This is a genomic window from Acinetobacter sp. A1, assembly GCF_012371315.1.
Taxonomy (GTDB): domain Bacteria; phylum Pseudomonadota; class Gammaproteobacteria; order Pseudomonadales; family Moraxellaceae; genus Acinetobacter.
The window spans coordinates 24,521-133,899 of record NZ_JAAZQY010000004.1; the positions used below are offsets into that span (position 1 = coordinate 24,521).

Genomic DNA, 109,379 nt, shown 5'->3' on the forward strand with positions numbered 1-109,379 from the left:
GGTCGTTAGCTCAGTCGGTAGAGCAGCGGACTTTTAATCCGTTGGTCCCGCGTTCGAATCGCGGACGACCCACCATTCATTCTCAAATACCTCTTCAAATATTCAACTCAAAAAAGACATTTGTTCTTTTCTAGCTTTCACACGCCCATAAAAAAACCACAAGCCCAAACAACTCATGGTTTATTCATCGACTCAAATAATACAGTCCGTTAAATCATCGTATCGCTAATTCTTAGCTTGATTTAATTAAGTGATAGTTCTGCGAAGGCAATGGATGGGTTTTGAAGTATTCACGATTATTTTCAGTCGCAATCGCAATTTTATTTCGATCCATGATTAAGTTATTTTCATGGTCAACATTGTAATAAAAATTCACCCCAGTGGAACGTGCCACCACAATCTGATGATTTTGTTCATCATAAAACCAAAAGTCTTTGCGGTACTTCTTTTCAGTGTCGTAACTGATTTTTCCAGCATTCACAAAAATACGATGTGCTGTCCCATCGGGCAATAAAGTCAAAATATAATCTACCGTGCCCTGCTCACACATCACAAATTTATCTGTACAGCTAACTTGAATGGAATAGCGTCCCACATAGGTATGATGTGCTTCAGGAATTTTACGTGTCTCTTGTTGCTCACTCACTTGAATGGGCGCAGTTGCCTGCCCTGCCACCTCAGTCAACCGTTTAGTTTCGACAGGTTCTGAATAATTTTGCACAGCAGCTTGCTCAAGTTGTGATCCATCACATCCTAGTAATAGCATTCCGCTCAGTACAGAGACTACACACATATATGATTTAGCCAATGACACACATTCCCTTAAAAAATTGAAGCTTTTCGTCGTACTCAAATCATCTGTAGGCAACGTTGAATCTATGCTCAACTCATTCCTTGATGTTGAACTTTCATCTCAAACTACTGCCGACTTCTAATGAATATTTTAGGGGGATGCTGCTTTAATCAACACCTTAAGTTACATAACTTTACCAATTGCTTGCGACTAGATACTTTAAAAATTCAACAACAACACCATTTTTATATTAAGCATTCGTGATTCAAGCAAAACATCATTAGTAGATGTTGATTTTTACGAATGTGTTTTCTATTTCATTGATCTCTCAAGGAGAACTGAATGGCCAATGTTGGTTTATATCGCTCGAACCGCTCAAATATGATTGCTGGGGTCATGGGTGGTATTGCTGAACGTTTTGGTTGGAATGCAAACTTATTGCGTTTAATTTTTGTGATCGTGTCAGTGATGAGCGCTGCCTTTCCAGGCATTTTGGTGTATTTGGTATTGTGGTTGGTAATGCCAAAACAGAATCTGTCCAATATGCAAAATCCAACTCAAGGCTATTCAAGACCTGTGCGTACCGTTCATTCAGATCAAGACCGATAAACGGTCTTGAAATTTTACTGACTGACCGCATTTATATCATCAGATTGAAATACGTTTGAATTTCTTTTTCGCTACGATTGCTCCCCCAAGCATCGTAGCTTTTTTTTGCCTGTTGTTTTCACAACAATGTTTTCACAACAAAAATTTTTCTAGCTTGTAGCAAAGGCATGGGTTTGAGTATGAATCGAAACTACTTTTCTACAACTTGCTGATTCAATACTGCAATCATATCGGCACGGCTGATCATACCTACTAAACGCTGTTGCTCAACCACAGGAATATAATTAAAAGAACGCTCAACAAAATAAGGGACCAAATCCTGAATACTTTGTTGTGGTTGTACCGTAACGACCTGTCGCAACATAATATGTTTAACTTGATGCTGCCAGCGATAAGGCAAATCGGTCACATGTTTAAACCATTCCACCACTTCATACAATGCCAAAGTTCCGACCAAATGCTGTGCATCATCCACCACAGGCAGGCTCATTAAATTCATCTGTTTAAACTTTTCCAATGCGCTGTGAATATCTTCATCTTGATGCAAAGTCAGTACATCTTTACTCATAATATCGGCACACGTCAGCGCTTGAGTTTGTCGCTCACTGGCTTTGGACTGCGCCTCTAAAATAATTTTTTGCAGATCATATTCACTAATATCCAAAAGCTGAGTTTGTTCATCTAACACATCCTGAATATCTTGCGGCTGAATGGTGGCTTTTTGGGTCGGTGTCGGGTTTTGAGAACGTGTATTCAATTGTGGTTTTTGTGGGTATGGTTTGCCAATCATGCGGTTAAATGCAATTGCAATGAGCATCAACAGTACAGAATTGAGTAAAACAGGATAAAAAACAAAATGATAACCTAATTCACGTACAGCCTCTCCGCCCAGTACTGCAGTAATCGCGACTGCCCCACTTGGTGGATGTAAAGAGTCTGTAGTCATCATTAAAAAGATAGACAATGCCACAGCCACACTAAAAGCTTCGGTTAAATTGGGTAGAGATAAAGCACAACTGACCCCTAACACCGCCGCAATACTGTTCCCTACCACAATATTCCATGGTTGCGCCAAAGGGCTGGCAGGCACAGCAAAAAGCAAGACTGAAGACGCTCCCATCGGTGCGATATACCACGCATTAATATCGCCCAACACCCACCAACTGATCAGTGAAGATAGTGCTAAACCCAGCAACGCCCCCAACCCACACAGCAACCTTTCTTTCAAAGGTAAAACTTTGAAATTTGGTTTAAGCGTATTTAGCCAGTCTAGTTGTGAATGAAACACGGGGACAATCCTGTGGCGAACATTTGCCAAGATTATAAGACAATCACGCAATAAGGTGTATTTGTTTTACATCTTTCATTTATCAGTGAATTTGTAAAACCGACTCAGACCACATGCTTTTATGCTTTAACCTTTGCCAGCACCCCGCAAAATCCTTATAATTGAGCACAATTTTTCTCTAATTTTAAGTGGATGACCATGAGTCGCGCCATATCGCATATTGATACCTTTCAAGGCTTAATTCTTGCCTTACAAAACTACTGGGCGGAGCAAGGCTGCGTCGTTTTACAACCTTATGATATGGAAATGGGTGCAGGGACATTCCACACCGCAACCTTCCTACGTGCTTTAGGGCCTGAAACCTGGAATGCAGCATACGTGCAACCGTCACGTCGTCCTAAAGATGGTCGTTATGGTGAAAACCCGAACCGCTTGCAACACTACTATCAATTCCAAGTGGTGCTTAAACCAAACCCAGACAACATCCAACAATTATATTTGGATTCTTTAAAAGCCATTGGGATTGACCCATTGGTGCATGACATCCGCTTTGTAGAAGACAACTGGGAATCTCCAACATTAGGTGCTTGGGGCTTGGGCTGGGAAGTTTGGTTAAACGGCATGGAAGTGACTCAGTTTACCTACTTCCAACAAGTCGGTGGTGTTGAATGCTACCCAGTAACGGGTGAAATCACTTATGGTCTTGAGCGTTTGGCAATGTACCTACAAGGTGTAGATTCGGTTTATGACTTGGTTTGGACCAAAGGCCAATTTGGTACAGTCACTTATGGTGATGTGTTCCATCAAAACGAAGTTGAACAATCGACCTATAACTTTGAATATGCGCCTGTTGATAAAATGTTTGAACTGTTTGACTTCTATGAAGTAGAAGCGAGCCGTTTAATTGCCGCAGAATTACCATTACCTGCGTATGAACAAGTGATTAAAGCATCTCACTGCTTTAACTTGCTCGATGCGCGTGGTGCAATTTCTGTGACTGAGCGTCAGCGTTATATTTTACGTGTACGCACCTTGGCACGTTCTATTGCTCAAAGTTATGTAGCCGCACGAGCAAAACTAGGTTTCCCAATGGCTGAACCGCATTTACGTGATGAAGTCTTGGCGCAGTTAAAAGCACAAGTTGAAGCGGAAGCTAAAGCGCAAAATACTGAGGAAAGCAAATAATGTCTAAACATACAGTTTTATTTGAACTCGGTTGCGAAGAACTCCCACCGAAAAGCTTAAAAACCTTACGCGATGCCTTACTAGCAGAAACTGAAAAAGGTTTAAAAGAAGCAGGCCTTGCGCTCGATTCGATCGAAGCTTATGCAGCGCCACGTCGCTTGGCACTTAAAATTGTCAATGTAGATGGTGCGCAAGCAGACACCCAAAAACGTTTTGACGGCCCTGCTGTGCAAGCTGCCTATGATGCCGAAGGCAAACCGACCAAAGCGCTTGAAGGCTTTATGCGTGGTCAAGGTATTACGGTTGATCAGGTCTCTACTTTCCAAGCGGGTAAAGTTGAAAAAGTCTGCTATTTAAAAGATGTGAAAGGTCAAAGCCTTGATGCATTATTGCCACAAATTCTACAAACTGCGTTGGACAACCTGCCAATCGCAAAACGTATGCGCTCTGCCGCAAGCCGTACTGAATTTGTGCGTCCTGTTAAATGGGTGGTGTTGCTTAAAGACAACACCGTGGTTGAAGCCACGATTCAAGATCATCAGGCAGCGAATGTAACCTATGGTCACCGCTTCCATGCCCCTGAAGCAATCACACTACAACACGCCAATGACTATTTAGATGCGTTACGTGCGGCCAAAGTCATTGCTTCTTTTGAAGAACGTCAGGCGATCATCGACCAGCAAGTCAAAGCACTGGCTGATGAAGTGAATGCGATTGCCATTGTTCCTGCTGATCTGCGTGACGAAGTAACGGCTCTTGTTGAATGGCCTGTAGCTTTACGTGCCAGCTTCGAAGAACGCTTCCTTGCCGTTCCTCAAGAAGCGCTGATCACTACGATGCAGGACAACCAGAAGTATTTCTGTCTGGTAAATGCTGAAAACAAATTACAGCCTTACTTCATTACCGTTTCAAATATTGAGTCTAAAGATCCGACTCAAATTATTGAAGGTAACGAGAAAGTGGTTCGTCCGCGTCTATCAGATGCAGAGTTCTTCTTTTTGCAAGACCAAAAGCAACCACTTGCATCACGCAAAGAAAAATTGGCCAACATGGTTTTCCAAGCGCAATTGGGCACACTTTGGAACAAGTCTGAACGTATTGCCAAATTGGCTGTTGCTTTAGCACCAATTACAGGTACAAATCCGCAGGATGCTGAAAAAGCTGCTTTGCTTGCAAAATGTGACTTAACGTCTGAGCTTGTGGGTGAATTCCCAGAACTACAAGGGATTGCGGGAACTTATTACGCACGTCTTGAAGGTGAAAATAACGAAGTTGCAGAAGCATTGGGTGAACAATACTTACCTAAATTCGCTGGCGATGTTCTTCCAAAAACCAAAACAGGCACGACCATTGCCCTTGCAGACCGTTTAGACACGCTCACGGGTATTTTTGGTATTGGTCAAGCGCCTACGGGTTCTAAAGACCCATTTGCATTGCGTCGTTCTGCCATTGGTATTTTACGCCTTGTGACCGAAAACGGTTTAGATGTTTCAATTGAAGACTTAATTAAGCTGGCTTTGACTGCTTATGGCGATGTCTTGAAAGATCACGACAAGACTTTGGCAGATGCTGTTGCATTCCTTGAAGGCCGTTACCGTGCTAAATACGAAGACCAAGGCGTTGCGGTAGATGTGATTCAAGCTGTTCAAGCTTTATCACCAAAATCTCCACTTGATTTTGATAAGCGTGTGAATGCAGTCAATCACTTCCGTGCCTTGCCTGAAGCTGCTGCATTGGCGGCTGCAAACAAGCGTGTTGCCAATATTTTAGCAAAAGAAGCTACGCCTGAAGGTGCTGTGGTTGAAGCAAACTTGGTGGAAGATGAAGAAAAAGCATTATTCGCTGAACTTGCAAAAATCACACCTGTGGTTGAGCCATTATTGGCAGCAAAAGATTACACCACTGCACTTTCTCAATTGGCAGCATTACGTGCGCCAGTAGATGCGTTCTTTGATAACGTGATGGTCATGGCGGATGATGCTGAACTCAAAGCCAACCGTTTACGCTTACTGGCACAGTTACGTGGCTTATTTACACGTGTTGCAGATGTAAGTGTGTTGCAGCACTAAAGTCTTAATTGCTTGTAAAATAAAAGAAACCCCGCTATTTTGATAGTGGGGTTTTTTAATAAAATTTATTATGCAAAATATAGAAGAATGCCGAGATAAAATCTTTATATTACTTGGAAAGCAACTTATTCGCTTCCAAACCGTAGAAATGCGATTAAAGTCTTTATTGAAACTCAATCGGTCTATCAGCTTTGAAAAAAACTCAGCTCCTTTAATCATAGAACCATTAGTCAATAATCACACATTAGGTGGATTGAGCTCTAAAGCTTTGAGTTCTCTTTTCATTCGTACACAGCAAGATGAAAACTCAATTGCAAACAATGTTGAAAATTCTACTCGTATTGATATGAGAGTAGAATTTAATTTATGCGAATGTAGTTATCAGCAACTAAGCTCTCAATTACAAGAGTTTGTTGCAGATCGTAATTTCATAACACATCACTTTCAAGAAAAGTTTAACTTATCAGTGCTTGATGAATGCCATAATGCTATAGACTTTTTATTATTATTAGAGAAAAAACATAAACCCTTTTTAGATCAATTCGAGCAATATTGTTTAACTGCACAAACAGGAATAGATGCTCAAATTTCATACTTAAAATCCAACTTATTCAAAACACATTTTATTTTTCCAGTAGATGAAATCTACCAAGAAATTAAGACTCAAATTGAAAATAACCATAAAAATAATGGGTGGGTTTCTCTTACAACCATCGCAGCAATCATTTTAAAAAAATTCCCTGATTCAAACAAAAAGATCAAACTCGAATATGGATTTAAAAATCTTCACGATTTAGTTCTTAACAGTGGCCTTTTCTTACTTAAATTTGAACCGACATTGAAAGGAGAGAGAATACTGATTAAGCTAAACAATGAAGACGTCAATTTTACAGTTATCGAGAAATAATTATTTCTAGAAAACTTAATATCAGTTCCCTATACTCAACCTAACAACACTCAACAAGAAAACAAGCTTATGAAACTTAAAACACTCATCTTATCGGGTTTAACTTGCCTTTCTCTTAGTGCGTGTACCTCTGCACCTATTATTCCGCAGCTCACAGCAGGTGTTTTACAAGAAGTGAAAAACATTGAAGTTTACCCAGACACCGTAAACAACAGTGCAAAACTCACTAAATTTATTGATAAATGCGTTATTGAATTTACAGGTACACTCAAGGCAGGTCGCTCAATCGAGCAATGGGCATTTAAAGACAACACTTTAATTTCAGCAGGTTCTGCAACTTTTGCCCAAGACGGCACCAGCACTGCACAGCACTTTGACTTGCACGATGCTACGGTACAAAAAAACTTCATTACCTTGCGCAGTCACTTTCATAAAGATGCACTTGCACAATGCAACTAATTTAAAACGAAACTGAATGTATCCTGATGTAGCAAGATTGTGTGACTTTTAACACAAACCCGCCATCTTCAGATATTTCAAATTATGATAATCATGCAGTGCAGTCCAATACTGCCCTGCTTTAAAACTCTCCAGAGTAACAAGACCCACAAATTATTGTGGGTCTTTCTATTTATGCTCTGCTTATGATCTGCATAAATTGCACTTAGAAACACCAAATGATTCAAACGCATGCTTAATCGTCACCCGAAAGACAATTAAACTTGCGAGAAGCAAACAGTATTTGTCATGTATTCTTTATACAATCCTCAACAACATCACCACATAGCGCGTGAAGGTTGTAATTTTAAGATGAGTACTGCCAAGAACTCTCATCTACATTCAAGCTTTCAGTAGCCACCACACTGCGTATTTAAAGAGGCCAACACATGAATAAAATCAGTTTCGGTATTGCCATTGGATTATTGCTCAGCAGTGCTGCTGTATATGCACAAAACAGTTCTGAACCTACACAAGACAATCAAAGCCACAAACCGATTCGCCCATATGCAGACAACCCGAATTTATTACATGTCTGGGCTTATAAAACTCAGGAAGGTGTGATTCAGGCTGCACAAAAAGTGGGTGAAGTAACAGAAAAAGGCATTGAGAAAATTCGCCCATCGGCACATCAGGCTTTAGACAATGCCAAAACTTTGGGCAGTCAGGGTACAGCGCAAGCCAAGCAAACAGGGCAGCAACTGGCGGGTCAGGTCAACAATAAAATTCAGGAAACCAAAGAAGTGATTACAGGGCAAAGTGATCAAGCCGTGCCGATCTATCAAGCGCCATTAAGCACACCATCACAGAATGTAACGCCTGTGCCAACCACTACAACGCCACCGACACAGGAAGCACAGACTCAGGCTGCCCCAAGTGACGAATCTGAAGAAGAAATTAAAGTGATTAAACTATAAAAATATTGGATTGATGATTTGCTTTAAAATTATAAAAAAGCCTGCAATTATTCTGCAGGCTTATTCATGTGAAAACGAATAGAGTTTTGTATTTGTCGGAACACATATAGGCTAAGCCCAAGTAATACCAACACAGCTAAAGCAAAGAATAAATAGGCTTTAGGCTCTGGCGCATCGACAAAAGCCGTTGCAGATACAATTAAACTGAACAATAAAACAAGCACAGCAGGCATTAACAACTTGGTCATACACACTACCCTTGGAATGATCAATAAAACAAGGTTTCAAGACCATCTTAGCCCAATGGCAAAACAATACAAGTGTCTAAAATTTAAACCATAGAAATTAAGGCTTTAAAACTTTGCAGACTACTGTTCAAGTTCTAGAGTAAATTTGGCAGTATCTGGTAAATCTTCTACAAAGTCGTTGCCGCCAAACTCATCGCTGCTCAGGTTTAAATCCTTATAACTCAAGACAAAATAGTCGCTATATTTTTTCAGTATTAAGGGATGCATGCCTGCCGCAAGCGCATCTTGCTCTTTGCATAATTTCATGACATGACGATCATTCATACTAATTAAGTAGCGCTCATCGTTTAGATAAATTTGTACCAAGCCACTGCCTTTGGCATAAATCGGAATCAAAAATTTATGGTTTAAGGCAATTGCATTTGCTGCATAGCTCTCAATTTTTTGGCTGATGATGTTAAACACCAAACCATGACCAAAATGATCGAGCAATACATTCCGATTTTCATACGGTAACTGGATTTGCAGACCCAATTTGTTTAGGTCGTGCTGATCGACCTGTTTATTGCTCAATAAAGAACGAATCAGGTTTTGTTTCAGCTTGGCATCAAAGAAATTACTGTCTAGCTGTAAATTGTTGTATTTTAAAATACGACCTAAAGACCAACGGTGATTCGGTAAGACATTTTCAATCACTTTACGGTAGTAAAACTTACTGTTCTTTTTCACCTTGCGAATTTTTTGGTAAAAAAACGGCGCATCAAAAGGATGGGTCAAAAAGTCATTTAATAATTCTGAGTTAGCCAAAATCGCAATCGCATCATGCCCTGTAAATGGCAAATGCAAGGTATGTAAATGCGGAATTAATGGCTGTATTTTTAAATAATGCCCACGATCTTCTGGATAGTATTGGTCATAAACCACAATATATTCACGCTGTGCCGATACATCCTGCGCTTGAATACGCATATTGGCATTCACATCGGCATGGTAAAACATATTGTAGCGTGCGTCGTGAATATCTTCAGGGTCAATCGAGTACTGCGGCACCAAAGCCACAATGCGGTTTAAATCCAGTAAATTAGAATACTTAATTGCCGCATAGCCTCCCATAGAGCCGCCATAGCCGACACGGACTTTAAACGGGGCAATGAGCTCTTGAATGGCTGCCAACATGGCACGCATAGATGCTTCAGGAAACCATGATTTTTCCTTTGGCATCACCCCAATCACATTAAAATGAAACTTTTCCAGTGATTTTTCGGCGTTAATAGACGTTCCTTTGGCACGAGTGATTAAATCGCCAAAAGAAAAAATCAGCTCCTGAGATGAGCCTTTCATGAAAATAGCGCGGATATGTCCGTCTTCAAAAATTATGTGTTTGTCCATTCCCACACCGGCGCCAAGGCGCTGAATTAAACCGTTACTTTAAACTTGAATACACGTTACGCAAGTTCAAAAGTGAATATGTTATTTTATAGATGCACAGCAGATTAAAAATCGCAAAATATGACACAATCTCTACATCCTGCCGCACAACAAGGCTTTGGTTCTGGTGCAAGCCTATACCAACAAGTTCGCCCCAGTTACCCGCAAGAAGTCGATACTTTCCTGCAAGATCAGCTCAAAGTTCTACCCAATAGCCATATTGTAGACTTGGGTTCTGGCACAGGAAAGTTCCTGCCGCATTTGCTCAAACTAACAACGCAGCTTACAGCAGTTGAACCCATTGCTAGCATGTTAACTGAATTACGCCAACTTTACCCACAAGTTGCAACCGTTCAGGCACGAAGTGAGCAATTGCCCTTGCCTACCCAATGTGCTGATTTAGTCAGCTGCGCACAATCTTTTCATTGGTTTGCCAATCTACAAAGTTTAAAGGAAATTCATCGTATCTTAAAACCTCAAGCTCACTTGTTACTCATCTGGAATCAGCGTGATATTTTAGTGAATTGGGTCAATGCCCTCGCAGAAATGATTCTCCCTTTTGAGGGCGATACACCACGCTTTCACAATCAAGACTGGCGTCAGGTCTTTGCAGATACAGATTTATTCCAACTTTGCCACGAACAGCAATTTCACCACAGGCATGTTGGCACAGTCGAGCAAGTGGTTTCCAAGCGTCTACTCTCGACCAGTTTTATCGCTGCAATGCCTGCCGCTCAGCAACAACAACTCAAAACACAATTTGAACAATTGATACTGGAATACACCGGACTACATGCGCAAGATACAATTGAATTTCCTTATTGTACCCATGTGTTTATCTATCAAAAAATTGGGTAAAAACCAAGCCATAAAAATCAACCGAAAATGGAGCACATTTCAATGCAGATTACTTTCAAACACATCCTTGCTCCCATACTGATCGGTCTGGCTTTTGGCCTAACTGCCTGCGAACAAAAAAATGTTGAGCATGCCGACCAACTCAGCCCTGAAGATCAAATCATGCAAAATCAGGTCGAACAGGCTGCGATTCAGCCCTTTGAAATGACCACAGATGACCCGCATGACATTCAATTGCTGAGCGATTATGAACAGCGCCATGAACAAATGAGTGAAGATATGTTAGATGAATTGGAACGCTTGCATGAAGCCAAGCAACTTGATGCGGCCTTTGCACAAAGCCGCTTGCATGACAATATGCAATCTGCCTTAGCCATGCTGAAAGACTTAGATTTAAAAACCCCTCAAGGGCGCTATATTCAAGGTTTGATGAGCAATTATTGGGAACAACAAGCAGCTTATCTAAGTAGCCAAACGTCTACAGCAGCTTATCCAATCCGTGCAGAACAGCGCCAGCAAGGTTTGCAAGATTTATTGCAAGCACAGCAACAACTCGAACATTGGCGTGAGCAATATCCTCAGCTTGATGAATAATGCATTTTAGGGATGCTGCTGTAAATACTGATGTACCCCTTCAGCAGCAGCACGGCCAGTGGCAAAACAGGCTGTCAGCAAATAACCACCTGTCGGAGCATCCCAATCCAGTATTTCACCACAAAGGAAAACTTGAGGATTAGAATTTAACTGTAATTGTGGCGACAATACCTCACGCTTCACCCCACCCGCACAGCTAATTGCTTCTTCAATCGGCCGAAAGCCTGTTAAAGACACTTTTAGTTTTTTAATCTGCTGCGCCAATCGTTGCGGTTGTTGCCAAAGTGTTTTATCCACCAGTTCACGTACAATCGCAGCCTTTGCGGCATCCAGCCCCGCCTTGCGCCATACATTGCTTAACGACTGTTTTTTAGAAGGTTGTAACTTTTGACTGAGTTGCTCAATGCTTAAATCGGGTAATAAATCTAGATATAACTGCATTGGTTGCTGTGCTTGCTGTAACTGTCGCAGCGCACGCCCCTGCTTATAAATTAGGCCACTTTCCAAACCATAATGGCTGATCACAATATCGCCCATGCTCGGCTCAGTACCTTCCACCCATGCCTGCACACGTTTTAAAGGCTGCCCCAATACAGGCTGCATATAGTTTGACCAATGACATTCCACCCCAGCATTGCTGGCCTGAAAAGGCTGAATTTCATTGGCAGACAACCAACGCTGCCATGCACCATCGCTACCCAGTTTTGACCAAGATACCGCACCGCATGCCATTACAATTGCAGCAAACTGCTGCTGCTCAGTCTGTGCCGTAGTTAAATTTAAAATACTGAGTTGATTGTGTTTTAAATCACACACCTGATGTCGATAATGAAATTGCACACTTGCATCGGCTAAACGCTTTAACCAAGCACGCAGTAAAGGGGCTGCTTTCATTTCTTGTGGAAAAATCCGCCCCGATGAACCTACATAGGATTGAATACCTAAACCCTGCATCCAGTTTTGAATCCACGTGGCATCCCATTGTTGAATCCATGGCGCCAACCATTCAGCCTGATCATAACGCTGAATAAATTGTGCAACTGGTTCGGCATGTGAAATATTTAGACCCGTTTTGCCTGCCATCAAAAACTTACGTGCTGCCGAAGGTTTTTGCTCATAGACATGCACCTCATAGGCATACTGGCTCAGTACTTCAGCAGCCATTAAGCCTGCAGGGCCTGCACCAATAATTGCAATGCGCTGTTTCATGCCTGTTTACTCAGCAACTAAGCTTGAATCTGCGGAAGATTTTGTTTCAACTGTTTCAGCAGGCATTAAAACTGGCTGCTGCCCCTGTAAAGGCTGAAAGTCATCAAAACGAGTTTGATAACCTGCTGGCTTAGTGATACGCAATTCCTGACAACGCTCGCCACGGGCTAAATATTTAATTTCAAAATGGGTGCGTGCCGAATCCGCAGGTACATCTTGCTGAATAAACGGCAGTTTCCACACCTCAATCAACTGCTGCTGTGCTTCTGCGATATATTCAGGAATATTACTGACCAAAGTAATACTGCCGCCTGTTTGTAGGCGTGACAGTAAAAACTCAAAAAACGGCATATTCAACCAACGCTGCGTCGCGTTATGCGGTTCTGGGTTCGGATAAAGAATAAAGAACTGTGCCACTTGTGCAGGGAATAAAGCATGCACAATCCATGGAATCGCATCGGCATGAACAATCTGTAAGTTCTGCTGACCTTCAAGCTGATGCTGTTTTTGCATCGCCAAAAATTTTTCACGGGTGCGCTCAATTGCAATCAACTTGTGCTCAGGATGCTGCCCGCTAAACAATAGGGCGTGTTTACCTTTTCCTGCCCCAATTTCTACACAAACCGATTCATTGGCAATGGCTTGAAAATCACGAGGGGCATGCATACGCTGTGCTTGAAATTGACGAATTGGCATAATCAGATCAAACTTACAAAATTCGGCACAAGTCTACCAAGTCAGGTGCTATTTGCCTAATCCAATCCTGCATTTTTCATTTGGAGTTGATCATGCCACGCTCTTTTCCTTGCCCACGTTGTGGCAAACCTTCGCAATGGGAAAATAATCCATTTCGTCCTTTTTGTTCCGAACGTTGCAAGCTCATTGATTTAGGTGCATGGGCAAATGATGAATACAGACTGCCAACGCAGGATGCGCCTCAAGCAGAAAATTCTGAAGAATAAGCAATAAATTACCACGCCAAATATTGCCTAAAACTACACGCAGTTTCATGGAATTTTTCACATTTTTAGAAAAATTGCTCAAAACTTAGTTGTTCTATAATTGCTTTCAGCAGAAATAGCACAGGTTATACTTTGCACTGTTCGTGACTCCGTCACTGCACATAACAATAAAGAAAGCAAAAAATAACCTAGGAACATCTCACCATGGAAATCATGTTAAAAGGAATTGTAATGCTGTGTATTTTACTCTCTACCAGCAGTTTAGGCTTTGGACTGTATGCGCATGATTTACTTATGCTGTGCATAGGCATATTACTGACAATTTTCACCATGCTGTTTGCAATTGAAAGCAAACAAATGCTGAATAATCCCTTTCGCAAATAAAAAAGTCAGCGACTGCTGACTTTTTCTTAAAGCATAAATACACACTGCTTTTAACCTGCTTGCCCTGCTACAAACGGGTTATGCTGTTTTTCAAAACCAATGGTGCTGATTGGCCCATGACCTGAAATAAACTGGGTGTCATCTGGTAAACTGAAACACTCACGCTGAATTGAATCTAATAATTGTTGATGATTACCGCGCGGAAAATCTGTACGACCAATAGAACCCTTAAACAACACATCACCCGTCCACAAAATGCCATATTTGGCGTTATAGAACATCACATGACCTGGAGTATGTCCTGGGGCATAGCGTACTTCAAAACTTTCTTCACCAAGTTGTAGTACTTCACCACCGTCTAACCATTGGCTCACAGTGACTTGTTCAGGAATAGGAAAACCATAACGCGCAGACACTTCTTGCAACTGATCTAACCAAAATGCATCTTCTTTCTGTGGACCAATCACAGGAACATTCCAGTGATGTTGCAAAGCACCCACTGCACCAGCATGGTCTAAATGTCCATGCGTTAGCCATAAGGCTTTTACGGTTAAACCCAAAGCTTCTACTTCGGATTTTAATTTTTCAGGTTCACCACCCGCATCAATCAAAACTGCTTCTTTGGTTTCAGCATCCCAAACAATTGAGCAGTTTTGTTGAAATGCAGTTACAGGAACAATTTTGACTTGCAACATAGGTCTAGACCTCAAAATTTAATGGGCGAGCTGAAGCTTTAAAGCCTCAAGATTAGCCTGAAGTAAATGATTGAGCAAATCCAAATGATCGGCACGGGTATTTAAGGCAGGAATATAGGCGTATTGCTCTCCACCTGCCTGCAAAAACAGCTCTGAATTTTGAATCGCTAATTCTTCTAGGGTTTCCAGACAATCTGCAGAAAAAGCAGGGCTCATGATCTGCACAGATTTCACCCCCTGCTGCCCCCACTCTTCTAACAAAACATCCGTATAGGGCTTAACCCATTCCTGCTTGCCAAAACGTGACTGGAAACTGATTGCCCATTGCTGTTCATTTAAATTCAATGCATCGGCAACCAATTGCGCAGTGATACGGCAACGCTCGGCATAAGGGTCGCCCTTATCTGCATAGGGTTGTGGAATGCCATGAAATGACATCAACAATTTTTCTGCCACACCATGTTCGGCCTGAAAGTCACGTACACTTTGTGCCAAAGCCTGTATATATAAAGGATGCTGATAATAATCACGAATGATCGACAGCCCAGGTAAATTACGTTGCTTCGGAATCCAGTGAGCAACGGCATCGTACAAAGGCGCAGTGGATGTAGCTGAATACTGCGGGAACAGCGGAAATAAAATCACATGATCAGGCGGGTTTTGACTCAAACGTGCTAACGCTTGCTGAATCCCTGGATTGCCATAGGTCATCACAGGCACAATATCTAATTCAATCTCTGGATACTGTGATGCCAACTGTTGCTTTAAAGCCGCAACCTGTTGCAGCAAAATTTCCCGCATGGGTGAATCTTGCTGCCATACCATGGCATACGCATGCGCAACACGTTTGGGGCGAAACGGCAAAATGAATAAACCTAAAATAATTTGCCAAATCGGTTTAGGGATTTCAATCACGCGCTGATCAGACAAAAACTGCTTTAAAAAACGGCGTACTGCACTTGCAGTAGGTTCATCAGGCGTACCTAAATTGGCTAAAAGAACGGTTACTTTGGGTTTTGCTGTAGGCAACATTCAGCCCTCTTGTCTACTGATCGAACCCCGCTACTTTAACAGTTTTTTGAGCACTGATTGATAGATTAATACGGTGTCTTTGCTTGGACCTGATCTAGCAAATTACTCTCTAACAACTTTTGCGCTTTCAGGGTGGTTTGCCAGAGCATCCGTTGTCGGTCATCGCGGCCTGCTTGCACAATCCAGTCATTCTGACGCATTTGCATTTTAATATTGTGCAAAGCCCGAATATTAATTTGCGAACGAGCAACCGCATGTACACGTGGCATGATCCGACGTGCATCATCCAGCCCCGTTTCATTTAAATATTCATTCATGCGTTTAGAAAAATATTCTTCAGGTGTCGGGTGAATAAAAGTGCTGCCAAGCACAGCAAGCAACTGCGCCCAAGTTAGACTTTTTTCAATCTTTAATTCTTTAAAATTACCATCCTGATAGGCATGCATACGATATTCAAACCGATAAGGCTCATGCATAGACACTTTGGGTAAGTTTAAAAATGGGTCTTCTTCACGCTTACCAATTTCAGTTTCTAATTGTCTTAATTTATTCTTTAAACACTCAATTTCATCATGCAAGGCTTGCGTATTTTGTGGACGCACCCAACCTGTGGTCGGATAACGCTCCAACATTTGCGACATGTTAAAACGAACAGCCAACTCTAAATCACGCATGGTTCGGTAGCTAAAGACCTGATCAACCCCTTGCTGTAGCAATTTGCGAAATTCTTTAAATTTTTCACGCAGTTCAGGCTTTTCATCATGTAACGATGGATCTCTTGAATCTGGATCTTCATGCATAAAAACCACAATCGGTTTTTGTTTGGTCACGGCATAGATATATTCTAAATGCATGTAACCCACGCCCGATACCGATTGCTCACCATATTGGCTGCCCAGTAATATCACCACATAATCGCAATCATCAATTTGACGACGTGCAAAAGCGGTACTGAGTGGGGTGCGTTGCTCTAATCCCCACGAAAAAAAACCCATTCCCACCAATGTTTGAGCCAAGATCACCCGTTCTGGCTGCATATCTGCCCCAGAAGTCGAGATAAAGACCTGATAGCGCTTATCGAGCATTGGTTTCCCCTTCTCCGTTACACATTACACGTCACGAACCGTTTACGTGTCCTGCATATCCCCAATGATAAAAATTGTCATAAAGTCAGTTGTCAGCATCCACATTTGCGATACTCCAAGAAATATTTTTTGGAATAAGATGTTGCAAGACGGGTTTTAATTGTTCTGCATTGTTCCCGCTGACATAACACGCAATTTGTAAAGAATCTGTCAAACACTGTTCAAATAATAACTCATTTTTAATCAAAATGCGGGAAGTTTGACGTGCAACTGCTATTCCTGAGTCAATTAATGTCAGTTTCTGACCAAAAATAGACTCAATTGCAGGTTTTAAAAAAGGATAATGCGTACAACCGAGCACCAAATAGTCTGCACCCTGATCGACCACAGGTTGCAGACTCTGCTTTAATGAACTCAAGCAAGCTTCACTCATTTGTGCGCCTTGTTCTACAAATGGCACCAAATCCAGATTGGTCACATTCAGGACTTGCACCTGCGCAGGAATGGCAAAACGCTGCATCACATCTTTAATCAATTGCCCACGAAAAGTTGCAGGCGTTGCCAAAACTGCCACAGTCTTTGATTGGCTGTGTAATACGGCAGGCTTTAAAGCAGGTACCAAACCAATAATGGGAAAATCTTCCCCATAGTGTTCACGCAAATAGTCCAGACTGAATGCAGAGGCTGTATTGCATGCCACCACCGCAACTTTACAGCCTTGACGATACAACCATTCAATGGCGGCAGCCGTCAGTTCCCGAATATTTTGATCATCACGTGGGCCATACGGCACATGTGCAGTATCGGCATAATAAAGGATGCGCTCATTGGGCAAATATTCTGCAATTTCAATGGCAACTGACAAGCCTCCTATGCCCGAATCAAAAATACCAATTGGCGCACTGGCTTGTGCTTTTGGCATGGCTTGATTTAAGGGAGAAACAGGATGAATGGCTGTCATAGCAAGCGGTCAGCAATACAAAATGGGATGAATAAAGCTTAAACCTCAGCTGCTTAAATGCAAGTGCAAATCACCACTTTTCAACGATAAAATCGTTTCGCCCTGCGCATTTTCACTCAGCTCGCCCAATTCCACCAAATGTAAAAAAGCCGCACGCTGAATCAGGGCATTAATACCAAAACGCACATGCACATAAGGACGCAGCTCACCTGCATATTCACGCATGAAAATAGGATGCTCGGCATCAACAATCACAATATCCTGATGGGTTGTGGTGAGCTGAATGTAGTCTTGCTGTGCAATCTGAACAATATCGACCTGATTAATAAATAAAGGTTCGTCTTCGACCTGAATTTCAATTTGTTCCACAGGTGTTTTTAAATAAAACTTGTCCTGCTCTTTCCACAGCACGCTAGAAAACAAATCTATTAGTGCCTGACGCTTGATCAATTGACCTTCGTGCCACCATTCTCCGTTGGCCTTTACCACTAAATCCATTGCACCACAATGCTTTGGATGCCATTGTGCCAAAGGTGGGATTGATCTTTTGTGACCTGACTGTCCAGTTTTTATATATTGTGCAATGTCCATTAAGTTTTTATTATCAGCCATAGCTACATTTTCTGTCGGTTTGATTGAATTATCGTCATGCTTCATGCTGCGGTACCTTACTGACGGAAAAATAATACGATTCAGCCAATTGGCTAAGACTCGGTTTAAAACTATACTAGCTCACAATACTTGCCCATACTGTAAAAGACATAATTAAATTTGTGTCTGGGAACTAGAAATACTCATGGCAGCACCGTTGGTTTCTGCGGTTGCCACCTTCAATTATATGAGGAGTCCTACATGGAACACATCGAACGTGAATCGATGGAGTTTGACGTTGTAATCGTAGGCGCAGGCCCTGCGGGTCTTTCTGCCGCGATCAAAATTCGTCAACTTGCAATTGAAAACAATTTAAATGATCTGTCCGTTTGTGTGGTCGAAAAAGGCTCTGAAGTTGGTGCTCATATCCTTTCAGGGGCAGTGCTTGAACCACGTGCCATCAATGAGTTATTCCCAAACTGGAAAGAAGAAGGCGCACCTTTAAATGTGCCTGTGACTGAAGATAAAACTTTCTTCTTAATGTCACCTGAAAAAGCGCAAGAAGCACCGCATTGGATGGTGCCAAAAACCATGCATAACGATGGTAATTACGTGATCTCTTTAGGGAACGTGGTGCGCTGGTTAGGTCAAAAAGCGGAAGAATTAGAAGTTTCTATTTTCCCAGGCTTTGCGGCATCTGAAATTCTGTATCATGCCGATGGTACGGTAAAAGGTATTCAAACCGGTGACATGGGCATTGCTAAAGATGGCGAGCCAACGCATAACTTTACTCCAGGTTATGAGTTGCATGCCAAATACACCATTTTTGCTGAAGGCTGCCGTGGTCACTTAGGTAAGCGTTTAATCCAGCAATTCAATTTAGATAAAGATGCTGACCCACAACACTACGGGATTGGTATTAAAGAGTTATGGGAAATTGACCCTGCCAAGCACAAACCTGGCTTAGTTATGCACGGTGCAGGCTGGCCATTAAGTGAAACGGGTTCTTCTGGCGGTTGGTGGTTATACCACGCAGAAAACAACCAAGTGACTTTGGGTATGATTGTGGACTTGTCTTATACCAACCCACACATGTATCCATTTATGGAAATGCAACGCTGGAAAACTCACCCACTGATCAAGCAATATTTGGAAGGTGGTAAACGTATTTCTTATGGCGCGCGTGCAGTGACTAAAGGTGGCTTTAACTCATTGCCAAAATTCACTTTCCCTGGTGGTTCTTTAATTGGTGATGATGCGGGCTTCTTAAACTTTGCCAAAATCAAAGGCTCTCACACAGCCATGAAATCTGGCATGCTTTGCGGTGAAGCGGTATTTGAAGCGATTGCTGCGGGTGTCGCAAAAGGCGGTGATTTAGCAATTGCCCGTGTCACTGAAGGCGAAGATTTCTTTGTTAAAGAATTGACTGCCTACACAGAAAAATTCAACAACAGCTGGCTTAAAGAAGAGTTATACAACGCACGTAACTTTGGCCCTGCAATGCATAAATTTGGTCAGTGGTTTGGTGGTGCGTTTAACTTCATCGATCAGAACGTATTTAAAGTGCCATTTACCCTGCATGATTTAGTGCCTGACTTTAGCGCACTAAAAACGGTAGATGCAGTGAGCTTTAAGCCGAATTATCCAAAACCAGATGGCAAATTGACCTTTGACCGTTTATCTTCGGTGTTTGTATCCAATACTGTGCATGAAGAAAACCAACCTGCACATTTGAAATTAACCAATGCAGACATTCCTGTAAACGTGAACTTACCAAAATGGGATGAGCCAGCTCAACGCTACTGCCCTGCAGGTGTTTATGAAATCATGGAAAATGATGATGGTTCAAAACGCTTCCAGATTAACGCAGCGAACTGTGTGCACTGTAAGACTTGTGACATTAAAGACCCATCACAGAACATCACTTGGGTAACACCTGAAGGTGGCGGTGGTCCAAACTATCCAAATATGTAATTACGAATCGCAATTCAAAAACTCAAAAGCAGTGCCTTGGCACTGCTTTTTTATGCTCAATAGAGTCTATTCCTTATCATCTAAATAGGGTCTATTGATCACGCAGACTTAGCTGTTAAAGCTAAGCTGCATAAAAACAGCCCCAACATGTATCTGCGGAGCTGTTTTCATTAAAATTCAAGCCTCTCATCCATGCTTGAAACTGTTATTAGAATTGAGTGGTCACCGCCAACTGTACCCGATGACTGTCGCTGTGTGAGCGCCCACTATATTCATAATTCAAATTGATAAAGCTATGTTGCCCCAAATCAATTTTTGACCCCAGAGCAGCATGATATTGGCCTTTATCGGCATGCCAAGCATCAAACTTCAATTGCTCCGTTGTGCCTACATAATGTGTATCTAAATAAGCTTTTTCCTGAATGGGCTGGCTATAGTACAAACTACCTTGCAACTGCCAAGCGGGATTAAACTAATAATTGGCCTGTACACCCGCACCTAAATTCCAGCGCTGCATCACCAAGTCATCTAAACTATTGACTACGTCATGCTTGGTCTGATCTGCATGCGCATAATGCTGAAACGATGCATCTAAATACGGTTGAATCTGCATTTTTTGGTTGAGTGGATAGCTATAATCTAAACGCAAACCTGCAGCATACATTTGTCCATCAAACTCAACTTTTTGTGCTTGTGCATGACTGCGCTGTGCATCCACATTCACATGCATACCTTTTAACCATGCCGCAACACTTAAATCAGACCCAAATTGCTGCGCAGCCCCCAAAGTCAGGGCATAACCTTTACTTTCGGTACGATTTTGCGTTCCCATGTTCAGACGATCTGCTAAATCCATTTGACTTAAATCTGCTTGAGCCGCCAAAGTTACGCCTGCCAGTTTTGTTGCAATACCTGCGCCTTGGTGATGGGTACGGCGCTCACTATTTAAGCCCGCATAATCCATATCATAACTTTGGTAATCGCCCGAAAACCAAACCTGCTTCGGCTGCATAGTTGCCAAACGCTGTGCAAACTGACGTTCTTGCTGACTGCTTTCCTCTGCCACATTTAAAATTGTGTTGGCATAAAAACTCGGATCAAATTGGTGAAATAACTGATTCAGCGCCTGCGTAGAGACAGTGCTTTCAGCATTGTTGTAGCGTACGGTCTGTGCAAAATTATTGAATAATCGATTGGCAAATACTTTTTCGGCATCTTCCAATGTAGTAAGTTGCTGTTTTTGGTCTAGGCCAGCAAGTACAGCATCTAAGTTACGGGCAACTTGTTCACGACCTTCAAGCTCTGGAGCAAGTGCTGCAACGGTTTCTGCCGATTTACGTTTTGCCGTAATCACCACATCCGTTTTTAAACTATCTGTTGCTCGTAGCACTTCACCCGCTGTATTCAGTTCAGGACGATAACTGACTTGGGTCAGTTCAAATAATGGATTGGTAGAACGATACGTATCGAACTCACGTTGTATCCCTTGCTGTGCACGAAGCACCGTAGTTTGTGAACCTTGTGCAGTAATCAGCGGTTGATCCAGCGGTACTTCATCAAACAGATTTAGCGTGCCTGCCAAATTTGCAGTGCCCGTGACGGTCAGTAAATTTCCAAAACGTGCTTTAAAACCAGCGTTTTGCTGCTGGTCTGCAGCAATTTGCATTGAATAATTGCCTGTAATGGTCAAATTGCCTTCATTATTCAGCCAGCCACCAGTTTGCTGTACATCTGCAATACGGCCATAGCCGGTTAGCTCACCTGCATGCAACTGAAATTTTGATGGTCCATTATTGCCATTAATTTCCAGCACGCCACCGCGCACAATCGAATCGCCCAAATACTGGTTATTGCCTGTAAACACCAACTTGTCTTCACCCGATTTGGTAAAGCCTTTATCCCCAAATATTCTGCAATCGAACTCAATAAACTGATCGCATTATAGGCTAATTTTTCCATATATTAAAAAATAATTTAAATTATTTTGTTAAAAATCAATAACTAAAATACAATTCAAGTTCACATTTTACAAATGGTTTTTTATACCTTACACATAACGTCGCATAATTTTGCACCAGCACACAGCAAGCTAAAAAAATGCATAAAAGTTAAAAAGCATCCCCAAAAATGTGCGATGCCTAACGCAAGAAATGGATACTTTCAGCATTTTTCAGTTTGAGCTGTGATGCGGGTTCAATATTTGAATCATTAAAAAAATAAAGATGTCTTGGACGTTCAAAAACACAAAAGGCATATTTCAATTTGCACAAATAACAAATGAAATATGCCTGTATTGATCACATTATTTTTATAGTTATCGTTATTTCATGATGGGCGGTTTCAGTGCGAATACTTTTTCATTAACCTTTTTTCACTAAATAGTGAAACTCTTTATTGCCCTGCTCATCTAGGCGCTCTTCTTGCAATAACAACTCATGCCCTAAATGCATACAAAATTTTGGAATATCCCAAGACGTAGAGTTGTCTGTTGCAAAAACCTCAACTACATCACCCGATTTAGACTTGCGAATGGCTTGATGCAACATCATCACAGGTTCAGGGCAACGCAAACCACGCGTATTTAATTGAATGCTAGGTGTGACAGGAAGTTCAGACATGCACAGACTCGGTATTTAAAACATCGCGCTAGTTTAGCATAAAGCTCACTCTTATTTGATGTGTTGCCGCTGCATCCCGCAGCACTTGCACATGACGTCTTTGCCCTACTTTTCTACCAAGATTAGCAATAGACAACTGTGTTTTCTAAGGTATGATTAAGCTAAGTTTTTTAGATATAAAGAGTCTTTAGGAAAGATCATGCACGAGGAATCAGGCCCATCGTGGGGTATGCGTGGCTTAAGAAAATGGTTAGGCACCGCGCCAGAAACCCGCGATGAATTGCTAAAATTAGTACAAGATTCACGTCGTTTTTTAGAACCCGATACGGTGGCAATGCTCGAAGGTGTTCTGGATTTACCTGCCACCAAAATTCGTGAAGTGATGACCCCACGTACCGCGATGATTAGCTTGCAGGAAGATGATGAGTTACTTGACATTCTGCACGTTCTGGTCGAATCGGCACATTCACGTTTTCCTGTGTTTTCATCTGACCAACCAGACAATGTGGTGGGAATTTTATTGGCAAAAGATTTATTGCCATTACTGACCGAACAAAGAACCAAAGTCGATATTCGTGCCCTCATGCGTCAGCCATTGTTTGTGCCTGAAAGTGCACGCTCAGACCAAGTGTTGCGCATGCTTAAAAACACTCAAACCCATATTGCGGTTGTGATTGATGAATACGGCACCACTTCAGGTTTGGTCACGCTAGAAGACATTTTGGAAGAGATTGTCGGTGAAATTGAAGATGAACACGACAATATAGACGAAGAAGCAGAATACATTATTCCAGATAATGACCCGAAAACTGCAAACACTTGGCTGGTACAAGCACTTACACCAATCGAACATTTTAACAATGTTTTAGATGCAGATTTTTCTGACGATGAAGTAGAAACTGTGGGCGGTTTATTGCTTCAAGAAATTGGTTTAGTGAGTGACTTGCAAGGACAAGTGATTGTGATTGGCAATTGGGAGTTCACCATTCTTGAAGCAGATGCCCGCACTATTCATCTGATTCGAGCCGTACGTCAATGAGGTCTTTTTTTTCCAAGCTGTCCAATGCTTCAGAACATCAACAACTGCCTCTGATTTATCCACTCATCATTGCGCTGTTAGCAGGTGCCGTATTTAGTCTGGCACTTGCCCCTTATCATTACTGGTGGATTGCCCTGCTGTCACCAGCTTTACTGTATGCCAGCTTAAGCAAACGCAACCCTAAACAGGCTTTCTTTATCGGTTGGTCTTACGGGATCGGGCTTTGGTTTGTTGGTGCTTTCTGGCTCTATACATCTATTCATGTCTACGGCGATACCAACGCTTTTTTAAGCGTGGTGATGATTGCGATTATGGCCTTGCTCATGGGGCTGTTTACTGCCATGCAGACATGGTTGTATCGTCGGTTTTTCCCTGAAACGCCTCTAACCTTCGCACCACTGTGGGTATTTTTTGAATGGGCGAAAACTTGGGTATTTACAGGTTTTCCGTGGCTATTTGCAGGTTATGCCTTTACCGAACGCTTTTTAGATAGCTATGCACCGCTGTTTGGTATTTTCGGGGTGTCTTTTGTGGTCATTCTACTGGCCTGTGCACTGGTAGAAATCCTGAAAAAACGAATCTTTTGGCTTATTCCATCTGCAATTTTACTCTTGGGCGCATGGGGTGCAGCGCAACTCAGTTTTGTGACTGAAAAAGCAGAAAAGCCGCTGTCGGTTTCTCTGATTCAGGGCAACATTCCACAAGACTTAAAGTGGCTCACAGAATACCAAATCAAGACACTGGAAATTTATACTCGCCTGACTCGAACCGAATGGGGACGTGACATTATTGTCTGGCCTGAGTCTTCAATTCCAATGTTCCAGACCGATATTGAACCGTTTTTAGATGCCATGAAAACACAGGCAGAAAAAACAGGGAGTTCATGGGTCACAGGTATTCCGTACTGGGACTTGCCTGAATCACAAGTTCAGCAACATCCAATGTACTACAACAGTATTATGGCAACGGGTGACGCCGCAGAAGGCTTGTATAAAAAACAACGTTTGGTACCTTTTGGTGAATACATTCCACTTTCAGGTTTACTGAGCTGGGTTTTACCTGCCATGCAAAATGACCCATCGATGAGTGGTTTTTCACGGGGGGCATCAGATCAAAAGCCGCTTTCCATTAAGCAGCATGATTTGGGTGCAGCCATCTGTTATGAAGTGGCCTATCCGAACCTGACCCGCAGAAATGCCAGCCAAAGTGACTTTTTGGTAACCGTGTCTAATGATGCGTGGTTTACTGGTACTGCAGGGCCGCTGCAACACTTACAAATGGTGCAAATGCGTGCCAAAGAAAATGGACGCTGGTTTATTCGTGCCACCAATACAGGGGTAACTGCATTTATTGATCATCATGGTCGCATTGTAAAACAAGCACCAATGGATCAAGAGTTTGTGCTACGCGGTGAGTTGCCTGCCATGCAAGGTGAAACACTGTATAGTCGACTCAGCGATTGGCCTGTGCTGATTTTCTCTTTGCTGTTATTAATTCTGGGCTGGATTTATCGTCCACGTCAGGTAGATGTCTCGTTTAAATCACGGCGCTAATGATGCAGCTCAGGCAAAATAACTTAAAAAACCGAGCTATGCTCGGTTTTTTATTTCATCATATCGATAACAACGGCTATAGATGTTGAATCTATTTGCTTTATAAATGCAGCGTATACCACATTCAATAAACATTAAGGCTGATAATAAATATCGGCATCGGTGCCTTCACCACCTTGCTGACCATCTGCACCAAATGAATACAAATCAAACGTACGTCCTTCCGCACCTGGAATCACATATTGAATGTCATTATCCCAACTGTCTTTCGGATAGCCCCCTTTCACATAACCGCCAGGCAACCAGTTTTTAGCCGATGCAGGCTGATTCACCAAAGCATCTAAACCGCCATCTTGCATAGATGGATATTTACCATTGTCGAGTTTATATTGATCCAGCGCCCCTGCTACTCCTTTTAAAGTAATGGCAGTGGTATCCACTTTGGCTTTTTCACCACGTCCCATCACATTCGGTACGATTAAGGCAGCCAACACCCCTAAAATGACAATCACCACCATCACTTCAATCAGGGTAAAACCAGATTGCTTATTGAGTTGATTCCGTTTCATTCAATTTCTCTCATGTATTTATATCAATTCGACATTTATTTTAAGTTCAGTTTGAAGAAGGATGCTTCAAAACGATTTAAATCATATTGTTCATATTCACAATTGGCAGCATCACCGCAATTACAATCACCAATACAATACTGGCCATCAACACTAACATGAGCGGTTCCAACAGTGCCAACAAGGTTGAAATCAACGTGGTCACTTCACGATCCTGCATCACCGAGGCACGTGACAACATGCGGTCTAACTCACCCGAGGCTTCGCCACTTTTGATCATTTGTACCATCATCGGTGGAAAATAACCACTCCGCTCCAATTGAGTCGCCAAGTTACCACCTTCGGTCACTTTTTCTGCTGCCAAATTGACAGAATCACGAATCACCCAATTATTGCTAACTGCCGCTCCTATTTTCAGCGCGTCGACCAACGGCACACCTGACTGAGTCAGAATAGACAAGGTACTGGCAAAACGTGCTGCATTAATACCGCGTGATAACTTGCCAAATAACGGCAATTTTAAGGTTAAACGGTCAAAGGCATAATGCCCTGCCTGAGTACGTAAAAAACGAGCCAGCAATAAAACCCCAATCACCGATGCCACCAGTAAAAATGGCCATGCTGCACGGATAAAATCACTGGCTTTCATTAAAGCTACGGTAATCCACGGCAAAGCATCTTTACTTTGGTCAAAGGTTTTAACAATGTCGGGCACCACATAGGTCATTAAGCCCATTACAATCGCAAAGGACATCAGCATTAAAATGATGGGATAAATCATGGCGCCTTGAATTTTTTTCTGCATGGCAAAACGATTTTCGGTGTAGTCTGCCAATTGTTCCAGAATTAAATCCAGATGCCCTGAACGCTCACCTGCGGCAATGGTCGCAATATATAAGTCTGGAAAACGTCCCGATTGCTGTAAAGCATTGGCCAGTGAATAGCCTTCTAGTACTTTGGAGCGCACCGACATCAGCAAATTTTGCACGTGCGCTTTTTCACTTTGCTTGCCCACTGCACGAACCGCTTCTTCCAATGGAATTGAGGCTGCCACCAATACTGACAATTGTCGGGTCAGCAAAGCCAAATCATAGGCGGTAATTTTTTTCTGAAACCACTGTCTGCCGCTGTGCTTATCTTTCTGTTCAACGGCATCGACACTGACAGGAATCCATTCTTTGTCCCGCAATTGCTGACGAATTTGACGTGCAGAATCGCCCTCTAAAACACCTTTTTGCTGCTTCCCTGAAGCGTCAATGGCAGTAAATTGATATGCTGGCATTGTAATGCTCTAATTTTCCAAAATTTCTTGCAGCGCAGTTGCGTCTGACCACTAAAATCATTCATATTCTTAGATATAAATTCTGTGCTCACTCTATCACAAGCCAACACAGAGCACGATGCCAATTTTCACAGGACGGTACGACTTTTTTATGCCAGATTCGACTTTAGACCCGCAGCCCATTTACCGTATTCGAGTGGCTGTACCCGTATATCTTTATGACTGCTTCGATTACATGCTCAGTGCAGCACAATATCAGCAAGCAGCCGTTGGCGCACGGGTGTTGGTGTCCTTTGGTCGGCAAAACTTGGTTGGGATTATTGTCGAAAAACTGGCGCTCGACACCCCAATTAACCCACGTTTTAAACTCAAAGCCATTACCGAACTGTTAGATGAACAAGCGATTTTAGACGCTAAAGTTTTAACTTTGTTGACATGGGCGTCACAATATTACCAATTTCCCATTGGTGAAGTGATGCACAGCGCTTTGCCAAGTTTATTGCGTCAAGCCAAGCCCTATAATTTACTGGCTCGAACTTGGAAACTGCTAGATGCACAGGCCGAGGCTAAAATTAAACGCTCAGAAAAACAGCAGGAAGCCTATAAAATTTTAAAGCTGCATCCAACGGGCACTTCTGAAAATATTTTAAATTTAGCAGGCATTGAAACCTCCACCCTAAAAGCTTTAGCAAGCAAAGAAATTTGCGAATGTGTTTTGGAAACCCAAGATTTCAGCCCAATGCCTGTCACTTTGGCACAAATGCCTTTAACGCCCAATCCCGATCAGAAAAAAGCCATCGACAGCGCACTTAAAGTTCGGCAGCAATATAAAGCTTTTTTACTAGATGGCTTAACAGGCAGCGGCAAAACTGAAGTGTACTTGCACATCATGCATGAGGTACTAAAACAGGGCAAACAAGTGCTGGTGTTAGTCCCAGAAATTGGACTGACCCCGCAAACCATCAGCCGTTTTCAGTCACGTTTTCACTGCCATATTGCCCTCTTACATTCGGGTTTAAATGATTCCAAACGTTTGCAAGCGTGGCAGGCGGCACAAACAGGCAAAGCGTCTATTATTTTAGGCACACGCTCTGCGATTTATACTCCATTGCCAAATTTGGGCTTGATTATTTTAGATGAAGAACACGACCTGTCTTTTAAACAACAAGAAGGTTTTCGCTATCATGCCCGAGATGTCGCCCTTTACCGTGCCCATCTGGAAAATTGCCCTGTTATTTTAGGTTCAGCTACACCAAGTATTGACAGTTATGCCTTGGTCGATCAAGGCAAAATGCAATGTTTGGAGCTGAATCAACGGGCGGGCACCGCGCTTATGCCTAAAATCCACCTGATTGACTTAAAAATTGCAAAAAAACAGCATGGCATCAGTCAACAATTGATTGATGAAATGAAAAAACGTCTGGCAAAAAAAGAACAAGTCTTGGTGTTTTTAAACCGACGTGGCTATGCTCCAGTCCTGATTTGTGAAAATTGTGCCTGGCAAGCCAAATGCCCACATTGTGATGCCAACTTTACCCTGCATCATCAACCTTATGTGCATTTACACTGCCACCACTGCGGAACAATTCACCGCAAACCTGAGCAATGCCCTGCCTGCAACCATGAAGAACTCAAACCTGTGGGCATGGGTACCGCCAAAGTGGAAGACAGTCTAAATGAACTGTTCCCAGATATAGATGTGATTCGGGTAGATCGTGACTCAACCAGTCGTGTCGGCAGCTGGCAAAAAATTTATGACCGTATTCAACGCAGTGAACCCCTAATTTTACTGGGCACACAAATGCTGGCCAAAGGACATCACTTTCCTTATGTAACCTTGGTGGCTATTTTAGATATCGATTCAGGCTTGCTCAGTGTTGATATTCGCGCACCTGAACGTACCGCCCAACTGATTGTGCAAGTGGCAGGACGTGCAGGGCGTGGTGAACATAAAGGCGATGTTTATTTGCAAAGTTTACGTCCTGATCATCCTTTACTCACCACCTTGGTCGAGGGAGATTACCGCAAGTTTGCCAAACAAAGTTTAAAAGAGCGTAAAGCCGCGCAACTGCCGCCATATCGTTATACTGCGCTGATTCGCTGTGAGTCCAAAAGTCAGGAATTAAACCAACAGTTTTTACAACAACATGCGCAATGGCTCAGGGAACATTCCGAACAATTAATTGATATTTGGGGGCCTATTCCTGCGCCAATGGAACGTAAGGCAGGTCGTTTCCAAGCGCACATGGTGCTATTGTCTAAAGATCGGGCGCGCTTACATTTTTATATCAGGAACTGGTGGCAAAATATGTTGCATGAAAAGCCATCCAGCATGAAACTAAGTTTAGATATAGATCCACAAGAATTTAGCTAACCCAGTAAATTGCTGTTTTGGCTGCAAAACCCTGTATTGCAATAATCCACCGCTTTAAACTTTGGATGCCCACATGTCCTTATTGTTACAAATGACCATTTTTTTGGGTGCTTCTTTGCTACTAGTGCCCTTACTAAAACGCTTTGGCATTGCCACAGTGCTGGGCTATTTGTTTACAGGCATCTTACTTGGCCCAAGTGTTTTCAATATTGCCAGCGACCCGGATGCCATTCAGGAATTGGCAGAGTACGGCGTGGTCTTCCTGATGTTTATTATTGGCTTGGAACTACGTCCACAACGACTATGGGATATGCGTAAACCCATTTTTGTTTTAGGCAGTTTACAGGTCGGCATTACAGGCGTTTTACTGGCTGTGTTGGCATTTTTTGCCTTACAGCAAGGCATTGCTGCAAGCGTGGTAATTGGTTTTGCATTAGCGCTGTCCTCCACCGCATTTGTGCTGCAAATGCTGCAAGAAAAGCAACAACTCAATAGCAGTTATGGGCAGCAATCCTTTTCAATCTTACTGTTTCAAGATATCGCCGCAATTCCTTTAATTGCCATGATTCCCATGCTGGCAGGTGCTGAATCTACCCACCATGGTATTGCCTACTTTGCAGCCATTATTGCCACCTTTAGCGGACTGTTTTTATTTAGCCGTTATCTAATGCGTCCCTTCTTCCGTTTTGTGGCCAAAAGTGGTGCACATGAACTGATCACGGCAGTAGGTCTATTCATTGTGCTCGGCGTGGTCAGCATTATGGATGTGCTGGGCATTAGCACCACTTTAGGCGCATTTTTAACGGGTGTCTTGTTGGCCGACTCTGAATTTCGTCATGAACTCGAAGCCAGCATTGCACCCTTTAAGGGTCTGTTACTGGGCCTATTCTTTATGACTGTAGGTATGAGCACCCAGCTTTCCTTGTTGGTGGAACAGCCATGGTTGATTATTGGCGGTGCGTTGGGCTTAATGCTCATCAAACTGCTAACCCTAACGGCCATTGCACGTTATTTTGAATATTCTTGGCGCAATAGTTTGCTCTTGGCAACGTGCTTGGCTCAAGGCGGTGAGTTTGCCTTTGTGGTGCTGAGCGTTGCGCAAAGTGAAAGTGTGCTCAGTCAAGCCATGCTGCAACCGCTGACTTTGATTGTGACGTTGTCGATGGTACTGACCCCAATTTTATATTGGTTGATGAGCAGTCAAATTATCCCGCGTTTGGAGCGGGAAAAAATACCTGTGTATGATGAGATTCCCGATGCGCATCCACCTATGATCATTGCAGGCTTTGGCCGTTTTGGACAAATCATTGCCCGTGTGGCGCATTTACAGCATCAGCACTTTACCGCAATTGACAGTAATATCGACAAAATTGATTTTGTGCGTAATTATGGCGGCAAAGTCTATTATGGCGATGCCACCCAACCTGAAATTTTACGTGCCGCAGGCATTCAACATGCCCAAATTTTTATTTTAGCCATTGATGATATTGAAGATTCAATGAATGTCGCACGACATATTCGCCTGAATTATCCTGAATTGAAATTATTGGTACGTGCCCGTGACCGCCATCACGTGCATTTATTACGTGATTTAGGCGTGACCCATATTTGGCGGGAAACCTATTTATCCTCCTTGGGCATGGCCTATCAGGCTTTGCGTGATTTGGGTATTAATGAAGATGATGCCTATAAAAGTATTGAATTGTTCCGTGATTATGATGAAAAGCTATTGGCACAGCAGCAACATATTTATACCGATGAACAAAAAATTTATGAAACCCATCGTAATGCCTTGGCCGAATTAGAACACCTGTTTGAAAGTGATGCACAAAACCGTGAAATGCCACTCGGGGTCGATTTAAAACGTGGCTTACATAGTGGTCATATTGATGTAACACGTGATGCAGCAAACTGACTTGTGTTTTACAATAATGCCACCATTAAAACAGGGTTATGGAGAATTTTATGTCTGATTTACGCCAACGCTTTTTTATTGAAGATAGCCCTGTTCGTGGTGAGGTAGTTCATCTCGAAGATGCTTTGCAAACCATTCTAAAACAACGTGACTATGTGCCAGCGGTACAAGTATTGTTGGGCGAAATGCTTTGCGCCACTGCATTGTTGGCCAGTACCCTAAAAATTAAGGGTCGCATCAGCCTACAAATTCAGGCATCTGGCACGTTTAAGTGGGCCATGGCTGAATGTAACCACTTGGGTGAAGTCCGTGCGTTGGCAGACTACGAACCAGATCCACACTTTTTAACTGCAGAAGACAGCAGCACCGTACTGAAAAGTCTGGTCAGCCCTGTGTTGTTTATTAACATTGAGCCAGAATTTGGTGAACGTTATCAAGGGATTGTACCGTTAGATAAAGCCAATTTAGCCGAATGTTTAATGCAGTATTATGACTTATCTGCACAAATTCCTACCCGTATTGTGTTAGCCAGCAATGCAGAACGTGCGGGCGGCTTACTAATTCAACTGTTGCCACGTAACAGTGAAGAAGAACAACAACGAGTCGATGAAGATTTATGGCCACGTGTGACTATGCTCACGGAAACCTTAAAGGCCGAAGAATTGACAGATTTAGAAGTCAATGAAATTCTGTACCGTTTATACAATGAAGAACAGGTGCGTTTACCTGAAGTAGAAGCACTGCGTTTTGGTTGTACCTGTTCTAAAGAACGCTGTGCTAATGCGTTAATTCAAATTGGTGTCGCTGCAGTACGTGAAACACTGGAATATCAAAATCCAATTACTATGGATTGCCAATTCTGTAGCGCACAATATACCTTCAGTGCCGAAGAAGCACTTGGCTTATTTGGAGAACACTTAAGCTAAATTTTGTGATCCAAACCATGAAAACCATAAAAAATGAGCAGCCTTGACTGCTCATTTTTTATTTCTGCTTTGAGCATCGTTAAAAGCTATCATCCCTTTATTTTTCATGTGATTTATTTCACAAAACTTTCATGTAATTACTAGAAAATACCGCAAAAATTGGGTATAAATAATCCCGTATTTTTTTTATGCCTTTATGTTTTGGCTGTCTTCATTGTTGGATGTTAATTTTATGAACACACTGTTCTTCTCTCGTTTAGCTTTCATAAGCGCAATCTGCTGTTCAAGTCTGGCTTATGCAGCCAATGCTGACCCGCTCGTGGGTAAATGGAAAACTTTAGATTACCGTACAGGATTTTCATTGTCAGATGTTGTCATGAGCAAAGACAAACAAGGTGCTTATGCCGCCAAGATTGTAGAACTCCGTGCTGTACCTGGTGCACCACGTCTGGAAAGCTGCACACTGTGCACTGGTAAAAATAAAGATAAGCCACTCATGGGTTTTGTGCCATTAAGCCACTTAAAAGCGACACCAAGCAATCAAATTGAATTTTATGAAGGTGATTATTTAGACCCACGTACGGGTAAGCAATATAAAACGCGCGCACGCCTAAGCAGTAACGGCAAACATTTAACCCTCTACAATGTAGATATTTCTACCAATGCCAGCCGTAAAATGACTTGGATTAAATACTAGTCGCTGTTCTTTCCCCATCTCTTTTTAAGCGATAAAAGTCTGAAATGATTGATATATCCTAAATTGGACTTTTATCGCACTCATCAAAACAATAGCTTCAAAAGCGAACTAAAGCTTTAATTTTCACGTTTTTCTTGCGTATTTCTCTCTAAATTTACCATGATCAATTTGCGTCATCAGTATTTTCTTGCTATAAAGCTCAAAATAGAATTTTTACTCTATTTTTAAGATTTTTAACGCATTTGGGGACACATTGATGAAAAAAATTATAAAGGGATTTTTGCAGGTCTGATTTTAGCCACACTTTCTAGTTTGAGTTTTGCTGAAAGTGATCCTCTAATTGGCAAATGGAAAACCATTGATGACCGTACAGGATATTCACGTGCGGATGTAGAAATTCGCAAAAAAGCAGATGGTACCTATGAGGGTATTATCGTTGAAACCCGCAATGTTCCTGGCGCAGAAAAAATGGTGACCTGCACCAAATGTCCAGGCACACTCAAAAATAAACCTTTCCTTGGTTTACCTTTTATTTGGGGCTTTAAACAAGACCCGAAAAATCCACGTGAATTTAACCAAGGCCACGTGCTAGACCCAATTGGCGGTAAGGTTTATAAAGGCAAAGCTCGCTTAAGTGCAAATGGTAAACGCTTAACCTTACGTGGTTATGTTGGTGTTTCTGTAATTGGCCGAAGCGTGACTTGGGTGAAATACTAAGTTCCATCGCCATTCAGAATAAGCTGCTGATCCCAAAGACCCTTTCAAGGGTCTTTTTTATTGTCATACTTTGAAACAATAAGCTTAAACTTTAGGCTATCACTTCTGATGAAATGCTTGAATAATTAAACACATTGCACAAAAAACAATCTATATTGGTTGTGCATTTTAATTCTAAGCAGAATAACCCAACGGCATGGATAGGCCACAAATTCACCAAAGCAATACAAATAATAGACTCAATTGCATGCTATAGGCGCTAAATTAAAGGATCATCCACTTTGATATAAAGCAATCAGATGCAAATACAACCCCTCATTTCAGGTTGATGATTCAACTTGAAATAAACTAGAAGGAGTATGCTATGACCACTATTCTATATCGTGAAACTACTTTAGACGGACAACATACAGAACTCATAGAAGAGTTTACCCAACTCGATTTAAAAAATTTTGCTGCTGCCTGTGGGCAAAGCCCAGAATGGGTCTTACAACTTCTAGAATATGACATCTTACCTTCCCGCCCTGCAGAACGTATCCATCAATTTTTTGGTGAAGATGTGACTCGCGCTCGTCAGGCCTATCGTCTACAACGCGACTTTGAAGCCAGCTTTTCAGCTGTAGCCATGATGCTAGACCTGATTGATGAAGTTCAAAAATTACGCAAAGAAGTTAAACATCTGAATTTTCAACATAGCTAAGCCAACGCTCTAGCCAAGTCCATTTAAGCTTGCTAGAGCGTTTTTCTTTGTATGCCCTATTAATTGTTTCTTGAGAATGATCGCCACAATGAAGACCAAAGACTGCAACAAAAAGATTAAAAATATGTTCCCTGAATTTCGTGATTTAATTCAGGTATTACGTGACAGCAATCCACATTTTTCAAAAATTTTTGAAGACCATGAACAGCTTGATCGTGAGATTATTCAACTTGAGCTTGATCCAGTGCATCAAATTAATGATGACATTGAAGCGCTGAAGCGTAAAAAACTTAAGCTTAAAGATGAAATGTACCACTTGCTTCGCAATGCACAGAATGATCAACTGGCTTGATACACATTCAATATTCAAATTTGAGTCAATCTATCTCAACTTAAATAATTAAATTAAGGCAGAGAATACTTGGCTGTATGTGACACTGCCCAAACGCACAAAAACGGCTAATGTGCTGAAAAGCTGAAAAGCTGAAAAGCTGAAAAGCTGAAAAGCTGAAAAGCTGAAAAGCTGAAAAGCTGAAAATATGTCACATTTTAGACAAGCAAAAGCGATAGCTTAATTATTTCAGCTTGGTCAACTTTTCTACTTCTTTGATGGTGCCTTTTACAGTTTGCTTAATCGGTTCGTAATCTAAAAACTAGAATAAACTCATGTGTTGATCGCTATGTTGTTGCGCCAACATATCAATCACACTTTTTTCACCCCGTCCCACCATGTGACGGCGATAGAAATAATACAGCAACAGTAAAGTGGTCATGACCATTACGCCCAGCATAATCCAAAAGGCCTGCGCATGTCTTAAACCCGGCATAAACTCAAAGTTCATGCCATAAATACCTGTAAATAAAGTTAAAGGGGCAGAAACTGCGGTAATAATCGCCAAAATTCGCATATTTTCATTGGTTTGGTTGGCAATTGCAGAAAAATGCAGATCAATGGCAGTTTGTACTGCAGAACGCAACCGAATAGTATGCTTTTGAATTCGTTCAATATGACTGGTTAAATCGTCTAACCGCACTAAAATAATATCCTGCTTTTCACTACGTTTTTTCCATGCAAATGTGGGTAGTTATCCACAATTTCATCACGTAATTCTTGCAAAGCTTCAATTTGCTCTTCACACAAATTTTCAACTTGCTGAAATGCCATATTTTCTTGCAGTAATTGATGCCAGCGGGTAAAACGCCGATGACCTTGCAATAATTCTTGTTGCCAATATTCCACACGGCGGGTCAGTGGCATGCGAATATCCAAGTAATCATCAGCCACCAAATTCAGTAAACGTAAAGTCAAATCCAGTGGCGTTGATGCCAGTTTGCGTGCCTTATTTTGTTCTTCAATAGGACGTTGCACCGCTGCTTCGACACGTGACAAATAGCTTTCCATGACTTTATTGCCCTGCTCACGTACGGTGATCAGCACCTGCGGTGTCATAATAAAACTCATAGGCGTGGTAGCAAGTCCAAAAACCCGCTCATGTTTCTCCCCCAGTTGCAGCCCTGTGGCAATACGGTCTTCGGGAGTAATCAATTTACGAAAAATGAGCAGGTCATAATCATCTAAGGTGTCAAAAGCACAAGGATGTTCAAGATTTAAAATATCACGCACATGATACTCGTTCAGCGACAACTGACTATGCTGAAAAATTTCCTGTTGCCACTGTTCGGCTCGGTTAAGTACATCATCACGGGTACAATCAATCCAGATAAATTCAGGCTCAAGCCCTTCAATTGGCTGTTTTTGCACATAAATATTGGTTTTGTGATTGGTATGCAGATAGAAATAATAACTTTGCATAGAACAGGCTACTCTATTTTCAGTTTTCTTGTACGGTTTTTTGAGATTTTAAGACGTACTCAGTTTAAGCATGAAATGCGATCGTTTTCAAATATGCGTTGCTATTTATTCTAGTGTTCATGTAATGATTGTATCGCCTATTAAAATCAACAAAATTTTGCACATAAAAAAAAGCCCGCATTCAGTTTGAATACGGGCTTTTCATTGACCATTTCAGATCATCAACACAGCATTATGCTTGTTCGATGTCTTTCATAGTTAATTTGATACGACCACGGTTGTCTACATCGGCAACCTGTACTTTCACTTCCTGACCTTCTTTCAGAACGTCTGCTACGTTAGCAATACGCTCGTTCGAGATTTGTGAAATGTGAAGTAGACCGTCAGTACCCGGAAGGATATTTACGAAAGCACCGAATTCAACAATACGGATGACTTTACCTGTGTAAATTGTACCTGGTTCAATTTCAGCAGTTAATGCTTGGATTTTTGCAACAGCAGCTTGTGCAGCAGCTTTGGTTTCACCAAATACACGTACTGTACCGTTGTCTTCAATATCAATTGCAGCTTTAGTTTCTTCAGTAATTTGACGGATGGTTGCACCACCTTTACCAATTACATCACGAATCTTGTCTGGGTTGATGTTGATGACTTGGAAGGTCGGCGCGTGCATAGAAATTTCTGGACGTGCACGTGAAATCACTTGGTTCATTGCATTCAAGATGTGCATACGACCTGCATAAGCTTGGTTCAATGCAACTTCCATGATTTCTTCAGTGATGCCTTCAATTTTGATGTCCATTTGAAGTGCAGTAATACCATTGGCAGAACCTGCAACTTTAAAGTCCATATCACCAAGATGGTCTTCATCACCCAAGATGTCAGAAAGCACTGCAAAACGCTCACCTTCTTTTACCAAGCCCATTGCGATACCTGCAACTGGTGCTTTAAGCGGAACACCTGCATCCATAAGTGATAAAGAAGCACCACATACAGACGCCATAGATGATGAACCGTTTGATTCAGTAATGTCAGATACAATACGAATCACATACGGGAAGCGGTCTGCAGCAGGAAGAACAGCTTGCACACCACGACGTGCCAAACGACCGTGACCAATTTCACGACGTTTAGGGCCAGATTCACGACCTGTTTCACCTACAGAGTATGCAGGGAAGTTGTAATGCAACATGAAGTTGTCAGTTTTAGTACCTGATAGTGTATCTACCATCAAGGCATCACGTGTGTTACCCAAAGTTGTAGTAACTAACGCCTGAGTTTCACCACGGGTGAACAATGCTGAACCGTGCGCGCGATCAAGCACACCCACCTGTACATCTAATGCACGTACAGTTTTGGTGTCACGACCATCAATACGTGGCTTACCAGACAAGATGTTGTCACGTACAGTACGGTATTTCAGGTCTTCAAAGAGTTCATTCAAGTCATCTGCGATGCCATCAACGTCTTCTTCTGGAACAAACTGAGCTACAGCTTCAGCTTGAAGTGCGTCTAATGCAGCATAACGGTCTTGCTTAATTGCAATCGTATATGCTTCAGAAATTTTCGCTTCAAATGCTTCTTTTAACTTCGCACGAAGGTCTTCATTTTTCTCTGGTGCAGTCCAAGTCGATTCTGTTGCGCCAGCTGCCGCAGCAAATTCTTTGATCGCTTGAATTGCAATTTGCATTTCGTCATGACCGAAAAGCACCGCGCCTAACATTTGGTCTTCTGAAAGTTCTTTCGCTTCAGATTCAACCATTAATACTGCAGATTCTGTACCTGCAACCACAAGGTCAAGGTCAGATTGCGCCATTTGTTCAAAGTTCGGGTTAAGTACGTATTCGCCGTTGATTAAACCGACACGTGCAGCACCAATTGGGCCACGGAAAGGCGTACCTGCAATTGCCAGTGCAGCAGAAGTACCTAACATGGCTGCAATGTCAGCGTCCATGGTTTTGTCAGAAGACACAACCGTCGCAGTCACTTGAATTTCGTTATAGTAACCTTCTGGGAACAACGGACGAATTGGACGGTCAATCAAACGTGAAATTAAAGTTTCCGCTTCAGACGCACGGCCTTCACGCTTACCATAACCACCTGGGATACGACCCGCAGCATATTGTTTTTCTTGGTAGTTAACAGTCAACGGGAAGAAGTCTTGACCCGCTTTCGCTGTAGGTTGAGCAACCACAGCAACCAATACAGTTACACCACCCATAGTGATCATAACCGTGTTGGCTTGACGCGCAACGCGACCAGTTTCTAGAACAACTTGGTGCTGACCAAATTGGAATTCTTTACGAATAATATTAAACATCGACATATTTTATTTTTTCCTAGTTCTTGTGAACAATTATTCTCGTGGAGACCCCTAAGGTTTGGCATTCACAACACAATATTTTGGTAAATGACAAAGCTTAGAAGCCGACCTCACTCGAATGAAACACGATTTTTAAACACAAAGAAGGAGCGAAACATTCGCCCCTTCCACTGATCTAGCCAAAGCTAGATTTACTTTAGTTTTCAGTAATACAGCATTCAACATGCAATAGTCCGAAAATAAAAGCTTAAATCGAATTAACGACGTAAACCTAAAGCAGCAATCAATGCGCTGTAACGAGTCGCATCTTTGCCTTTAAGGTAGTCAAGTAACTTACGACGTTGGTTAACCATACGGATTAGACCGCGACGGCTATGGTGGTCGTGTTTGTGCTCTTTGAAGTGACCTTGTAAGTCATTGATTTGAGCTGTTAAAAGCGCTACTTGAACTTCTGGTGAACCAGTGTCGTTTTCAGCACGAGCAAATTTAGCAATGATCTCTGCGCGATCTGCGTTTGTTAAAGCCATTCGATTTCTCCGAGATGCTTAATAAAAAGATTTGATACCGATCAATTGATGAATCAACTGACTGCCGTGCATCACTACAGCAAGGGCATCATTTTAAGGCAAAAACGTGCCGATTGCAAAACAGAACGACTAACAACTGCTTTAATTTTTACTTTAAGCAGTCACACCAGATTTTTTCTGCCCGCTGTTCTGCATAGATAAAAGTATAAAGTACTCCGCATAAATAAATATACATTTGTATATGTTTGATAATATGTAATATTTTGCCAATAGAACAAAACATAATGTCATTTTTAGCTCACAAAATAAAACAGCCCGAGCGGAGCTCGGGCTGTTTTTGCGCTGTAGTTTCTTGTCTTATTATTCTTATTGTTTTGTTTATTGTCGTTATTTGCGCGTTTTCGCGTCTTATTGTCTGAACATTCCTGTTCTGGGTTTCACGTCCTTGTGTGGTAGATTTTGCCATAATACTAAAGTGAAAGAAGTCGTATTTCTCGTATCTATTTGTAAGCTTTTTCTTACAACAAGTAAGCATTGTCTGTATTTTGCAAGCCAACAAAACTAACAGACATAAAAAAGCCCTGTAGTCTCTCCCAAAACTACAAGGCTTAGCGGCTGTAAGTTTCCTCTTCTCACTCACGTCCTGTCAGTTCGCTGTCTATCGACAATTATCGTTATTATTCTGCGATTATGCTCAAAATCCTTATTGAGCTTTTTGTGTGAAGTCATCTTCTCAAAAACATACTCGAATCTCTATGCGCAAATTTCTCGAATTGATGTAAGCCATTTCGTACAAAAGTACCTATTATTCACTTCCGCTTAATAATTCAGAACCTCATTAATTCTAGCTAACAAACCACTGCTACGACGGGTGCGAATATTCAATGCCTGTTCCAGCGCTTGTGCATCGACCAGCAAACTCACCGCTTTTTTAGCACGGGTAATAGCCGTATAAATCAGTTCCTTGCTGAGCAAGTTTTTAGCCATAGCATCTAGCACCACTGCTGTATGGCTAAACTCCGAACCTTGTGATTTATGAATAGTGAGCGCAAAAGCTGTTTCAATATTTTTAGGTAAGCGTGTTGCAGGCACCCATTTGTCCAGACTTGGAAAATACACTTCAAACTGGCGCTGTGCGTTATGTGCTCGCATAAAGCAAATACCAATATCACCATTCGACAGTCCCAGTTGGTAATCGTTATAGGTCATCATCACAGGTCGGCCGATATACCAACCCCCTTGTTTTTGCTGTTTAGATTGCTGTAAAAGGCGCTGTTCAATCTGCACATTCAGTTGCTTTAAGCCCAAATGACCATGACGAATTGCGGTTAAAATACGGTAATCATCAAACACCTGAATAACCTGCATCACAAAATGCTGAAAGTCTTGCAAATCATTGCCATCAGCCAAGCCCGCATTCAATACTTCCACATAAGACTGATAGCCGTACATGAGCTGGTCATAATAGCCATCCAAATCTGTTGCAGACATTGGGCTGTCTTGACTTGGTAGATATTGAAGTTGGACTTCATCGACCTGTATTTGTTCTAAATTGATTTTGCGTAACTGGGTAGCAGCAACCACCTGCTGTTCAAACGCCGCCAAAACCTGCTGTGGAGGATGCTCTTGCTGAATGAACTTCGCCATTGCCCCAATTTTTGCCCCTTCAGCAAAACGGCGTGTGGTGACTAAATTGACACGATTTTTTGCTAATTCAGGAACTTGCTGTAAATCTGCCAATACCGTACCAACATCGACTGAAGCCAACTGATTGGCATCTCCTAACAGGATTAAACGTGCCTGCGCAGGAATGGCAGCCAATAACATGTGTGACAAGTGCAAATCCAGCATAGAGGCTTCATCGACCACAATCACATCGTAAGGCAAAGGTTGTTTGGCATGAAAGCGCGGCTTGCCTGTATTCCCCAAACCGAGTAAACGATGCAAAGTGACAGGTTGTAATTGTTGTAAAGTGTCTACATCAAAGTCTTGTAAGGCTTTGCTGCCCAACGCATTTTTTAAGGCTTCCTGCATACGCTGTGCCGCCTTACCTGTTGGTGCAGCCATGGCAATGCGAATATCGGGCAAAGTTTGATTGAGTACGGCAATTATATGCGCCAAAGTATAGGTTTTCCCTGTTCCTGGCCCACCAGTGATAATACTCAAACTTTGGCTGGCAGCAGTCTGCAAAGCCTGCTGTTGCTGTGGGTCTTGCAATAAGTTGAGCTGTTCAGGTTTTAACTCAAATGAAAGCGGTTGCTGTGCTTGAATCCTTAAAATGTCGGTGGCGACTTGTTGTTCTAACTTCCAGTAGCGATACAAATACAAACGCTGCCCGTCAAATACAAATGGGGCAATTGCAGCTGCTGTGTCCGAGGGCGGGACGGATAGTGTGATTTGTAAATCATGCAAAGCCGCAACCTGTGCCGCACTTGCAGGAATACAACTATCCCCCTGTTCTATTGCGTCAAGGACTTGCTGCATCAAAGATTTACCAGCAGTATCGATCGTTGCAGTGCTAAATGGCGGCTGACACAGGTAATCCAACCACGCCTGCATGGCAGATTGCGCTGGAATTAAGTGAATATGCTTGTTTTCCACACAGTTATCCTCAAAGTTATCCACAGGATAAGCATTTGTTTTATTAAATCTAAGAACAGGCTTAGTTTGATTTTTTAAGGTCAAAGTAACCTAATATTTCATCCAATTGCAGAATAAAATCTGCTTCAGGTTGCCAATGGCATACGCCTTGTCCTACCTCACCATTCATGCCGCGCAAGTACAAATAGCTGGCGCCACCCAAGTGTTGATAAATATCATAACCCTGCATGTTGCTGCCCAAATAACGATGTAAGGCCACCAAGTACAGTCCTGCTTGCAGCCAGTAACTAGACTGAGTCATATTATTTTCAATATAACTCAAGGCATAATCCTGCTGATCTGCACCTAAATAGTTACTTTTATAGTCCGCAATGTGATAGCGCTGACCATCGAAATACACCAAGTCAATCGAACCTGTCAGGTAACGAGCGCTGTTGGCCTCGTTTAAGCCCTGAATAGGCCGCTCTGCATCGTTAAATAATTGTTGAATGGCGGGTAACAATAAGCGTTGGTCTGCCATAGCCAAATAAAATGGAAACTCAGACAAATAGCCATCTACAGCCAATGCAGACAGACAAAAGTCTTGATGCAATGGTGTGTGCAAAACCTGCATCAGCCAATCGGTCATTAGCTCAAATACTTCGGCTTCCTGCACGGTATTCTGTACATCAGCTTGGTGAAGCTTGGCAACCAAATCGGCCAATAACACATCAGAGTTAAACTCTTTATCATTATGAAAACGGCGTTTCACTTCGTCTGCAATGCGGTCTCGACTGGCCTGAAAATCAATATATTCAAATAGTTTATGTAAAAAACTACCCGCCTGAGTGCCACGCTGAAAATTGGCTTTAATCCATGCGATCGGTTGCGCAAGCTCAATCGCTTCAACAGGTTCTTGATTGATTTCATCTGCTGCCGCTGCCTGCGTCTCAGCCATCACCACCAAGCTATCCCGAGGGCTTGTACTCGGCAGATGCTGTGCCAAACCACTAAAACTGGTTTTTGTGCGTGGGTAAAAACGGCGCACTGGAAAGTCTGCGGCCTCAATCACAACATCTTGTATTTGTTGTAATTCCAATGCCTGAGGTAAATTCAGCATAGGCGCTTCCTCAGTACTGAATTGCGCAGCAATTTGCTGAGTCTGTGCACACACCGATGCTTTTAAACGCCAGACATTTAATCCGTCCGCTTTAGGTGCAGACGGCTTCTTACTTTTGGCATCTTCATTAGGTTTAGGCTGTTTTAACATCGCATAGACCCGATAACTGGCTCGGGTTAATGCCACATACCACAAGCGATTCAGCTCGGCTAAACGACGCTCACGATGCTGCTGTTCTGCGGTGGAATCAATCATCTTATTTTTAATGGCAATGACACGTTGAGCCACGCCTGCCTCTTGCTGAGTCGAGAAAACCAAAGCTGATCTATCTTTCGTAAGGCCTTGATCTGCCGACATTAAAAAGACCACTTTAAACTCAAGTCCCTTGGACTGGTGAATGGTCATCAGCTTTACACCTGCCGCGTTCGACAGCTTTCGTTCAACTTCCCAGTCACGTTCTCCAGGCGATTCAACCTGCTGCAAATACCAGTAATACAGCATATAAGCGCCTTGATGACGCTCACTCTGCCGACTAAGCAACTCAGTTAAATGACGTAAATTCACCACATGCCGTTCATTGTCAAAGCTCTGCTTTGCCACCAAATTCTCCCAAACTTTAAATAAGTTCAGGCAATAACTCCAAGCGGTTAAAAAGCCTTTATTGACCCACATCTCACGAATACAGTCGAAGTCATATATAAACTGCCCCAAGCCTTGTTGCTCAAGTTCAATTAACTGCTGCAGGTTATAGCCCAGCAAACGAGTCAGTAAAGCACGCTTTACTTTCGCTTCATCAAAAGGATGTAAAATTGCCGTTAAAATTGCCGCAACATCTTGCGCTAGAAATCCTCTAAAAACACTGCGCTTACTGCTCCGATTTACCCGAATACCAATACGCTCCAACTCATATTGCACTTGATCCAGCAATTTATGACTGGTGGATAAAATCGCAATATCATCGGCCTGTAATGCAAGCTTGCCTGTAGGATGGTCAAAATATAACTCACCTGAAATCCCCTGATTTAATAAATCACGAATTTTCCAAGCAATTTGAATAGATTCATCTTGATCATGTGCAACGGTGATCCACCGAAGCGGTGCAGGGTTGGCCTGCTGCCGATCGATTAAAGCAGGATGAGGCCGTGAACCCGCAATAACCGGATGATACGTCACCTGCTCACCAAAATTGGTATGACGTTGGAATAACTCATCCACCACGCTTACCAATTCTTTGACAGAACGATGATTTTGTCTGAGGGAATAAATGCGTCCCTGTTTTTTCAGTACATCATCACGGGCATTGTTATAGGTCAGCATATCGCCGCCACGGAAGCCATAAATCGCCTGTTTGGGGTCACCCACCATGATCATACAGCCCCGTGCATACCATTTTGGATTACGCCAAATTTGCGAGAGCATGTCATCTTGGTCTTGGTTGGTATCCTGAAATTCATCCACCAAAATTAGTGGATAACGTGTATGTACAAATTGTGCAAAACGCTGTCCGCGCTCACCATGTAAAGCTTCTGCCAAGGTGCGAATTTGTTGCGCAAAGGTGGTTTCACCTTTTTGCTGCAACAACTGTGGTAAGCGCTGTTTGACTTGTTGTACCAAATAAAATTTTAAGTTGGTATCCACCAAATCTATCTGGCTTTCAAATTGCAGTTTGGCATCCGACACCGCTTTAATTTTACGAATCACTGGATGGTCAAAAAAAGCATCCTGCACGTCTTGGGTACACGGTGCTTTGGCATTATTAAAGATTTTTTTTCTGAGTTTACCTTCTTTAGTGAGATAAAGCCCCAAGGCTTCATTAAACAAAGCAGTAAGATGTGAATTAAAATAATGCTCTAAAGGATTGTGCTTAATTTTTTCAATCAGTTTTGGCAAAAAGTCAGTAAAAATTTGATGTATTACTGCCCCTCCTTCACCTGCCACATTCTTATGAAAACCAAAAGTATATTCACCACCATAATATTCTTTTAATTCTTCAATTTGAGTGAGGTCTATCGTGGCTAAATTCTGCAAGGCGACTTCTAAATCTTGCACTTCCAGTTGTACTTGCTCAATCCCCTGAATTTTTGCCGATGCAAAATTCAAACTTGTACCCACCAAGCCCACATATTCAGTTGCCGATTTTAAGCGCCCACATAACAGCATATAGTCCACAACATGCTGAGGTTGTGCCTGAATCCATTCCCGCAACACATCATGTACCAATTGTTCTGTATAAACCGAAGCTTGGTCGGTAATATCGGCACGTTCAATTTTGCCACTTTCAAATGCAAATTCTCGCAACATTTTTTGGCTAAAGCTGTCTAAGGTACCCACAAACAACTCGTCTAATTGCGCAATCACCAATTGCAAACGTGAACTGGCGTAATCTACTTTTAGATGATGCTCCTGCAACACATGCTTAAGCAAAGGGTCTTGTTCTTGCTCAATTTTCTTTAAGATTTCTGGCTGAGATAAATCTAAACACGCATCAAAATATTGTTGGGTTTCCTGTAAGCGAGCTCGAATTCGACTTTTTAGTTCAGCCGCAGCAGCACGGGTAAATGTTGTAGCAATCACCTGATTCGGCAAATAATCCTTAAGAAAAATTCGCACCATTAAACTGGACAAGGTATAAGTTTTACCTGTACCCGCAGAGGCCTCAATCCAGTGCAAACCTTTAAATTGCATTTCTTGAATCGGGTCATAGCAAATTGGAAATGCGGTGGATGTATTCATGCCGACTCTCCCTGATTCGCAATTTGGCGCTGTTGGGTAATAGGCTGATACAACCGATAGCTATGCTGCTGAAATGCCTGAATCAACAATGGCTCCGTTTCACTGTCTTGAAAAATAAAGGCCCAATCAGGGTGATTTTTTTCACTTTCATCAATAAAGCCCCCCCAAGCTCCGCCCTGCCAATGTTTTGCAAAGCTGTCCATATTCAAAACCTGTTCGGAGTCTGTTTCATCCCACTCAATTTCAAATTCTTTGTTATTATTCATTTTTAAAACCAAAGCAGCAGGCAGCAACACAGGATATTGCTGTGCCTGTGCCCAAAACTCCATCCACATCGCTAAATAATCTTGCGCCTGTTTGGCATTCACCCCAGCAAAATGGATCACATCATCTTTACAGACCACAATCCGTTCCAAGTCCTGCTGCGCAGTATTTTGATATGCCACCCACAACAAATATTCTAACCAAACATGTGCATAGCGCTGTGGCGTTGCCCGTGAAGCGACCACATTACACCAACGGGTAGTTGTCGATGCAGGTACCTGAATGCGGATATGCACTTGCGGAGTCATTTTCCAGACCTGCTGAGTGGTCAAGGTTTCTTGTTCTGCATATTGCATTAAAACATCACGTAAATATTGCTGTTCCTGCACCCCTGTTTTAAAGGTAGCATTCAGGGTTTTACCCACAGGCAAAGTATCTTGCAATAAACTTTCTGCTTCTTGTGTGCCGTACTTAAGTAAAAAGTCACGCACAGCGTATTTTTCCAAACCATTTAAAATCAACGGTTCTTGATTGAGCGCAGCTGTATCTGACTTTAGATTATTCACACCAATGGCTTTTAAATAGGCACGGGCAGGGAAACAAACATCTTTAATCCACTGCGTACTGTCTAGTACCACCACCTCTTGTGGCAATGATGGATATTCACAAAACCATGCTTCACGCGGTGTAGTACCCTGCTGCATTTGCTTGGCCACCCGATACCACTGGTCTTTAAAGCGGATTTCACGGCTTTCGGCAAAACGCTGCTGATCGAAAGGCTGCAAGCTATGCAAGTGATAAATAGGCAGCAACTGCGCTGGAATATCAACGCCTTGCACTTTGATATTTTGAGAATTTTCACCTTCAGGATGTTTCACAATAAAAGCCAGATGCTGTACAAATTCCTGTACCACCACAGAGGGATCACGCACCTCGCCATCGCTGACATCAAAGCCGTTATAGAACAGCCAAACACTGTTTTGAGCCAACAAAATACTGTCTAAAAAAGCGCCCTGATCATCATCTAGCCGTGAACGATCTCCAAGCTGAGGCTTCAACAACTGCATCAAATCAAAAGGCAATTGCTGATCACGACTAGGAAATACACCATTGTCCAAATTCAACATCACAATCAGTTTATAAGGCAGTGGGCGTATCGCACCAATTTGACTAAAAGTAATCGCCCCCGATGGACTGGCTTGCTCGAGTTGTGTTTCAAGCTGCTCTGTTATTTCTTGCAAAATATAGTCTAAGGGTAAACTTAAGTGACGGATGTCCTGCCCCGATTGCTCATCAAAATAGCTGGCCAAAGTCAGCATACGGTCATGCTTTTGCACCAAACTAAAGACCGAAGCCAATACATCTACACCTGCATCCTGAAACTCACTGACATCTTGCATCAGTTGTTTCAGCCAGAACTCTACTGTTTCTGACTGACCCAATTCATGCTGAATTAACCAATCACGGCGTGCCGCAAAATCTTGATAAATTTGTACAAGTTTAAAGACCAGCTCAAAATCATCGGGCTGTACATCGGCATAACTTAAGGTCTGATTGACCACGCAATGTTCAGGGACGGCTACCCCTAAAGCCAAACGGTCTAAAGCAAATTTGAGGGTAAATCTGTAATCCTGATCGCCTGCGCTCAAACTACGGCGCAAATGTTCTGCATCTAAACCTCGCTTAAACCCCGCTTCAGACAATAGCGTATTCATACGTTCAATATGATTTAAGTTCAACGCATAACGCTGCTGCGTGGCGGCCAAACTGAGCCAGTCACTAAACTCTTCAAAACTAAAGCGTCCCTGAACCAAAGTGATCCGCCCAGTGACTGCACGCCAAGCATTGTGAATATCAAGGGAGCTAATCCCTGCTATTTGAATGGGCAAATAGACACTGTCTTGACTGAGTTGATGTGCGAGTCCCGCTTGACTCTGTTGGCCTTTTTGCTGCCCTTTCTGATATAAATCGCGCTCGCTTGGCGGTGCAGCGAAGACACTCCGAATTAACGACTCTTGTTCTTTCAGTTTCGGACTAAGCACCAAAATATCACTGGCTTGACGGCTATCATCTTGGCCTAGCCATGCAATTAAGCGATCTTTTAGAACTTCCAGCTGACGCAAACTCGAATGACAAACATGAATTTCGATGGAATCATCTTCAGGGTCTAAGCAATACGACTGTGCTGCAGGCACTTCTAAATTCAATACATCGGACTGAATTTTGCCCAATAAATGTTGAGGATATTGTTCAGGGAACTCATCTACCCATTCGCCTTCCTCACCACTCGACAAAACCGAAAGCAATGAAAAATGGTCCCGTGCCTGTTTGCCAAATCGTGTCAGCAGCGGATGGTGTGATTCACGCATATCGGCATTAAAATGCCCATTATATTTTTCAATATACGCCGCAATGTCATCATCGCTCACGGTCTTGTTCTGTTTTTCCATCTCACGAACAAAGCGGTCTTTAATACGTGCATCGACCCGTAACTTCCATTTTGGATCGACCATATCGGCCCAGTATTCTTGCGATGGGTTGTAATGCAGAATAAAAATATCCATATACTGCGCTAAACGGCGCATAAAATATAACTGGCTCGGCGGCAAATCCAATACAGTAAAAATCACCAGTTGCTGAGGAAGCTTCTTGATACAAGAATTTGGGTTTTCAGGCGTGCCCAAGGCCTGCCAAAATTGCCGATCAATCTCCTGCATATTTTCAAAATCGGCATGAAAAATATGCGACCACAACCAGCTTTGCCACTGTTCTAATTCTTCGGCCTGCTCCTGCGTAAATGCTGCAAGCGCTAAGGCCGACTGTTTCTCTTCTTCAGTATCAAAGCTTTTAGGGACGTAAATCTGTTGCTTTAAATCCAGATGTTGCTGCTGCCCCCAAATCGACAACCAATTACTTTGACATTGGCAGGTTCCTGCACAGCCTTTTTGGCAAAAGCCACGATAAGCCATGTAGTTACTGAACAAGCGCGACACTTTGTCTGCCACCCAGTACAGCATATTTTGTTTTTTTAGCTGCCGCTCTGAGTCAGACTGTAGTGATGCTGCACTGTCATAAATTCGCTGAATTAAACGGTATAAAGCATGCTCAGTTTCTAATGGATTCTGTTCATATTGAATCCAAGGCTGTAAGTCATAGAACACACGCCACTGCATCACAATACGCGGAATATTCGCCTGCCTTACACGGTCTTTATCTTCCAATACTGCCTGATAAGCTGCCCACTGAAACGCCCGAATACGATGATGAAACTGAGTATTGGCACTAATGCCCTGTTGTTCAGCAATCTTTTCAGTCAGCCACGTTGCGACAGCAACCGAAGGCACAATAAAATGCTGGGTTTTAAGTACCTGTAAGGGATTCAATGTCGGCTGACGTATGCTGTTCAGCATCTTTTCAAGCAAAACTTCTATACGCTGACTTTGTATGACATGAATCGCCATAAATACTTATTCCTTATTTTTTAAAAATGAATAAAATGCTAAATACAACAAAAGAATAAAGATTATTTACTATACTTTCACAACACGCTATGCCACCTTAAAAGCATATTTTCATTCATGACTTGATTCAAAAAATGCTTTGAATAAAGTAGCTTAATGATAGCAAATAGCAAAACATTAGGTGCCATTTTAGAGTTATATATATGATAAAAAGAGATACCGTCCCAGATTCGATTGATCCAAGCTTAGATTTGGAAATGATTCGTGCAGAATGCCTAGAACTGGTCAAAAAACGTGCCTATTTTTCTGCAGGCGCAGCCGTGATTCCAGTCCCTTTTTTAGATGTCGTGATTGACGTTGGCATCTTGTCGCAACTGATTCCAGAAATTAATGCACGCTTTGGATTATCACCTGAGCAAGTCAGTGTTTACGACCCAGAAACCCGAAAAGTGCACTGGAGTGAATTGCGTAAACGTGGCGTTGAATTTTCAGGTTTAGTCGTGGCACGTACCGCAGTGAAAAAATCTCTGAATAATGTTGCAGCCAAGTACATTACCAAACAAGTTACCAAGTTTATTCCACTGGGTGGACAAATGGTGGCAGCAGGTTTGGGTTATTTTATTATGAAAAAAATTGCCGAAACCCATGTTGAAGAAAGCTATAAACTGGCCAAAAGCATTCAGCTCAAACAAGCCAAAGTTGTGAATGCTTAAGCTGCTCCAAAACTAATTTCGACTTCATTTAAACACTCATACGAACATTCACGCCAAGGCAGATTAATCTGCCTTGAGTTGTTTTAAAATGGTTCTTAAAATTTCCAGACGGGCTGCATTTTTGTCATTGCTTGGAATAACGTACCACGGTGCATATTCCGTACTGGTACGTTGCAGCATATCTGCCGCAGCCACCAAATAGTCATCCCAACGACCACGGTTACGCCAGTCTTCATCGGTAATTTTAAAGCGTTTGTGTGCAGTTTCTTGACGCGCCTTAAAACGCTGTTCTTGTTCGTCTTTATCAATCGCCAGCCAAAACTTAATCACCACCGTTTGATGATCATTTAAATCTTTTTCAAAACGGTTAATTTCATCATAGGCACGTTGCCATTCCAACGGACTGATTAAGCCTTCCACCCGCTCGACCAAAACACGCCCATACCAAGAACGATCAAAAATGTTAATTTTCTCTTCGGGCAGAATCTTAGTCCAGAAACGCCATAAATACGGGCGACTGATTTCAAAGGCTTCTGGCGCACTAATGGTATAAATTTCGTATTCGCGTGGATCCAGTTTTTTCACAATGCGTTTAATGGCACCGCCCTTACCTGCGGCATCCATCCCTTCAAATACAATACTGACGTTACGATTATCAAAACGCAGTGCATCTGCCACTTTTTTCGTGAGTTTTTTTAATTCAGCTTTATATTCATCATCTGCCACCGCCTCAGATACAGGATTCAATAAAACTTCAGGAATTTCTGCAGGCTGCCAAGTAATGCCAGAGCTGGTCGGATGTGTAGGACAATGTTTCAGTGCACGTAAAATATGTTGTGCAAACTGCTGATCACGTATGGTTTCATCTTCACAATCAATCATGATCCAGTCGTCAGTAAAACGCTGACGCAGTTTTTGTAAGCTGTCATATTGCTTTTTATTACGCCAGTCCAAGCCATGTAATTTGTGCCAATGCACTTCGCTCGGCTCCATATCATCCAAGCGTTTTTGCAATGATTTCCATGACAGATCAAACCAAATTTTAATCACATCAACATGGTTATTTTTTAAATCTTCTTCAAAGGCCCGCATTTTCTCAACATAGTTGTCGAACATGGTGTCATCAATTTGCTTAGACACATGCATAGCGGTACTTAACAAGTCGCTGTACCAATTGCCAAACATCACCATCATTTGACCTTCGGCAGGGATAAAACGTGCATAAGGCTGCCACAGTGCCTGTTTAGGATTAAACGGATGCGGTGCATCGGCTTTTACACGTAAATAGCGTGGGTCAACCCATTCTCTTAATTGTTTAACCGACTCACCTTTACCCGCCAACTCAATACCGCTCACCAAAATCAGCAAACTTTTGGCGTTCTTTTCACCTTTGGTATTTTTTAAGGCATATTGTGCTTCAATCAGCTCGACTGAAAGTTGTTCTTCTTCCATGAGTTTAAATTCAGTATTTGCTTTTGACATCATCTGCTCTGTTCTTGTGTTATTTCATCAGTATACGAATATCGACTCATTTTTTAACAGTTTTTATCAGGTTTTTGTTTATAAATTCAACACACTGACCCGTTGCTTTCTGAATTGTGTGTAATTTGTCATAGCTCCAAAGTCGAACTCACTTTAAGATTTGCCTATTCAAGACAATAATGAGACATCCTATGTCTAAACTTGCTGCTTTAGATACGCTGTTAGAACTGTATTATCAATTTAAATATCATAAAAATCCTGTTTTATTTCAACGCTTACAAGATGTACAAGCATGGCAAAAACAGCGTATGCAGCGTACTCACGCCCAGCAGTTTGCAGAAAAACAGAATGTCTTAATGGCAGACTACTTTTTAAACCGTTTATACGGCGGCCCCGATTTTGACGCTTTGGCAGGTCAAATTGCACGACTGCTCAAATATGCACATAAGGCTGAAAAAATCATTCCTGAAAATGCAATTAAAACTGGTACATCTGGTGTGAGTCTAGCCATTCTTGCGGTACAGCTTGATGAACAGGTCGCAGCGCAGTTGCTTCAGGACTATCCTGAAAATACGCCCTTAAATGATGAAATGATGCGTTTGACTTATTTAAAGCTCGATCAAGGCGAAGCTCGCTTAAAACAATTAACCATGCTCGATGAGTTGGGTAAAAATCTAGATAAATACATGCGTTCTTTTGTGGTATATACCGCATTTAAAATGTGCAAGGGTGCAGCTCAAAAATACAGTTTTCAAATCATGTATGAATTTATGCAAGATGGTTTCTTAGCCATGAAACCCCTCAAATCTGCAGAAAAGTTTGTGAAACAATTCACAGCCACAGAACGCGAGATTATTGCCAAAGTCCATGCAGGTGACTTACATCCCTTTCAATCGTAGGCATGTTTACTCAGTTGATCTTTAAGCTATCTGTCAGCTCAAGCAGAGGATTGCTTATTCTGTGAAATAGCCAACAATTCCGCGCATGGCTAGCGCACTATTTGATTTTTTCTGTATATTATTCATAACAATTGCATGATGATTACTGTACAAGTGCTTAGAATCTGTCATCATGCATACACTGCAGCCTTAAGCCTTTTTATCTGAGGAGTGACTCCAATGTCGAATGAAAATCAAATGCCTACCGCTACTCCCGAGTCGGCACAACCAACAGACAAAGTGAGTCCATTCTTAACAGAACCTCTACCACAAGGCGCTCCACAAGGTCAGCAACAATCTTTAGAACAAAAATTAACGGACACCTCTGTGACAGGTGCAGTGCCAAAATATAATTTGCCACGTGGTGCCAATACAGGCAATGTTGGCCCGACCACACACTTTGGTTATCAAACTGTGAGCAGTGAAGATAAAGCTCAAAAAGTCGCAGAAGTCTTCCATTCGGTTGCCAGCAAATACGACATTATGAATGACTTAATGTCATTTGGTATTCACCGTTTATGGAAGCGCTTTGCGATTAATATGTCAGGTGTACGCCGTGGTCAGCGTGTACTGGATATTGCGGGTGGCACAGGTGATTTAGCCAAAGTATTCAGTCGTGAAGTTGGCCCTACAGGTCATGTCGTCCTCTCAGATATTAACGAATCTATGTTAAATGTGGGTCGTGACCGTCTGATTGATGCGGGTTGTACCAATGTCGATTTTGTACTGGCCAATGCCGAAACTTTAGAACCTTTTGAAGACAACAGCTTTGACTTGCTCACGATTTCTTTTGGTTTGCGCAACGTGACCGATAAAGATGCAGCCTTAGCCGCAATGTACCGTGTACTTAAGCCAGGTGGCCGTTTATTAATTCTAGAATTCTCTAAACCCGTCTTTGAGCCATTCTCTAAGCTGTACGACTTATATTCATTCACTGCACTGCCAATCATGGGTAAAATTGTTGCGAACGATTCTGAAAGCTATAAATACTTAGCAGAGTCTATTCGTATGCACCCAGACCAACGCACCTTAAAAGGTATGATGGAACAAGCAGGTTTCCAAAACTGTGACTACCACAATCTTACGGGTGGTATTGTTGCCGTTCACCGTGGTTTTAAACTCTAAGGCGGCGCACAATGTGGTCTATTCTTGCCCTTGGTGCTGTAGAACGACTCATTCACCATATTATTGATTTGGATGCAATTACTCGCATCCAGCTCAACCAACTGCACGGCAAAATGTTACGTGTAGTGCTCGACTCACCACAACTTTCGGTAGATGTGTTTTTTGACGACAATAAAGTCCGTTTAGAACCAACTGTAACAGGTCACAGTGAGCGTGCATCTATTTTTGAACAACGTCCTTTTGATCAAGCCGAAAATATCAGTGCTGCCACGGCAACGCTGCATGTGAAGAATGTGGTGCAATTGCTCAAACTGTTGCTGTCAGATGAAGTGGGCAATATTCCACTGCAAGGTGACTATCATCTGTTGCAAGATATTCAGCGTATTATGCAACAGGCCGAACCAGACTTGGCAGCGCATTTAAGCCCTTGGATTGGCCCTGCATTGGCGCATGAAATTGGTAAAATTCAGCTTGCACCGAAACATTTAAAACGCAGCCTGCACAGCCATTTATTTTTTGCTGAAGATGCCTTAAAAGAAGACAGTGGTCTATTTGCCCCACGCTGGCAAATGGATGACTTGCAACAAGACACTCGCATTTTCCAGCAAAACTTAGACCGCGCTGAAGCTAAAATTCAACAGCTACAGGCGCAGCTTGATGCAATGCCAGAAACGGCTTCTGATACTTCAAACTCCACTCAGCCCTAGGAAATAAGTCTTTATGATTCCGCACGTTTCACGTTTACTCGAACTTTGGCGCATTGCCGCGCACTATAGACTCGACACGTTGTTTCCTGCGGAAGAACTACCAGAAAAGGCTCGACATGCGCTGAGTTTGATTCGCATGCACCCTGCGGCATGGTCAAGTAAAGAGCGTAAAAACCCGCTTAAGCTCAAAGAAGCCCTAGAAGAAATGGGGCCACTGGCTATTAAACTTGGTCAGTTGTTGTCTACTCGTCGTGACCTGATTCCACCTGAAGTTTTACAGCAATTGGTCTTGCTGCAAGACCGTGTCAAACCTTTTGGTTCTGATGTGGCACAAATGCGGATTCAGCAATCACTCAAGGCAGACATCAACACCCTATTTGCCCGTTTTGATGAGCAGCCTTTAGCAGCAGCATCCATTGCACAAGTACATACAGCGGCTTTGCATGATGGCCGTGAAGTGGTGGTGAAAGTCACCCGCCCCGATATTCGCCAGCAAATTTTGCAAGATTTTGAAATTCTGGAATGGCTAGGTGCTGCACTAGAAAAACGCCTAGAAGCTGCACGCGCTTTGCATTTGTCTGAAATTATTCAGGACTATCGTCAAATTATTCTAAATGAACTGGATTTGACCTTAGAAGCAGACAATACTCGCCGCATGCGCCACTACTTTACAGGCTCAAGCATGATGTACGTGCCTGAAGTCTATATGGACAGTAAAGATGTCATGGTGGCAGAGCGCATTACTGGTGTGCCAATTTCCGACACAGCAACCTTTGACCGTTTGGGCATGGATCGTGCCGATTTGGCTGAAAAAGGCCTGACCATTTTCTTTACCCAAGTGTTCCGTGACAACTTTTTCCATGCCGACATGCACCCAGGCAACGTCTTTGTGGAAACCATTAATCCCAACAATCCGCGTTTTATTGCCCTGGATTGTGCCATTATGGGGGAGTTGTCCAAGCATGACCAAATGACTGTGGCGCGCATGCTACTTGCAGTCATGAACAGCAACTTCATGCAGTTGATTCAAGTAGTACATCAGGCAGGTTGGATTCCACCAGGCACAGATCAAGATGCCTTAGCCCGTGAAATGCGCCGTACTGTCGGGCCAATGGTGTCTAAACCAATGCACGAATTGGACTTTGCAGGCATCCTGATTCAAGTCATGGATATTGCACGCCGTTTCCATTTGGAAATTCCACCGCAATTGATGCTGCTACTTAAAACTTTGGTACATGTTGAGGGCTTGGGAACAGACTTATACCCTGAACTGGATATTTGGAAACTGGCAAAACCAATTTTGACCGACTGGATTAAAGCCAATATGAATCCTGTCAAAAATGTCAAAGAAATTGGTCAGCAAATTCCTGACCTGCTGTTGGGTGCGCAAGACTTGCCAAGTTTAATGATTGACAGTTTAAATGGACTTAAAAACCAGTCAGCGTGGCATTCTAAACAATTGCATGAATTACAAAGCATGCGCTTGCAAATGGAACATCAGCAAAAACGCAGTTGGATTTTTGGCAGCATCATGGCCATTTTCCTATCCATTGCAATTATTGCACCGTGGTATGTGTCTATTGTGTTGATTGCCTTAGCAAGCTTTTTGGCGGTTTGGCGCGTAGTCAAATAAAGTTACATTGTTTGATCAGCAGATCATCAATATTTAAAATCCTGCTTTAAAAGCAGGATTTTTTATCCTCTAAATATCAGCATCACCACAAACAGCTCTATGACTGATCAGTCACCAAGTGATGCCTCTCGCCATTGCTGCAAAAATCTCCACGACTACAATTAATGCACATTTGTAGCGTTATAGATTAAGCATGACTCAGATTTTGCATAAACGTGCCCCTGCCCTCAGTATCCGTGCAGGACATTTGGCCCGCCAACTGATTGAACAAGAAGGTTTACACGCCCAACAGGTTGATATTATTCCTGGTGCAGCAGGTGGCCCCAAAGGCATTGGCATACAAGGGCTAGATCAAGCAATTTTTGGTGAGTTTTTTGCCCAAGCCCCTAAACGCCGTACTGTTGTCGGTTCTTCCATTGGCAGTTGGCGCTTTGCCAGTATTTTGGCTTGGGGCGCAAAACAAGGTACTGAGCGCCTGTCCGATTTATACACCAACCTATATTTTCATAAAAAAATGTCACGCCAAGAGGTGGCTGAGATTTGTCAGAACATGCTGTTTGAACTGATTCAAGGACAGCAACAGCAACTGATCAACCACCCTGACTATCACCTAACGGTCATTTCAGTCAAAGCTCAGCATATTTTCCAAAGTGACCAAGCCTTACCTTTGCTCGCTTCTGTGGCAGGAATTATTGGTAGCAATGCCATTGCACGTAAACACAACCGCTTGTTTATGCAACGGGTCATCAGCCAACCTGCGCAAGGGCAACAGTTTATGGTTGAGGATGATTTTGTCACCCATTACCAGGCCCTAAATGAACACAATGTCGCACCGTGGCTACTCGCCTCAGCGTCTATTCCAGGGGTCATGTCTGCAATTCGTGACATTCCTGATGCGCCAGTGGGCAGTTATCGGGATGGTGGCTTGATTGACTACCACTTAGATTTGCCATACCAAAGTCAGGGCATCGTGCTGTATCCACACTTTACTGACAGCATCACTCCGGGCTGGTTCGATAAAATGTTGAAAAACCGCAAGGCCAATCCTGAAAATCAGGCACGTACACTTTTGCTATCACCTTCGGCAGAATATTTAAGCAGCCTGCCTTTAGGCCGTTTGCCAGATCGTAAAGACTTCACTTTAAAAGGTCTAGATCAAGCGCAGCGAATTCGCTTATGGAAACAGTCCGTAGCAGAAAGCCAACGTTTGGGCGATGAATTCTTGGAAATGGTGGAAAAACAAAACTTCCCACAGTTTATGCAAACGCTTTGACAGCATAAATCTAGCAAGATAATTTAGGTAAATTGTCCTGAATCACGTACACTATAGGGACGATGCAAAATCGTGCGCTTAGAAAATGGCGTCCATACAATTTAAATTAATTTTGGTGAACAACTCATGAATAACTTGCAATGGCTCGATGAAGTAAAATTTAACGAACAAGGATTAGTGCCTGCCATTGCACAACATCATCAAACAGGACGTGTGTTGATGGTGGCATGGATGAACCGTGAAGCCTTGGCACTGACTGCTGAAAAAAATCAGGCTGTATATTTTTCACGCTCACGCAATAAACTATGGCACAAAGGCGAAGAATCTGAACACTTTCAAACTGTGCATGAAATTCGCTTAGACTGCGATGCCGATGTCATCATTCTACAAATTGAACAGCATGGCGGCATTGCCTGCCACACAGGTCGTGAATCTTGTTTCTATCGCAAACTCACAGCCAACGGCTGGGAAATTGTAGATGCACAACTGAAAGACCCAAATCAAATTTACGGTAAACAAGCTGCCAATGCCCACACGCAGGCCATGAGTCAGTCTAAGGCACAAGCTGAACAGGTTGAAGTTTTGGCCTATTTAGGGCAAATGATGAGCGAGCGTAAAACCGCCAATCCTGACTCTTCTTATGTAGCAAAGCTGTACCACAAAGGCTTGAACAAAATTTTGGAAAAAGTCGGTGAAGAAACCGTAGAAGCGATTATTGCAGCCAAAGACTTCAATACCGAAGCCAATGCCAACAATAAAAATGACCTAATTTATGAAGTGGCAGATTTATGGTTCCACAGCATTGTAATGTTGGGTTATTTCGACATTGAGCCGCAAGTGGTACTGAATGAATTGGCACGTCGCCAAGGCTTATCTGGCTTAGTTGAAAAAGCCAACCGCAGCCACTAACGCTTAATTAAAACCAACGCTGATCTGTGTCTGTCATTATCAAGCCCAGCCCGACCTATGAGCAAGCCACTGCCATAGACAACGCACGTCTGGGTAAATCCTTTAAAGTGATTGCCTATGCAGGCACAGGTAAAACCACGACCTTACAAATGATCAGTGATGCCATGCCTGAGCGGCGTGGCATGTATTTGGCTTTTAACAAAGCCATTGCCTCTGAAGCACAGAGTAAATTTCACCGTCAGGTCGATTGTCGCACTTTCCACTCGCTTGCTTACCGCAGCGTTCCACGTGGAGTCACCGACAAATTACGTCTGCCACGCTTAAGCCCTAGCTTTATTGCCAAAGAGTACCGTTTAGAGCCAATTACCCTTAGACGGATGATGGGCGGACGTTATGAAAAATATGTGCTGATGCCAAGTCGATTAGCAAGCTTGGTCGCAAATGCAGTCAGTTATTTCTGCTCGACCAGTTCACAATACCCTGCCCCACGGCATTTACAAGCACCTAGTTGGTTGCACCCAGACGACATCGACACTTTACAAAAACATCTTTACCCTGCGGTAGAGCGGCGTTGGCTGGAGTCGATTGACCCCAATCATCAGGCTGGTATTGGGCACGATATTTACCTCAAACTTTGGGCTTTGTCTGAACCGAACATTCCTGCCGATTATGTCCTGTTTGATGAAGCGCAAGATGCTGACCCGCTCATGTTGGGTATTTTACTCAAGCAACGCAATACGCAGGTGATTTATGTGGGCGATGCGCACCAACAAATTTATGCATGGCGTGGTGCAGTCAATGCTATGCAACAACTGCCCTTGCCTGAATCACGCCTGACCACATCTTTCCGTTTTGGTGAAGAAATTGCGCTGACGGCCAATGCCATTTTAGGCGGACTGAATGAAACCGTGCCTTTGCTTGGCAATCCGCAACTACATTCAAAAGTAGTGAACAAGCCACACACCAAAATGCGTGATGCAATTTTATGCCGTACCAATGCACGCGCAATGGAATTGTTACTGGCAGGTTTGGTTCATGGCGACAAAGTCAGTTTACAGGCCGATCATGTGCGTTTAAACCGTTTTGTTGATGCTGCTGCAATGCTAAAACAAGGCAAACGTGTGACTGATGTGCCTGAACTGGCGTGGTTCAACTCATGGCATGATGTCCATGAATATTGCGAAACTAACGATGGCAGTGACATTAAACCTTTGGTAAAACTGGTGGATGATCATGGAACCGACCCACTCAAACGGGCACTGGCTAAAATTACCCCCATTGACCAAGCTGACTATATTATTTCAACAGCGCATAAAGCCAAAGGTCTGGAATGGAATCGGGTACATATTGAAGATGACTACCAGTTTAAGCTGAATGACAAAGAACATAAAATTAGTGATGAAGAGTTAAGATTACTGTACGTGGCCTGCACACGTGCTAAAGTAAGTTTAAATATTCACCATATTTACGATTTGGTACAACAACTGAAAATAAAAATGCCGACATCGTTACGCAAAGCGGTGGGGTAATTGCAGCAGGTGCGCTATGAAAATTACATCGGTTCATTTCAGACACATCACCCATTTTGCTGACTTAAAACTTGAACTGAATTATCACGATCTTCCCATCACCCTCATTTTAGGCGACCAAAGTGCTGGGAAGACTTCGCTATTACGCTTTAGTTATCAGGCACTGACTTGGTTTGCTGCACGTTATAAAGATTTACGCACTGCGGGTTTGGTCATGCAAGATCAAGACATTATGCAAACGCGCTTACAAGCAAAAATTGATGTGTGTGTCGAGATTCCAGCAGAAATTGGCAGCCTAGCAGAATCAAGCAACACACAAGTTGAAAATACTCAACACTGTGACTGGCAACTGTATAAAACCCTGAACAGCAATGCTGTTGGGGTAAGCAAAGTAGAAACCACCAAACTGGAAAAAATGGTGCAGCTCTATCAGCATGCTATTCGACATGACCCAATGCAAGGTCTACCGCTGATTGCCTACTACCCTGCGGAACGCTTTGTAAATGAAGTCAATTTACTCAATAAAAATAATCCACTGATTTTACAGCCTGGGCATGCCTACGAAATTGCAGCGATTCCTTTCACCACCTTTAGCCGTTTTTTTGAGTGGTTGCGGGAAATTTCTGATATTGAAAATGCCCAAAGTGCGCAATTGCTATACAAGCTGTATCAGCAACAGCAAAGTGAGTTGCCACAGGCACTAAATCAGTCGCTATTACATGCTTACTCACAAATGCATGCACCAAGTTTGCAAGCACTCAAAGATGCCTTACAGATTGTACTGCCTGAAATTGAAGATATTTATCTGCAATATTTGCCAAAGCTACAACTCATGGTGCGTTGTCAGGGCAAAGAATTATTGTATCAGCAACTATCGAACAGTCAGCGCAACTGGATTGCATTAGTTGGGGATGTTGTACGGCGTTTATGTCTGCTCAATCCGAACAGCCTTTATCCGTGTACAGAAGGTGACGGCATTTTATTGATTGATCAGATTGACCATCAACTGGATCAATCACATGCTGCACAAATTTTGATGCGTTTGCATCAAGCTTTCCCACGCTTACAAATTATTGCTACAGGCAACCGTAGCGAACTTTTAGAACAGGCTGAACGCTTTCAGTGCCTAAAACTGGAACACAAACAATTAAACACTATTCATTGGCAAAGCCTACAGCCACAGTTTGCACAAATTTATGCAGATTTACTGGAAACCAGCGTTTCAGAAGATAACTCGCTACAAGAAATAAAAACTGAAGCACAAATAACCAGTGAAATTTGGCAGCAGATTCAAAACCATTGCAGTCCAGAGCAAAAACAGGAACTGCTACGTCGTTTGCAAAATGAAGACAGCCAACCAACAACAGATCAGCTACCTGACTCAATCTAAGCTAAAACTTCAGCTAGATGTAGAGCATGACCATTTATTTTGTACAAAATTTAAGGTTAAGTAGAATATTTCAATAAAATTCAGAGCAAGATGCTTCGGGTCTGTACCATCGGGTATATAATGACTTCGCTGTATGCAGAAAAAATTGATGTTGTTTTATTCATGTAATAAAATCAGATTAATTTTAAACTTTTATAGTAAAATCCGATTTTGCTGTAGTTTTTTAAGTTGCGCAATACAACTTTTTTATATTTTGAATCGTGTCTATCGACCTTTTCATACACGGTGAGTGCTGTAAACTAAAATGCAGCAGGTGTGACATCAAATAAGAAAATAGCCTGACTATTTTCATATTGAACGGATGCATCTAACAGATTTTTAAGCACAGCATTAGCCAAAACCAAGCACAACCCAGTTCGCTGCTTCATACAGCGAAAGATGAGCATATTTTACTGTCTAAGGTCATGCGGCAAGGCAAAATTGATTTTTGCATAGGCTGTTTCTGACTCAAGCCACAACCAATATGCTGGTCAAAACAATAGACAACGTGTCCACACTGGCACGACCAATTGGCTTTCAAGATTGAGTCTTTTGGATGGCATGTTGCTGTCCTGTAATCCTTGAAAGATAAGATTCATCCTTAGGTTTCAAACCTATTCACGACAATGGATATGAGTGTGCTACCGATTATTATATTGTTACCGTTAGTACTAGGCACAACCCTTGTCTCGTGGCTGAAACAGTTTTCGCGCGGGGTAACGGCTTTAGGGGCAATCGGAGTCAGTCTCAGCAGCCTTATTCTGCTACTGACTCAAGCAAAAGCGGTCTTTAATGGCGCAACGATCATTCAAACATGGTCTTGGCTCCCTCAGTTAGGGATTGATTTAAGCTTTCGTCTAGACGCTCTAGGTCTGTTATTTTCTTTGCTAATTACGGGCATCGGTACGCTCATTTTCATCTATGCGTATTATTATTTAAGCCCTCAAAATTCACTCAGTAAGCTGTATGTGCTGCTCATGCTGTTTATGGCTGCCATGCTGGGCATCTCCCTGTCCAATAACCTAATTTTACTGCTGACGTTTTGGGAACTGACCAGTATTTCCTCATTCTTGCTGGTGGGTTACTGGAGCAATTATGAAGCTGCACAACGCGGCTCACGCATGGCACTCACCATTACTGGCATGGGTGGGCTGGCCATGCTCGGTGGTTTCGTGCTGTTAGCACAAATCACAGGCACTTACCAAATTGATCAAATTTTAATGATGACTGAGCAAATTCAGCAGCATCATTTATTTGTACCGACATTATTACTGATTTTATTGGGTGCATTTACCAAAAGTGCGCAATTCCCATTCCATTTCTGGCTTCCGAATGCCATGGCTGCACCGACACCCGTATCGGCCTATCTGCATTCAGCCACAATGGTCAAAGCAGGGATTTTCTTAATTGCACGCCTATTGCCAATTTTTGCTGGGGCAGCGCTGTATCATAATTTGGTCACTTTTATTGGCTTGTTTACCCTATGTATGGCCGCCTTCTTTGCCATTTTCAAAGAAGACTTAAAAGGTTTATTGGCATACTCCACCATCAGCCATTTAGGGCTAATCATGTGTTTGCTCGGCATTGGTTCACCACTGGCAGTGGCAGCAGCAATCTTCCACATCATTAACCATGCCACCTTTAAAGCTGCGCTGTTTATGATTGCGGGAATTATTGACCACGAATCAGGTACCCGCGATTTACGCAAACTCAGTGGTTTGTGGCAATTGCTACCGTTTACCGCCACCTTAACCATGATCACCGCAGCTTCAATGGCAGGTGTACCACTGACCAATGGCTTCTTGTCCAAAGAAATGTTCTTTACCGAACTACTGGCCAATTTGTCAGGCCCTGTCATGCTCATCTCTGCGTTGGTTGCCACACTAGCGGGTATTTTTGCGGTCGCCTATTCTATTCGCCTAGTACATGGCGTGTTCTTTGATGGCCCAATTGGTAAAGATGTACCGAATAAAGATGCACATGAGCCGCCTTTTGGGATGCGTGCACCAGCAACACTCTTGGCGATCTTATGTATTTTAGTCGGTATCTTGCCTGCATTATTGGTCGAACACATAGTCAATAGCACCACACGTGCCAGCACCCAACTGCTCAACTTTGAAGGTGCACATTTAGCCATTTGGCATGGTTTTAATGTACCCCTATTAATGAGTGCGATTGCTCTGCTAGGCGGGATCATCTTCTATTTCTCGCTCGCCAAAGGTGGAAAAATCCGTGAAATTGACCTCGACCCACACTTGGGGCAATTCCAAGGCAAACTGCTGTTTGAATCATTTTTAAAGCACCTGCTACAAGTTTCACGCAAAATCAAACGTAAAACTGAAAATGGTTCACTACAAAGCTATTTGGTGTGGATTATTGTGTTTACCGTGTTTATAGTCGCCACACCTTTGTTGAATCAAGGGTTAAGCACAGGTACACGTGAACTGACCCATGCGCCACTGATTGCTATAGTCTTGTGGTTATTGCTGTTCTCTGCATGTTGGATGATGCTGTGGTTCCACCATGAACGCATCAAGGCTGTCTTAATCAGCGGTGCGGTTGGTTTAGTCGTAACCATGATTTTTGTGGGGCTTTCTGCACCTGATTTGGCACAAACTCAAATCACGGTGGATGTCGTCACCACTGTTTTATTGTTAATGAGCCTATCCCTACTCCCACAATTAACCCCGTATGAGTCAAGCAGTTCACGTCGCTGGCGAGATGCCTTAATTGCGATTGGTGGCGGGATTGGCATTGGCTGGATTGCATGGTTGGTGATGACCCGTGACCATAACTCAATTTCATGGTTCTTCAACCAGCAGTCCATTCCTTTGGGTGGCGGTACCAACGTGGTTAACGTAATTTTGGTCGACTTCCGTGGTTTCGATACCTTTGGTGAAATTACCGTATTGGGCATTGCCGCAATTGGCACACTATGCCTCATGGATGGCATGCGTACACACGGCACCATTATGACCCAAGGCCTGACCTACCGCTTTAACCCATCTCCATTGATGTTGCGTATTACCGCTTCGTGGATTTTACCAATCGCATTGGTGGTGAGTCTGTATATTTTCTTGCGTGGTCACAACTTACCGGGTGGCGGCTTTATTGCAGGTTTAATTACCGCTATGGCTTTAATCATCCAATACATTGCGCTAGGGCAAGATCAAACCGAACAAATGCTAAAAGCCAAATCTGGACGTTTATACGAAATCTGGATTGGCATCGGTTTAAGTGTTGCTGGGCTGACTGGGCTTGCTGCATGGTTCTGGGGACGTCCATTCTTGACCAGTGCACATATTTATGTGAATCCACCGCTGATTGGTGAATTACATCTAGCTTCTGCGGCCTTGTTTGATGTTGGGGTTTATGTGACTGTGGTCGGCGCAGTGATGCTGATGATTTCCGTCTTGGGCGACTCACGTCACTCTGGCATGTCTGGCCCACTTCCAAAGGAGTAATGCAATGATTAGTCTTGAAATTTTAATTGCGTCTGCCATTGGAATGTTAGTCGCGACAGGTATTTATTTAATTTTACGTGCCCGTACCTTTCCTGTGGTACTGGGCTTGGCCATGATTGGCTATGCGGTCAATATCTTCTTATTCAGTATGGGGCGTATTCAATTAAATGCACCTGCTATTTTGACCGAAGCCAGTAAAACCAGTGACCCACTCCCACAAGCTTTGGTTTTAACAGCCATTGTCATTGGTTTTGCTACCACTGCCTTTATTGTGCAATTGGCACTGCGCAGTCGCTATGAAACCGGTAGTGACCATGTCGATGCCAAAGAAGAACATCCGCTGCTAGATCCACGTGAGGATGAGCCATAATGACTGATTTCCTCCAATTTTGGACCCAGCACTCGCCTATTTTTAGCATTCTAATTCCAACCTTTACCGCATTTATTTTAGTGCTGTTGGGTAACCCAGGGTTTGGTTCACTCGCACGTGACTGGCGTCAGCCGTGGCGTCGTGGTATCAGCTATCTTTCGGCTACACTTGGTTTAATCACTGCCATCAGCTACCTGATTCAAGTCAGTAGCGGACAAATTATTATTTATAATTTGAGTGAATGGGCGGCACCGTTTGGCATTATTTTAGTGCTGGATCAATTGTCGGCTTTAATGTTAGTCCTGACGTATGCCCTAGCCTTGCCATTACTGTGGTTCTCCAGCAAAAAATGGGATGAACGTGGCCGCTATTTCCACACCATGGTGCATTTTCTGCTCATGGGACTCTGTGGTGCATTCCTCACAGGTGACTTATTCAACCTGTTCGTTTTCTTTGAAGTGTTATTGCTAGCCTCTTATGTCCTGTTATTACACGGACAAGGTAAAGCACGTTTTCAGCTCGGGATTCACTACGTCACCATCAACCTGTTGGCATCTGCCCTATTCCTGATTGGTTTAGGCATGATTTACGGCAGTGTGGGCAGTCTGAATATGGCGGATGTTGCTCGTCTCATGCCACTGTTAGATACCGATGCTCACAAAATTGCCGTTGCAGGTGGTTTACTGTTATTTGTGGTGTTTGGTATTAAAGCCGCCATGTTGCCTGTAGGTTTCTGGTTACCTAAAACCTATGCCGTGGCTACGACCCCTGTAGCAGCTTTGTTCACCATCATGACCAAAGTCGGTGTTTATGCGATTTTACGGGTCAACGGTACTGTATTTGATGATGCGCTCAGCCATAAAATTCTACAAAACTGGCTGCTGCCAATTGGTCTCATTACCTCTCTCTATGGGGTCATTGGCGCCATTGGTGCAGAACGTCTGCGCCGTTTTGTTGGTTTTATGGTGCTGTCTTCAATTGGCACCATTTTGATTGCCATTTCCATGATGAACACGCAGGCTTGGTCTGCCGCACTGTATTATTTGGTACACAGTACGCTCATTGCTGCTGCGTTCTATCTGCTCTGCGGTTGGATTACTTCACAACGTGGACAATTCAAAGATCATTTCACCATCGCACCACAAATGAAACAGCATAAAGTGGTTGCATTAACATACTTTATCATTGCTTTAATGATGGCAGGCTTACCACCGTTTAGCGGCTTTTTGGGTAAAGTCTTTATCTTACAAGCCACGGCCAATGTCCCTTATCAAGGCTGGATTATTGGCATCATTTTATTGGTCAGTTTGCTGAGTATTATTGCCTTTACTCGTGTTGGTTTTATTCTGTTCTGGCGTGCAACCAAACCTGAAGATGACATTCAAGCTGAAGCTTACCATGAGTATCAAGCACTGCCGGCTATTGCACCGCCACGTAATGACCGTGTGATTTACTTTTTATTGGCAGGCTTGATGCTGTATGTAGTATTTGCCAACCCAATTCAGCACTATATGGCCAATACAGCCCAGCAAATCCAGCATAATGCGGCCTATGAAGCGATTATTTTGAAAAAAGACCGTGCGGGTAATGTGATTAGCGTACAGCCTTATGACCCACTTTATTTACCTGAAACCAAATATGGCGGTGAAAGTCTGGATGCTAATGCACACTTAATTCCATACGTGATTCACCCGAACACTTTGGAAGGTGAACATATTTCTGACTATAAACAACGTCAGATTCAACAGCAAAATCGTCAGGAAGCACAGCAACCTAGCGATACTCAACTCAAACCTGCGGAGCCTTAAACATGCAAAAAACGAGACAAAAAACTTCGTTTTGGGACAGGTTGCTCCCCCACCCCTTTGTTTCCGTGTTGGTCGCACTGAGCTGGCTAATGTTGGCGCATAGTATCTCTGCAGGCAATTTGTTGATGGCTTTGGTTTTAGCTTTACTGATTCCAAAATTAATTCAGCCTTTTATTGCTCGCACGCCCGATATCAAATGGACTGCAGCTATTCAACTATTTTTTGTGGTGCTATGGGATATTATTATTTCCAATGTGCGTGTCGCAAAACTGGTACTTGGCCCGACAGACCGAATGCAGCCAAAATGGTTCCGTGTCCCACTGGAAACTCAACATGAGCAAGTTAACAGTATTCTGGCAATGATCATCACCACAACTCCTGGTACTGTTACCGCAGGTATTGATCAAGATCGTGGTGATATTTTGGTACATGCCCTGAGCACTGAAGATGAAAATGTGGATATTCAGGACATTAAAAACCGTTATGAAAAACCATTAATTGAAATTTTTGGTGCACAAATAGGAGAGAAGGTATGAGCATACTACCCTATGCCCTTGGGATTTGTATGATTGCGATCACCATCTCAATGTTAATGTGCTTGTTCCGCCTGATTCTTGGCCCTTCAATTGTAGACCGCCTCTTGGCATTAGATACCCTGTTTTTAAACGCAACCTGCTTGGTGGTGGTATTGGGCATTTATTGGAGCAGTACCTCATTATTCGAAGGTGCTTTATTGGTGGCGATGTTGGGCTTTGTATCGACAGCTGCACTTGCGCGCTACTTTACCAGTGGCCACGTGATTGATTAAGGAGAATACACATGCAATTACTCATGGAAATTTCGGTGTCATTCTTTTTAATTATTGGGGCGTTTTTTATGCTAGTCGGCGGCATTGGCATGGTGCGTCTGCCTGACTTATTCATGCGCTTACATGCACCAACCAAGTCCAGTACTTTAGGATTAGGGAGCTTTTTAATTGCCGCAATTATTTATGCAGCATTTGAAGGTCGTTTTGGTTTTGCTGAAGTGTTAATTACCCTATTTGCGTTTATTACTGCGCCTGTTTCAGCCAATTTAATGGCGCAAGCAGCTCTGCATTTACGCTTACGTTCAATGAGTGGTAATGTACCTGAAACCTTAGAGCGTCCGTTGCCATGGCAACGCCAACGGCGCAACTTGCGTCGTTATGAAAAAAAGTCTAATGATGATTTAATGTAATACTGAACTTTCATTATTTTCTAACCATAAAAAATGCCACCCTAAGGTGGCATTTTATTTAGAATTTCTCGATTCGATTATTCATCATCTTGCTTAGGTTCTGCAGGTGGCAAATCTTTGACTGCTTCTGCAATTAAACCAAACATATAGTTACCATAAGCATTGGTTTTGTCGTAGTGGAAACGCAAACGCGGGGTAATGCGTGTTTTAATACGACGGCTCAGCTCATGGCGCAAGAAACCTGATGCCTTGTTTAATACATCTAATGTTTCTTTGTTTGCCGCTTCGCTTTGCTCATCGCCTAATTCACGTCCCATTACGGTTACGTACACTTCGGCATATCCTAAGTCTGGGCTCACCTTCACCGCAGAGATGGTCACCAGACCACCTAAGCGTGGATCTTTCAGCTCTTGGCGAATCAATTCAGACAGCTCGCGCTGTACTGAATCGGCCATACGCTTCAGACGTTGACTACCCGCCATTAAAGACTCCGTTTGATCAATTGAACATCGTACACTTCAATCTTGTCGAGTGCTTTGATGTCTTTATAGCCTTTGACTGCAAGACCACATTCCATACCAGCGCGAACTTCTTCCACCACGTCTTTATAGCGACGAAGTGATTCAAGCTCACCTTGGAATACCACCACATCATCACGTAAAACGCGAATCGGTTTGTTACGGTGAAGTACACCTTCCAGTACCATACAACCTGCTGCAGCACCAAATTTACTTGAGTGGAACACTTCACGTACTTCTGCAACACCCAGAATCGTTTCACGGTGTTCTGGTGCAAGCTTACCGCTCATTGCATCTTTCACATCATCAATTAATTGATAGATGATTGAGTAGTAACGAATATCGATACCATCTGCATCTGCTTTTTGACGTGCAGTATTGTCCGCACGTACGTTAAAGCCAAGTAATACCGCTTCAGAAGATTCTGCCAATGTCACGTCAGATTCAGTGATTGCCCCTACACCTGAACCAATCACACGAACACGTACTTCATCGGTAGACAATTCGCCTAACGCTACGATCAAGGCTTCTAAAGTACCACGTACATCTGTTTTCAATACCACATTGACAAATGGTACGTCTTTTTTGCCCATTGATGCCATGATGTTTTCAAGACGCATTGCGCTTTGACGTTCAAGACGTTTTTGACGCTCACGATCCATACGTGCATCTGCAACTTCACGGGCTTTCTTCTCGTCATTCACAACAAGAACTTCGTCACCCGCCATTGGCGCTTCAGGTAAACCTAAAATTTCAACTGGAATTGAAGGACCTGCAGATTTAATACGCTTACCATTTTCATCCGTCATAGCACGTACACGGCCATAAGATGAACCTGCAAGTACTAAATCACCTACATTCAAGGTACCGTTTTGTACCAGAATAGAAGTCACCGCACCACGACCTTTGTCTACACGTGCTTCAATTACCACACCTTGCGCTGCACCTTCTTCAGATGCTTTCAATTCCATCATTTCTGCTTGAATTGAAATTAAGTCAAGAAGTTCATCAATCCCTTGACCTGAATGCGCAGAAACCATTGCAACTGGTACATCACCGCCCCATTGCTCAGGTACGATTTCTTTGGTGGTCAATTCGTTCAATACGCGATCTGGATCAGCCGATTCTTTGTCCATTTTGTTAATGGCCACAATAATTGGCGTACCCGCTGCACGCGCATGGTCAATCGCTTCTGCTGTTTGTGGCATTACACCATCATCAGCTGCAACAACCAATACCACGATGTCAGTTGCTTTCGCACCACGTGAACGCATCGCTGTAAATGCTGCGTGTCCTGGTGTATCTAAGAAGGTAATAATACCTTTGTCGGTTTGTACGTGGTAAGCACCAATATGCTGGGTAATACCACCGGCTTCGCCTGCTGCCACTTTGGCACGACGAATACGATCTAGCAATGATGTCTTACCATGGTCAACGTGACCCATAATCGTTACAACAGGAGGACGAGTCGTTTGAACACCACGTGCCTCTTCTGCTGCTTCAAGTAAGTTATCTTCGGCTTGAGTATCTGAAACCAATACTGGGTTATGGCCCATTTCTTCAACTACAAGTGCCGCGACTTCCTGCTCAATCGCTTGGTTTTGCGTAACTAACTCACCCATTTTCATGAGTGACTTAATTACTTCGCGCACCTTAATAGCCATTTTTGCTGCAAGATCAGCAACAACAATGGTTGCACCAATTTCAACATCATAAACTTGTTTTTTAACTGGTTTTTCAAAGCCGTGCTTATTCGCTTGGCTAGTTTTTAAACCACGTTTATGCGGGTTTTGGCTAAACGATTGCTCTTCTTGGCTACGACGGCCACCTTTTTTCGGTGAACGTGTATTGGTGGTATTGGTACCACGTTTGATTTCGCGGTCTTCTTTCGCGAATGAATCTTCATACGCTTGACCAACCAAACCAGCGGCCAATGGAGAATCATCTACCACGCGAATAGTTGCAGTAGCATCTTCATTTGAATATTTAGATGCCATCTGACGCATTTGTTCAAGCGTACGTTGCTGGGCTTCTTCAGCTGCCTTACGACGTGCTGCTTCTTCAGTCGCTTTCAACTGTGCCGCTTGTGCTTCACGCGCTTTCTTCTGTTCAGGTGTTTCAGTCACCTTCACCGCTTGCTTCACAATTGGCTTGTTGGTTGACTTACGTTTCACCACAACCGCAGCTTTAGCCACTTCTTGCTTCGCTGTTTCTTGTTTTGCTGCTGCACGCATTGCATCTAAAGCTTGTTTTGCTTTTGCTGCACCTGCTTGCGGCGCATCAGCTTTCGCTTGTACTTTTGCAGTCGCTTGCGATTGCTGTTCTGCACGAGCTTTTTCAGCTGCTTCAGCCTGTGCTTTTGCCAGTGCTTCCGCTTTAATTTGTTCAGGGTCTGGCTTTACAAACGTATGTTTCTTACGAACTTCTACATTAATCGTTTTCGCCTTGCCCGAAGTACTTGCCACTTTAGCCGTACTGGTGGTTTTACGTTTCAACGTGATTTGTCCTGCATTACCCTCTTGACCGTGAACCTTTTTCAAGTGGTTCACTAGGGTATTTTGTTGTTCAGTGGAAATAATATCGTCAGCCTTACGCTGTGGTAAACCTGCGTCACGAACCTGTTCCAGGAGCTTCTCAACTGGACGACCTACACTGAGCGCTAACTCTTTAATCGACTTGTCCGTCATACATTACCTCCTAGTTAAACCATGATTCGCGCGCTTTCATAATCAATTGACCCGCTTTATCTGAACCTAAACCTTCAATATCTTCGATATCGTCAGTTGCTTGGTCAGCTAAATCATCAACTGTGATGACACCACGAGCGGCAAGCGCATAAGCGATCTCTTGTGTCATGCCTTCCATTGCCAGAAGTTCGTCACTCGGATCTTGAATATTTTCTTGCTGTTGCAATGCATCTGCCAATGCCACTTCTTTGGCACGGCTTTGTAGCATTTCAACGATTTCTTCATCTAAATCAATTTCGTCAAATGTTTCCGCAGGAACATACGCAATTTCTTCTAATGAAGTGAAGCCCATTTCAACCAAAGCCATTGCCAAGTCTTCAGCAATGTCTAAACGTGAAACAAATAAATCTAAGTACTGTTGTGCTTCGTTTTGCTGACGTGCGTGATACTCTTCTTCAAGCATCATATTCAGCTTATAACCTGTAAGTTCAGACGCTAAACGTACGTTTTGACCTTGTGAACCAATTGCACGTGCTAACTGATCACTGGTTGCAAAAATAATGTCAGCCGTACGTTCTTCTTCATCAATCACAATACCCGATACATCGGCAGGCTCTAAAGCGCTGGCAATATATTGAGCTGGATCATCAGACCATACCACGACGTCAATACGCTCACCATTCAACTCTTGTTGTACTGCTTGGATACGTGTACCACGCATACCAATACATGCACCTACAGGGTCAATACGATGGTCGTTGGTTTTTACGGCAATTTTTGCACGTACACCCGGCTGACGCGCTGCTGCTTTAATTTCGATGATTTCTTCAGAAATTTCTGGAATTTCTTTCTTCATCAAAGCAATCAGCATTTCAGGCTTAGCACGTGACAACAATAATTGTGCACCACGACCTTCACGGTTTACGTTGTACAAAATTGCATTCACACGTTGCTTAGGACGCAAAATTTCTTTGGCAATCATTTCTTCACGCGCCAAATACGCTTCTGCGTTGTCACCTAAATCAATAATAAAACCATCTTTGGTTTGCTTTTTCACTTCACCGTAAATCAGCTCGCCTACTTTGGCTTCATAAGCATCTGCAACCAATGCACGTTCTGCTTCACGAATTTTTTGCACAATCACTTGTTTAGCGATTTGTGCTGCAATACGACCGAAGTCAATCGACTCAACCTCAAGTTCGCGAATATCACCAATTGACCATTGTGCAGGGTCTAGATCAGAAATCGCATCTTGGCATGCAGGCATTTCATGATCTTCATCTGCCACAACTTCCCATTGACGGAAAGTGCGGTAGTCACCTGTTTTACGATCAATTTCCACACGCAAACGTGCTTCTTCTGAGTTTGTGCCTTCGTAGAATTTCTTTTTCGTCGCAGCAACAAGAGCCTGTTCAAGCGCCTCAAAAATTGCCTCACGACTTACACCTTTTTCGTTACTAACCGTTTCAACGACGGTAAGAATTTCACGTGCCATAAGTCACCTATTCGTTCAGATTCTTATTAATTTGATTAATCTTGGTAGATCAGGTTTGCTTTATCAATATTGTGACTATCAATCTCCAATACTTGCTGCTTTTCAACTTCAACCTGAATGGTTTCATTTTCTAGATCTACCGCAACCAATTTCGCTTGAAATTTACGACGGTTATCTACAGCACTGATCAAACGTAACGCGACAGTTTGCCCAATATAAGCAGGCAACTGCTCAAGTTGGAAAAACGGACGATCCCAACCAGGAGAGGATACTTCAAGTGCATATTCACCTGAAATTGGGTCATGCACATCCAACATTGCGCCGACTTGCTGAGTCACACGCACGCAGTCTTGCACACCAATACCACGGCCTTGCTCTAACTCACCATCTTCATTTAAGACAGGTTCAGCATTTTCATCGACCGCTTTGTCGATATAAATACGCAATAAAGAACGCTTACCTTGTGGAATAAATTCGATTCCCCAAAGATCCACATCACATGCTTGCACTGCTGGCGCAATTAAGTCCTGAAGTGCTTGAGTTTTATTTGATAGCTTCATTTACTCTCGTCATTCTGCTGCGGTTCAATGGTCTTATTTGACCACTACACATTCATACAAACTATAGTAGTAGTGAAACATGACACTTTGACTTTAGGCCGCGCACGGCTTGTATCGACACTACACGATAGCCAATAAAAAAGGGCGTAATCGCCCCTATTCTTACACAGCAAAACCAATGTCCACTGTGCAAAAAGGCCCACCTTGTTGTGAGCCTCTTAAGAAATTTGGTAATGGAAACTGGGTCTGAACCAAGTATCTTCGCTAAATATTTAAAGTCATGCTTGAGTAGTGACTTATTAATTAATAGCGTTACCATACTTTCAAAAATGGTAGCGGGAGCTGGATTTGAACCAACGACCTTCGGGTTATGAGCCCGACGAGCTACCAGACTGCTCCATCCCGCATCAACGTGCAAAAATTATATACAAAAATGAATAAGTTTTCAATCAAACTTAGCATCTTTGCCTGACTAAGTTGCACCTTAATCAGTTAAGTCTAACAAGCTTAAGGCTTATTACACTTTTAAATCTTGGTAGCGGGAGCTGGATTTGAACCAACAACCTTCGCCAAGTTATAAAAGCTGAGCCCGACGAGCTACAACACTTTACAACTAAACCTTACTACTTTAAATTTTGGTAGCGGGAGCTGGATTTGAACCAACGACCTTCGGGTTATGAGCCCGACGAGCTACCAGACTGCTCCATCCCGCAACAATATGCAAAAATTCATCTCAACTTTAAATTAAGTTGCCTAAGTTTATTTGCAATTAAACTTAAGATTTGATTGGTAACGGGAGCTCGGATTAAACAAAACCACCTCCGCTAAGTTATAAAAAGCTAAGTCCGACAAGCGAGCATCTCATTTTATGAATAGCAATACCAAACCATTAAAAATGGTAGCGGGAGCTGGATTTGAACCAACGACCTTCGGGTTATGAGCCCGACGAGCTACCAGACTGCTCCATCCCGCATCAACAGATTTGCTGCTCACACCAACTTATGTTCTGGATTACAAGTTGGTGCGGAAGGGGGGACTTGAACCCCCACGCCCGAAAGCACTACCACCTCAAGGTAGCGTGTCTACCAATTCCACCACCACCGCAGCTGTGACGCATTCTAGTCGCATCATGCGCAAAAAGAAAGTGCTAAATAAAATTATTCAGCGCTTTTAGGCGCAGTTGGTGAAGTTTCAGGCGATACAGGTTGTGCTGGTACAGTATTTTGTACGGTCTGCAAACTATATGCACCTGTCGTTTGTTTCTTGGCAAAGACAGCCAAAGTTAAACTGGTGGCAAAAAATAATGCCGTTAAAATTGCGGTCAAACGGGTCAAGAAGTTACCCGAACCCGAAGCACCAAATACAGTTGCAGCACCACCGCCACCAAAAGAAGCGCCCGCATCTGCACCTTTACCATGTTGAACCAAAATTAGTCCAATCATTAAAATGGCCAAGATAATATGTACTACCAGCACAAATGTTTGCATGCTGAACTCCTCATTATTGTGTATTTGCAAAGGCTTGTGCAATGTGATGGAACGATGCTGCATTCAGTGATGCACCACCCACCAAGGCACCATTAATGTCTGGGCAAGCTGCTAACTCTACGGCATTTTCTGGTTTTACACTACCACCATATAAAATCGGTAAAGTCACGGCAAAACTAGTTATTTGGCTTAAACCTTCACGAATTTTAGCATGCATGGCTTGAGCATCTTCAGGAGATGCTGTTTTACCCGTACCAATAGCCCAAATTGGCTCATAAGCAATTACAATTTTCTGCCATTGTTCTGCTTCAACCACTGCAGCGATATCACAAATTTGCTGTAATACCACCTGCTCTGCCTGACCATTTTCACGCTGTTCCAAACTTTCGCCAACGCAGTAAATAACAGTCAACCCCGCCTGCAAGGCATTTTTTACTTTTTCATTCAAAATGGCTGGTGTTTCTGCAAACAGCTCGCGGCGTTCAGAATGTCCGACCAACACATATTCAACCTGGCTATCTTTAAGTAATTCTGCACTCACCTCACCTGTGTAAGCCCCCAAGCCTGCAATACGTGAAAGGTCTTGCGCTACGGTATAAACAGGACGCACTGCATCAGCCAATGCCTCCTGCGTTTGCGCTAATGCCAACGTTACAGGGGCAACACCCAAATGACACTTTTCAGCATCTACAGGACTTTCTTGTAATAATGTTTTAAATTCAGAAATAAGTTGCTGAGCGTCGGCATGCATCGGATTCATCTTCCAATTGCCAACCACCCAAGGCTTAATCGTCGTAGCCGACATAGAATAACCTACAAAAACAATTCATTTAATCGCGCACATTCTACACGCAAATCACATTTCTGCTGAGTTTTTTGTGCAAGCTTTGCATCAAAGCTCAGCATGAAGTATCTTTTCAGGGCAAGACTTACAATTTTTTTAACAGATTAATGTAACTGGTTCATGCTTTTAAGCGATACTTAGGTGGTGACAGCACTTTCAGATATGGTATTTTTATGCAACAAAAGTATAATTTTACGATACCAATTATAAACAATCTTAAATTTGAGGACGTTGGGGAATGTCAGTACAACAAGCTACACCTAGATTCACAGGTTTTATTCGGCGTTTGGTCGAAGATGGGCTCGTTTCTGCTGAAAACATGCAAACTGCGATTGCCTCTGCACAAAAAGAAAAAATTGACATTGTTCCCTATCTCATTCAGAACCTGAATATTTCACCTTTGCTGATTGCTGAAAAAATTTCCAATGAATTTGGTGAACCTATTTTTGACTTAGGTGTCTATGATTCCGCTTTGATTGTGCGTGAAGGCATCGATGAAAAGCTGTTCAGCAAATATTGCCTACTGCCTATTTTTAAACGTAATAATTTACTTTACGTTGCGACCAGTAACCCAACCAATATCGAAGCGATGGATGCGATTCGTTTCAACAGTAAAATGAATGTTGAAGCAATTGTGGTTGAACATGACAAACTGGCCAAACTGATTGAGCAGAACTTCGCAGGTGAATCTGCTTTTGAGTTTGAAGATGATGACTTTGAACTCAACTTTGACGAAGGCGACAACGAACAAGAACAAGCCACAGAAGATGAGCCACAGGGCGATGAATCCCCTATCGTCAAATACATCAATAAATTACTGATTGATGCGATTCGTATGGGTGCCTCGGACTTACACTTTGAACCCTATGAAAAAACCTATCGCGTGCGTTACCGTGTCGATGGGGTGTTACGTCAAATTGCCAATCCACCATTACAGTTAGCCAATCGTATGGCATCACGCTTGAAAGTCATGTCGCAAATGGATATTTCTGAAAAACGTGTGCCGCAAGATGGTCGTATTAAACTTAAACTGTCTAAGAATAAATCCATCGACTTCCGTGTTAACTCCTTGCCAACCTTGTTCGGTGAAAAAATTGTACTGCGTATTTTAGATCCATCTAGCGCCATGCTTGGGATTGATGCCTTGGGTTATGAGCCTGAACAAAAAGCTTTGTTTATGGAAGCTCTGGACAAACCGCAAGGTATGTTACTGATCACAGGTCCAACAGGTTCGGGTAAAACGGTATCGCTCTATACAGGTTTAAACATTCTAAACCGAGAAGACACCAACATTTCCACTGCCGAAGACCCTGTGGAAATTAACCTTGAAGGGATCAATCAGGTTAACGTCAACAATAAAGTTGGTCTGACCTTTGCTGCAGCGCTGAAATCATTCTTACGTCAAGACCCTGACATTGTTATGGTGGGTGAGATTCGTGACTTAGAAACAGCAGAAATTGCAATTAAAGCAGCACAAACGGGTCACATGGTGATGTCAACACTGCATACCAACAGTGCACCAGAAACTTTAACCCGTTTACGCAACATGGGAGTACCATCCTTTAACATTGCGACTTCAGTCAATATGGTGATTGCACAGCGTCTGGCTCGACGCCTATGCTCGTATTGCAAAACACCGTCAGATATTCCAAAACAAAGCTTATTGGAAATGGGTTTTACAGAAGCCGACTTGAACAATCCAGAGTTTCAGGTCTACCAACCAGTTGGCTGTGCTGAATGTCGTGAAGGCTACAAAGGACGTGTCGGTATTTATGAAGTGATGAAAGTCACACCAGAAATTTCCAAACTTATTATGGAGGATGGCAATGCCATCCAAATTGCTGAAGCATCAGCAAAATTGGGGTTTAACAATCTACGTCGCTCGGGGTTACTTAAGGTCATGCAGGGGGTGACTTCACTTCAAGAAGTCAATCGTGTGACCAGTGAATAGATGTAATATTTAAAATAAGGATAAATACGCATGGCTGTCAAAAAAGCACAGATGATGCCCACCTTCGTTTATGAGGGGATTGACCGCAAAGGGGCTAAGCTTAAAGGGGAAATTCCAGCGCGTAATATGGCTTTGGCAAAAGTCACATTGCGTAAACAAGGAATTACCATCAAGACCATTCGCCAAAAGAAAAAGAATATTCTTGATGGCTTAATGAAAAAACGGGTGTCAACGCTCGACATCACGATTTTCACGCGTCAGCTTGCCACGATGATGAAAGCAGGTGTGCCTTTGGTACAAAGCTTTGAAATTGTTGCCGAAGGTCTAGAAAACCCTGCCATGCGTGAAGTGGTACTGGGCATTAAAGGCGAGGTTGAAGGCGGGAATACCTTTGCTGGTGCATTGCGTAAATATCCTCAATATTTTGACAACTTATTCTGCTCTTTAGTGGAATCTGGTGAACAATCAGGTGCGCTGGAAACTATGCTAGATCGTGTTGCGATCTATAAAGAAAAGAGCGAATTGTTAAAACAAAAAATCAAAAAAGCCATGAAATACCCTGCAACGGTCATTGTAGTGGCTGTGATTGTGACCATTATTTTGATGGTAAAAGTTGTTCCTGTGTTTGAAGAATTGTTTAGCTCTTTTGGTGCAGACTTACCTGCCTTCACTAAAATGGTGGTAAACATGTCACAATGGATGCAGAAATATTGGTTCCTGCTGATTATTGTAATTGGTGTCATTATTGCAGGTTTCCTCGAAGCTAAAAAACGGAGTAAAAAATTCCGTGATTTCTTGGACAAAGCTGCACTCAAAGCACCTATTTTTGGTGATTTGGTCTATAAAGCCATTATTGCACGTTATAGCCGTACCTTAGCCACGACCTTCGCTGCGGGTGTACCATTAATTGATGCTTTGGAATCAACTGCAGGTGCAACCAACAACGTGGTCTATGAAGAAGCGGTCATGAAAATTCGTGAAGATGTCGCCACAGGTCAGCAACTACAATTCGCCATGCGCGTTACCAATAAATTCCCAGCGATGGCCGTGCAAATGGTGGCGATTGGTGAAGAGTCTGGTGCACTCGATGCCATGTTAGATAAAGTCGCAACCCACTATGAAAACGAAGTAGATAACGCAGTAGATGGTTTAACCTCGATGATGGAACCTCTGATTATGTCTGTGTTAGGTATTTTAGTCGGTGGTTTGGTTGTGGCCATGTACCTTCCAATCTTCCAAATGGGTTCTGTGGTTTAATGCAAGAATTAATCGCGTATTTCATTCAAAATCCAACTGCTTTGTATATCGCAGTTGGACTTTTTAGTTTATGTATTGGCAGTTTTTTGAATGTGGTCATTTACCGCACACCCAAAATGATGGAGCAGGAATGGCGTACAGACTGCCAAATGCTGTTACATCCAGAACAAGCTATTATTGATGAAAGCAAAATCACGCTAAGCAAACCTGCCTCGACTTGCCCTAAATGTCATACGCCTATTCGTTGGTATCAAAATATTCCTGTCCTGAGCTGGTTAGTTTTACGTGGCAAATGTGGGCACTGTCAAAACCCTATCAGTGCGCGATATCCACTGATTGAAGTTTTAACCGCAGTTTGTGCGTTGATTGTGGTTACAGTATTTGGTCCAACTGTGCAAATGCTGTTCGGCTTGCTACTGACCTATATCTTAATTGCCCTCACCTTTATTGATTTCGACACTCAACTCTTGCCAGATCGCTATACCCTGCCTTTGGCTGCATTGGGTTTAGCGATCAACAGTTATGCCATCTACACCTCACCTACCTCTGCTATTTGGGGTTATGTCATTGGTTTCTTATGCTTATGGGTAGTGTATTACCTGTTTAAAATTATTACAGGCAAAGAAGGCATGGGCTATGGCGACTTTAAACTCCTTGCAGCCTTAGGCGCTTGGATGGGTCCAATGATGTTGCCGCTGATTGTGCTTTTATCTTCTTTGGTTGGCGCTATTATTGGCATTATTCTGCTAAAAATCCGTAAAGAGAACCAACCTTTTGCATTTGGCCCTTATATTGCAATTGCAGGCTGGATTGCCTTTTTATGGGGCGAGCAAATCATGAAAGTTTATTTAGGACAATAAGGACAGCACATGCGTTTTGTTTTGGGTCTAACGGGAGGAATTGGCAGCGGTAAATCTGCAGCCAGTGCATGGTTTGAGACCCAAGGCATTCACGTGGTCGATGCTGATGTTGTCGCACGAGAAGTGGTACAAAAAGGACAACCCGCACTGACCCAAATTCAACAACAATTTGGTGACTGGGTTTTACTTGAAAATGGCGAACTTGACCGCCGTGCCTTACGTGAACATATTTTCAAAGAACCGAGCGCCCGCCAAGCCTTGGAAAAAATTACTCATCCTGCAATTCGTGAGTCAATTATTCAGCAATTGCAGCAGGCCAACAGCCCATATGTGATTTTAGTTTCACCATTGCTCTTTGAAACCAATCAACATCAACTGACGCAACACACTTTACTCATTGATGCGACCGAAGCATTACAAATTCATCGAGCATCTCAACGAGATGGTCAAACGGTTGAACAAATTCATAAAATTATTCAGGCACAAATGCCACGTGCTGAAAAACAGCGCTTGGCCAATGATATTGTGCTGAATGATGGGCATTTAGATCATTTGTATAGCAAACTGGAGGTATTACACCAACAGTATTTAACTCGAGCCAATCAATCCTCACACTAATCTGTGTGTGTTTTTTGCTGCTCTAGTTGTGCTTTTAAGCTATCAGGTCTAGCCCACCAACGCCAAGGTTGCAACGCGCCAATCCCCATCCCCAATAAACCACACAAAATTGCCAGGCTCAGAGGCTCACCCAACAACGGTACTGCAAGAATGGCGGCAATAAATGGCGCCAAAGTCACAACACTACCCGCTTTAAATGCACCTAAACGCTTAATTGCTTCAACATACGTTAAGGTGGCAATAATCACGACGAATACACCATGAAAAATGGTTTGTAGCAATAAATGCATGGGTTCGGGTGCGCCAAGTTGTTTTGGGAAAAACAGGAGGTAGATTGGCACATAAACGATTGCCGACCAGATTGCTACACCTGCCATGGCATGCCATGCTGAGAGCTTCCATTGTCTAAGTAAAACAGTAAAGATGCCCCACCAGATCGCACTGATGAAAAACAAGCCATCCCCCAAACCGAATGCGACACCTGTTTCTTGATACATCAACACACTCATACTGGCAATTGCGGTAAGCATAATCGCAATGCTGATCCAAGTATGTCGATCAAATGGAATACGGAACAACACCCAAGCGGCAATAGCTGTACAGACAGGAATACAACCATTCAGAAAGATAGCGGCATGTGCGGCAGGGACATAATGAAATGCACTATAGGCGGTCAGGCAATAACCCACCCCACCAATCATTGCCAAAATAAATGGCTGTTTTTTCCATAAAAATGCCGTATCTTTTTTCCAGATTAAGATCGGCATTAAAATACAAAAAGCCAAGGCAAAACGTAAGGCAGTAATATCCCAAGCACTGATCTGCCATTGTGCATTTAGCCGTGCGGTTAAGGTAAAACCACCCCAAATACACATGGTGACCAATACCAAGGCATAGCCCTGCTTTTGGGGAGATAAATGAATCACTATGTTAAAGCATCAATCCAATAAAAAATCCAGCATCTGTACTTAGGCTTGGCGCTGGCGACAGGCTTCATAAAGTGCCATTCCCGTTGCAACACTGACATTTAAACTTTGCAAATTGCCTGCCATAGGAATAAATACGGTTTGATCGCATTGTGACTGGGTTATTGGGCGTAAACCTGTATCTTCTGCTCCCATCACCACACATACCGCAGTACCGGTAAAATCGAACTGCTGAATTGGTAAGGCTTTTTCATCCAACATGGTACCCACCACACGCACATTAAACTCTTGTTTCAAATGAGCCAAAGTACGGGCCAAATTGGTGACTTGAATAAATTTGACTTTTTCTGCACCACCCGCAGCCACTTTGCGTGCAGTTGGGGTCAAACTTGCAGAACGATCGCGTGGCACAATCACTGCAGCAACGCCCATTGCGGCAGCCGTACGAATACAGGCGCCTAAATTATGTGGATCAGTCACTTGATCGAGCGCTAAAAGTAATGGCTGAGCGTCCGCTAGCAGCAAACTATCTAAGTCTTTTTCATTCAAGCTTGGATGTGGGCGTACTGCCGCCACCACCCCTTGGTGAAAAGGTAGACCTGCTAATTTTTCTAAACTGTCACGACTGGCTTTTTGCACACTAATGCCAAATGGCTCTGCCAGTTCCAGAATTTTTTGCAAACGCTGATCATCACGCCCTTTTAAGGTAAATAGAGTTAAAACACGCTCTGGCTCAAGCTCCAATAATGACTCCACCGAGTGAACGCCATAATAATATTCAGGTTTTGCCATGAACGACCTCTAAATTAATGCACCAATAAAACAGCGAAAACGAAAAATCCTGCAAAGCTGACTTTACAGGATTTCAATAGAGCTAGTTTAACCGATTCAGGGGAAAATTTCTTAACTCAATTTCTCTGATTATTTGACAGGCAAACTGTGTTGAGAATGTAAAATACCCTACTCTTGATTAACCTTCGAAATGACACACGTAATCTAAAACATCGTCAGTTTCGATGGTAAAGCGGCTGCTACCTTGCACATAGAATGACTGACCTGCACGGAACAATTCACTTTCTTCGCTGTCTGCAATTTTCACACGACATTCACCAGAAATAATTTCCATGCGTTCAGGCACATGCGTTTCAAAAGTTAAGGCTTGTTCGGTCGGTAAAATCACCCCTAATGTTTTTTTGGTGCCGTCTTCAAACTGCACAGTATGACTGATGCATAGCCCACCAAAATAGACATTCGATTTTTTTACAACTGATACATGATCAAACTGAGCTGACATGCGTAATCTCCAGGTAACGCGTTTTTATATTTTTGACTGATGTAGTTTAATTCTGTCCTCAGAACTAATCAATCTGTGTTTACAAAGGGGCTAGCGTAAAGTTGACCATCCCCCAGACAATGCAGAGCACGCTATACATGCTGTCTAAGGTCTTGCCGCTCCTATCCACAAATATGCACCAAGCTCCCGCGACTAAAGTGCTAAAGCTGAATGTGAAGTAGTTCACCCATTCTGCCTAGACAGGCACATCTTCCCCGCTCAAACTGCACTTAAAACTCCCCAAGTAAAGCATGCCCTGATTCAATGACCATAAGATGAAATGATCTGGACTTTGCTGCATTTTTTGTTGTTTGCGCTGTAATTTAAGCTAGAATTAAATAGACTCGAAGATGCTTTGATTGAAAATAACAGCCGCAATGTGGCATATCAAAAAACTTGACTCTTTTTAACTGCCACTTTTCGCAGCTTGGATGCGTTTATGCTGACTCACTTAACACTGATTAACTTTGCCCTTGCCGATCACCTAGCCTTGGATATTGAAACTGGGTTTAACGTCCTAACTGGGGAAACTGGTGCAGGTAAATCCTTACTTTTAGATGCGCTTTCTGCCTGTTTAGGTGAACGTACCGATACCAATTATGTACGTTTTGGTGCAGATAAGGCTGATGTAACTGCCAGCTTTAGCTATCAGGAACACAGCCCCGAAGCACTATGGCTCAAAGAACATGAGTTAGCAGACGAGTCCGGAGAAATCCATTTACGACGTGTGATTTTTGCCACAGGACGCAGCAAGGCTTGGATTAATGGTCGTCCAAGCAGTTTGGCAGAGCTGAAAGAAATTGGGCGCTTGCTGGTACAATTGTATAGTCAGCATAGCCAACAACAATTGCTTGAGCCGCCTTATCCAAAGCATTGGCTCGATCGTTATTATAATTTTTACGCACCCGCTCAAGCGGTACGTGATGCCTATAGCACTTGGCAAAAAAATATTCGTCAGCATCAAGCCGCACTGGATGCGCAAGCCACCCGTAAACAACGCATGGAAACGCTGAATTTACAGTTGGAAGAACTCGAAGACTTGGTGCAATTAGATTACAAAGAGATTGAACAAGAATTTGATCGTCTAAGCCACCATGAACATATCATGCAAGATTGTAGTTACAGCCTAAATGCACTAGATGAAGCTGAACCGAATATCACCCAAGAAATTGCATCTATTATTCGACGTTTGGAATCACATGCAGGGCGAAGTGAGCAACTGTCTGAAATCTATAATTCACTGCTCAATGCGCAAAGTGAATTGGATGATGCAACCGCAAACTTGCGCCAATTTATTGACCGTCAAAGTTTTGACCCAGAGCGTATGGAAGAACTCAATCAGAAACTTGAGGTTTTCCATCGTTTAGCACGCAAGTATCGTACTCAACCTGAATTGCTTAAACAGGAATACGAAGCATGGCAAGCCGAACTCACTGCACTGCATGAATTGGAAGACCCTGAAACTTTGGCAGAACAAGTTGAAGTGGCGCATCAGGACTTTTTAGCCAAAGCTCAGCATTTAGATGATATTCGTCGTGAGGCAGCCGCTCCATTGGCCAAACAACTGACTGAGCAAGTCAAACAATTGGCACTGCCTGAGGCACATTTTGAATTTAAATTTGAACCTCTGGAGCAAGTTTCCGCCGAAGGCTTAAGCTTTATTCAATTGCTATTTACCGCCAATAAAGGTATTCCAGCTCAACCCTTAGCACGTGTAGCTTCTGGTGGTGAGTTATCGCGTATTGCCTTGGTGATGCAAGTCATGAATGCCGAAAAAACCGAAGCCGAAGTCTTGGTTTTTGATGAGATTGATGTCGGCATCAGTGGTGGTACTGCGGAAATTGTCGGGCGTTTATTGGCAGGTTTGGCACAACATGTACAGATTTTATGTATTACCCATCAGGCACAAGTGGCAGCACAATCCGATCAACATCTTTTGGTGAAAAAGCGTCAAACTGACCCTGCCAGCAGCACCATAGTTGAATTAGAAGAAGACGAACGTATTTTAGAACTGGCACGCATGACGGGTGGTGTTGAAATTAGCGATACCACCTTGCAACATGCCAAACAATTACGTCAGTTGAAGTTTCAACAGGCTTAAAAAACCAACTCTGTCACAAAAAGAGCTTGGTGAAATCGCAAAGCTCAAGTAACGTGTACCCTAAAGGAATAGGTTTTTTCTAGAAGCAACTGTTTTTAAGGAGAATTGCTTAGGTGACCAAACAATATCTGACGCATCGCTGTCTCATTGCCCCGCCCGATATGAATGACGATTTTTTTGCAAATACCGTTATTTATTTGGCTCGTCATGATGAAGATGGTGCGCAAGGCATTATTATCAACCGTCCTTCTGGCATTCAGATCAAGGAATTACTGAATGATTTAGATATAGACGCCGATAATGTGCATCCTCACGAAGTTTTACAAGGTGGCCCATTGCGACCTGAGGCAGGTTTTGTTTTACACACTGGTCAGCCAACTTGGCATTCATCTATTGCAGTGGGTGAAAACGTCTGTATTACCACCTCTAAAGATATTTTAGATGCGATTGCCCACAACGAAGGCGTAGGTCGCTATCAAATTGCGCTAGGCTATGCCAGTTGGGGCAAACAACAACTTGAACAGGAAATTGCGCGAGGCGACTGGCTAATTTGCGAATCGGACATGGACTTGATTTTTAATTTACCCTATGACGACCGCTGGGATGCTGCCTATCGGAAAATGGGCGTAGACCGCACTTGGTTATCTTCAGAGATTGGTCATGCCTGAAACATCATCAGCACAGAGCATTATGGCCTTTGATTTTGGTACACAAAAAATGGGCATGGCGGTGGGGCAATCTCTGATTGAAAGTGCCAGCCCTTTGGCTCTGTTCCCGATGAAAGATGGCATTCCGCAATGGGATGCCCTGCTTAAAATTGTGCAACAACATCAACCCAACTTATTTTTGGTGGGTCTGCCTTTAAATATGGATGATAGCGAGTCTGAGCTATCTACCCGTGCACGAAAGTTTGCCAAACGTCTGCGTCACCAAACTAATATTCAAACGTTTATGGTCGATGAGCGTCTGACCACACGTGAAGCACGTGATGAACTTGAACACTATCAAGCACAAGGTCGGGGCAAAAAATTAGCGGCAGATAGTATTGCTGCAGCCTTGTTGATTGAAAGCTGGTATCGCGATCCGCAGGCAATCAATCCTTAAAGGCTAGTCCCAAAACAGCATTGATCGCTGGAATGGCTAAAGCCATCTGTAAAAAGTCTATTTGTTCGGCTATTTTTTGATATAAAGTAACATCATTCTTTTGGTGTGAATGAGTAAATCCGCATGGCACTGTCTAGCTTTGGCAAGATTCTCACGGTCTTAGACTTATTTTCGACCTCTCGTCCTGTGATTAATGTCGATACCATTAGTGCAGAACTCGGTTTATCTAAGCCCACCAGTTATCGCTATTTAAAAGAATTGGTGTCTGCAGAACTACTGCAACGCATGAGTGGTACATCTGGGGATTACACCCTTGGGCCCAAAATTGCGGTATTAGATTATATTTCCCGCACCACAGACCCATTGGTCACCATCAGCACACCGTTTATGAAAAAAATTGCAGAACGCACCGAGTTTTGCTGTTTGCTGACCCAGCTCAATCAAGATTCGTGTATTGATGTGCACCATGAAATTTTCAAAGACACACCATTACTCTCGTATGGTCGTGGTTGTCCACGTCCTGTCTATGTTGGCTCATCCCCTAAAATTATTATGGCGCACTTGCCCAAGCAAAAAATTTTAGACTATTACCAGCGTTTTTCTGCTGAATTGGCACAGGTCAACTTTGCACAGAATGAAGACGACTTTTTGCAACAGATGCGCAAAATTAAAAAACAAGGCTATTATTTTTCGAACGGCGAACTGAGTGCAGAAATTGCAGGTTTGTCTGTCCCGATTCGCTTTTCATCTAAAGACGCACCTTATGCCTTAACGTTGCTGGCTTCAAAAAACCGTTTTGAATTTGTGAATTTGCAAAAGTTGATTGAAATTTTGCAGGATAATGCCCAACAAATTGAAAAACAGGTTGAAACTCTGAATACAGATTTAAGCCTAGATGTGAACTAGGAATAGCGTGGCAAAATTTTAATCTAAGGATGATCTTATTTAGAAATGCTATGAAAATAACGAAAAGTGAGATTCATTCTGGGTTGTAAAATTTTACTCGATTTAATTAAAGCATGTTTCCAATGCTGCTGTGTTTGTCCTCGCATCACCAGCAACTGACCACTCTGCAATAAAAGCTCCACTTTATTTGCCGTACGTTTATGCTTAAAACTGAACTTACGGGTTGCGCCAAAACTCAATGAAGCAATAACGGCATTTTTTCCTAAATTTGGCTCATCGTCACTATGCCACCCCAAGCCCTGCGTACCATCTTGATATAAATTTGCCAAACACGAATTAAAGGGATGCCCCACCCAACGCTCAACTTGCTGTTTTAGTCGCCACAAAGCAGGTTGCCAAACATGAGCTTGCTTTAAAGCACCCGGATACCGATATTGATACTGTTCATCGCCATACCATGCCACTTGGCGCTGTGTCCGATAATACTGACCAAATAGCAGGCCTTCATCGGCTTGCCATGCCAAATGCTGTAAAAAATATTCCAAATAACGTGCGCTATGCTCTGCACTTAGCACTACGCCATAATCCTGAACAATACCATCGTAAGGCAACACATTGTCACATCGTTCAGGTGCAAACAATTCCAGATTCATGGCAATTCCAGTAATTAGCTTTGTTTAGCATCTAACTGAAAAGTTAAACGAAAGATTGCACACAAAATGATACAGGATCTTGGCTTGTGAGTAGATGGCTTCATCCTTAGACTTAAAGCAAACCTGCTTATAAAAATAACAGCTTATGAATTTATGGAATTTGTTTCAGAAATTACGTCCCTTTGTTCGTCCCTACCGAATGTTGGTGGTCGCAACCCTGATTTTGACCTTAATTGGCTCATTCACCGCCCAAGTCAATGCACTCACTTTACAATATGCAGTCGATAGCATTAATGCCTTAATTGAAGCAGGACAAGGACTTGCGGCAGGCTGGCATATCTTAATCACCATTTCAGCAATTTTACTGGGCAAAGAAATCATCAATGCCTTTGTGCAATTTGGGCAGAAGTTTTACGGTGAAAAACTACGCATTTTTGTCTCACAAGATTTAGCTCAAGGCATTATTGAAAAGTTTTTACGTTACCGTTTGGCTTTTTTTAATCAAGACAACAACCAAGCAGGCAAATTACAAACACGTATAGACCGAGGGATTGGCTCACTCACCCGCTTAGTCCAAATTTTCTTTATTGATATTTTACCGCTATTTACCAGTGCATTCGTGGCCTTAGGCTTGATGTACTATGCCAATATGTATGTAGGTTTAGTCGCCACGATTATTGTTCCGATTTATTTTTGGCTGACCTATCTGCAAGCGCAAAAGTTAGGCAGTTGGCGACGTAATTTGCGTGATGGACGTGAGAAAAAAAGCCAAGGGATTCTCAGCATCATTAACTCGATTACCGTAATCAAATCCTTTAACCGAGAAAGTATAGAGGCAGAAAAACAGCTCACGCTGCAAAAAACACTCACGCATAACCAAATGCAAACCCGCCAAACCAGTTTTTTATTTGATGGTCTCAAAAGCTTTATTGAACAAATTGGGGTGGTGCTGATCATTATTTTAACGGCTTATTTTGTCTTGGATGGGCAAATGAGCATCGGCATGATCATGTATCACGTGTTGCTGTTTAGCAATGTTTCTGCCCCAATCCGTTCATTGCATCGTATTTATGATGAAGTGAATGACGCCATGATCTATTCAGAAAGCTTCTTCCAAATTCTGGAAGCCGATGATGAAATTGAGCCAAGTGGTACACAAAAGCCTGTCATTCGTGGGCAGTTTGACCTCAAAAACATTAACTTTTTTTACCCCAATGGACATCATGCATTAAAAGATATTCAGATGCAGATACAGCCCAATAAAATTACTGCTTTGGTGGGCTTGTCTGGGGCGGGAAAATCGACCCTGATCAGTTTATTAGATAAATTCTATGAACCGCAAAATGGTACGATTCAACTCGATGGAATAGACATACAACAGATCGACACCCAGTATTTACGTGATCATATTGGCTTGGTCTTACAAAAGAATCATATTTTCCAAGGCTCTATTTTTGAAAATATTCGTTATGGTAAAACCGATGCCAGTTTAGAAGATGTTATGCAGGCTGCCAAAAAAGCCTCTATTCACGAACAAATTTTACAATTGCCACAGACTTATGATGCAGATGCCCTGATGCTTTCTGGTGGTCAGCAACAACGGATTGCCTTGGCTCGAATGTTCCTTAAAAATCCGCCAATTATTTTTTTAGATGAACCCACTGCAAGTCTGGACGCTATTGCAACTGAACAAATCAAGCAAAGTCTGGATGAAATCAAACAGGGACGTACGGTTATCATCATTTCACACAGCTTATCGCAAATTATTGATGCCGATTACACCTATGTCATGAAGGAGGGCAGAATTGCAGAACATGGTGAACATGACACGCTTTATCATCAAAATGGGGTCTATAAAGAAATTTTTGATGCGATGGCAAAGAGCTTAAATATTGAAAAAATTGCCAAAACCTTTGAAGACGATGCCGAAGAAGAAACTCATAGCTAATAAAAAGTGCTTCAGGATAGAAGCACTTTTTTATGAGGAAGCTCTGTGTAAAGCCTGCTTTAAGGCTGTTTCAAATAAGGCCAAGCGGCTTTTAAGTAAATAAACATCGACCAAAGCGTTAAAATCACAGCGGTATAAAGCAGTAAATACGCCAACATTTCTAAAGGTTGCCAGTTCAATAAAAATACTGAAATTGCAATCATTTGAAATGCAGTTTTGTATTTACCTACAGTAGACACGGCCACACTTGTACGTGCGCCCAATTCGGCCATCCACTCACGCAATGCAGATACAGTAATTTCACGAGAAATAATTACAATCGCAGCAAAAGCCATAGAAATAGTGGGTTGCCATTGCACCAACACAATCAATGCCGCAGCCACCATCAGTTTATCTGCTACAGGGTCTAGGAAACGCCCAAATGCAGAAGTCTGATTTAAAGAACGTGCCAAATAGCCATCAAACCAATCTGTAACAGCAGCGATCACAAAAATAGAAGTCAGCAGAATATGACGTGTCATACCGCCATCGTAACCATTTACGCCCATTGCAGGCGGCCAATAAGCCACCAACAAAAATACAGGAATCAAGGCGATTCGAGCCAAAGTTAATATATTTGGAATGTTCAGGATACGACCTGTTGTCATAGACACCGCCAATGTTTCCCCTCTATACGCTGTTCATTCACAAGTTTTTTGAGGATTTGTCATCGTGAATAGGCTTCACTTTATACGAAATGGCAGAATGTGTCACTAGGCAAACACGGTGATGGTCTGTCGGGCAATTGCAATCAAACGATTCTGCTCATCCCAAAGGTGTGCGTATTCGGTGGCATAACCATGACTGGCATGATCGGTAAATACTTTATATTTCATCCAGTCATGTAACTGATTTTGCAAAGGATTGACATAGGTTACATGCCACGTCAAAGAGCTGGCAGGTGCAAGTTGACTAAACATCGGCAATACCCCAGGTGGCCACATATCAAATGCCACCATTAAATCTGCAATATTCATGGCGCGATTGCTGTGCTGTTCAGGCTTAAAGCGCATCCACCCTGCAAAATCAGGTTTATGGCTGGCACTGAATGGATATTGCCCTTCTGCCCAGACCAAATCCATTTGCTGAAAACACTCAGGTGCTAGGGGGTGATGCTGCGTGACGGGTAATTCACTGACAGGTGCAAAGTTTGGTGCAGTACGTTCTTGCTGCACCACAATACTAGATTCACGTGCTACGCCAAAACTGGCAATCAAAATGCTTTGTACGGCATCATCCTGCCACAAACGCACCTCAATGCTAGTGACTGACTTACCCTGCCGCAGAATTTCAGCTGTAAGACGTGCCCGACCTTGTTGTACAGGTCCAACAAAAGTCACGCTGCTACTGAGTAAGCGCTTTTCAGGATCAGCAATACAATACTGAGCTTTTTGCATCATCAAGCCTGCCACCAACCCACCATAAATGGTGCGTCCTTGTAACCAACCCTGCGGAATATCGATCCATTCTTGTTCGGCAATGGCCTGATAGGTCTGTAGCAACGACATGGTTTTTCCTTAAGCGATGATGTTGTCGATATTACAGCGTTTCGATTGGATGTGAATGTTCAATGACGGCAGAGTCAATGCGCTTTTTTGCTATTTACCTTTGCAGAAATACTGCTTTTATGGATAAAACCATCACTCATGCAGCACTTTATAAATAGTACGTGCCATCACCTCGCCCAGTCCTGGCACTAAGGTCAGCTCTTTTTCAGAGGCTTTAAGTACCCCTTGGATGCCACCAAAATGCGTGAGCAAATCACGACGACGTTTTGGCCCTAAACCCGGAATCACTTCTAGTACCGATGAACCACGCTTTTTATCACGTTTGGCACGGTGTTTGGTAATCGCAAAACGGTGTGCTTCATCACGTACCTGCTGAATCAGATGCAAGGCTTTATGGTCTTCAGGCAACTGAATTTTATTGCCATCGGTAAAATGCAGGGTTTCTAACCCGGGTTTACGTCCTTCACCTTTAGACACCCCTATCATAAAGGCATCTAGCCCTAATTCCTGCATGACTTCCATCGCCATATTCAACTGCCCTTTGCCGCCATCAATCAGCAATAAATCGGGCAACATGGCTTTTTTATAACGACGAGTCAGCGCTTGACGCATGGCGGCATAATCATCTCCCGCCTGAATATCCTGAATGGAAAATTGTCGATAATCACGTTTGCGAATGCCACCACTGTCAAACACCACACAAGATGCCACTGTGTCTTCGCCCATAGTGTGTGAAATATCAAAACATTCAATCCGATCAATAGGCCGGCCAACCACTTGCTCAAGCTGATAAAAACGCTCGTTTAATTCAAAGTGATTGGCCAATTTACCTTTAATGGCATGCTGCACATTCATTTCTGCCAGCTCTTGCCACTCGGCACGGGTTTCACGCACCTTATGCTTAATCTGGACTTTTTTATCGAAGTGTTGCTGTAAGGCTTGTTCTAACTCTTTGCAATCTGCTACATCCACATTCACAATCAATTCAGCAGGAATTTCATCGGCCACCTGAAAGTAAAAGTTGGCAATAAAGTCGGCCAGCATTTGCCCTAAATCATCACCTAGCATGTCTGGAAAATAACTTTTCCCACCCAGCATTTTGCCATTTCGTACATGCATAATTTGCACGCAGGTCACCCCTGCCTGATGTGCAATGGCAATAATATCGGCCTCACCTTTGAGCTTATAAATGGCTTGCTGTGCCTGCACATCACGTAGCAATGCCATACGGTCACGGTAAAAGACCGCTTTTTCAAACTCCAATGCTTCGGCAGCGGCTTCCATTTTGCTAATCAATTGCTGATTCAGCTCTTTACTGTCGCCCTGTAAAAAACGTATCGAATTATTGACATCTTCTTTATATTCTTCGGGTGAAATCAGTCCCACACACGGCGCCGAACATCGCTTGATCTGATATTGCAAACATGGGCGCTGCCGCTGGGCAAAATAACTGTTTTCGCACTGCCGCACATTAAACAACTTTTGTAACACCACCAAAGTATCACGGGCATTATAGGCACTCGGATAAGGCCCAAAGAATTTCCCGACCTGATGCTTGCCTTTGCCACGTCCACTGGCAATACGTGGGTATGGCTGATCTGCCGAGACAAAAATGTAAACATAAGACTTATCATCACGCAGCATAATATTGTACGGTGGGCGATGCAGCTTAATCAGATTTTGTTCAAGCAATAAGGCCTCAGTTTCCGAACGCACCACCAAAGTTTCAATATCATAAATACGTGCAACCAAGGCTTGTGTTTTCGGATGCTCAATGGTCTTAATAAAATAACTCGACACACGATTTTTTAAGTTTTTGGCTTTGCCCACATACAACAACTCTCCGTCTTTACCCAACATACGGTACACGCCAGGCAACTGGGTCATGTTTGCCAAAATTTTCTCAATATGCTCACGTGCGTTTGGGTTCACGAGTCATCCTATAATCGCTGCATTGTCTACATGATGTGATGCTTCAGCTGACTTTTTCAAGCTTTATCCTGTAGCAGATTGCAGGATCTATCCACAAAAACAATCAGCTCAGTGCTAAAAGCGATTAGTTCACAACTCAAGGTTTGCTATGCTCAGGCATCTTGTCAGCAAAATAAAGGTGCAGGATGACGACCACGCAACACGGCCTACATATCATTCAACCCGCAACCTCCAAACCCACCCGTCCTAATCTACACAACTCTGAAAAAGATCGCCTGATTGGTCAACCACGCTTTCATTTTGAACCTGCACACGTCATGCAGTTGTTGCGTCAGCGGATTATTGGACAAGATGCTACACTGAATGAAATTGAAAAAATGCTGTATGTGGTCAAGGCCGATTTTTCCAGTACAGAACGACCACTTTCTGTGACCTTAATGCTTGGCCCAACAGGTGTGGGAAAAACTGAAACAGTACGCCTGATAGCCGAAGCCATTTACGGCCGTCCCGATGCTTTCTGCCGTATCGATATGAATACCTTGGCGCAGGAACATTATGCTGCAGCACTGACAGGTGCACCACCCGGTTATGTCGGCTCCAAAGAAGGACACAGTTTATTTGACGAAACTGCCATTGCAGGCTCACATACCCGTCCAGGCATTATGCTATTTGATGAGCTGGAAAAAGCTTCAACTGAAGTGCTTCGTGGCTTAATGAATGTGTTAGATACAGGCAAACTGACCCTAACTGCAGGCACCAAAACCATCGACTTTCGCAATTGCATGATTTTTATGACCAGCAATGTGGGGGCACAGGCGGCACAGCAATACTTGGATAAACTAAATTTGTTGCCGCAAAAATTACAGCAACTGTGCCTAACACGCATGCCAACTCAACGGATCATTGAAAAAGTCATGCAACGCAGATTTGACCCTGAATTTTTAAATCGAATTGACCGCAGTTTGCATTATCAGGCTGTATCTGCCGATGCTTTGCCACAACTGGTTGAAATTGAGTTGGAAAAATTAAACCGTCGCCTGCAACATCAACAGCGCCAAGTTCAGCTGACGGCTGCTGCCAAAGCATATTTTTATCAAGGGCATGATATTCGTTACGGCGCTCGGCATTTGGGGCGCAAAATCCGTACCGAGCTAGAACCTATTTTAGCGTTGTATTTTTTAAGCTATCCTGAACGGACAGAGCTATGTCTGGATTGCAATGCAGGCGCATTACACATTCAAATAGATTGATCTTTGGTTGAGGATGATAATGCTCATCCTCAATGCTTTGACACTTATATGCCGTGATATGTATGGGCGATGCTTTCAAATTTTGCAGATTAGTCAGTAATTTCTATGCCCAATGCCTGACTAAACTTGGCTTGATCTTTAGGTGAAACCAATACAAATTTTGGCTGCCCTGCTTGCACATAATCAATTTTTAAACGTTTTAAAGATAAGGCGGGTGATGCCACAGAATTATTGGTTTTAGATATTTTCTGAATATTGGCACGTGGAATATCCCACTTTAAAAACATACAGCGAATCTGCAAGCGTTCTGCATCGACCTGATAGCGAGTATTAAAAATAGGCCACCACAACACAAAAATTGTGATGATATATACCCCCGTATGTACTGGAAATGCAGGCATCGTGCCTTTGGCATACATGGTCAGCAATAATTGAATTAATAAGCCTGACATACAAATCACAAAGGCCAAGACCCACCAATCTTTTTTAGAACGAAACGTTTGCATAAATTTTCCCCTAAGTTGCTTCATTCTATACATAAAAGCAGCGTGAAATTGAAGCCTGAAACTGAAATTATGGAAAAATGCCATAAAAAAACGCCCCGAAAGGCGTTGTGATGATTTAAAACAGATAAGGACGAATAAAAATCAGGAAGAAAATACCTAACATCAAAAACCATTTTAGGAAGTAATACAGACGGCTATTTCTGGCCTTTAAGGCTTTGGCTTTTAATCGTACTTGGTAAACATAACCAAAGACTTTATTTAAGCCGCCCGTTTGGTCACCTGCTTCATTCGGAGAACTGGCTGCAGTCATGACATTCTTACCAAACCAGTGATTAAACTTTTGCATCAAGCGTGATTTTAACGGACGCTCAACATCGGCAAAGAAAATAATACGGTTTTGATCAGTGCCATTTTCGGCATAGTGAATATAGGTTTCATCAAACACCACACTTTCACCATCACGCCATGAATAGCGCTCACCATCTACATCAATAAAGCAGCGCTCATCATTTGGTGTCATCAGTCCCAAATGATAACGTAACGAACCTGCGTACGGGTCACGATGACGCACCAAGCGACTGTCGGGTGCAAGCTCGGTAAACATGGCTGCTTTAATACTTGGCAAGGTTTTTAATAAAGCTGTGGTTTTTGGGCATAATTCTGCTGCAGATGGGTGTGCCGAGTCATACCATTTTAAATAAAAACGCTTCCAGCCTGTTTTAAAGAATGAGTTAAAACCCAAGTCATCGTAGGTACTTGAGGCTTTAATGCCACCCTGCTCATACAGAGCCTTGGCTTCATCACGAATCATTTCCCAATTTTCATCCAGTACTTTTAAATCTTGAAAGTACTGCGTGTCGATATACGGTCGATTCGGCACTTTTGAAAACAGATACATTAAATAGTTAATCGGTGCCAAAATCGTAGAATGGTCAAAGAACTGACGATAAAAACTATGACGCACCTTACCACGCTGTTGAATATACAACGCTGAAGCGATAAAAATCGCCAAAATAATCCACTTCAACATAGAACAACCAAAGTTGTTGAACACAACTCAAAATTTAAAATGCCGAATATTTTAGCCAATTTGCCGCAAGCGGTCATGTCCAAAAATAGAACACAGCATTGCAGCTGCTAATTTTTTCTACAGATACTGCTCAAAGTTTTGCTGGAATTACCGTGAATTGACTTTTCTGCCGAAAATAGCATCGCAATACTGTATTATTTTTAAGCTTTTCAAGGATTCACCTGCAACTGTTCAAAATTAAAAATAAAATAGAAAACAAACACTTTCATAGAACTTTAAAAAAACAGTTTTAAAATTAGGTCAAAAAGCAATTCAATGCTGCGATAAAAATCATGACCCTTGCGTCACGGCTTGATACAACTTGCTATATTTTTTTTCGATATAGTTATCGTAAGATTAGCGAGGCATATATGTGTGCAGGACTATCGCACACGCTTCATAACATCAACTTAGAAGTCCTCCAAAATAAAGGAGATCAGGCATGATCCACGCTGGCAATGCCATTACCGTCCAAATGCTTTCGGACGGAATTGCAGAATTCCGCTTTGACTTACAAGGTGAGTCGGTCAACAAATTTAACCGTGCAACGATTGAAGACTTTAAAGCTGCGATTGAAGCTGTTAAAGCAAACAGCGAAGTAAAAGGTTTAATTGTCACTTCAGCTAAATCGACCTTCATCGTAGGTGCAGACATCACCGAATTTGGTGCAAACTTCGCTCAAGGCGAACAAGCCATTGTGGATTGGGCATTGCCTGTTCACGACATCTTCAATGCTTTTGAAGATTTAGACATTCCTAAAGTTGCTGCGATCAATGGTATGGCATTGGGCGGTGGCTTTGAAATGTGTTTGGTATGTGACTACCGTGTAATGTCTGACCAAGCACAAGTGGGCTTACCAGAAATTAAACTGGGTATTTTCCCAGGCTTTGGTGGTACGGTACGTTTAAGCCGCGTTATTGGTATCGACAATGCCGTTGAATGGATGGCAATGGCGAACCCTAAACGTCCAGATGCTGCACTCAAAGATGGTGCTGTAGATGCCGTAGTTGCTGCAGACAAATTGCAAGATGCTGCGCTTGACTTGGTTAAACAAGCCATTGCAGGTCGTTTGGACTGGAAAGCAAAGCGTCAGGAAAAATTAGACCCAGTTAAATTGAACCCACTTGAACAAATGATGGCGTTCAACACAGCAAAAGGTGCGGTACTGGCAAAAGCAAACCCTGCACAATACCCTGCGCCAAAATTGATGCTTGATTCTTTACAAGCCGGTGCAAGTTTACCACGTAACGAAGCACTTAAAGCTGAAGCTGAAGGCTTTGCTAAAGCGGCTGTAACACCACAAGCAGGTGCGTTGATTGGTTTATTCATCAACGACCAAGTGGTGAAGAAAACTTCTAAGAAATATGAAAAAGGTGCACACCCTGTCAACCAAGCGGCTGTGCTAGGCGCAGGTATCATGGGTGGTGGTATTGCTTACCAAGCGGCAAGCAAAGGTACACCAATCATCATGAAAGACATTGGTAATCCTCAACTTGCTTTGGGTATGAAAGAAGCCAATGGCTTATTGACCAAACAAGTTGAACGTAAAAAGTTAACCCCTGCAAAAATGGGTGAAACTTTGGCACGCATCCGCCCAACTTTAAGCTACGACGAGTTTAAAGAAGTGGATATCGTGATTGAAGCTGTGACGGAAAATCCAAAAATCAAAGGCATTGTACTGAAAGAAACTGAATCTAAAGTACGTGAAAACACGATTATTGCATCGAATACATCGACCATTTCAATCACGCGTTTGGCTGAAAACCTAGAGCGTCCTGAAAACTTCGTCGGTATGCACTTCTTTAACCCAGTGCACATGATGCCATTGGTTGAAGTAATCCGTGGTGAAAAAACTTCTGCTGAAGCGATTGCTACCACTGTTGTTCTTGCTCAAAAAATGGGTAAAACACCAATTGTTGTAAACGACTGCCCAGGCTTCTTGGTGAACCGCGTATTGTTCCCTTACTTCGGTGCATTCGACTTATTACTTAAAGATGGCGCAGACTTCCAACAAGTCGACAAAGTCATGGAAAAATTCGGCTGGCCAATGGGCCCTGCATACTTAATGGACGTGGTCGGTATTGACACGGGCGTTCACGGTGCAGAAGTTATGGCTGAAGGTTTCCCTGACCGCATGAAGCCTGACTATAAAGGCTCAATCCAAGTCATGTACGAAAACAAACGTCTTGGTCAAAAGAATGACGTTGGTTTCTACAAATATGAATTGGACCGCAAAGGTAAAAAAGCCAAAGTGGTTGATCCAACTGCATACGAGCTTGTGGCATCTGTTGCAACTGCTGAAAAACGTGAATTTGATGCACAAGAAATCATTGACCGTATGATGCTGGCTTTCTGTAACGAAACTGTTCGTTGCTTAGAAGACAACATTGTGGCAACACCATCTGAAGCAGATATGGCGATGATTATGGGTGTAGGTTTCCCTCCATTCCGCGGTGGTCCATGCCGTTACATCGACCAAACAGGTGTTGCTGAATACGTTGCGCTTTGCGACAAATATGCACACTTAGGAAAAGCTTATGAAGCGCCACAAATGTTGCGTGACATGGCTGCTAACAACAAAAAATTCTACGGTTAAGGAGCAACGTGAATGGCTACTTTAAATCCACGTGACGTTGTCATCGTTGATGGCGTACGTTCAGCAATGGGTAAAACCAAAAACGGTATGTTCCGCAATGTACGTGCTGACAGCCTATCGGCTGAATTGGTTCGTGCTTTAGTTGCTCGTAACCAGTTTGATGTTAACGAAGTTGAAGATGTGATCTGGGGCTGTGTCAACCAAACCCTAGAACAAGGCATGAACATTGGCCGTAATATTGCGTTATTGGCTGATCTTCCAAAAACTGTTGCAGGTCAAACTGTAAACCGTCTGTGCGGCTCTTCAATGCAAGCCATCCACACGGCTGCGGCACAAATTGCAACCAATCAAGGTGATATTTTCATCATTGGTGGTGTAGAGCACATGGGCCACGTAGGCATGATGCACGGTATCGACATCAACCCTGCTGCATCTAAGCACTATGCCAAAGCATCTAACATGATGGGCTTAACTGCTGAAATGTTAGGTCGTATGAACGGTATTTCGCGTGAAGAACAAGATGCGTTTGGTGTGGAATCTCACCGCCGTGCTTGGGCTGCAACGCAGGAAGGTCGTTTTAAAAACGAAATCATTGGCATTGAAGGCCATGATGCAAACGGCTTTAAACAGCTTTGCGACATCGACGAAGTAATTCGTCCTGATGCCAACCTTGAAGCATTCCAAGCGTTACGCCCTGTATTTGATCCGAAAGGCGGTACAGTAACTGCGGCAACATCTTCAGCCTTGTCTGATGGTGCATCTGCTATGCTGCTGATGTCTGCTGAACGTGCACAAGCTTTAGGTTTAAAACCACGTGCTGTGATTCGCTCTATGGCAGTTGCAGGCTGTGATGCAGCAATCATGGGTTATGGTCCAGTACCTGCAACACAAAAAGCGCTTAAACGCGCTGGCTTGTCAATTGCAGACATTCAAACTTTTGAATTAAACGAAGCATTTGCTGCACAAGGTTTGTCTGTACTGAAAGGCTTAGGCATTTATGACAAGCAAGACCTTGTGAACTTGAACGGTGGTGCAATTGCACTCGGTCACCCATTGGGTTGTTCAGGTGCACGTATTACCACTACGCTGTTAAACGTGATGGAACAACAAGATACGCAAATTGGTCTTGCGACTATGTGTATCGGTCTTGGTCAAGGTATCGCGACCATTATTGAACGTGTGTAATTTGTTTTAAGCAATAAAAAATCCTCGCAATATGCGGGGATTTTTATTTTATTGTTTTCAGAATTTATAATTTTAAGATTTTATTCTTTTGCATAGTTATATTTGAATATAAATGCTTGATCACGCAACTAAATCAGCAACTCCCCCATCAACCAAGTCATATAACGGTCTTTATCCATAAAGTCTGGCGCACTGCCTGTATCTAGACAGTAATATTGCTGATTAAATTCAATCACGATTTGTTCAGTTTGATGCCAGTCTTCAATCAAATGAAAGTGCTGATTGAAAAAGAAACGGTTTTTTCCCCAATTATTTAAGTTTTCGAGTTTAGGGTAGTTTCTATTTTCTAGAAATTGTAAATACAGTTGTTGAATGTCATCAAAAACTTGAATGTTGTTCATCTCAAACCTGCCTATACCAAGCTGTTAAATCAACAGGCTCAGTCTAGGCAAGACAGTTGAACAGCAGATGACATTCTTTTGACAATTTGATGTAAGTGTTTAAAGCAACTGCACTATAACTTGGCTTTCAAAGCACGTTGATGATGCTGACTGATTTGCTGCATTTGGTGATTTAACTGCACAATTTCTTGATAAACCGTATTAAATTCTTTTAATGGTGCATCTTCATAAAACATGAAAGTCTTATTTTTCAGCTCCCATTTATTATTTTTTAAAATGGAAAATAACACATAAGCTTTGCCCAAGTTCTGTTTTTCCAACTCATACAAAGCATGCCCCTGATCATTATGGCGGCTTTCAATTAAGGATTCTGCCAAATGACGGCGTAAACTGTTTTCAATGGGCAAGGCTTCAATTTGCTCCAATGCCATTGCTTCATGTTGTTCTAAATGCTCCTGATACAACTCCACCATAGCACGTACTTGTGCCAGCATGGCTTCGGTGTCGGCATAGTCCTGTTTTTTATCTTCAGCCAAACGCTGTGGATCTAAAAACTGATCCCAATTTAAAGCTTTGAGTTCACGCAAATAGCTATTTCTGGCTTCAGCACTTTGTACCATGTGGCTCAGCACAAAATTGGCCATGACCTGATAATCCCCCTCTAAGCGTGAGTCTTGCACATTAATCTGAATCGGTTTAGACCAATCCTGTGCCTGTACAAAAATCTGTTCAGCTTTTTCATAAATCACGTTTTGATAGGCGTGTAATTGCGTCACTTGTTCTTGCTGACTGCTGTATTGATAAAACATCCACCCAAAAATAATAACCGTTACACATCCAATGATTAGCACTATCCGTCGCATGAGTGCCCTCTTATTTTTAATATTTGCTTTATCTTACCGTGAAGCCCATCACATTTGTATAGATTTCATACTTATTTTATTACTAAGCTATTGGAATATACCAATTTCTATTTGACCAGACACTCAAAAACAAGTTTCCTTGAACTTACTGCTTTAAATTTTGTACAGCATCCCCATCTTAGTAAAAAATAGAATTTGAGATTTTTCATGCGCGTTGATATTTGGTCAGATATTGTTTGCCCTTTTTGCTACATCGGGAAAAAACGTTTAGAAGCTGCAGCTCAAGAGGCAGGTGTGGAATTAGAAGTGCATTGGCACAGTTTTGAACTCGACCCAGATGCCCCACCACGTCAGGAAGTTTCCAATTCTGAACGCTTGGCACAAAAATATGGCCGTACTGTAGCCGAAGTTGAAGACATGCAACGCAATATTGCAGAAATGGCCAAAGCTGAAGGCATTGACTTTCAATGGGAAAATGCCAATTCAGGCAATACCTTTAACGCACATCGCTTGGTGCATTTGGCGCAAAGTAAGGGCTTGGGCAATGAAGCCAAGGAAGCGTTTTTCTATAGTTATATGACGCAAGGTCTTGCTATTGGTGAGCGTGAAACACTGGAAGATGTGGCAGCACGAATTGGTCTAAATCCTGTAGAAGTGGATGATGTGCTCAATTCAGATGATTATGCAGATTTTGTTAAATTTGACCAAGAAGTTGCTCGTGATCAATTGAAAGTGACGGGTGTACCATTCTTTGTATTTGATCAACGCATTGCTTTGGCTGGTGCTCAACCTCGTGAAGTGTTTATGCAAGTCATGCAAAAAACCTTAGAATCAGCACAAGATCTAGAGATTGAAGATGCTGCAAGCTGTGATAGTGAACAGTGTGATTTGCCTGAGCCTAAAGCTTAAGTAATGAAATATAGGCTATGCTAAATAGCGCTATTACTAAATATTTAGACCTACAAAAAAATCCCGAAACAGGATTTTTTTGTGCTTTCAAGTTATTTAAAAATTATTCAACCAAAAAGCTAATTTTTAAATTTACACGATATTCAGTAATTTTATTGTCTTTAATCACCACTTTTTGTTCATTAATCCAAGCACCTTGGACATTCTTAACCGTTTCCGTCACTTTGGCGATGCCTGTCTGAATGGCATCTTCAAAACTTTTTGCACTACTTGAATTCACTTCTACTACTTTTGCAATTGCCATGATGGTCTCACTGTCCTTTATCGTTATTGGAATTTCATCATAGAATAAAAATGCAGCATTTTTGCTACTGTTTAACCAATCACAGCCAAAACATTACATGTTTTCACAGTGCCAAAAATTGACATAAATTTTCTGTTATTACATTTGCTTAAAATCGAATTTTGTTAATATCTCAATCACTTAAAGTAGCACAAAAAACTAGAGTTAAAACTCTAATACATTGTTTTATATTATTATTTTTATAAAAATTGCCGAAACGATCATTTTGTATATTTAAAACTTTGTTATGATTCATGTGAATTTTTTATTTCACTTTATCTCCCTCATCTCCCCTTTCTATGTATAGACATAGAAATGTTGAATGGACATTCTCATGAATATGCTTAAATCTGTTTTAGTGGTTTCAATTTTGGCTATGGCTACAAATGTTTCAGCTCAAATTGTACATGTACCCGATTTTCCTACAAAAAAAGCTGCGACTGAAACCGTTGCTTCTGAAGCAGCAGCCTCAGAAACAGCAGACAAGAAAGTAACCTAAGTTTTCTAGTTACTGCATGACGTAACACACCATTTTATCTCCCATTCTTTTCTCTCCCAAAAAAGCAGCTGTCATCAGCTGCTTTTTTTATTTGCTGAGTGAAATAAAAGAGAGCTGCTTTCAAACTGAATATAAGTTAAATCTCAACCTATTTAAGTTCAAATTGGCTTTTTAAAGCCATGCTTTGCATTTAGTCTCAGAAAATTTTCAATATTTGTTATAGAAACACCGCACTTTTTGTCAATAATGTCAAAAAAAGCACAAAAGCTGACAATTTTTTGCATGTATTTTTTTATTAAATGCCTATAATTAAACTGATTTGTTTTCATTGCTTTAGCCAATGCCTATGCAACAACTTCAAGCACTTATACAAAAGAAAATTTCACCACAAGACATTGATGTGAATCATTTGGTTGAGTTAGCCAAGCGCTATCCTCAACCACAATCGGCTGAATATAAACTGATCGAGTTGGCCTTGAATATCGTCTTAGCCAGCTATTTAGAAAAAGCGCAACAACATATTTAAGTGTGCATCTATGAATACATTAGAAAAATCACTGCTTATTAAAGAATTACATGATTTAACCAGTGCGTTATCACTTAAAAAATTAAGTCTGTACGAAACTGCCAAAGCTAAAACACGCATCAAAGAAATTTTTATGCGCTGTGATGAACCTATTTTTCAAAAACAATTGCTCGCATTTAAAACACAGCTTGATCCTATTCAGACGGCACAGGAATTTGCACAACAAAGCTTATATGCACAGTCTTTCCGTGGGTTTTTTACTCAAGTTGAAGAATTGGAAACTGCACTGTATCAACAGCCTGAGTCTGGCTGGGCGATGCTGTATCACGCCCGTACAGGTTGGCAAATTTGGTTAATTCCTGCAGAAAATCGCAGCGCATTACTCAGTGAATTTCAAGATTTAGAACAGACGTATCGCTGGCTGTTAGAACAACAGCAACAGTACAACTGCCTAAAAACAGATGCTGAACTCAACCAAGTGACTCAGCTTGCTCAATTACAAGCAGCAGAGCAACAGATACCACAAGTTCTACCAACCGTGGCTGTGGCAGAAGCAGATACAAATAGCACAACGGAGAACATGATTAGTTTTGATCTGATCACAGAACCTACACTTGTCTCCAAGGCTGACTCTCTACAAATAGAGCGTACAGAAGCTAGCCAACCAGAAATGGCACTTGAGCCTATTGAAAATCAAGTTATTGCGACACCAATAGTAAGCGAAGCAAACGATAACACTGATACCACATCAGCCTTACTGAGTACTGCTCAAGCTACAACAATCGTAAAGCCAGGCTCAAATAAAGTAAAAAGTTTGCAATTAAATCAATATGATTGCCCAATTTCCGCATTAAACTTAGTGCAAAACGAATCCGCTGAGCTATATCGGGTGTTTGTTCCCGAAGTTCCTGAACTCACTCAATATGCCGATGTAGTGGTGCATCTGTCTACACCAGAAGAAGATCAACAACAGGTTTTGGCTCGTGCTGTCTATGTAGCTGAACAAACCGATCTTCATGGGAAATTCGTCAAATATGTGGTCTTGCTTGGTGCTTTAGATCAAATGCAGGCCATTCGGCTGATGCGCAGTTTTTGTGATCAGTTTGAACATGAACTTGCTGCAGTCCGTGAAATATCTTGGGAAAAACTACAGTCTCATTTATTTGACTTTGATCGTTTATTTGAATGTTATAGCCATACTGCACAAGTGGTCTGGCAACAAGAAAATTATTTTCCTTTTATTCCGGTACAACATGTTCACGCCACAAAATTTATTCAGTTTGAAGAAAGTGAAGCACAAAGTCAGACGCCATTAATTTTATTGAAAGAGCGCCAAAAAATTCGCCTGATTCATGGGCAAAAGCGCTTGCAGCTCTCACGCACAGAGCAAGCCGTTCCGCATATCCTACTTGACCGTCAACACGGTATTAGCTGGCAAATGATTCAAAAAATCATTTCACAATTACAACAACCCATTGATGCCTTACAACTCTGCCAAGCGATTCAAATGCATCAAGAAAACTAAAACAGATACTCAAATAAACCTTTGTATTATGATTTTGTAGCTAGGGCTTGCTTTTATCTGACAGATTTTCAACACTAACGAAAATAGCTTAAAGATCAGTAAATAATGTCAAGAATAAAGCATACTTCACCCTTTATATTAAGCTGTCTCTTGAGTGGGGTTACTGGCATTACATTTGCCCAAGAATCTAACCAAATCACTGTAGATACAGCTACACCAACACCACCTTATGAACTGCCTGTGGTTCCACCAAGTTCGGCAGAAAAAAACAGTTTTTATTACACTATTCCACGTTGGGTGGATGCAACACCTACCATTTTACCTGAACAGTCCAATGACCCGATTGTACCCAGCACAGCTGATACTGAGCATTTAACATGGTTTGATCAACGCCAAAAAAAGATTCGTCTTTGGGCAGATAAAACAGCACATAAACTTGACAACTGGTTTGGCGAGCCAAGTCCTGAAGAACCAGCATCTGCTACGTTACGTGTTTTAGTGGATAGCCGTTGGGATAAATATAATGATTATGAGGTTAAACCACGTATTCGAGGTAAAATCGATTTACCCACGCTTGAAAAGAAACTCAGTGTGGTTTTTGGTGATGACTCTCTCGATAACGAATTGCAAAATAACGTCGCCATAACCAATGAAAACCCTGCCAATGCTGAAGACAAAACAGTAGATGGTAAACGTAGCCGTGAAGATAACAGCTCTTTAGCCTTACGTTGGTCTAACTTTGCCGAACGTCTGCCTTTCGAGACTGATGCCGATTTAGGGGTGCGTTCAGGCGATGATATTTATGTGCGTTTAAAAGCCTCTAAAGATTGGACGCTGGAAAATGATTTCTCGTTCCATGCCGAACAAATTTATCGTTATGGTATCGACAGCGAAAACTATCTCAGAACCAACTTAGAACTTATCCATGCGCGTCCTGATCATGCCTTTTTATCCAATCAATTCAGCCTGACTTATGCCGATGCACAAGAGGATGATTTACGTTGGGATAACTACACCTTTAGACAACACCAATTCTTTGCAGGCAACCGCTTTAACTACGGCGTTTATACGGGGGGTTATTACCATGATGATGACTTACGTTTAAACAGTTGGGGGCCGTTTGTTTCTTGGCGCCAACCTTTTTTACGTGAATGGTTCTTTATTCAGGGCGATGTCAATTATTTGAATGATGATCGCGAAGATCGTAATCATTATTTAGGGGCTTTAGTTCGTTTAGAGGCAATTTTCTAAACGATCTATGACTTAAAATATTACAGCCTCCCATAAAAAGACCAAGCCCTGATGTCATCAGGGCTTGGTCTTTTCCACTGATTCACTGCATACCACACAGTGAATCAAGTTTAAAACAGCGTTTTAACAACTTATTTTAATAATAAACTGTTAATGCGTTTCACGTATTCAGCAGGGTCTTCAGGTAAACCACCTTCAGCAATCACAGCCTGATCAAAAATCACATGTGCCAAATCATCAAACTGATTTGAAGCCTGCAACTTTTGCACCAATGGATGCTCAGGATTGATTTCCAAAATTGGTTTGCTCTCAGGTACAGGCTGACCTGCATCTTTCAACATACGAATCAATTGTGGCGAGAGTTCGCCCTCACCTGTTACCAAACATGCAGGTGAATCTACCAAACGTGTAGTTACACGTACTTCTTTGGTTTTAGCGCTTAAAGATGCAGACAATTGTTCAATCACTGGTTTAAATTGTTCCGCTGCCGCATCTAAAGCCTTTTTCTCTTCGGCATCTTGCAGGTCACCTAAATCGACCGCCCCTTTAGATACGTTTTGCAATGGCGTACCGTCAAACTCTTGGACAAAATTCATCGCCCATTCATCTACACGTTCTGCCATTAACAACACTTCAATGCCTTTTTTCTTAAATAACTCAAGTTGCGGTGAGTGTTTAGCAGCATTCAGACTATCAGCCGTTACATAATAAATTGCTTTTTGGCCTTCTTTCATTCGCGCTTTATAATCTGCCAATGATGTACTCATTTCATCATTATTCGAGGTCGCATAACGCAATAATTTCAGGATACGCTCACGATTACCAAAGTCTTCACCCAAGCCTTCTTTTAAGACTGAACCAAACTCTTGATAGAATTGCTTGAATTTTTCTTGGTCTTTTTCATCTTCTGACTTAGCTAAATTATCCAACATGTTCAGAACACGGCGGGTATTGCCTTCACGGATGGTTTTCACATCACGGCTTTCTTGAAGTAGTTCACGACTGACATTTAACGGCAAATCTGCACTATCAACCACACCTTGCACAAAGCGTAGATAATTTGGAATCAGGTTATCTGCCTCATCCATAATAAAGACACGTTTTACATATAATTTAATGCCCGCTTTGGCTTCACGGGTAAAAATATTGTGTGGTGCTTTACTTGGCACATACAACAACTGGGTATATTCCGTACTGCCTTCCACACGGTTGTGCGCCCATGCCAAAGGTGCATCAAAATCGTGGCTTAAGTTTTTATAAAACTCAATATACTGTTCTTCGCTGATCTCGCTTTTATTACGTGTCCATAAGGCACTGGCCGAGTTAATCGCTTCCCATTCATCCGTTTTAACATATTGTCCAGCTTTGGGTGCTTCTCCCTCAGCAGCTTCTTCTTGCTGCCAGATTTCTTTCTGCATTTGAATTGGCAAGCTAATATGATCAGAATATTTATTCACAATCTGCTTTACTTTATAGCTTTCTAAATAATCCAATGCATCATCACGCAAATGTAAAATGATGTCAGTACCACGCTCTGCCTTATGAATTTGTTCAACATCAAATTCACCTGTACCAGCACTGCTCCAACGTACTGCTTCATCTGCAGCAAGGCCTGCACGGCGCGATTCTACGGTAATTTTATCGGCCACGATAAAACCTGAATAGAAACCCACACCAAATTGACCAATCAATTGTGCATCGGCTTTTTGATCACCTGTTAATTTAGACATAAAGTCTTTGGTGCCCGATTTTGCAATCGTGCCTAAATGATCAATCGCTTCCTGTTGGCTTAGACCAATGCCGTTATCTGAAATGGTTAGGGTTTTGTTTTCTTGATCTAGACGAATACGTACACGTAAATCAGGATCATTTTCATAATATTCAGGATGATTGATACCCTCAAAACGTAATTTGTCACAGGCATCTGATGCGTTAGAAATAAGTTCACGCAAGAAGATTTCAGGGTTGGAATAAAGAGAATGGGTCACCAAATGTAATAATTGCGCCACTTCGGCTTGGAAACTATGTTTTTGGCTATGTTCGCTCATTCATCACTCCTTAAATTCATAAACATGGTTATTGTTGGATGTGTTAATGAATTGGAGTGATGTCCTGATTTTTCAAGCCTAAATCTAGAAAAATTTAAAAAGGTGCGCGTTGATAGATACGATTCAGATGCTCATCCAATTTTTGCTGACGTAGATCATACACCTGAGTTAAACACGATAGTGAACTGCCGCAACGATCACGTAATTCTAACCAACGAAATTGCTCGTCACGAATTTGTGAGCGCGTACCCATCGCAACTAAACGACTGACTATACGATAGGTGGTGGCCATTTTCACATCGGCATCATCCACAGCGCGGTGCTCACAAATGGCATGTTCGGTTTGTGTTTTGGCTTTTTCACAAGAAAAACTGGCTGCATGACTAAATGAACTGAGCATGAAACAGGCACAAAAAATCCAACTATATTTTATAAACATGATATTTCCTTATTTTTCATACTCTACTTTATTCTTCAAAATTTAAATGAACATTGCCTATACGCTCAATCTTTTCATTTTGCACATTTGTTATTTTTTGCAATAAAAAACCCCATCATAAAGATGGGGTTGCGCTGATTTTTATTATTATAAAGAGCTAGCAATTATTAGAATTTGTAACTATAACCAATGGTGTACACCATTGGATCGATGTCTAAATCAAACTTAGCCGCCGTTGCACCTGCAGCCGTTTTAGCAGTTACTTCTGGACTCAATTGTGCATAACGTGCATCAAAGAACACACCCCAGTTTTTCGCATCAGCTGGCTGGAAGTTAAAACCAACTTGACCTGCAAAACCAAAGTCCTCTTTTACTTTTACTTTAAAAGCGTCTAATGGTCCTGTAGTCTCTTCATCCCAAGCGACAAATGCTGTACCACCCACACCGATATATGGCGTGAAACCAGTTGAGTTTTTAAAGTGATATTTAGCTGTTAAAGTTGGCGGTAAATGCTTAATTTTAACAGCATCTGCACCCGCAGCCGTTACTGTATGACTAATTGGTGTAGCAAGTAACAATTCAGTAGAAATGTTGTCATTAAAAAAATATTCTACAGATGGTGTAAATGCATATTCATGATCTGCTTCAACCTCAATACCACCTAATTGTTGTACTGTACTTGAAGTAGTAGGTGCTAAAACAGAACCACCAACTTTAACTTGCCATTGACCTGCCATTGCAGAAGCAGACATACCCATTAATGCAATTAGAGCAACTTGCTTTAACATTTTAAAACCACCTTTAGAATAAAAATCTTAACGCTTAATTAATATTAAACATGATCACTGTTAATATGCAACATATATTAAACATAATATTTTAATTATTTTATAAGCTGTTCATTATTATATAAATTTATTTTAAATAGACCAAATTACTTGGTTTTAAAACCCTAGTTAATTAATAAAGTTTATATTATTATTTCCCGACTATATTACTCAATTTTATTTAAAATTAAATTAAAATATCTATTTAAAATACATCTTATATTTATTTAAAAATTAAACAAGGCGAATTCAAACATGAGGTGCGACAGTTTGAAAAGTCTTATGATAATCAACAAGCTGAGCAAATTTCTCTAATGGT

95 protein-coding genes, 4 tRNA genes and 1 pseudogene are annotated in these 109,379 nt (G+C 42.4%); 52 read left to right on the top strand and 48 right to left on the bottom strand.

Translation table 11 applies throughout. The annotated features are described in order from the left end of the window. Nucleotides 1-232: 232 nt before the first annotated feature. Nucleotides 233-766 carry a hypothetical protein gene (locus HHA41_RS02365; protein WP_168460365.1) on the bottom strand — a complete coding sequence of 178 codons (534 nt, stop codon included), beginning with the start codon at nucleotides 764-766 and terminating at the stop codon, nucleotides 233-235. 369 nt (nucleotides 767-1,135) lie between these two features. Between HHA41_RS02365 and HHA41_RS02370 the strand changes: the two genes are divergently transcribed. Then, nucleotides 1,136-1,402 (top strand): PspC domain-containing protein, encoded by a 267-nt coding sequence (locus tag HHA41_RS02370; RefSeq protein ID WP_168460367.1) that lies wholly within the window; start codon nucleotides 1,136-1,138, stop codon nucleotides 1,400-1,402. Nucleotides 1,403-1,592: 190 nt separating this feature from the next. Here HHA41_RS02370 and HHA41_RS02375 read toward each other — a convergent pair whose 3' ends face one another. Further along, the gene (locus tag HHA41_RS02375; RefSeq protein ID WP_168460369.1) at nucleotides 1,593-2,690 is read right to left on the bottom strand and encodes an HPP family protein; all 1,098 of its coding nucleotides are present in this window, start codon (nucleotides 2,688-2,690) and stop codon (nucleotides 1,593-1,595) included. Between the two features lie 198 nt (nucleotides 2,691-2,888). Between HHA41_RS02375 and glyQ the strand changes: the two genes are divergently transcribed. The 5 genes from glyQ to HHA41_RS02400 all read left to right on the top strand — a co-directional run bounded on the left by glyQ (nucleotide 2,889) and on the right by HHA41_RS02400 (nucleotide 8,266). Beyond that, nucleotides 2,889-3,875: a glycine--tRNA ligase subunit alpha gene (gene glyQ / locus HHA41_RS02380; protein WP_019836027.1), complete on the top strand. Its 987-nt coding sequence runs from the start codon at nucleotides 2,889-2,891 to the stop codon at nucleotides 3,873-3,875. After that, a complete protein-coding gene (glyS, locus tag HHA41_RS02385) occupies nucleotides 3,875-5,944 on the top strand; it encodes a glycine--tRNA ligase subunit beta (RefSeq protein WP_168460371.1) in 2,070 nt (689 codons plus the stop codon). The genes glyQ and glyS overlap by 1 nt, the downstream gene beginning before the upstream one ends. A 70-nt stretch (nucleotides 5,945-6,014) precedes the next feature. Further along, complete coding sequence (locus HHA41_RS02390; protein ID WP_168460373.1) at nucleotides 6,015-6,851, top strand: hypothetical protein; 837 nt, start codon at nucleotides 6,015-6,017, stop codon at nucleotides 6,849-6,851. A 69-nt stretch (nucleotides 6,852-6,920) separates the two neighbouring features. After that, nucleotides 6,921-7,310: a hypothetical protein gene (locus tag HHA41_RS02395; protein WP_168460375.1), complete on the top strand. Its 390-nt coding sequence runs from the start codon at nucleotides 6,921-6,923 to the stop codon at nucleotides 7,308-7,310. 428 nt (nucleotides 7,311-7,738) lie between these two features. Further along, nucleotides 7,739-8,266, top strand: a complete 528-nt coding sequence (locus HHA41_RS02400; protein WP_168460377.1) for a hypothetical protein — start codon at nucleotides 7,739-7,741, stop codon at nucleotides 8,264-8,266. Nucleotides 8,267-8,313: 47 nt separating this feature from the next. On the opposite strand, the gene HHA41_RS02405 is transcribed toward HHA41_RS02400, so the two are convergent. Together HHA41_RS02405 and HHA41_RS02410 are read right to left on the bottom strand one after the other, a co-directional pair. Then, nucleotides 8,314-8,514, bottom strand: a complete 201-nt coding sequence (locus HHA41_RS02405) for a hypothetical protein (protein WP_168460379.1) — start codon at nucleotides 8,512-8,514, stop codon at nucleotides 8,314-8,316. 120 nt (nucleotides 8,515-8,634) lie between these two features. Next, nucleotides 8,635-9,903, bottom strand: coding sequence for a hypothetical protein (locus tag HHA41_RS02410; RefSeq protein ID WP_168460381.1), 1,269 nt, complete (start codon nucleotides 9,901-9,903; stop codon nucleotides 8,635-8,637). 120 nt (nucleotides 9,904-10,023) lie between these two features. On the opposite strand from HHA41_RS02410, the gene HHA41_RS02415 reads away from it, so the two are divergent. Beyond that, entirely contained in the window at nucleotides 10,024-10,800 is a 777-nt protein-coding gene (locus tag HHA41_RS02415) for a class I SAM-dependent methyltransferase (RefSeq protein ID WP_168460383.1), read from the top strand. 42 nt (nucleotides 10,801-10,842) lie between these two features. Next, on the top strand, nucleotides 10,843-11,394 hold the full coding sequence (locus HHA41_RS02420; RefSeq protein ID WP_168460385.1) for a hypothetical protein: 552 nt from the start codon (nucleotides 10,843-10,845) through the stop codon (nucleotides 11,392-11,394). A 6-nt stretch (nucleotides 11,395-11,400) separates the two neighbouring features. Here HHA41_RS02420 and HHA41_RS02425 read toward each other — a convergent pair whose 3' ends face one another. Both HHA41_RS02425 and HHA41_RS02430 read right to left on the bottom strand, forming a co-directional pair. After that, the gene (locus tag HHA41_RS02425; RefSeq protein ID WP_168460387.1) at nucleotides 11,401-12,603 is read right to left on the bottom strand and encodes a TIGR03862 family flavoprotein; all 1,203 of its coding nucleotides are present in this window, start codon (nucleotides 12,601-12,603) and stop codon (nucleotides 11,401-11,403) included. A gap of 6 nt (nucleotides 12,604-12,609) precedes the next feature. Continuing rightward, nucleotides 12,610-13,305 carry a tRNA (guanine-N(7)-)-methyltransferase gene (locus HHA41_RS02430; RefSeq protein ID WP_228284139.1) on the bottom strand — a complete coding sequence of 232 codons (696 nt, stop codon included), beginning with the start codon at nucleotides 13,303-13,305 and terminating at the stop codon, nucleotides 12,610-12,612. Nucleotides 13,306-13,391: 86 nt separating this feature from the next. Between HHA41_RS02430 and HHA41_RS02435 the strand changes: the two genes are divergently transcribed. Beyond that, nucleotides 13,392-13,565 carry a DNA gyrase inhibitor YacG gene (locus tag HHA41_RS02435; RefSeq protein WP_104852987.1) on the top strand — a complete coding sequence of 58 codons (174 nt, stop codon included), beginning with the start codon at nucleotides 13,392-13,394 and terminating at the stop codon, nucleotides 13,563-13,565. A gap of 204 nt (nucleotides 13,566-13,769) precedes the next feature. Further along, nucleotides 13,770-13,949 (top strand): hypothetical protein, encoded by a 180-nt coding sequence (locus HHA41_RS02440; RefSeq protein WP_004975984.1) that lies wholly within the window; start codon nucleotides 13,770-13,772, stop codon nucleotides 13,947-13,949. A gap of 50 nt (nucleotides 13,950-13,999) precedes the next feature. Here the strand turns inward: HHA41_RS02440 and HHA41_RS02445 are convergent, their stop codons facing one another. From HHA41_RS02445 to HHA41_RS02465, 5 genes are all read right to left on the bottom strand, one after another. Next, complete coding sequence (locus HHA41_RS02445) at nucleotides 14,000-14,644, bottom strand: MBL fold metallo-hydrolase (protein WP_168460389.1); 645 nt, start codon at nucleotides 14,642-14,644, stop codon at nucleotides 14,000-14,002. A gap of 18 nt (nucleotides 14,645-14,662) precedes the next feature. Continuing rightward, entirely contained in the window at nucleotides 14,663-15,676 is a 1,014-nt protein-coding gene (gene hemH, locus HHA41_RS02450; protein WP_168460391.1) for a ferrochelatase, read from the bottom strand. Between the two features lie 65 nt (nucleotides 15,677-15,741). After that, nucleotides 15,742-16,761 (bottom strand): DUF4062 domain-containing protein, encoded by a 1,020-nt coding sequence (locus HHA41_RS02455; RefSeq protein ID WP_168460392.1) that lies wholly within the window; start codon nucleotides 16,759-16,761, stop codon nucleotides 15,742-15,744. 85 nt (nucleotides 16,762-16,846) lie between these two features. Continuing rightward, the gene (gene murI / locus HHA41_RS02460) at nucleotides 16,847-17,722 is read right to left on the bottom strand and encodes a glutamate racemase (RefSeq protein WP_168460393.1); all 876 of its coding nucleotides are present in this window, start codon (nucleotides 17,720-17,722) and stop codon (nucleotides 16,847-16,849) included. Between the two features lie 45 nt (nucleotides 17,723-17,767). After that, nucleotides 17,768-18,379 (bottom strand): DUF1285 domain-containing protein, encoded by a 612-nt coding sequence (locus HHA41_RS02465; protein WP_168460395.1) that lies wholly within the window; start codon nucleotides 18,377-18,379, stop codon nucleotides 17,768-17,770. A 195-nt stretch (nucleotides 18,380-18,574) separates the two neighbouring features. Between HHA41_RS02465 and HHA41_RS02470 the strand changes: the two genes are divergently transcribed. Beyond that, nucleotides 18,575-20,287, top strand: a complete 1,713-nt coding sequence (locus HHA41_RS02470; RefSeq protein WP_168460396.1) for an electron transfer flavoprotein-ubiquinone oxidoreductase — start codon at nucleotides 18,575-18,577, stop codon at nucleotides 20,285-20,287. Between the two features lie 208 nt (nucleotides 20,288-20,495). On the opposite strand, the gene HHA41_RS02475 is transcribed toward HHA41_RS02470, so the two are convergent. The 3 genes from HHA41_RS02475 to tusA form a co-directional block, all read right to left on the bottom strand. Beyond that, nucleotides 20,496-20,729, bottom strand: a complete 234-nt coding sequence (locus HHA41_RS02475; protein WP_168460398.1) for a hypothetical protein — start codon at nucleotides 20,727-20,729, stop codon at nucleotides 20,496-20,498. A 30-nt stretch (nucleotides 20,730-20,759) separates the two neighbouring features. After that, nucleotides 20,760-22,214, bottom strand: a complete 1,455-nt coding sequence (locus HHA41_RS13225) for an autotransporter domain-containing protein (RefSeq protein WP_354667268.1) — start codon at nucleotides 22,212-22,214, stop codon at nucleotides 20,760-20,762. 433 nt (nucleotides 22,215-22,647) lie between these two features. Next, complete coding sequence (gene tusA / locus HHA41_RS02485; protein WP_004975955.1) at nucleotides 22,648-22,905, bottom strand: sulfurtransferase TusA; 258 nt, start codon at nucleotides 22,903-22,905, stop codon at nucleotides 22,648-22,650. Between the two features lie 199 nt (nucleotides 22,906-23,104). Here tusA and HHA41_RS02490 point away from each other — a divergent pair, with 199 nt between their 5' ends. Both HHA41_RS02490 and lnt read left to right on the top strand, forming a co-directional pair. Continuing rightward, nucleotides 23,105-23,944 carry a CBS domain-containing protein gene (locus HHA41_RS02490; protein ID WP_104852977.1) on the top strand — a complete coding sequence of 280 codons (840 nt, stop codon included), beginning with the start codon at nucleotides 23,105-23,107 and terminating at the stop codon, nucleotides 23,942-23,944. Beyond that, nucleotides 23,941-25,497, top strand: coding sequence for an apolipoprotein N-acyltransferase (gene lnt / locus HHA41_RS02495; RefSeq protein WP_168460400.1), 1,557 nt, complete (start codon nucleotides 23,941-23,943; stop codon nucleotides 25,495-25,497). The genes HHA41_RS02490 and lnt overlap by 4 nt, the downstream gene beginning before the upstream one ends. 134 nt (nucleotides 25,498-25,631) lie before the next feature. Here the strand turns inward: lnt and gspG are convergent, their stop codons facing one another. Further along, entirely contained in the window at nucleotides 25,632-26,066 is a 435-nt protein-coding gene (gene gspG, locus HHA41_RS02500) for a type II secretion system major pseudopilin GspG (protein WP_104852975.1), read from the bottom strand. A gap of 76 nt (nucleotides 26,067-26,142) precedes the next feature. Beyond that, entirely contained in the window at nucleotides 26,143-27,348 is a 1,206-nt protein-coding gene (gene gspF, locus HHA41_RS02505; RefSeq protein WP_104852974.1) for a type II secretion system inner membrane protein GspF, read from the bottom strand. Nucleotides 27,349-27,499: 151 nt separating this feature from the next. On the opposite strand from gspF, the gene HHA41_RS02510 reads away from it, so the two are divergent. The 7 genes from HHA41_RS02510 to HHA41_RS02540 all read left to right on the top strand — a co-directional run bounded on the left by HHA41_RS02510 (nucleotide 27,500) and on the right by HHA41_RS02540 (nucleotide 35,029). Further along, the gene (locus HHA41_RS02510; RefSeq protein WP_168460402.1) at nucleotides 27,500-29,722 is read left to right on the top strand and encodes a primosomal protein N'; all 2,223 of its coding nucleotides are present in this window, start codon (nucleotides 27,500-27,502) and stop codon (nucleotides 29,720-29,722) included. Between the two features lie 73 nt (nucleotides 29,723-29,795). Further along, a complete protein-coding gene (locus HHA41_RS02515) occupies nucleotides 29,796-31,637 on the top strand; it encodes a monovalent cation:proton antiporter-2 (CPA2) family protein (RefSeq protein ID WP_104852972.1) in 1,842 nt (613 codons plus the stop codon). Nucleotides 31,638-31,687: 50 nt separating this feature from the next. Next, entirely contained in the window at nucleotides 31,688-32,563 is an 876-nt protein-coding gene (locus HHA41_RS02520; protein WP_104852971.1) for an Hsp33 family molecular chaperone HslO, read from the top strand. 232 nt (nucleotides 32,564-32,795) lie between these two features. After that, nucleotides 32,796-33,260, top strand: a complete 465-nt coding sequence (locus HHA41_RS02525; RefSeq protein WP_168417555.1) for a DUF2147 domain-containing protein — start codon at nucleotides 32,796-32,798, stop codon at nucleotides 33,258-33,260. A 276-nt stretch (nucleotides 33,261-33,536) separates the two neighbouring features. Further along, nucleotides 33,537-33,977 carry a DUF2147 domain-containing protein gene (locus HHA41_RS02530; RefSeq protein WP_168417627.1) on the top strand — a complete coding sequence of 147 codons (441 nt, stop codon included), beginning with the start codon at nucleotides 33,537-33,539 and terminating at the stop codon, nucleotides 33,975-33,977. A 364-nt stretch (nucleotides 33,978-34,341) separates the two neighbouring features. After that, nucleotides 34,342-34,677, top strand: a complete 336-nt coding sequence (locus HHA41_RS02535; RefSeq protein WP_168417556.1) for a chaperone modulator CbpM — start codon at nucleotides 34,342-34,344, stop codon at nucleotides 34,675-34,677. 88 nt (nucleotides 34,678-34,765) lie between these two features. After that, on the top strand, nucleotides 34,766-35,029 hold the full coding sequence (locus tag HHA41_RS02540) for a DUF465 domain-containing protein (protein WP_104853289.1): 264 nt from the start codon (nucleotides 34,766-34,768) through the stop codon (nucleotides 35,027-35,029). A gap of 223 nt (nucleotides 35,030-35,252) precedes the next feature. On the opposite strand, the pseudogene HHA41_RS02545 reads toward HHA41_RS02540, so the two are convergent. From HHA41_RS02545 to HHA41_RS02570, 6 genes and pseudogenes are all read right to left on the bottom strand, one after another. Beyond that, nucleotides 35,253-36,490 (bottom strand): annotated as a pseudogene (locus tag HHA41_RS02545) (magnesium transporter CorA family protein). 232 nt (nucleotides 36,491-36,722) lie between these two features. Beyond that, nucleotides 36,723-38,810 carry a polyribonucleotide nucleotidyltransferase gene (pnp, locus tag HHA41_RS02550; RefSeq protein ID WP_171525211.1) on the bottom strand — a complete coding sequence of 696 codons (2,088 nt, stop codon included), beginning with the start codon at nucleotides 38,808-38,810 and terminating at the stop codon, nucleotides 36,723-36,725. A 260-nt stretch (nucleotides 38,811-39,070) separates the two neighbouring features. Next, nucleotides 39,071-39,340, bottom strand: coding sequence for a 30S ribosomal protein S15 (rpsO, locus tag HHA41_RS02555; protein WP_067761248.1), 270 nt, complete (start codon nucleotides 39,338-39,340; stop codon nucleotides 39,071-39,073). Between the two features lie 819 nt (nucleotides 39,341-40,159). After that, nucleotides 40,160-41,941 (bottom strand): exodeoxyribonuclease V subunit alpha, encoded by a 1,782-nt coding sequence (gene recD / locus HHA41_RS02560; protein ID WP_168460403.1) that lies wholly within the window; start codon nucleotides 41,939-41,941, stop codon nucleotides 40,160-40,162. A gap of 61 nt (nucleotides 41,942-42,002) precedes the next feature. Next, a complete protein-coding gene (locus HHA41_RS02565) occupies nucleotides 42,003-45,773 on the bottom strand; it encodes a UvrD-helicase domain-containing protein (RefSeq protein ID WP_168460404.1) in 3,771 nt (1,256 codons plus the stop codon). After that, a complete protein-coding gene (locus tag HHA41_RS02570; protein ID WP_168460405.1) occupies nucleotides 45,770-49,498 on the bottom strand; it encodes an exodeoxyribonuclease V subunit gamma in 3,729 nt (1,242 codons plus the stop codon). Before HHA41_RS02570 ends, HHA41_RS02565 begins: the two co-directional genes overlap by 4 nt. Before the next feature lie 206 nt (nucleotides 49,499-49,704). On the opposite strand from HHA41_RS02570, the gene HHA41_RS02575 reads away from it, so the two are divergent. Beyond that, the gene (locus HHA41_RS02575) at nucleotides 49,705-50,211 is read left to right on the top strand and encodes a hypothetical protein (protein ID WP_168417628.1); all 507 of its coding nucleotides are present in this window, start codon (nucleotides 49,705-49,707) and stop codon (nucleotides 50,209-50,211) included. A 63-nt stretch (nucleotides 50,212-50,274) separates the two neighbouring features. Here HHA41_RS02575 and HHA41_RS02580 read toward each other — a convergent pair whose 3' ends face one another. Beyond that, entirely contained in the window at nucleotides 50,275-51,693 is a 1,419-nt protein-coding gene (locus HHA41_RS02580; protein WP_168460439.1) for a phosphate--AMP phosphotransferase, read from the bottom strand. Nucleotides 51,694-51,884: 191 nt separating this feature from the next. Between HHA41_RS02580 and HHA41_RS02585 the strand changes: the two genes are divergently transcribed. From HHA41_RS02585 to HHA41_RS02650, 14 genes are all read left to right on the top strand, one after another. Beyond that, entirely contained in the window at nucleotides 51,885-52,592 is a 708-nt protein-coding gene (locus HHA41_RS02585) for a hypothetical protein (protein WP_168460406.1), read from the top strand. Between the two features lie 219 nt (nucleotides 52,593-52,811). Continuing rightward, entirely contained in the window at nucleotides 52,812-53,756 is a 945-nt protein-coding gene (ubiE, locus tag HHA41_RS02590) for a bifunctional demethylmenaquinone methyltransferase/2-methoxy-6-polyprenyl-1,4-benzoquinol methylase UbiE (RefSeq protein WP_168460407.1), read from the top strand. Nucleotides 53,757-53,767: 11 nt separating this feature from the next. Further along, nucleotides 53,768-54,463, top strand: a complete 696-nt coding sequence (locus tag HHA41_RS02595; RefSeq protein WP_168460408.1) for a hypothetical protein — start codon at nucleotides 53,768-53,770, stop codon at nucleotides 54,461-54,463. Nucleotides 54,464-54,476: 13 nt separating this feature from the next. Next, nucleotides 54,477-56,096, top strand: a complete 1,620-nt coding sequence (locus HHA41_RS02600) for an AarF/UbiB family protein (RefSeq protein WP_168460409.1) — start codon at nucleotides 54,477-54,479, stop codon at nucleotides 56,094-56,096. Nucleotides 56,097-56,289: 193 nt separating this feature from the next. Further along, nucleotides 56,290-57,369 (top strand): patatin-like phospholipase family protein, encoded by a 1,080-nt coding sequence (locus HHA41_RS02605; RefSeq protein WP_168460410.1) that lies wholly within the window; start codon nucleotides 56,290-56,292, stop codon nucleotides 57,367-57,369. Nucleotides 57,370-57,495: 126 nt separating this feature from the next. Continuing rightward, the gene (gene hisIE, locus HHA41_RS02610; protein ID WP_019836068.1) at nucleotides 57,496-58,278 is read left to right on the top strand and encodes a bifunctional phosphoribosyl-AMP cyclohydrolase/phosphoribosyl-ATP diphosphatase HisIE; all 783 of its coding nucleotides are present in this window, start codon (nucleotides 57,496-57,498) and stop codon (nucleotides 58,276-58,278) included. 26 nt (nucleotides 58,279-58,304) lie between these two features. Beyond that, entirely contained in the window at nucleotides 58,305-59,807 is a 1,503-nt protein-coding gene (locus HHA41_RS02615; protein ID WP_168460411.1) for a UvrD-helicase domain-containing protein, read from the top strand. A gap of 16 nt (nucleotides 59,808-59,823) precedes the next feature. Next, a complete protein-coding gene (locus tag HHA41_RS02620) occupies nucleotides 59,824-61,197 on the top strand; it encodes an AAA family ATPase (protein WP_168460412.1) in 1,374 nt (457 codons plus the stop codon). Between the two features lie 665 nt (nucleotides 61,198-61,862). Continuing rightward, nucleotides 61,863-64,700 (top strand): monovalent cation/H+ antiporter subunit A, encoded by a 2,838-nt coding sequence (locus HHA41_RS02625; protein ID WP_168417572.1) that lies wholly within the window; start codon nucleotides 61,863-61,865, stop codon nucleotides 64,698-64,700. A 4-nt stretch (nucleotides 64,701-64,704) separates the two neighbouring features. Further along, on the top strand, nucleotides 64,705-65,070 hold the full coding sequence (locus HHA41_RS02630; protein WP_168417573.1) for a Na+/H+ antiporter subunit C: 366 nt from the start codon (nucleotides 64,705-64,707) through the stop codon (nucleotides 65,068-65,070). Beyond that, entirely contained in the window at nucleotides 65,070-66,878 is a 1,809-nt protein-coding gene (locus tag HHA41_RS02635; protein WP_168417574.1) for a monovalent cation/H+ antiporter subunit D, read from the top strand. Before HHA41_RS02630 ends, HHA41_RS02635 begins: the two co-directional genes overlap by 1 nt. A gap of 2 nt (nucleotides 66,879-66,880) precedes the next feature. Beyond that, nucleotides 66,881-67,414, top strand: a complete 534-nt coding sequence (locus tag HHA41_RS02640) for a Na+/H+ antiporter subunit E (protein WP_168417575.1) — start codon at nucleotides 66,881-66,883, stop codon at nucleotides 67,412-67,414. Beyond that, complete coding sequence (locus tag HHA41_RS02645) at nucleotides 67,411-67,686, top strand: monovalent cation/H+ antiporter subunit F (RefSeq protein WP_104852958.1); 276 nt, start codon at nucleotides 67,411-67,413, stop codon at nucleotides 67,684-67,686. The genes HHA41_RS02640 and HHA41_RS02645 overlap by 4 nt, the downstream gene beginning before the upstream one ends. A gap of 11 nt (nucleotides 67,687-67,697) precedes the next feature. Further along, a complete protein-coding gene (locus HHA41_RS02650) occupies nucleotides 67,698-68,096 on the top strand; it encodes a Na+/H+ antiporter subunit G (RefSeq protein ID WP_168417576.1) in 399 nt (132 codons plus the stop codon). 77 nt (nucleotides 68,097-68,173) lie between these two features. Here HHA41_RS02650 and HHA41_RS02655 read toward each other — a convergent pair whose 3' ends face one another. The 10 genes from HHA41_RS02655 to tpiA all read right to left on the bottom strand — a co-directional run bounded on the left by HHA41_RS02655 (nucleotide 68,174) and on the right by tpiA (nucleotide 75,648). Beyond that, nucleotides 68,174-68,578, bottom strand: coding sequence for a ribosome-binding factor A (locus tag HHA41_RS02655; RefSeq protein WP_168417577.1), 405 nt, complete (start codon nucleotides 68,576-68,578; stop codon nucleotides 68,174-68,176). After that, entirely contained in the window at nucleotides 68,578-71,301 is a 2,724-nt protein-coding gene (infB, locus tag HHA41_RS02660; RefSeq protein WP_168460413.1) for a translation initiation factor IF-2, read from the bottom strand. The genes HHA41_RS02655 and infB overlap by 1 nt, the downstream gene beginning before the upstream one ends. A gap of 10 nt (nucleotides 71,302-71,311) precedes the next feature. Further along, nucleotides 71,312-72,796 carry a transcription termination factor NusA gene (gene nusA / locus HHA41_RS02665; RefSeq protein ID WP_168417579.1) on the bottom strand — a complete coding sequence of 495 codons (1,485 nt, stop codon included), beginning with the start codon at nucleotides 72,794-72,796 and terminating at the stop codon, nucleotides 71,312-71,314. Nucleotides 72,797-72,831: 35 nt separating this feature from the next. Continuing rightward, nucleotides 72,832-73,356, bottom strand: a complete 525-nt coding sequence (gene rimP, locus HHA41_RS02670) for a ribosome maturation factor RimP (protein WP_168460415.1) — start codon at nucleotides 73,354-73,356, stop codon at nucleotides 72,832-72,834. Between the two features lie 330 nt (nucleotides 73,357-73,686). Further along, nucleotides 73,687-73,763, bottom strand: a tRNA-Met gene (locus HHA41_RS02675). Between the two features lie 229 nt (nucleotides 73,764-73,992). Further along, nucleotides 73,993-74,069: transfer RNA gene (locus tag HHA41_RS02680), tRNA-Met, on the bottom strand. A 183-nt stretch (nucleotides 74,070-74,252) separates the two neighbouring features. Further along, a tRNA-Met gene (locus HHA41_RS02685) sits at nucleotides 74,253-74,329 on the bottom strand. 46 nt (nucleotides 74,330-74,375) lie between these two features. After that, nucleotides 74,376-74,460 (bottom strand) — tRNA-Leu (locus HHA41_RS02690). 53 nt (nucleotides 74,461-74,513) lie between these two features. Beyond that, entirely contained in the window at nucleotides 74,514-74,843 is a 330-nt protein-coding gene (gene secG / locus HHA41_RS02695) for a preprotein translocase subunit SecG (protein WP_168417581.1), read from the bottom strand. Between the two features lie 13 nt (nucleotides 74,844-74,856). Then, on the bottom strand, nucleotides 74,857-75,648 hold the full coding sequence (gene tpiA / locus HHA41_RS02700) for a triose-phosphate isomerase (protein WP_168417582.1): 792 nt from the start codon (nucleotides 75,646-75,648) through the stop codon (nucleotides 74,857-74,859). A gap of 277 nt (nucleotides 75,649-75,925) precedes the next feature. On the opposite strand from tpiA, the gene pilB reads away from it, so the two are divergent. From pilB to coaE, 4 genes are read left to right on the top strand one after another with little or no spacing between them, the layout of a single operon-like run. After that, entirely contained in the window at nucleotides 75,926-77,638 is a 1,713-nt protein-coding gene (gene pilB, locus HHA41_RS02705) for a type IV-A pilus assembly ATPase PilB (RefSeq protein ID WP_168417583.1), read from the top strand. Nucleotides 77,639-77,668: 30 nt separating this feature from the next. Continuing rightward, nucleotides 77,669-78,895 (top strand): type II secretion system F family protein, encoded by a 1,227-nt coding sequence (locus HHA41_RS02710; protein WP_168417584.1) that lies wholly within the window; start codon nucleotides 77,669-77,671, stop codon nucleotides 78,893-78,895. Continuing rightward, the gene (locus HHA41_RS13185) at nucleotides 78,895-79,755 is read left to right on the top strand and encodes an A24 family peptidase (RefSeq protein ID WP_168417585.1); all 861 of its coding nucleotides are present in this window, start codon (nucleotides 78,895-78,897) and stop codon (nucleotides 79,753-79,755) included. Before HHA41_RS02710 ends, HHA41_RS13185 begins: the two co-directional genes overlap by 1 nt. 9 nt (nucleotides 79,756-79,764) lie before the next feature. Further along, complete coding sequence (gene coaE, locus HHA41_RS02720; protein ID WP_168417586.1) at nucleotides 79,765-80,373, top strand: dephospho-CoA kinase; 609 nt, start codon at nucleotides 79,765-79,767, stop codon at nucleotides 80,371-80,373. On the opposite strand, the gene HHA41_RS02725 is transcribed toward coaE, so the two are convergent. The 3 genes from HHA41_RS02725 to HHA41_RS02735 all read right to left on the bottom strand — a co-directional run bounded on the left by HHA41_RS02725 (nucleotide 80,370) and on the right by HHA41_RS02735 (nucleotide 82,593). Continuing rightward, nucleotides 80,370-81,299, bottom strand: a complete 930-nt coding sequence (locus tag HHA41_RS02725; protein ID WP_168417587.1) for a DMT family transporter — start codon at nucleotides 81,297-81,299, stop codon at nucleotides 80,370-80,372. The two genes, coaE and HHA41_RS02725, sit on opposite strands and share 4 nt — an antisense overlap. Before the next feature lie 42 nt (nucleotides 81,300-81,341). Beyond that, nucleotides 81,342-82,091, bottom strand: coding sequence for a 23S rRNA (guanosine(2251)-2'-O)-methyltransferase RlmB (gene rlmB, locus HHA41_RS02730; protein WP_168417588.1), 750 nt, complete (start codon nucleotides 82,089-82,091; stop codon nucleotides 81,342-81,344). 178 nt (nucleotides 82,092-82,269) lie between these two features. After that, a complete protein-coding gene (locus HHA41_RS02735) occupies nucleotides 82,270-82,593 on the bottom strand; it encodes a pyrimidine/purine nucleoside phosphorylase (protein WP_168417589.1) in 324 nt (107 codons plus the stop codon). A 478-nt stretch (nucleotides 82,594-83,071) separates the two neighbouring features. On the opposite strand from HHA41_RS02735, the gene recN reads away from it, so the two are divergent. The 4 genes from recN (at nucleotide 83,072) to HHA41_RS02755 (ending at nucleotide 86,743) form a co-directional block, all read left to right on the top strand. After that, nucleotides 83,072-84,733: a DNA repair protein RecN gene (recN, locus tag HHA41_RS02740; protein WP_168417590.1), complete on the top strand. Its 1,662-nt coding sequence runs from the start codon at nucleotides 83,072-83,074 to the stop codon at nucleotides 84,731-84,733. 113 nt (nucleotides 84,734-84,846) lie between these two features. Next, nucleotides 84,847-85,401, top strand: coding sequence for a YqgE/AlgH family protein (locus HHA41_RS02745; RefSeq protein WP_168417591.1), 555 nt, complete (start codon nucleotides 84,847-84,849; stop codon nucleotides 85,399-85,401). Beyond that, complete coding sequence (gene ruvX, locus HHA41_RS02750) at nucleotides 85,394-85,837, top strand: Holliday junction resolvase RuvX (protein WP_168417592.1); 444 nt, start codon at nucleotides 85,394-85,396, stop codon at nucleotides 85,835-85,837. The genes HHA41_RS02745 and ruvX overlap by 8 nt, the downstream gene beginning before the upstream one ends. A 123-nt stretch (nucleotides 85,838-85,960) precedes the next feature. Continuing rightward, nucleotides 85,961-86,743 carry an IclR family transcriptional regulator C-terminal domain-containing protein gene (locus HHA41_RS02755; RefSeq protein WP_168417593.1) on the top strand — a complete coding sequence of 261 codons (783 nt, stop codon included), beginning with the start codon at nucleotides 85,961-85,963 and terminating at the stop codon, nucleotides 86,741-86,743. Nucleotides 86,744-86,778: 35 nt separating this feature from the next. On the opposite strand, the gene HHA41_RS02760 is transcribed toward HHA41_RS02755, so the two are convergent. Next, a complete protein-coding gene (locus HHA41_RS02760) occupies nucleotides 86,779-87,396 on the bottom strand; it encodes an alpha-ketoglutarate-dependent dioxygenase AlkB (protein ID WP_168460417.1) in 618 nt (205 codons plus the stop codon). 145 nt (nucleotides 87,397-87,541) lie between these two features. Here HHA41_RS02760 and HHA41_RS02765 point away from each other — a divergent pair, with 145 nt between their 5' ends. Next, the gene (locus tag HHA41_RS02765; RefSeq protein WP_168417595.1) at nucleotides 87,542-89,344 is read left to right on the top strand and encodes an ABC transporter ATP-binding protein; all 1,803 of its coding nucleotides are present in this window, start codon (nucleotides 87,542-87,544) and stop codon (nucleotides 89,342-89,344) included. Nucleotides 89,345-89,403: 59 nt separating this feature from the next. Here the strand turns inward: HHA41_RS02765 and pgsA are convergent, their stop codons facing one another. The 3 genes from pgsA to uvrC all read right to left on the bottom strand — a co-directional run bounded on the left by pgsA (nucleotide 89,404) and on the right by uvrC (nucleotide 92,823). Next, the gene (pgsA, locus tag HHA41_RS02770; protein WP_168460419.1) at nucleotides 89,404-89,991 is read right to left on the bottom strand and encodes a CDP-diacylglycerol--glycerol-3-phosphate 3-phosphatidyltransferase; all 588 of its coding nucleotides are present in this window, start codon (nucleotides 89,989-89,991) and stop codon (nucleotides 89,404-89,406) included. A 105-nt stretch (nucleotides 89,992-90,096) separates the two neighbouring features. After that, nucleotides 90,097-90,891 (bottom strand): thioesterase family protein, encoded by a 795-nt coding sequence (locus HHA41_RS02775; protein WP_168460421.1) that lies wholly within the window; start codon nucleotides 90,889-90,891, stop codon nucleotides 90,097-90,099. A 132-nt stretch (nucleotides 90,892-91,023) separates the two neighbouring features. Continuing rightward, nucleotides 91,024-92,823: an excinuclease ABC subunit UvrC gene (gene uvrC / locus HHA41_RS02780; RefSeq protein WP_168460423.1), complete on the bottom strand. Its 1,800-nt coding sequence runs from the start codon at nucleotides 92,821-92,823 to the stop codon at nucleotides 91,024-91,026. A gap of 185 nt (nucleotides 92,824-93,008) precedes the next feature. On the opposite strand from uvrC, the gene HHA41_RS02785 reads away from it, so the two are divergent. After that, nucleotides 93,009-94,073: an AAA family ATPase gene (locus tag HHA41_RS02785; RefSeq protein ID WP_168417599.1), complete on the top strand. Its 1,065-nt coding sequence runs from the start codon at nucleotides 93,009-93,011 to the stop codon at nucleotides 94,071-94,073. Between the two features lie 89 nt (nucleotides 94,074-94,162). Here HHA41_RS02785 and HHA41_RS02790 read toward each other — a convergent pair whose 3' ends face one another. Both HHA41_RS02790 and lpxO read right to left on the bottom strand, forming a co-directional pair. Further along, on the bottom strand, nucleotides 94,163-94,579 hold the full coding sequence (locus HHA41_RS02790) for a PH domain-containing protein (protein WP_168417600.1): 417 nt from the start codon (nucleotides 94,577-94,579) through the stop codon (nucleotides 94,163-94,165). A 115-nt stretch (nucleotides 94,580-94,694) separates the two neighbouring features. After that, complete coding sequence (lpxO, locus tag HHA41_RS02795) at nucleotides 94,695-95,609, bottom strand: lipid A hydroxylase LpxO (protein WP_168417601.1); 915 nt, start codon at nucleotides 95,607-95,609, stop codon at nucleotides 94,695-94,697. Between the two features lie 481 nt (nucleotides 95,610-96,090). Between lpxO and fadB the strand changes: the two genes are divergently transcribed. Both fadB and fadA read left to right on the top strand, forming a co-directional pair. Then, nucleotides 96,091-98,244 (top strand): fatty acid oxidation complex subunit alpha FadB, encoded by a 2,154-nt coding sequence (gene fadB, locus HHA41_RS02800; protein ID WP_168417602.1) that lies wholly within the window; start codon nucleotides 96,091-96,093, stop codon nucleotides 98,242-98,244. 12 nt (nucleotides 98,245-98,256) lie between these two features. After that, entirely contained in the window at nucleotides 98,257-99,429 is a 1,173-nt protein-coding gene (fadA, locus tag HHA41_RS02805) for an acetyl-CoA C-acyltransferase FadA (protein ID WP_168417603.1), read from the top strand. A gap of 128 nt (nucleotides 99,430-99,557) precedes the next feature. Here the strand turns inward: fadA and HHA41_RS02810 are convergent, their stop codons facing one another. Both HHA41_RS02810 and HHA41_RS02815 read right to left on the bottom strand, forming a co-directional pair. Further along, a complete protein-coding gene (locus HHA41_RS02810) occupies nucleotides 99,558-99,830 on the bottom strand; it encodes a hypothetical protein (protein ID WP_168417604.1) in 273 nt (90 codons plus the stop codon). Nucleotides 99,831-99,943: 113 nt separating this feature from the next. Continuing rightward, nucleotides 99,944-100,693, bottom strand: a complete 750-nt coding sequence (locus HHA41_RS02815) for a hypothetical protein (RefSeq protein ID WP_168460425.1) — start codon at nucleotides 100,691-100,693, stop codon at nucleotides 99,944-99,946. A 207-nt stretch (nucleotides 100,694-100,900) separates the two neighbouring features. Here HHA41_RS02815 and HHA41_RS02820 point away from each other — a divergent pair, with 207 nt between their 5' ends. Continuing rightward, a complete protein-coding gene (locus tag HHA41_RS02820) occupies nucleotides 100,901-101,602 on the top strand; it encodes a DsbA family oxidoreductase (protein ID WP_168417606.1) in 702 nt (233 codons plus the stop codon). Between the two features lie 103 nt (nucleotides 101,603-101,705). Here the strand turns inward: HHA41_RS02820 and HHA41_RS02825 are convergent, their stop codons facing one another. Next, nucleotides 101,706-101,906: a dodecin family protein gene (locus tag HHA41_RS02825; RefSeq protein WP_168417607.1), complete on the bottom strand. Its 201-nt coding sequence runs from the start codon at nucleotides 101,904-101,906 to the stop codon at nucleotides 101,706-101,708. A 373-nt stretch (nucleotides 101,907-102,279) separates the two neighbouring features. On the opposite strand from HHA41_RS02825, the gene HHA41_RS02830 reads away from it, so the two are divergent. The 4 genes from HHA41_RS02830 (at nucleotide 102,280) to HHA41_RS02845 (ending at nucleotide 105,746) form a co-directional block, all read left to right on the top strand. Beyond that, a complete protein-coding gene (locus HHA41_RS02830) occupies nucleotides 102,280-102,444 on the top strand; it encodes a hypothetical protein (RefSeq protein WP_168460427.1) in 165 nt (54 codons plus the stop codon). Nucleotides 102,445-102,790: 346 nt separating this feature from the next. After that, nucleotides 102,791-102,970, top strand: a complete 180-nt coding sequence (locus HHA41_RS02835) for a hypothetical protein (RefSeq protein WP_168417609.1) — start codon at nucleotides 102,791-102,793, stop codon at nucleotides 102,968-102,970. A gap of 10 nt (nucleotides 102,971-102,980) precedes the next feature. Next, nucleotides 102,981-104,495: a hypothetical protein gene (locus HHA41_RS02840; protein WP_168460429.1), complete on the top strand. Its 1,515-nt coding sequence runs from the start codon at nucleotides 102,981-102,983 to the stop codon at nucleotides 104,493-104,495. Nucleotides 104,496-104,690: 195 nt separating this feature from the next. After that, a complete protein-coding gene (locus HHA41_RS02845; protein WP_354667269.1) occupies nucleotides 104,691-105,746 on the top strand; it encodes a hypothetical protein in 1,056 nt (351 codons plus the stop codon). A 131-nt stretch (nucleotides 105,747-105,877) separates the two neighbouring features. Here the strand turns inward: HHA41_RS02845 and htpG are convergent, their stop codons facing one another. The 3 genes from htpG to HHA41_RS02860 all read right to left on the bottom strand — a co-directional run bounded on the left by htpG (nucleotide 105,878) and on the right by HHA41_RS02860 (nucleotide 109,021). After that, nucleotides 105,878-107,794: a molecular chaperone HtpG gene (gene htpG / locus HHA41_RS02850; RefSeq protein WP_168460433.1), complete on the bottom strand. Its 1,917-nt coding sequence runs from the start codon at nucleotides 107,792-107,794 to the stop codon at nucleotides 105,878-105,880. 94 nt (nucleotides 107,795-107,888) lie between these two features. Next, nucleotides 107,889-108,194: a lysozyme inhibitor LprI family protein gene (locus HHA41_RS02855; protein ID WP_252726710.1), complete on the bottom strand. Its 306-nt coding sequence runs from the start codon at nucleotides 108,192-108,194 to the stop codon at nucleotides 107,889-107,891. A gap of 206 nt (nucleotides 108,195-108,400) precedes the next feature. Continuing rightward, on the bottom strand, nucleotides 108,401-109,021 hold the full coding sequence (locus tag HHA41_RS02860; protein WP_168460437.1) for an OmpW family outer membrane protein: 621 nt from the start codon (nucleotides 109,019-109,021) through the stop codon (nucleotides 108,401-108,403). Nucleotides 109,022-109,379 lie beyond the last annotated feature (358 nt).

Coding starts and splice junctions, on each gene's coding strand:
- HHA41_RS02420 (WP_168460385.1), top strand. CDS start 10,843: ATGCAGATTACTTTCAAACACATCCTTGCTCCCATACTGATCGGTCTG.
- HHA41_RS02390 (WP_168460373.1), top strand. CDS start 6,015: ATGCAAAATATAGAAGAATGCCGAGATAAAATCTTTATATTACTTGGA.
- HHA41_RS02440 (WP_004975984.1), top strand. CDS start 13,770: ATGGAAATCATGTTAAAAGGAATTGTAATGCTGTGTATTTTACTCTCT.
- murI (WP_168460393.1), bottom strand. CDS start 17,722: ATGACAGCCATTCATCCTGTTTCTCCCTTAAATCAAGCCATGCCAAAA.
- HHA41_RS02515 (WP_104852972.1), top strand. CDS start 29,796: ATGTCCTTATTGTTACAAATGACCATTTTTTTGGGTGCTTCTTTGCTA.
- glyS (WP_168460371.1), top strand. CDS start 3,875: ATGTCTAAACATACAGTTTTATTTGAACTCGGTTGCGAAGAACTCCCA.
- HHA41_RS02435 (WP_104852987.1), top strand. CDS start 13,392: ATGCCACGCTCTTTTCCTTGCCCACGTTGTGGCAAACCTTCGCAATGG.
- HHA41_RS02580 (WP_168460439.1), bottom strand. CDS start 51,693: ATGTCAAAAGCAAATACTGAATTTAAACTCATGGAAGAAGAACAACTT.
- fadA (WP_168417603.1), top strand. CDS start 98,257: ATGGCTACTTTAAATCCACGTGACGTTGTCATCGTTGATGGCGTACGT.
- lpxO (WP_168417601.1), bottom strand. CDS start 95,609: ATGTTGAAGTGGATTATTTTGGCGATTTTTATCGCTTCAGCGTTGTAT.
- hemH (WP_168460391.1), bottom strand. CDS start 15,676: ATGTTGCCTACAGCAAAACCCAAAGTAACCGTTCTTTTAGCCAATTTA.
- nusA (WP_168417579.1), bottom strand. CDS start 72,796: ATGGCACGTGAAATTCTTACCGTCGTTGAAACGGTTAGTAACGAAAAA.
- HHA41_RS02825 (WP_168417607.1), bottom strand. CDS start 101,906: ATGGCAATTGCAAAAGTAGTAGAAGTGAATTCAAGTAGTGCAAAAAGT.
- lnt (WP_168460400.1), top strand. CDS start 23,941: ATGAGGTCTTTTTTTTCCAAGCTGTCCAATGCTTCAGAACATCAACAA.
- gspG (WP_104852975.1), bottom strand. CDS start 26,066: ATGAAACGGAATCAACTCAATAAGCAATCTGGTTTTACCCTGATTGAA.
- HHA41_RS02765 (WP_168417595.1), top strand. CDS start 87,542: ATGAATTTATGGAATTTGTTTCAGAAATTACGTCCCTTTGTTCGTCCC.
- HHA41_RS02425 (WP_168460387.1), bottom strand. CDS start 12,603: ATGAAACAGCGCATTGCAATTATTGGTGCAGGCCCTGCAGGCTTAATG.
- HHA41_RS02655 (WP_168417577.1), bottom strand. CDS start 68,578: ATGGCGGGTAGTCAACGTCTGAAGCGTATGGCCGATTCAGTACAGCGC.
- recN (WP_168417590.1), top strand. CDS start 83,072: ATGCTGACTCACTTAACACTGATTAACTTTGCCCTTGCCGATCACCTA.
- ubiE (WP_168460407.1), top strand. CDS start 52,812: ATGTCGAATGAAAATCAAATGCCTACCGCTACTCCCGAGTCGGCACAA.
- HHA41_RS02645 (WP_104852958.1), top strand. CDS start 67,411: ATGAGCATACTACCCTATGCCCTTGGGATTTGTATGATTGCGATCACC.
- tusA (WP_004975955.1), bottom strand. CDS start 22,905: ATGTCTGAACTTCCTGTCACACCTAGCATTCAATTAAATACGCGTGGT.
- HHA41_RS02455 (WP_168460392.1), bottom strand. CDS start 16,761: ATGCTCGATAAGCGCTATCAGGTCTTTATCTCGACTTCTGGGGCAGAT.
- pnp (WP_171525211.1), bottom strand. CDS start 38,810: ATGTTTAATATTATTCGTAAAGAATTCCAATTTGGTCAGCACCAAGTT.
- HHA41_RS02470 (WP_168460396.1), top strand. CDS start 18,575: ATGGAACACATCGAACGTGAATCGATGGAGTTTGACGTTGTAATCGTA.
- HHA41_RS02775 (WP_168460421.1), bottom strand. CDS start 90,891: ATGTCGTTGCTACAGACCTATCAGGCCATTGCCGAACAAGAATGGATC.
- HHA41_RS02790 (WP_168417600.1), bottom strand. CDS start 94,579: ATGCAAACGTTTCGTTCTAAAAAAGATTGGTGGGTCTTGGCCTTTGTG.
- ruvX (WP_168417592.1), top strand. CDS start 85,394: ATGCCTGAAACATCATCAGCACAGAGCATTATGGCCTTTGATTTTGGT.
- coaE (WP_168417586.1), top strand. CDS start 79,765: ATGCGTTTTGTTTTGGGTCTAACGGGAGGAATTGGCAGCGGTAAATCT.
- HHA41_RS02830 (WP_168460427.1), top strand. CDS start 102,280: ATGAATATGCTTAAATCTGTTTTAGTGGTTTCAATTTTGGCTATGGCT.
- gspF (WP_104852974.1), bottom strand. CDS start 27,348: ATGCCAGCATATCAATTTACTGCCATTGACGCTTCAGGGAAGCAGCAA.
- glyQ (WP_019836027.1), top strand. CDS start 2,889: ATGAGTCGCGCCATATCGCATATTGATACCTTTCAAGGCTTAATTCTT.
- HHA41_RS02605 (WP_168460410.1), top strand. CDS start 56,290: ATGACTCAGATTTTGCATAAACGTGCCCCTGCCCTCAGTATCCGTGCA.
- HHA41_RS02820 (WP_168417606.1), top strand. CDS start 100,901: ATGCGCGTTGATATTTGGTCAGATATTGTTTGCCCTTTTTGCTACATC.
- HHA41_RS02735 (WP_168417589.1), bottom strand. CDS start 82,593: ATGTCAGCTCAGTTTGATCATGTATCAGTTGTAAAAAAATCGAATGTC.
- hisIE (WP_019836068.1), top strand. CDS start 57,496: ATGAATAACTTGCAATGGCTCGATGAAGTAAAATTTAACGAACAAGGA.
- HHA41_RS02365 (WP_168460365.1), bottom strand. CDS start 766: ATGCTATTACTAGGATGTGATGGATCACAACTTGAGCAAGCTGCTGTG.
- pilB (WP_168417583.1), top strand. CDS start 75,926: ATGTCAGTACAACAAGCTACACCTAGATTCACAGGTTTTATTCGGCGT.
- HHA41_RS02635 (WP_168417574.1), top strand. CDS start 65,070: ATGACTGATTTCCTCCAATTTTGGACCCAGCACTCGCCTATTTTTAGC.
- HHA41_RS02570 (WP_168460405.1), bottom strand. CDS start 49,498: ATGGCGATTCATGTCATACAAAGTCAGCGTATAGAAGTTTTGCTTGAA.
- HHA41_RS02835 (WP_168417609.1), top strand. CDS start 102,791: ATGCAACAACTTCAAGCACTTATACAAAAGAAAATTTCACCACAAGAC.
- HHA41_RS02625 (WP_168417572.1), top strand. CDS start 61,863: ATGGATATGAGTGTGCTACCGATTATTATATTGTTACCGTTAGTACTA.
- HHA41_RS02860 (WP_168460437.1), bottom strand. CDS start 109,021: ATGTTAAAGCAAGTTGCTCTAATTGCATTAATGGGTATGTCTGCTTCT.
- HHA41_RS02540 (WP_104853289.1), top strand. CDS start 34,766: ATGAAGACCAAAGACTGCAACAAAAAGATTAAAAATATGTTCCCTGAA.
- HHA41_RS13185 (WP_168417585.1), top strand. CDS start 78,895: ATGCAAGAATTAATCGCGTATTTCATTCAAAATCCAACTGCTTTGTAT.
- HHA41_RS02395 (WP_168460375.1), top strand. CDS start 6,921: ATGAAACTTAAAACACTCATCTTATCGGGTTTAACTTGCCTTTCTCTT.
- HHA41_RS02620 (WP_168460412.1), top strand. CDS start 59,824: ATGAAAATTACATCGGTTCATTTCAGACACATCACCCATTTTGCTGAC.
- HHA41_RS02855 (WP_252726710.1), bottom strand. CDS start 108,194: ATGCTCAGTTCATTTAGTCATGCAGCCAGTTTTTCTTGTGAAAAAGCC.
- HHA41_RS02650 (WP_168417576.1), top strand. CDS start 67,698: ATGCAATTACTCATGGAAATTTCGGTGTCATTCTTTTTAATTATTGGG.
- HHA41_RS02400 (WP_168460377.1), top strand. CDS start 7,739: ATGAATAAAATCAGTTTCGGTATTGCCATTGGATTATTGCTCAGCAGT.
- HHA41_RS02525 (WP_168417555.1), top strand. CDS start 32,796: ATGAACACACTGTTCTTCTCTCGTTTAGCTTTCATAAGCGCAATCTGC.
- HHA41_RS02630 (WP_168417573.1), top strand. CDS start 64,705: ATGATTAGTCTTGAAATTTTAATTGCGTCTGCCATTGGAATGTTAGTC.
- HHA41_RS02405 (WP_168460379.1), bottom strand. CDS start 8,514: ATGACCAAGTTGTTAATGCCTGCTGTGCTTGTTTTATTGTTCAGTTTA.
- HHA41_RS02585 (WP_168460406.1), top strand. CDS start 51,885: ATGTCTAAACTTGCTGCTTTAGATACGCTGTTAGAACTGTATTATCAA.
- HHA41_RS02760 (WP_168460417.1), bottom strand. CDS start 87,396: ATGAATCTGGAATTGTTTGCACCTGAACGATGTGACAATGTGTTGCCT.
- HHA41_RS02510 (WP_168460402.1), top strand. CDS start 27,500: ATGCCAGATTCGACTTTAGACCCGCAGCCCATTTACCGTATTCGAGTG.
- HHA41_RS02490 (WP_104852977.1), top strand. CDS start 23,105: ATGCACGAGGAATCAGGCCCATCGTGGGGTATGCGTGGCTTAAGAAAA.
- HHA41_RS02465 (WP_168460395.1), bottom strand. CDS start 18,379: ATGAAGCATGACGATAATTCAATCAAACCGACAGAAAATGTAGCTATG.
- HHA41_RS02600 (WP_168460409.1), top strand. CDS start 54,477: ATGATTCCGCACGTTTCACGTTTACTCGAACTTTGGCGCATTGCCGCG.
- infB (WP_168460413.1), bottom strand. CDS start 71,301: ATGACGGACAAGTCGATTAAAGAGTTAGCGCTCAGTGTAGGTCGTCCA.
- rlmB (WP_168417588.1), bottom strand. CDS start 82,091: ATGGCAAAACCTGAATATTATTATGGCGTTCACTCGGTGGAGTCATTA.
- rimP (WP_168460415.1), bottom strand. CDS start 73,356: ATGAAGCTATCAAATAAAACTCAAGCACTTCAGGACTTAATTGCGCCA.
- fadB (WP_168417602.1), top strand. CDS start 96,091: ATGATCCACGCTGGCAATGCCATTACCGTCCAAATGCTTTCGGACGGA.
- secG (WP_168417581.1), bottom strand. CDS start 74,843: ATGCAAACATTTGTGCTGGTAGTACATATTATCTTGGCCATTTTAATG.
- HHA41_RS02810 (WP_168417604.1), bottom strand. CDS start 99,830: ATGAACAACATTCAAGTTTTTGATGACATTCAACAACTGTATTTACAA.
- HHA41_RS02815 (WP_168460425.1), bottom strand. CDS start 100,693: ATGCGACGGATAGTGCTAATCATTGGATGTGTAACGGTTATTATTTTT.
- HHA41_RS02595 (WP_168460408.1), top strand. CDS start 53,768: ATGTGGTCTATTCTTGCCCTTGGTGCTGTAGAACGACTCATTCACCAT.
- HHA41_RS02755 (WP_168417593.1), top strand. CDS start 85,961: ATGGCACTGTCTAGCTTTGGCAAGATTCTCACGGTCTTAGACTTATTT.
- pgsA (WP_168460419.1), bottom strand. CDS start 89,991: ATGACAACAGGTCGTATCCTGAACATTCCAAATATATTAACTTTGGCT.
- HHA41_RS02640 (WP_168417575.1), top strand. CDS start 66,881: ATGCAAAAAACGAGACAAAAAACTTCGTTTTGGGACAGGTTGCTCCCC.
- HHA41_RS02710 (WP_168417584.1), top strand. CDS start 77,669: ATGGCTGTCAAAAAAGCACAGATGATGCCCACCTTCGTTTATGAGGGG.
- rpsO (WP_067761248.1), bottom strand. CDS start 39,340: ATGGCTTTAACAAACGCAGATCGCGCAGAGATCATTGCTAAATTTGCT.
- HHA41_RS02445 (WP_168460389.1), bottom strand. CDS start 14,644: ATGTTGCAAGTCAAAATTGTTCCTGTAACTGCATTTCAACAAAACTGC.
- HHA41_RS02370 (WP_168460367.1), top strand. CDS start 1,136: ATGGCCAATGTTGGTTTATATCGCTCGAACCGCTCAAATATGATTGCT.
- HHA41_RS02840 (WP_168460429.1), top strand. CDS start 102,981: ATGAATACATTAGAAAAATCACTGCTTATTAAAGAATTACATGATTTA.
- HHA41_RS02535 (WP_168417556.1), top strand. CDS start 34,342: ATGACCACTATTCTATATCGTGAAACTACTTTAGACGGACAACATACA.
- htpG (WP_168460433.1), bottom strand. CDS start 107,794: ATGAGCGAACATAGCCAAAAACATAGTTTCCAAGCCGAAGTGGCGCAA.
- HHA41_RS02410 (WP_168460381.1), bottom strand. CDS start 9,903: ATGGACAAACACATAATTTTTGAAGACGGACATATCCGCGCTATTTTC.
- HHA41_RS02565 (WP_168460404.1), bottom strand. CDS start 45,773: ATGAATACATCCACCGCATTTCCAATTTGCTATGACCCGATTCAAGAA.
- HHA41_RS02415 (WP_168460383.1), top strand. CDS start 10,024: ATGACACAATCTCTACATCCTGCCGCACAACAAGGCTTTGGTTCTGGT.
- HHA41_RS02785 (WP_168417599.1), top strand. CDS start 93,009: ATGACGACCACGCAACACGGCCTACATATCATTCAACCCGCAACCTCC.
- HHA41_RS02520 (WP_104852971.1), top strand. CDS start 31,688: ATGTCTGATTTACGCCAACGCTTTTTTATTGAAGATAGCCCTGTTCGT.
- tpiA (WP_168417582.1), bottom strand. CDS start 75,648: ATGTCGGCTACGACGATTAAGCCTTGGGTGGTTGGCAATTGGAAGATG.